This is a genomic window from Geovibrio ferrireducens (genome assembly GCF_026226615.1).
GTDB classification, from domain to species: domain Bacteria; phylum Chrysiogenota; class Deferribacteres; order Deferribacterales; family Geovibrionaceae; genus Geovibrio; species Geovibrio ferrireducens.
In genome coordinates this window covers 1-115,343 of record NZ_JAJAPB010000005.1, presented here as the reverse complement: position 1 = coordinate 115,343, position 115,343 = coordinate 1, and the positions used below count along the sequence as shown (strand labels likewise).

Annotated in this window: 97 protein-coding genes (1 of these 97 running past the window's edge); 55 read left to right on the top strand and 42 right to left on the bottom strand. The window is 47.9% G+C overall.

What is annotated here, in order from left to right:
* The 3 genes in view from OSQ85_RS07180 to OSQ85_RS07170 are tightly spaced (at most 33 nt apart) and all read right to left on the bottom strand, a layout consistent with a single transcriptional unit that may run on beyond the window.
* A protein-coding gene (locus OSQ85_RS07180; protein ID WP_265822169.1) for a molybdopterin-dependent oxidoreductase crosses the window boundary here: on the bottom strand, positions 1–716 show its start. The gene continues 1,678 nt to the left of window position 1, outside the view; 716 of the gene's 2,394 nt are visible here — the first part of the coding sequence; the start codon lies at positions 714–716; its stop codon lies beyond the left edge, outside the window.
* Positions 717–749: 33 nt separating this feature from the next.
* Positions 750–2,102, bottom strand: a complete 1,353-nt coding sequence (locus OSQ85_RS07175; protein ID WP_265822168.1) for a sensor histidine kinase — start codon at positions 2,100–2,102, stop codon at positions 750–752.
* The gene (locus tag OSQ85_RS07170) at positions 2,092–2,787 is read right to left on the bottom strand and encodes a response regulator transcription factor (RefSeq protein ID WP_265822167.1); all 696 of its coding nucleotides are present in this window, start codon (positions 2,785–2,787) and stop codon (positions 2,092–2,094) included. Before OSQ85_RS07170 ends, OSQ85_RS07175 begins: the two co-directional genes overlap by 11 nt.
* 317 nt (positions 2,788–3,104) lie before the next feature.
* On the opposite strand from OSQ85_RS07170, the gene OSQ85_RS07165 reads away from it, so the two are divergent.
* The 13 genes from OSQ85_RS07165 (at position 3,105) to OSQ85_RS07105 (ending at position 18,971) form a co-directional block, all read left to right on the top strand.
* Positions 3,105–3,953: a class I SAM-dependent methyltransferase gene (locus OSQ85_RS07165; RefSeq protein ID WP_265822166.1), complete on the top strand. Its 849-nt coding sequence runs from the start codon at positions 3,105–3,107 to the stop codon at positions 3,951–3,953.
* A gap of 121 nt (positions 3,954–4,074) precedes the next feature.
* Entirely contained in the window at positions 4,075–4,755 is a 681-nt protein-coding gene (locus OSQ85_RS07160) for an RluA family pseudouridine synthase (protein WP_265822165.1), read from the top strand.
* A 392-nt stretch (positions 4,756–5,147) separates the two neighbouring features.
* Complete coding sequence (locus OSQ85_RS07155) at positions 5,148–6,200, top strand: cytochrome C (RefSeq protein ID WP_265822164.1); 1,053 nt, start codon at positions 5,148–5,150, stop codon at positions 6,198–6,200.
* 17 nt (positions 6,201–6,217) lie between these two features.
* Positions 6,218–7,135, top strand: coding sequence for a formate dehydrogenase subunit gamma (locus tag OSQ85_RS07150; RefSeq protein ID WP_265822163.1), 918 nt, complete (start codon positions 6,218–6,220; stop codon positions 7,133–7,135).
* Positions 7,128–7,973 (top strand): cytochrome C, encoded by an 846-nt coding sequence (locus tag OSQ85_RS07145; protein ID WP_265822162.1) that lies wholly within the window; start codon positions 7,128–7,130, stop codon positions 7,971–7,973. The genes OSQ85_RS07150 and OSQ85_RS07145 overlap by 8 nt, the downstream gene beginning before the upstream one ends.
* Positions 7,974–8,840 (top strand): NHL repeat-containing protein, encoded by an 867-nt coding sequence (locus OSQ85_RS07140; protein ID WP_265822161.1) that lies wholly within the window; start codon positions 7,974–7,976, stop codon positions 8,838–8,840. It begins immediately after the preceding gene.
* Positions 8,837–11,950 carry a cytochrome c3 family protein gene (locus OSQ85_RS07135; RefSeq protein WP_265822160.1) on the top strand — a complete coding sequence of 1,038 codons (3,114 nt, stop codon included), beginning with the start codon at positions 8,837–8,839 and terminating at the stop codon, positions 11,948–11,950. Before OSQ85_RS07140 ends, OSQ85_RS07135 begins: the two co-directional genes overlap by 4 nt.
* Complete coding sequence (locus OSQ85_RS07130) at positions 11,951–12,886, top strand: tetratricopeptide repeat protein (protein WP_265822159.1); 936 nt, start codon at positions 11,951–11,953, stop codon at positions 12,884–12,886. It begins immediately after the preceding gene.
* Positions 12,873–13,829, top strand: coding sequence for a cytochrome c3 family protein (locus OSQ85_RS07125; RefSeq protein WP_265822158.1), 957 nt, complete (start codon positions 12,873–12,875; stop codon positions 13,827–13,829). Before OSQ85_RS07130 ends, OSQ85_RS07125 begins: the two co-directional genes overlap by 14 nt.
* 19 nt (positions 13,830–13,848) lie before the next feature.
* Positions 13,849–16,032: a multiheme c-type cytochrome gene (locus OSQ85_RS07120; RefSeq protein ID WP_265822157.1), complete on the top strand. Its 2,184-nt coding sequence runs from the start codon at positions 13,849–13,851 to the stop codon at positions 16,030–16,032.
* Between the two features lie 15 nt (positions 16,033–16,047).
* The gene (locus tag OSQ85_RS07115) at positions 16,048–17,319 is read left to right on the top strand and encodes a hypothetical protein (protein ID WP_265822156.1); all 1,272 of its coding nucleotides are present in this window, start codon (positions 16,048–16,050) and stop codon (positions 17,317–17,319) included.
* Between the two features lie 30 nt (positions 17,320–17,349).
* The gene (locus OSQ85_RS07110; RefSeq protein WP_265822155.1) at positions 17,350–17,919 is read left to right on the top strand and encodes a cytochrome c3 family protein; all 570 of its coding nucleotides are present in this window, start codon (positions 17,350–17,352) and stop codon (positions 17,917–17,919) included.
* Positions 17,920–17,957: 38 nt separating this feature from the next.
* Positions 17,958–18,971 (top strand): cytochrome c3 family protein, encoded by a 1,014-nt coding sequence (locus OSQ85_RS07105; protein WP_265822154.1) that lies wholly within the window; start codon positions 17,958–17,960, stop codon positions 18,969–18,971.
* A 551-nt stretch (positions 18,972–19,522) separates the two neighbouring features.
* Here the strand turns inward: OSQ85_RS07105 and OSQ85_RS07100 are convergent.
* Entirely contained in the window at positions 19,523–19,645 is a 123-nt protein-coding gene (locus OSQ85_RS07100) for a hypothetical protein (RefSeq protein ID WP_265822153.1), read from the bottom strand.
* Positions 19,646–19,945: 300 nt separating this feature from the next.
* On the opposite strand from OSQ85_RS07100, the gene OSQ85_RS07095 reads away from it, so the two are divergent.
* From OSQ85_RS07095 to OSQ85_RS07085, 3 genes are read left to right on the top strand one after another with little or no spacing between them, the layout of a single operon-like run.
* A complete protein-coding gene (locus OSQ85_RS07095) occupies positions 19,946–21,388 on the top strand; it encodes a HAMP domain-containing sensor histidine kinase (protein ID WP_265822152.1) in 1,443 nt (480 codons plus the stop codon).
* A gap of 56 nt (positions 21,389–21,444) precedes the next feature.
* Entirely contained in the window at positions 21,445–21,948 is a 504-nt protein-coding gene (locus tag OSQ85_RS07090) for a hypothetical protein (protein WP_265822151.1), read from the top strand.
* Complete coding sequence (locus OSQ85_RS07085) at positions 21,941–23,284, top strand: sigma-54-dependent transcriptional regulator (RefSeq protein ID WP_265822150.1); 1,344 nt, start codon at positions 21,941–21,943, stop codon at positions 23,282–23,284. Before OSQ85_RS07090 ends, OSQ85_RS07085 begins: the two co-directional genes overlap by 8 nt.
* Here OSQ85_RS07085 and OSQ85_RS07080 read toward each other — a convergent pair.
* From OSQ85_RS07080 to OSQ85_RS07050, 7 genes are read right to left on the bottom strand one after another with little or no spacing between them, the layout of a single operon-like run.
* Positions 23,277–24,119 carry a protoheme IX farnesyltransferase gene (locus tag OSQ85_RS07080; RefSeq protein ID WP_265822149.1) on the bottom strand — a complete coding sequence of 281 codons (843 nt, stop codon included), beginning with the start codon at positions 24,117–24,119 and terminating at the stop codon, positions 23,277–23,279. The two genes, OSQ85_RS07085 and OSQ85_RS07080, sit on opposite strands and share 8 nt — an antisense overlap.
* Complete coding sequence (gene coxB / locus OSQ85_RS07075) at positions 24,116–25,330, bottom strand: cytochrome c oxidase subunit II (RefSeq protein WP_265822148.1); 1,215 nt, start codon at positions 25,328–25,330, stop codon at positions 24,116–24,118. The genes OSQ85_RS07080 and coxB overlap by 4 nt, the downstream gene beginning before the upstream one ends.
* Positions 25,331–25,341: 11 nt before the next feature.
* On the bottom strand, positions 25,342–25,626 hold the full coding sequence (locus OSQ85_RS07070) for a cytochrome C oxidase subunit IV family protein (RefSeq protein WP_265822147.1): 285 nt from the start codon (positions 25,624–25,626) through the stop codon (positions 25,342–25,344).
* A 13-nt stretch (positions 25,627–25,639) separates the two neighbouring features.
* The gene (locus tag OSQ85_RS07065) at positions 25,640–26,245 is read right to left on the bottom strand and encodes a cytochrome c oxidase subunit 3 family protein (protein ID WP_265822146.1); all 606 of its coding nucleotides are present in this window, start codon (positions 26,243–26,245) and stop codon (positions 25,640–25,642) included.
* Positions 26,238–27,863, bottom strand: coding sequence for a cytochrome c oxidase subunit I (gene ctaD / locus OSQ85_RS07060; protein ID WP_265822145.1), 1,626 nt, complete (start codon positions 27,861–27,863; stop codon positions 26,238–26,240). The genes OSQ85_RS07065 and ctaD overlap by 8 nt, the downstream gene beginning before the upstream one ends.
* A gap of 22 nt (positions 27,864–27,885) precedes the next feature.
* Positions 27,886–28,710: an SCO family protein gene (locus OSQ85_RS07055; RefSeq protein WP_265822144.1), complete on the bottom strand. Its 825-nt coding sequence runs from the start codon at positions 28,708–28,710 to the stop codon at positions 27,886–27,888.
* A gap of 9 nt (positions 28,711–28,719) precedes the next feature.
* Positions 28,720–29,022, bottom strand: coding sequence for a c-type cytochrome (locus OSQ85_RS07050; protein ID WP_265822143.1), 303 nt, complete (start codon positions 29,020–29,022; stop codon positions 28,720–28,722).
* A gap of 174 nt (positions 29,023–29,196) precedes the next feature.
* Between OSQ85_RS07050 and OSQ85_RS07045 the strand changes: the two genes are divergently transcribed.
* Complete coding sequence (locus OSQ85_RS07045) at positions 29,197–29,664, top strand: hypothetical protein (RefSeq protein WP_265822142.1); 468 nt, start codon at positions 29,197–29,199, stop codon at positions 29,662–29,664.
* Here the strand turns inward: OSQ85_RS07045 and OSQ85_RS07040 are convergent.
* From OSQ85_RS07040 to OSQ85_RS06980, 13 genes are all read right to left on the bottom strand, one after another.
* Complete coding sequence (locus tag OSQ85_RS07040; RefSeq protein WP_265822141.1) at positions 29,636–30,463, bottom strand: triphosphoribosyl-dephospho-CoA synthase; 828 nt, start codon at positions 30,461–30,463, stop codon at positions 29,636–29,638. The genes OSQ85_RS07045 and OSQ85_RS07040 overlap by 29 nt on opposite strands.
* A complete protein-coding gene (locus tag OSQ85_RS07035; RefSeq protein ID WP_265822140.1) occupies positions 30,402–30,902 on the bottom strand; it encodes a citrate lyase holo-[acyl-carrier protein] synthase in 501 nt (166 codons plus the stop codon). The genes OSQ85_RS07040 and OSQ85_RS07035 overlap by 62 nt, the downstream gene beginning before the upstream one ends.
* The gene (gene citF, locus OSQ85_RS07030; RefSeq protein WP_265822139.1) at positions 30,874–32,412 is read right to left on the bottom strand and encodes a citrate lyase subunit alpha; all 1,539 of its coding nucleotides are present in this window, start codon (positions 32,410–32,412) and stop codon (positions 30,874–30,876) included. The genes OSQ85_RS07035 and citF overlap by 29 nt, the downstream gene beginning before the upstream one ends.
* Positions 32,399–33,322 carry an HpcH/HpaI aldolase/citrate lyase family protein gene (locus OSQ85_RS07025; RefSeq protein WP_265822138.1) on the bottom strand — a complete coding sequence of 308 codons (924 nt, stop codon included), beginning with the start codon at positions 33,320–33,322 and terminating at the stop codon, positions 32,399–32,401. The genes citF and OSQ85_RS07025 overlap by 14 nt, the downstream gene beginning before the upstream one ends.
* Positions 33,315–33,791 carry a PPC domain-containing DNA-binding protein gene (locus tag OSQ85_RS07020; RefSeq protein ID WP_265822137.1) on the bottom strand — a complete coding sequence of 159 codons (477 nt, stop codon included), beginning with the start codon at positions 33,789–33,791 and terminating at the stop codon, positions 33,315–33,317. Before OSQ85_RS07020 ends, OSQ85_RS07025 begins: the two co-directional genes overlap by 8 nt.
* Entirely contained in the window at positions 33,788–34,057 is a 270-nt protein-coding gene (gene citD / locus OSQ85_RS07015) for a citrate lyase acyl carrier protein (RefSeq protein ID WP_265822136.1), read from the bottom strand. The genes OSQ85_RS07020 and citD overlap by 4 nt, the downstream gene beginning before the upstream one ends.
* Positions 34,058–34,070: 13 nt before the next feature.
* Entirely contained in the window at positions 34,071–35,084 is a 1,014-nt protein-coding gene (citC, locus tag OSQ85_RS07010; RefSeq protein WP_265822135.1) for a [citrate (pro-3S)-lyase] ligase, read from the bottom strand.
* Between the two features lie 111 nt (positions 35,085–35,195).
* On the bottom strand, positions 35,196–35,519 hold the full coding sequence (locus OSQ85_RS07005) for a hypothetical protein (protein ID WP_265822134.1): 324 nt from the start codon (positions 35,517–35,519) through the stop codon (positions 35,196–35,198).
* A 69-nt stretch (positions 35,520–35,588) separates the two neighbouring features.
* Complete coding sequence (locus OSQ85_RS07000; protein WP_265822133.1) at positions 35,589–36,164, bottom strand: 4Fe-4S dicluster domain-containing protein; 576 nt, start codon at positions 36,162–36,164, stop codon at positions 35,589–35,591.
* Positions 36,165–36,176: 12 nt separating this feature from the next.
* The gene (locus OSQ85_RS06995) at positions 36,177–38,441 is read right to left on the bottom strand and encodes a molybdopterin-dependent oxidoreductase (RefSeq protein WP_265822132.1); all 2,265 of its coding nucleotides are present in this window, start codon (positions 38,439–38,441) and stop codon (positions 36,177–36,179) included.
* On the bottom strand, positions 38,438–38,989 hold the full coding sequence (locus OSQ85_RS06990; protein WP_265822131.1) for a TorD/DmsD family molecular chaperone: 552 nt from the start codon (positions 38,987–38,989) through the stop codon (positions 38,438–38,440). The genes OSQ85_RS06995 and OSQ85_RS06990 overlap by 4 nt, the downstream gene beginning before the upstream one ends.
* A 108-nt stretch (positions 38,990–39,097) precedes the next feature.
* Positions 39,098–40,750 carry a PAS domain S-box protein gene (locus tag OSQ85_RS06985; RefSeq protein WP_265822130.1) on the bottom strand — a complete coding sequence of 551 codons (1,653 nt, stop codon included), beginning with the start codon at positions 40,748–40,750 and terminating at the stop codon, positions 39,098–39,100.
* 221 nt (positions 40,751–40,971) lie between these two features.
* Complete coding sequence (locus OSQ85_RS06980; RefSeq protein ID WP_265822129.1) at positions 40,972–41,586, bottom strand: flavodoxin family protein; 615 nt, start codon at positions 41,584–41,586, stop codon at positions 40,972–40,974.
* Between the two features lie 126 nt (positions 41,587–41,712).
* On the opposite strand from OSQ85_RS06980, the gene OSQ85_RS06975 reads away from it, so the two are divergent.
* Both OSQ85_RS06975 and OSQ85_RS06970 read left to right on the top strand, forming a co-directional pair.
* Entirely contained in the window at positions 41,713–42,117 is a 405-nt protein-coding gene (locus OSQ85_RS06975) for a winged helix-turn-helix transcriptional regulator (protein ID WP_265822128.1), read from the top strand.
* A gap of 114 nt (positions 42,118–42,231) precedes the next feature.
* The gene (locus OSQ85_RS06970; protein ID WP_265822127.1) at positions 42,232–42,603 is read left to right on the top strand and encodes a pyridoxamine 5'-phosphate oxidase family protein; all 372 of its coding nucleotides are present in this window, start codon (positions 42,232–42,234) and stop codon (positions 42,601–42,603) included.
* A 34-nt stretch (positions 42,604–42,637) separates the two neighbouring features.
* Here the strand turns inward: OSQ85_RS06970 and OSQ85_RS06965 are convergent, their stop codons facing one another.
* Together OSQ85_RS06965 and OSQ85_RS06960 are read right to left on the bottom strand one after the other, a co-directional pair.
* The gene (locus OSQ85_RS06965; protein WP_265822126.1) at positions 42,638–43,138 is read right to left on the bottom strand and encodes an RrF2 family transcriptional regulator; all 501 of its coding nucleotides are present in this window, start codon (positions 43,136–43,138) and stop codon (positions 42,638–42,640) included.
* Between the two features lie 120 nt (positions 43,139–43,258).
* On the bottom strand, positions 43,259–45,487 hold the full coding sequence (locus tag OSQ85_RS06960; RefSeq protein ID WP_265822125.1) for an NADP-dependent isocitrate dehydrogenase: 2,229 nt from the start codon (positions 45,485–45,487) through the stop codon (positions 43,259–43,261).
* A 338-nt stretch (positions 45,488–45,825) separates the two neighbouring features.
* Here OSQ85_RS06960 and OSQ85_RS06955 point away from each other — a divergent pair, with 338 nt between their 5' ends.
* Complete coding sequence (locus tag OSQ85_RS06955; protein WP_265822124.1) at positions 45,826–46,701, top strand: hypothetical protein; 876 nt, start codon at positions 45,826–45,828, stop codon at positions 46,699–46,701.
* A 101-nt stretch (positions 46,702–46,802) separates the two neighbouring features.
* On the opposite strand, the gene OSQ85_RS06950 is transcribed toward OSQ85_RS06955, so the two are convergent.
* Complete coding sequence (locus OSQ85_RS06950; protein WP_265822123.1) at positions 46,803–49,709, bottom strand: transporter substrate-binding domain-containing diguanylate cyclase; 2,907 nt, start codon at positions 49,707–49,709, stop codon at positions 46,803–46,805.
* A gap of 256 nt (positions 49,710–49,965) precedes the next feature.
* Between OSQ85_RS06950 and OSQ85_RS06945 the strand changes: the two genes are divergently transcribed.
* Genes OSQ85_RS06945 through OSQ85_RS06930 form a run of 4 tightly spaced genes read left to right on the top strand, consistent with a single transcriptional unit; the run spans position 49,966 to position 56,276 of the window.
* Positions 49,966–50,547 carry a TetR/AcrR family transcriptional regulator gene (locus tag OSQ85_RS06945; RefSeq protein ID WP_265822122.1) on the top strand — a complete coding sequence of 194 codons (582 nt, stop codon included), beginning with the start codon at positions 49,966–49,968 and terminating at the stop codon, positions 50,545–50,547.
* A 13-nt stretch (positions 50,548–50,560) separates the two neighbouring features.
* The gene (locus OSQ85_RS06940) at positions 50,561–51,709 is read left to right on the top strand and encodes an efflux RND transporter periplasmic adaptor subunit (protein ID WP_265822121.1); all 1,149 of its coding nucleotides are present in this window, start codon (positions 50,561–50,563) and stop codon (positions 51,707–51,709) included.
* A 24-nt stretch (positions 51,710–51,733) separates the two neighbouring features.
* The gene (locus tag OSQ85_RS06935; RefSeq protein WP_265822120.1) at positions 51,734–54,871 is read left to right on the top strand and encodes an efflux RND transporter permease subunit; all 3,138 of its coding nucleotides are present in this window, start codon (positions 51,734–51,736) and stop codon (positions 54,869–54,871) included.
* Positions 54,861–56,276 (top strand): efflux transporter outer membrane subunit, encoded by a 1,416-nt coding sequence (locus tag OSQ85_RS06930; RefSeq protein ID WP_265822119.1) that lies wholly within the window; start codon positions 54,861–54,863, stop codon positions 56,274–56,276. The genes OSQ85_RS06935 and OSQ85_RS06930 overlap by 11 nt, the downstream gene beginning before the upstream one ends.
* 53 nt (positions 56,277–56,329) lie before the next feature.
* Here the strand turns inward: OSQ85_RS06930 and OSQ85_RS06925 are convergent, their stop codons facing one another.
* From OSQ85_RS06925 to OSQ85_RS06915, 3 genes are all read right to left on the bottom strand, one after another.
* Positions 56,330–57,016, bottom strand: coding sequence for a response regulator (locus OSQ85_RS06925; protein ID WP_265822118.1), 687 nt, complete (start codon positions 57,014–57,016; stop codon positions 56,330–56,332).
* Entirely contained in the window at positions 56,988–58,604 is a 1,617-nt protein-coding gene (locus OSQ85_RS06920; RefSeq protein ID WP_265822117.1) for an ATP-binding protein, read from the bottom strand. Before OSQ85_RS06920 ends, OSQ85_RS06925 begins: the two co-directional genes overlap by 29 nt.
* Positions 58,605–58,714: 110 nt before the next feature.
* Positions 58,715–60,040 carry an anaerobic C4-dicarboxylate transporter gene (locus OSQ85_RS06915; protein ID WP_265822116.1) on the bottom strand — a complete coding sequence of 442 codons (1,326 nt, stop codon included), beginning with the start codon at positions 60,038–60,040 and terminating at the stop codon, positions 58,715–58,717.
* A gap of 204 nt (positions 60,041–60,244) precedes the next feature.
* Between OSQ85_RS06915 and OSQ85_RS06910 the strand changes: the two genes are divergently transcribed.
* From OSQ85_RS06910 to OSQ85_RS06900, 3 genes are all read left to right on the top strand, one after another.
* Positions 60,245–60,682, top strand: a complete 438-nt coding sequence (locus tag OSQ85_RS06910) for a YqaA family protein (RefSeq protein ID WP_265822115.1) — start codon at positions 60,245–60,247, stop codon at positions 60,680–60,682.
* Positions 60,683–60,848: 166 nt separating this feature from the next.
* A complete protein-coding gene (locus OSQ85_RS06905) occupies positions 60,849–61,967 on the top strand; it encodes a PQQ-dependent sugar dehydrogenase (protein WP_265822114.1) in 1,119 nt (372 codons plus the stop codon).
* 98 nt (positions 61,968–62,065) lie between these two features.
* Complete coding sequence (locus OSQ85_RS06900; RefSeq protein ID WP_265822113.1) at positions 62,066–63,067, top strand: CsgG/HfaB family protein; 1,002 nt, start codon at positions 62,066–62,068, stop codon at positions 63,065–63,067.
* Between the two features lie 6 nt (positions 63,068–63,073).
* Here OSQ85_RS06900 and OSQ85_RS06895 read toward each other — a convergent pair whose 3' ends face one another.
* Complete coding sequence (locus OSQ85_RS06895; RefSeq protein ID WP_265822112.1) at positions 63,074–65,077, bottom strand: sigma-54 interaction domain-containing protein; 2,004 nt, start codon at positions 65,075–65,077, stop codon at positions 63,074–63,076.
* Between the two features lie 237 nt (positions 65,078–65,314).
* Here OSQ85_RS06895 and OSQ85_RS06890 point away from each other — a divergent pair, with 237 nt between their 5' ends.
* The 8 genes from OSQ85_RS06890 (at position 65,315) to OSQ85_RS06855 (ending at position 73,497) form a co-directional block, all read left to right on the top strand.
* Positions 65,315–66,571, top strand: a complete 1,257-nt coding sequence (locus OSQ85_RS06890) for an OprD family outer membrane porin (RefSeq protein ID WP_265822111.1) — start codon at positions 65,315–65,317, stop codon at positions 66,569–66,571.
* A gap of 16 nt (positions 66,572–66,587) precedes the next feature.
* Positions 66,588–67,157 (top strand): hypothetical protein, encoded by a 570-nt coding sequence (locus OSQ85_RS06885; RefSeq protein ID WP_265822110.1) that lies wholly within the window; start codon positions 66,588–66,590, stop codon positions 67,155–67,157.
* A gap of 29 nt (positions 67,158–67,186) precedes the next feature.
* On the top strand, positions 67,187–69,865 hold the full coding sequence (locus OSQ85_RS06880) for a molybdopterin-containing oxidoreductase family protein (RefSeq protein WP_265822109.1): 2,679 nt from the start codon (positions 67,187–67,189) through the stop codon (positions 69,863–69,865).
* On the top strand, positions 69,862–70,467 hold the full coding sequence (locus tag OSQ85_RS06875) for a 4Fe-4S dicluster domain-containing protein (protein WP_265822108.1): 606 nt from the start codon (positions 69,862–69,864) through the stop codon (positions 70,465–70,467). Before OSQ85_RS06880 ends, OSQ85_RS06875 begins: the two co-directional genes overlap by 4 nt.
* Positions 70,468–70,572: 105 nt before the next feature.
* Positions 70,573–71,259, top strand: a complete 687-nt coding sequence (locus OSQ85_RS06870) for a TorD/DmsD family molecular chaperone (RefSeq protein ID WP_265822107.1) — start codon at positions 70,573–70,575, stop codon at positions 71,257–71,259.
* Positions 71,260–71,263: 4 nt separating this feature from the next.
* Positions 71,264–72,082: a hypothetical protein gene (locus OSQ85_RS06865; RefSeq protein WP_265822106.1), complete on the top strand. Its 819-nt coding sequence runs from the start codon at positions 71,264–71,266 to the stop codon at positions 72,080–72,082.
* 15 nt (positions 72,083–72,097) lie between these two features.
* Entirely contained in the window at positions 72,098–72,715 is a 618-nt protein-coding gene (locus OSQ85_RS06860) for a 4Fe-4S dicluster domain-containing protein (protein WP_265822105.1), read from the top strand.
* Positions 72,712–73,497 carry a 4Fe-4S binding protein gene (locus OSQ85_RS06855; RefSeq protein WP_265822104.1) on the top strand — a complete coding sequence of 262 codons (786 nt, stop codon included), beginning with the start codon at positions 72,712–72,714 and terminating at the stop codon, positions 73,495–73,497. Before OSQ85_RS06860 ends, OSQ85_RS06855 begins: the two co-directional genes overlap by 4 nt.
* A 4-nt stretch (positions 73,498–73,501) precedes the next feature.
* Here the strand turns inward: OSQ85_RS06855 and arsB are convergent, their stop codons facing one another.
* Both arsB and OSQ85_RS06845 read right to left on the bottom strand, forming a co-directional pair.
* On the bottom strand, positions 73,502–74,683 hold the full coding sequence (gene arsB, locus OSQ85_RS06850) for an ACR3 family arsenite efflux transporter (protein ID WP_265822103.1): 1,182 nt from the start codon (positions 74,681–74,683) through the stop codon (positions 73,502–73,504).
* 10 nt (positions 74,684–74,693) lie between these two features.
* Positions 74,694–75,494, bottom strand: coding sequence for an arsenite methyltransferase (locus tag OSQ85_RS06845; protein WP_265822102.1), 801 nt, complete (start codon positions 75,492–75,494; stop codon positions 74,694–74,696).
* Positions 75,495–75,613: 119 nt separating this feature from the next.
* On the opposite strand from OSQ85_RS06845, the gene OSQ85_RS06840 reads away from it, so the two are divergent.
* From OSQ85_RS06840 to OSQ85_RS06770, 15 genes are all read left to right on the top strand, one after another.
* Complete coding sequence (locus OSQ85_RS06840; protein WP_265822101.1) at positions 75,614–76,042, top strand: arsenate reductase ArsC; 429 nt, start codon at positions 75,614–75,616, stop codon at positions 76,040–76,042.
* Between the two features lie 160 nt (positions 76,043–76,202).
* Positions 76,203–77,069 carry a substrate-binding domain-containing protein gene (locus OSQ85_RS06835; RefSeq protein ID WP_265822100.1) on the top strand — a complete coding sequence of 289 codons (867 nt, stop codon included), beginning with the start codon at positions 76,203–76,205 and terminating at the stop codon, positions 77,067–77,069.
* The gene (locus tag OSQ85_RS06830) at positions 77,053–78,432 is read left to right on the top strand and encodes an ATP-binding protein (protein WP_265822099.1); all 1,380 of its coding nucleotides are present in this window, start codon (positions 77,053–77,055) and stop codon (positions 78,430–78,432) included. The genes OSQ85_RS06835 and OSQ85_RS06830 overlap by 17 nt, the downstream gene beginning before the upstream one ends.
* Complete coding sequence (locus OSQ85_RS06825) at positions 78,410–79,789, top strand: sigma-54-dependent transcriptional regulator (protein ID WP_265822098.1); 1,380 nt, start codon at positions 78,410–78,412, stop codon at positions 79,787–79,789. Before OSQ85_RS06830 ends, OSQ85_RS06825 begins: the two co-directional genes overlap by 23 nt.
* 149 nt (positions 79,790–79,938) lie before the next feature.
* Positions 79,939–82,470, top strand: a complete 2,532-nt coding sequence (locus OSQ85_RS06820) for a molybdopterin-dependent oxidoreductase (protein WP_265822097.1) — start codon at positions 79,939–79,941, stop codon at positions 82,468–82,470.
* An 11-nt stretch (positions 82,471–82,481) separates the two neighbouring features.
* Positions 82,482–83,237 carry a 4Fe-4S dicluster domain-containing protein gene (locus tag OSQ85_RS06815; RefSeq protein WP_265822096.1) on the top strand — a complete coding sequence of 252 codons (756 nt, stop codon included), beginning with the start codon at positions 82,482–82,484 and terminating at the stop codon, positions 83,235–83,237.
* 86 nt (positions 83,238–83,323) lie between these two features.
* A complete protein-coding gene (locus OSQ85_RS06810; protein ID WP_265822095.1) occupies positions 83,324–83,938 on the top strand; it encodes a TorD/DmsD family molecular chaperone in 615 nt (204 codons plus the stop codon).
* Between the two features lie 200 nt (positions 83,939–84,138).
* A complete protein-coding gene (locus OSQ85_RS06805; RefSeq protein ID WP_265822094.1) occupies positions 84,139–85,146 on the top strand; it encodes a putative 2-aminoethylphosphonate ABC transporter substrate-binding protein in 1,008 nt (335 codons plus the stop codon).
* A gap of 62 nt (positions 85,147–85,208) precedes the next feature.
* Positions 85,209–86,189, top strand: a complete 981-nt coding sequence (locus OSQ85_RS06800; protein WP_265822093.1) for an ABC transporter ATP-binding protein — start codon at positions 85,209–85,211, stop codon at positions 86,187–86,189.
* A complete protein-coding gene (locus tag OSQ85_RS06795) occupies positions 86,189–87,913 on the top strand; it encodes a putative 2-aminoethylphosphonate ABC transporter permease subunit (protein ID WP_265822092.1) in 1,725 nt (574 codons plus the stop codon). Before OSQ85_RS06800 ends, OSQ85_RS06795 begins: the two co-directional genes overlap by 1 nt.
* Positions 87,913–90,024, top strand: a complete 2,112-nt coding sequence (gene phnX / locus OSQ85_RS06790; RefSeq protein ID WP_265822091.1) for a phosphonoacetaldehyde hydrolase — start codon at positions 87,913–87,915, stop codon at positions 90,022–90,024. Before OSQ85_RS06795 ends, phnX begins: the two co-directional genes overlap by 1 nt.
* Before the next feature lie 11 nt (positions 90,025–90,035).
* Entirely contained in the window at positions 90,036–91,154 is a 1,119-nt protein-coding gene (locus tag OSQ85_RS06785) for a 2-aminoethylphosphonate--pyruvate transaminase (RefSeq protein WP_265822090.1), read from the top strand.
* A gap of 97 nt (positions 91,155–91,251) precedes the next feature.
* The gene (locus tag OSQ85_RS06780) at positions 91,252–91,989 is read left to right on the top strand and encodes a LytR/AlgR family response regulator transcription factor (protein WP_265822089.1); all 738 of its coding nucleotides are present in this window, start codon (positions 91,252–91,254) and stop codon (positions 91,987–91,989) included.
* Between the two features lie 44 nt (positions 91,990–92,033).
* Entirely contained in the window at positions 92,034–93,272 is a 1,239-nt protein-coding gene (locus OSQ85_RS06775; RefSeq protein WP_265822088.1) for a GHKL domain-containing protein, read from the top strand.
* Between the two features lie 159 nt (positions 93,273–93,431).
* Entirely contained in the window at positions 93,432–94,751 is a 1,320-nt protein-coding gene (locus OSQ85_RS06770; protein WP_265822087.1) for a metallophosphoesterase, read from the top strand.
* 366 nt (positions 94,752–95,117) lie between these two features.
* Here OSQ85_RS06770 and OSQ85_RS06765 read toward each other — a convergent pair whose 3' ends face one another.
* The 9 genes from OSQ85_RS06765 to OSQ85_RS06725 all read right to left on the bottom strand — a co-directional run bounded on the left by OSQ85_RS06765 (position 95,118) and on the right by OSQ85_RS06725 (position 106,710).
* Positions 95,118–97,895 carry a tetratricopeptide repeat protein gene (locus tag OSQ85_RS06765; RefSeq protein ID WP_265822086.1) on the bottom strand — a complete coding sequence of 926 codons (2,778 nt, stop codon included), beginning with the start codon at positions 97,893–97,895 and terminating at the stop codon, positions 95,118–95,120.
* A gap of 621 nt (positions 97,896–98,516) precedes the next feature.
* Entirely contained in the window at positions 98,517–99,755 is a 1,239-nt protein-coding gene (locus OSQ85_RS06760) for an OprD family outer membrane porin (protein WP_265822085.1), read from the bottom strand.
* Entirely contained in the window at positions 99,752–100,612 is an 861-nt protein-coding gene (locus OSQ85_RS06755) for a 4Fe-4S binding protein (protein ID WP_265822084.1), read from the bottom strand. The genes OSQ85_RS06760 and OSQ85_RS06755 overlap by 4 nt, the downstream gene beginning before the upstream one ends.
* Positions 100,609–101,220 carry a 4Fe-4S dicluster domain-containing protein gene (locus OSQ85_RS06750; protein ID WP_265822083.1) on the bottom strand — a complete coding sequence of 204 codons (612 nt, stop codon included), beginning with the start codon at positions 101,218–101,220 and terminating at the stop codon, positions 100,609–100,611. The genes OSQ85_RS06755 and OSQ85_RS06750 overlap by 4 nt, the downstream gene beginning before the upstream one ends.
* A gap of 27 nt (positions 101,221–101,247) precedes the next feature.
* Positions 101,248–101,985: a hypothetical protein gene (locus tag OSQ85_RS06745; protein WP_265822082.1), complete on the bottom strand. Its 738-nt coding sequence runs from the start codon at positions 101,983–101,985 to the stop codon at positions 101,248–101,250.
* 95 nt (positions 101,986–102,080) lie between these two features.
* On the bottom strand, positions 102,081–102,755 hold the full coding sequence (locus tag OSQ85_RS06740; protein ID WP_265822081.1) for a TorD/DmsD family molecular chaperone: 675 nt from the start codon (positions 102,753–102,755) through the stop codon (positions 102,081–102,083).
* A 52-nt stretch (positions 102,756–102,807) separates the two neighbouring features.
* A complete protein-coding gene (locus tag OSQ85_RS06735; protein ID WP_265822080.1) occupies positions 102,808–103,410 on the bottom strand; it encodes a 4Fe-4S dicluster domain-containing protein in 603 nt (200 codons plus the stop codon).
* A gap of 2 nt (positions 103,411–103,412) precedes the next feature.
* On the bottom strand, positions 103,413–106,094 hold the full coding sequence (locus OSQ85_RS06730; RefSeq protein WP_265822079.1) for a molybdopterin-containing oxidoreductase family protein: 2,682 nt from the start codon (positions 106,092–106,094) through the stop codon (positions 103,413–103,415).
* Positions 106,095–106,131: 37 nt separating this feature from the next.
* Complete coding sequence (locus OSQ85_RS06725) at positions 106,132–106,710, bottom strand: hypothetical protein (RefSeq protein ID WP_265822078.1); 579 nt, start codon at positions 106,708–106,710, stop codon at positions 106,132–106,134.
* Positions 106,711–106,971: 261 nt separating this feature from the next.
* Between OSQ85_RS06725 and OSQ85_RS06720 the strand changes: the two genes are divergently transcribed.
* The 5 genes from OSQ85_RS06720 (at position 106,972) to OSQ85_RS06700 (ending at position 114,913) form a co-directional block, all read left to right on the top strand.
* Positions 106,972–108,954 (top strand): sigma-54-dependent Fis family transcriptional regulator, encoded by a 1,983-nt coding sequence (locus tag OSQ85_RS06720; protein ID WP_265822077.1) that lies wholly within the window; start codon positions 106,972–106,974, stop codon positions 108,952–108,954.
* Between the two features lie 38 nt (positions 108,955–108,992).
* A complete protein-coding gene (locus OSQ85_RS06715) occupies positions 108,993–110,141 on the top strand; it encodes an MFS transporter (RefSeq protein ID WP_265822076.1) in 1,149 nt (382 codons plus the stop codon).
* A 189-nt stretch (positions 110,142–110,330) separates the two neighbouring features.
* Positions 110,331–111,674 (top strand): sensor histidine kinase, encoded by a 1,344-nt coding sequence (locus tag OSQ85_RS06710; RefSeq protein ID WP_265822293.1) that lies wholly within the window; start codon positions 110,331–110,333, stop codon positions 111,672–111,674.
* On the top strand, positions 111,675–114,056 hold the full coding sequence (locus OSQ85_RS06705) for a molybdopterin-dependent oxidoreductase (RefSeq protein ID WP_265822075.1): 2,382 nt from the start codon (positions 111,675–111,677) through the stop codon (positions 114,054–114,056). It begins immediately after the preceding gene.
* A gap of 125 nt (positions 114,057–114,181) precedes the next feature.
* A complete protein-coding gene (locus tag OSQ85_RS06700; RefSeq protein WP_265822074.1) occupies positions 114,182–114,913 on the top strand; it encodes a response regulator transcription factor in 732 nt (243 codons plus the stop codon).
* Positions 114,914–115,343 lie beyond the last annotated feature (430 nt).

Below are 115,343 nucleotides of genomic sequence, written 5' to 3'. Positions count from 1 at the left end.
TCAATTCTGGAATGGTCGGGCACAGAATAGCTTATGCGGAAAGTCTTGAACGGGTCAGAGCCCCAGAGCACCATGGTTTTGGTGTGTTTTGCTATCATTTCGTAGGTGGTCTGATAGCTGTATATTTCCAACCCGCCCATGACATGGGGCAGGATATGGGTTGCGGCTCCGGCAGAGTAATCGCCTATTGTATCGGTAAATCCGCCGAAAAGCCCCAGAAACCTTCCCTGAAGTATGTCCGGTCTGCCTATGACTCCGGGGTGTGACCATCCGGCGAAAGAAGGGCGGTATATTGATTCGTTACCGTTATTGTTTTTTACATCTTTCAGTATTTTAGCCACAAGATCGAGGGCAGTTTTCCAGTCGACCCGGACAAATTCCTCGCAGCCTCTCAGTGCTGTGTTTCTTTGCCCGGCGAGAAAGCTTTTCCTGACGCAGGGGTATTTTATTCTGTTCTGCGAGTGCACGTATTCCGGCAGGCTGTAAAGCATGGAGGTAGGCGCGTAATCATTTTCATGAGGTTCCGCCCCCATGAATCTGCCGCCTGAGACAACAGCCTTAAGCGCGCCGAAGTGTGTGGCGTGAGGAATTTTCACGGCAGCGGACTTATCTGTCATTGCAAACAGCTCATTGTAAGATCCGCTCAGCATTAAGGCGGAAGAAAAAAGACCCATTTTTAGAAGGTCTCTTCTGCTTATTCCGTCAAAACCGTTCATAAAACAATAACCTCGTAATAATAACGCATTGCGTCACGCTTCATTTTCAGCGGCAACCTTGGTGTCGCAGCCGCAGTCTTCTTTTAAGTTGTAGCAAAGCGTGACGGTTGTACCCTTGTCCTTTTCAGATTCAATCAGGAAGCTCCAGCCGAGGCTGAAACAGAGACGCCTTACTATGGCGACACCGAAGCCGAAGCCTTCCGCGTGGTATTTTCCTGAGTTTTTTCTCAGCAGGTTAAGCTGGGCGCTGCTTATGCCCATGCCGGTATCCTTCACTGAGAGACACTTTTCTCTTATAATCACAGTCACCTTGCCTGTCTGGGTGTAGGTGAATGCGTTTCGCAGCAGGTTGGAGATAAGTATGTTCATCACCTGCGGGGCGACAGGAAGCTTCTGGGGGTAAAGCTCCTCTACTTCAACTTTAACAGGTTTTCCTGTTATAAGATACATATGCTCCTGAACAGTCTCATTCACGACTGTCAGGGTGTCTGTTTCCTCAAAGTCAAACTCCCCTGTGGTTTCGTATCTGGAAAGCCAGAGGAAGGATTTGATAAGATGCTCCATCTTGGCAGTGGCACGTTCCACGCGCCCCACTATACGGGCGATTTTTTCATCCTCAGTAGCCCCGGTCTGTTCCAGCAGTTCCAGAGCGCCTTTGATTGTGGCCACGGGTGTCCGCAGTTCGTGTGATGCATCCCTTGCGAATGCTGCCTCCCTTGCTACGGAAGCGTGGAGATCGTCCAGAGTGTTTTTCAGGGTGGCAGCGAGAAAGCCTATCTCATCATCCCTGTAACTGTTTACGAAGTCATCCGGCAGCGGGGAGCCCGTACCGCGCTCTTTTATGTAATCAGCCAGAGTGACCACAGGGTTGATGACCTTGTGCGCCGTTATCAGCCCCATAACAAAGCCGAAAACCATGATGGGCATGAGCACACCAAGTATAGTAACCCGGAGAGAGCTCAGTGATTCCCTGCTGGCATCCAGCCTGGTAACATTATACAGCATGTAGAATCTTTCGCCGTCGGGCAGATTTCTTATGATAATGTGATATTTCTGCTGGTTGCTGGTTCTTGAATATTCTCCCTCAGGCAGTTTGGTCAGATCCTTTTTTGCCCACTCCGGCAGAAGCTCTTCACCGTAGTAAACATTTATGAACGGTGAAGACGGCTTCGGCATAAAAAATGAGTTGGAGGTAGGGGCAGCAAAGGTGGACATATGGCTGCGGAGATAATACTCCGCCTCCATTTTTATCGTCCTCTGCTTTGATCTTGTTTCGCTTAGCTGGGTCGAAAATATAACCCCGAAAACTATAAGCGAACCAAGAAGAAGGCTTGTGCCTATGAAGACAAGAATTATTCTGCTTCTTAGGCCGGTTTTAAACCGCATCAGGCTCCTCTGGAGCTTCTTCGGCTATTTTATATCCTCTTCCCCTCACTGTATGGAGAAGTTCTTTCTCAAAAGGCTTATCCACAAGCTGGCGCAGTGTGTAAAAATGCGCTTTGAGGGCATTTGTCTGCGGCGGCTGATCCTTCCATATGGCGTACTCCAGTTCCTCTTTGGAAACTATACCTGGGTGAGCCTCCATCAGTTCGCGAAGGATGGTGAAACAGACTCCGGGAAGATCTATTATTTTCCCGCTGCGCATAACACAGCCGTTTTCAGGGTCAAGGCTGAGCCCGCCCACTTCAAAAACCTCTGCGACACTGTGCTTTGTCCTTCTCACCGCAGCTTCCAGACGCACCTTGAGCTCAGCAAGCTCAAAAGGCTTCGGCAGGTAATCGTCCGTACCTGATTCAAAACCGTCCAGCTTATCGTTAAGCATGGTTCTGGCAGTCAGCATAATTACGGGCATGTTCAGCCTCAGTTTCTGTCTCAGCAGCCTGCATACTTCAAAACCGTTAATGCCGGGAAGGTTGATGTCAAGCACAAGAGCATCATAATGGTTCTCCTGTGCGAATTGCAGACCCGCCTCACCTGTAATGGCGTAGTCCACGCTCCAGCCCTGCATTTCAAAATAGTCGATTACGTTTTCCGCAAGATCCGAATCGTCTTCAATCAACAGCAATCTCATCTTATTGCGACCTCTTTTATCTCAGATAAAACCAATAGGGAATATAGGCACTTGCGTAATAATTGCACTAGAAAAATAATGCCTAAACAATTTTTACATTGGTTCACACACCCGGACATGCTCTTTTTCGAGCATAAAACCCCATACTGTCATAGATTAACAGTCCTGGAGTAAAGCAAAAGTAAAAGTTTAAATAAATATTGAATCAAGCTCAGATGAACTCTTCCCGCGCTCAGGCTTTTCTTTTTTATCTGTTGCCTTCCCTGCCGTTTCTGGTAGATTCAGCGGATCACCGGATTTTCAAAAGGAGACAGTCTATGAACCCCTCAGGAACCTATTCAGTTCTGGACAGCGGAAGCGGAAGAAAGCTGGAAAAGGTCGGCAGCTTTATACTGGACCGACCCTGCGCTCAGGCAGTGTGGAACAAATCCGTTTCGGAAAACGAATGGAAGAACGTTCACGCAATATTTTCCAGAGAAGGGGGGAACAGCTGGTCATACAGAAAAACACTGCCCAGAGAGTGGGTGATAGAGGTAGACGGACTGAAGTTTTACATCAGCCCCACAGACTTCGGACATCTCGGCGTGTTCCCCGAACACAGGTATTCATGGGGCTTCATGGCCGAGCTTATAAAAAGTGCGGACAGGAAACTCCGTGTGCTGAACCTTTTCTCTTACTCCGGCGCTGCGACCCTCGCTGCATGCAAGGCCGGGGCGGAAGTGACCCATGTTGACGCTTCACAGAAGATAAATGACCTCGCGAAGAGGAACATAATTCTCAACGAGCTTGACCCTGCAAAAGTCAAATGGATCACCGATGATGTGATCAAGTACCTTAAGCGTGAAGAAAAACGCGGTTCAAGATACGACGGCATAATACTCGACCCCCCCAGCTTCGGCAGAGGCAGCAAGGGCGAAGTATTCAAGATAGACACTCATCTGCCTGAAATAATAAAACTCTGCCGCAGCGTGATGAACGATAATCCTTCGTTTATAATACTCACATGCCATACTCCGGGCTACACTCCGCTTACGCTTAAGAATATCCTCACTCAGGCGATGAAAGGCAAGGGCGGCGAGATCGAAACAAGAGAGCTCACTCTGGACAGAGGCGAAAGCCCGCTGCCCATACCGGCAGGCTATTTCGCCGCATGGAAGCGGGGATAAGCTTCCGGCTGTGCCCGCACTGTGTTCAGAATGACCTAAAAACATTATTTACCAACCATATGCGGGAACAATATCCTCCTGAGAACAATTTATAAATAACAGAAACGGACAGGGCATAAAAATGAAATTAGATATTTTATACAGCGACAACCATCTTCTGGCGGTTAATAAACCGGCAGGGCTGAGCACACAGGTGTCAAACGAGCATAAGGACAGTCTTGAGGAGCATGCCCGCGAGTGGGTGCGCAGGGAGTTCAACAAACCGGGTAATGTGTTTCTCCATACTGTCCACAGGCTGGACAGGCCTGTGAGCGGTGCTGTTCTGTTTGCCAGAACCGACAAGGCTCTTTCCCGTCTGAATGCTTCCTTGAGGGAGAAAAAGGCGGAGAAGATTTATCTTGCCGTTATTCAGGGCAACCCTCCTCAGGAGAGCGGAACCCTTGTCCATCACCATTCACACGGTGATTTTAAGGCAAAGATAACCCCGAATCCGCACAAGGGTTCCAAGATCGCAGTTCTTGAATATGAGCGTATCGCAAAAATGAACGGATTTTCACTCCTCAGGATACGCCTTGAAACAGGAAGATACCACCAGATCCGTGCTCAGCTAGGCTTTATAGGCTGTCCGGTAGCCTGCGATACGAAATACGGCAGCAGACTGAAACCTGAAAATGAATCAATAGCCCTCCACCACCGGGAGATGAGTTTTATACACCCCACACTGGGAAGTGAGATCTCGGTCACTGCGGATATACCGTCCTTTTATCCGTGGAATATTTTCCGTGAGTTACTCCGCTCTTAATCTTACTGATTTTCAATAAGACTTTTCAGCAAAACAGAAAACCTAGTAAATAAATATTATTATTATCTTTTGCATCAATAATATAGCTATGCCTATCGAAATGTGCCCGGAAACAGCGGTAAAGCTCAAGTAAAACCGTGTTTTTTATAACGCTGTTCCTGTCCTTTACCCTAAAATGACCTATGCTCCAAACCCTGTGATAACATATGTTTGCTAATCATTGAAATACTTATGAATATGCGGATTTTTGTATTTTCAATAATTTCGGCATATCATTTCCAAAACGCAGTATCTTTATTGACAACACAGATTAGATCTTTTAGTCTAGATGGAAACTAGGAAATATAACCTTCTGTTTTAATTTCTTTTATTTAAAAAAACTGGAGTGGATGATGAGAATATTTTTCTTATTTACCATCATGGCTGTCGGCATTCTGTTCGGCACGCTTTCCGCACATGCTGCGTCCATGGTTCCGGACGATGAAAACTGCATGATGTGTCACAAGTATCCCGGTCTCAGCAGGGTCAGCGACGAAGGATATTTAAGACAGTTCTACGTGGATTCCGACAGGTATGCCCACTCCGTACACACAAAGGTCAAGTGTACGGGATGTCACACGGACATTAAGGAAATACCTCACAAAGAAGCCAAGATCGTAGACTGTGCAACCGAATGCCACATAACAATGGGTGATTCGGCCAAACCCTTCTCTCACAAAAAAATCGTGGAAGAGCTCAAAGGCAGCATTCACAATGTTGATAACGAACACGTGAATGCCCGCATTGCAGAGGATTTTCCCACCTGTACCGACTGTCACAGCAACCCCACTTACCGTTTCATAACTGACGATGTAAGGGATGTGCACGATGCCAGAAGTCAGGACAAAATCTTCCAGAAATGCAGTGTCTGCCACGATCAGGATCCTTCTTACAAATACTATTTCAACCACGTAACCCACAGAATCAAAAACCTCTCCGCCAGCGAAGATGTTGTTAAAACATGCAGCAAGTGCCACTCAAGGGACGACATGGCGGAAAAACACAAGCTGAAAAACGCGGCCAGCACCTATCTTGACACCTTCCACGGAAAGGCGGTTGAGTTCGGTATGGAAAATGCGCCCACTTGTATCGACTGCCACGTGAGAGACGGACAGTCCGTTCACAAGATACTCAGCCATAAAAGCCCCGACAGCGCCACTTATGTGGAAAACAGGTACAAGTCCTGTGAGGGTGAAGGATGCCACGCGAACACCACTAGGGAGTTCGGTCTGATCAGAATGCACGTTGTGATCGATAAAGACCTCTACCCCATTGAGTTCTGGGTGGCTCTTGCTTTCACCGTACTTACCCTCGGCGTGTTCTTCATGCTTCAGGGTCTTATGATTCTCGAACTCATCAGGATAATGTTCCCGAAACTGAGTTTCAGACGTAAGAAAAACGGTTAAGAGCGGGGGTGACAGAAATGAAAGGATTACCATTAGTTAAAATAAAAAACGGCGAAAAACACTACCTGAAACTCACTCAGAACCAGAGAGTTCAGCACCTGTTTATCATGGTCACGTTCATACTCCTCGTGGCTACGGGCTTCCCGCTTAAGTTCCACTTCTACCCATGGGCAAAACCCATGATAGAAATGTTCGGCGGGCTCCACGTAACAAGGCTCATCCACAGGGTGTGCGGTGTTATCATGGTGGCTCAGTTCTTCTACCACTGGTACTACCTGTTTAAGAACATGGCAGTAAACTACATCATACCGGCTAAAAAAACCGGAACCTTCTCATGGGGCGAGTTCGGCAATTTTGTCTACTACTCACCCATGTGCCCCCGTAAGAAGGATGCGCAGGATATAGCGGCGTTCATAAAATACGCTCTCTTCATAAGCGATGATATGCCCAAGCACGAGAGATTCCACTGGAGAGAAAAGTTTGACTACTGGGCGGTGTTCTGGGGTATTCCCGTTCTCGGCCTCACGGGTCTTTTCCTGTGGTTCCCCGTATGGGCTACAACATTCCTTCCCGGCTGGGCGGTGAACATCAGCTACATTGCCCACTCTGACGAGGCTATGCTTGCCGTCAGCGTTATCTTCATATGGCACATGTACAACGCTCACGTTAACTACGACAAGTTCCCCATGTCGCCTCTGTTCATGACAGGCTATCTGCCTGAGCATCTCATGAAGCATGAGTACTACATGGAGTGGGCGAGGATAAACCGCATAGTGGAGAAAGACCCTTCACGTCTTCTTGACCTTGATAAGGAGAGGGAAGCTGAAATGCTTACCAATCAGGAAAAAATAGAGCTCATAAGAGAGCAGATCGAATTTATGAAGGAAAGCACCACCGGCGGCAAATACAACAGGGGAGGTTCTCACCATGAGTAAGCAGAGACCCGCTTTTGTAAGATATTTATACTGCCTGGCAGGGATAGCGTTCCTTGTATACTCCACTTATATAGTGTTCATACTCGTTATGCACATATGGCATCACACCCCCCACGGTGAAGCCCACGCGGACAGCCTCAGCAAAGAGGACAGGCTGTATCAGGAAATGCTGAAAGGGGTAGATGCCCAGAACGCAGGCCTTGCGTACAAGGATATAAGCCAGATCCACAAGCTTTATGATTTCCACAAGTCAGAGGCAAAAGGCGTCACAGACAGCCGCAACCTCTGTGTTTCCTGCCACGGGGACGTACCCCACGACAAGAAAAAGGAGATCAGGGCTTTCCTCAATATGCACGCTTACTTCATGGCATGCGAAACATGCCACGTTAAGAGCGAAACTCCCGGTGACCATAAGTATGTCTGGTATGACAAGGTTACAGGAGATGAAAAGCCCAGCATAGACCCCGGCTTCTTCCTTGAGGACACTCCGTATAAACTCATGCCCCTTAAAAGAGGCGGAACAGAGCCCAGAGTGTTTGACGCTGAGCCTATGAAAAAATATGTCAGCGAGTTCAAAAGCAAGGTCGGTGAAATGGTTCCCGCTGCGAAGAGCGCTTCTCTGAAAGTGATTCACAGACCCATGACAAAGCTTGAGGACTCAGTTAAATGCAACGAGTGCCACAACCCCAACGTAAACGAAGCTTACCTTCCTCTTAGGGAGATCGGCTACACGGACAGAAGGATGGCGCAGATAGTCGGAAACGAGGTTGCAGGCATGATCGACAGGTATAAGGAATTTTACATACCGAACTTCCTGAAACCCAGCGAGGAAAACTAAGTGAGACTCTTACTTGCGGTAGTAATAATATTTTCGGCAATAACACAGGGGCACGCGCTGGAGATCAGCGCGTCCCTTCTGTATAAAGTCACATCCGGAAAACAGGCAACTCCGGCTGACGTTGTAATCGAATCAGCAGATACAGCCGGAATATACGACGCCTTTAACGGAAGCTACACCATCTACAGAAACGGCAGTGCCGTTTCCTCCGTTAAAAAAGAATTCCTTAAAGGCGGCAACTGTTTTGTCAAGAACGGCAACTACTATCTTTACTGCAACAATAAAGGCAATTCTCTGGACATGCTCTCCCCTAAGTTTGAGGTTTATTCCTCAGCAAAGCTGGCTGTTTTCGACCCGACAGATGTTGCGGTCAGCGGCGGCTATGCTTATGTGGCGGATAATGACAACCACAGAATAGTCAAAATTGACCTTGCTGAGGCAAAGGAAGCTGCAAGTGCGGGAAAATACGGCAAGGAGCGCCTCCAGTTCTGGTATCCCTACGCCGTTGCCTTCAATCAGGCAGGTCATCTTCTTGTTTCCGAAGTTCTCAACACAAGAATACAGAAAATCACAAAGGAACTGAAATTTTACGAATTTATCGGCGGCTGGGGTATCAATCAGGGGCAGTTCTACCGCCCCACAGGCATAGCCCTCAAGGGTGATAAGCTGCTCGTTGCCGACGGATATACGGGTCTCATACAGTATTTCGATAAAGACGGAAAATTTGCGGGCGTTCTCACTGATACAAACGGCAAAAAGCTGAAATTCGGTTCCGTGACCCATATCAGGGTAACCGGAAGCACACTCGCCGTGGTGGATGCCTTTGAGAAAACAGTATTCATTTTTCAGTTAAAGGAGAAAAATTGAGAAGTCTGTTGTTTTTACTCACAGCCCTGATATTTTGCTCTTTCAGCGCAGAGGCTCAAAAAGAAAAACTGAACCCCGATTCCTCAAAGGAATGCTCCATTTGTCACTATGAATGGATGCCTGAATTTCTCTTTGACCTCAAAGGAACGCCGCTGGTCGAATTTCAGAAGGAAAAAGTGGTCGCCACCGAAAGAATGTGCTTCTCCTGCCACAACGGAACAGTGGGGGACAGCCGCATTAAAATATGGACAGGTGACGTTCACAAGCTCGATAAAATCCCCGCGCATATGTCAATCCCCGGCAATCTTCCGCTTAACAACGGCAAGATTGACTGCCGTACCTGCCACTCAGCACACTCAACAGGCGCGCCAAGGGATGAGGGTGTTGAAAAAAGCGTATTCTTAAGAATGGAAAATGCCAATTCAGAGCTTTGCAAAGCCTGTCATAAGGATATAGGCTCCGCAAAAATGGGCATAACCCACCCCATGAGCCCTGTTAAGGAAAACAGGGATGAAATAGCTTCAAGGATACATAAGCTTGACGGCAAACTCGGCGCAAAAGGCGAGGTAATCTGCCAGAGCTGCCACACGCCGCACTCACCCAAAGAGGAGAAGCTCCTCATTAACTACAGAAACCATTCGGAACTCTGTGCAACATGCCACCTTGACAAGGTAAGCGACGACAAGGATCACAACTACCTTAAAGGCATGCTGAACCACCCGATTAACATAAAGCAGGACAATGCCACTCAGGTGAGCAAGATCAAGGCCGAGGGCGGCTCATACGGCATAGGCAACGAAGTGATATGCCTTACGTGCCACTCCGTCCACAAAGCCAAGACAGAGACACTGCTCCTGCGGAGCAACACCGACAACTCGCTTTGCTTTGTCTGCCACGAAAGGCAGAAAACAGTGCTTGATTCCAAGCACGACATGAAAACAGTGAAAGGGTTCGTCACCAAGGACGGCAAAACCGCACAGCAGAAAGGTACATGCGAAAGCTGCCACGATCCCCACGGATGGTCGCTGGCTCTGCCTAACACTAATGACGATATGATCACCAAAGGATGCATGAGCTGCCATAAGGAAAAAGGGTTCGCAAAGGAGAAAATCATTTCCTCCACAATGTTCAACCACCCGGTGGGCAAGGACATCAAGGCGGATATGAAATCATATGAAAAACTCCCTCTTTTCGGCGAGGTAAAAAAATTCTTCACTGAAATAGGCGGCGATAAATCCAAACAGAGAATGGTAACATGCGCCACCTGCCACGATGTGCATTCCAAGGATAAAAACTTCCTCAGAGTGGAGGCTGTAAACGGCGCCCTCTGCATAGTCTGCCATGATGAAAAGAAAATGGTGGAAAACACTCTCCACGGTAAAGAGAAGCTGAAAAACGGCTGCCTTGACTGCCATAAGGTGCACAACAGCACCAACAAGCGTCTTCTTGTCAAAAAAGAGGATGACGGCTGCACGGACTGCCACAAACCCGGCGGAAGCGCGGAGAAGAAGGTGATCGGAGCGCACTCTCACCCTGTGAATATGAAAACCAAGGGTAAGGTTGACGAGCGCTTTAAGCTCACCGATGAAACCTTCACATGCACAAGCTGCCACGACCCGCACAGGCCTTCCAAAAAAGGCAAAATAGACAAAGATTTCCTGCGGGGTGATTTCGGTGACTTCGATGACTTCTGCTCAGCATGCCACGAAGGCAAGAAAGAGATAGCAGGAACAGACCATGATATAAGGGAGAAGGACAAGGCGGAAGCTCCCGTATGCGCCCAGTGCCACAGTGTTCATAATGCCAAGACCGACGGCAATATTATGACCCTCGAATACGCATACAAAACCAAGGACGACTACTGCTATGTCTGCCACAATGAAAAAGGCTCCGCGTCCAAGAAAACAGTGCATGACGGACACAAGCTCGGCAAGATAGAAGCACATGAGAAATACGGCAAGTTCCTCACAGAAAAGGACGGCGGGTATTACCTGTACTGCTCAGGCTGCCACACTGTTCACCAGAACGGCCCCAAAAAAGGCGAGGAAGGAACCTTCCGTAACAGCTTCCTTAACAAAGAGCTGATGAAGGACGGCAACTTCTGCCAGAGCTGCCACAGCGATAAAAAGGACTTTGCCAAGTCCAAGCACAATGTTGCCAACTTTGAGAAGCACGTATCTGAATTTGCCAAGGCAAAGGATGAAGGAAACTCCTGCGGTGCATGCCACATGGTGCACAACAGCGGATATTTCCTCTTTGACAAAGCCTTGGGAACAGATTTTGAGAAAATCTGCAAAAGCTGCCACAGTGAGGGAAAAGCGGCGGAAAAAACAAAAATTACAACAAGCCACCCGACAAATGTTAAACTTAAAAAGGAAATTGATATTTACCTTCTTGATGGAAAAATAGTATGCTCTACATGCCACGATGTACACGGGGCCGTTAAGGGTATGGTGAGAGACACCGGCGAAAGCAATATGTGCCTTGCCTGCCATGCGGATCAGAAACCTGTTGTATACTCGGAGCATAACCTCGCTAAGCTGGACTACATGACCGAAAAAGTCAGACAGACAGCGGAAACCAACGCGTGCTATGTCTGCCATATGCCTCATAATTTCCACAAGGACAACAGACTTATGTGGGCTTTTGAGCAGGGCAGAAAATCAGTATTCGCGTTTGAAATGTGCGGCGACTGCCATAAGAAGGACGGCTACGGCTACAAAAAAATCCCGGAAGTCACCGCTCATGACAGGATATTTAAAATATTCCCGTACAGGGAGCAGTACAAAGCTTTCCTGTATGATGACGGCGGCAAGGTATCTGCGGAAGGTTCTATAACCTGCCAGACATGCCACGACCCGCACGTTTGGAAAAAGGGAAGCACGGAGGCAGCCTACAATGTGGACGGAACTGATAAAGACAGTTTCCTGAAGCTTGAAGTAAAAGACAAATTCTGCAGGGTATGCCACGGCGATTTGACGGAGGAACTCTTCTCCAAATATCATGACAAGGCGTACAGACAGGGCAGAAATAAAAAAATAGGCGAATCCGAAGTGCTCAGGAACCTGTTCATTATACAGCAGAACCTGCAAAAACTTCAGGGTAAGTAAATGCTTTCATTTTCAGTTATGAGAAACACTTTTTTTGCTGCGGCGCTCTCAGCGGCTGTTTTTTCAGCTGCCGGCGCCCATGCTGCGGATGCCGGAAGCGCGCTTCAGGCCGCTTCCGCTGCGGAGCCCGTTTTTTCGGCCGTTTCAGAGATTAAATCTCCCCATGGCGGAAAGGCGGTGCTGTTCTTTGATCATACCAAAAGATTCGATCTCAATATTCTTGCGGAATACCTCAAGGACTGTAAAGGTTTTGAAGGGGTGAAGTGCTTCTGCGCCGATGTCTCCGGTGCGGATAAAAAAACGCTCACTTCATTTTTTGAAAAGTCCGACAGCAAGGCCTGTATATACAGGGCGGCTCCCGATGCGGATGCGCCCTACATGGTTTTTGCCAGAGAGGGTAAGCCCGCCGGAGTGATCGGTAAGGACGGCAGTTTTGCCTCGCTTACGCCGGTGTATCTCTCCTACCTCGCAGGCAAAACAGATGAAGCCAGACTGGCAGAAATGATTGATGCTGCGGAAAAGGCTGAAAACTATAAAAAAATCGTTCCTCGTATGAATCTGGTGCTGATGCTTGCCAAAAAGGGCGAGCTTGGAGCAGCAGTACACGAGATGGACAAGGTTAATGCCGCCGAACTGGATGACAAGGGCAAGCTTCTGCTGGGGCAGACCTATCTGCGTCTGAAAGCGGCTGAGCGCGCCTATGAGGTTTTCTCCTCCTGCACGGACAGCACAGAATGTATCCTTTACAGCGGAATAGCGTCTTACCTTAAAGGCGACAGCGATAAAGCCCTGCAAATTCTGAACGGTGTCAAAGACCGTTATGAGGATAAGAACAAAGTCAATTATTACCTGAAAAAAATATATGAATCACGAGGGGACAGTGCACATGCTGAAGAGATTCGGTTGCCGGAAAATTATAATATTGGTTCTGAGTAGCTTTTTCCTGCTCACCCCGCAGGCTTTTGCTAAACTGGACATAATTTTCCCGATCACTAATAAAGTGAAGTCTGTCAGCGACATACATATCATCGGAAAGTCATCGGTTAAAGATCCGGTAACTATTGAGATAAACGGTGTAAAAAGTGTCAAGAAGCTCATTGAGTCGAAGAATGCGAACGGCGAGAATTTTTATATGCTCATGACCATTCTCAAGCTTAATCCGGGCGATAACACTATTGTTATTTCGCAGGGAAAGGATGTGAACACTGTGCAGATAAACAAGGTTAACTCCCCGACCACTATCAGTGACTGGACCGAAGGCTACATGAACTTCCACAGCAGTGACAGAAGAGAGATATGTCTCAACTGCCACAGATTTCAGGATCTCAATGACTGTGTAAACTGTCACCGGGACAAATTCATGGGCACATGGGTGCACGCCCCTGTTAAACAGGCTAAATGCTTTGAGTGTCATGAAAAGGACAACAACCTTATCCCGCAGGAGCCGTTTTCCGAAACCTGCCTCAAATGCCATAACAATTTCAGCATACAGATGAAGCCCGCTCAGTATGTACACGGCCCCGTCGCAGCAGGATTCTGCACAATATGCCATTCACCGCACAAATCCACGGATAAAACCCATCTCAGGAAACCCGTGAACGAACTCTGTGACGGATGCCACGCCTCAAGCGAACTCGGCTTTAACTACCATCAGAAAAGCTACATCAAGTTTCACCCTGTGGATAAAGTGTTTATGCCTAAGTTCAACAAAACTCTGGACTGTGCGGACTGCCACACACCGCACTTTTCAAACGATCCGCTCCTGCTCAGTACGGATAAAGTAAGCAAAGAGCAGCTATGCGCAAAATGCCACAGCGAAGAAAACACGGCTGAACTTCTTAAGGTTCTTACAGATAAGCACAATGCAGAAGGCAAGTGAAGATTGACGAGGATAACATATGAAATTTATTAGACTCCTATTGATTATATTAAGCGCAGCTTATATCGGAGGATGCGGCGGAAGTGACCATATAAAACCTTCCGTTGACACAGAGACAAGAACAATCGTCACCGCCGCGGTATCGTCCGACGGAACGCTCAGCTATACAGGCACGGGGCTTTTCGAGGGCTTTTCCGTTACGGCCAGCGTTCCTGCAATGGCGGGCAGAACAGCATATATAGAAAGAACTGATTCTGCCTATGTGAAAGACGGATATACAGCTCTTTCACCCGTGTTCTCAGTCAGGTTCACAGATGAAGTCTCTTCTTCCGCCCCCGCTGCCATATATGATGCAGTAGTCACCATACCGTACACTCTGTCCGGCACAGCTACGGATGCCAACACAGTTTTCCTTGCAATCCTGAACAACAGCGCCGTTATTCAGTCCTCAACAAAACCCGCGGCGGGGATTATACGCGCCTCCACCGACATTCCGCTCAGCTTCTTTGCGGGCTACCTGAATGCGGCTGAGATTCCATCGTCAAAAAAATTCATTAAACTCCTTTCCAAAAGCTACAGAGAGGCTTTTGCAGACAATGAATACTTCACAGATCCCTCCAATATACAGAACCCTGACATAATAAGGGGAACTTCGAATGTTCAGCCCGGCGAGAAAGTCGCGATGGATATAGATGCTGCCGCATTCGGGGACGACATACTTAATGTGGTATGGACAGTGAAAAAACCTGACGGCTCATCGGTTGCCCCCTCAATTTCAGGCAGCAGCGCCATGTTCATCCCCGACACGTTCGGCAGCTACACAGTAAGCGCAACAGTGACCGGAAGCATAAAAACAGCATCCGAAAGCCTTGAAATAAAAGTCTACGGATATTCATACGATAAAAACAACAACAGGTCCTACTGCCTCCTTTTCTGTCACAACGGTTCCGTAACCGCACCTGAGTACAAAGACAGATACGGCAGGGAGATAATGAGAGATCTCCAGTCCGTCTGGAGCGCAAGCGGCCACGCCGGAGCATACAACACCGCAGTAACCAACGCCAACAGCACTGAATGCGCAGTATGCCACGGAACAGGAAATTTCTTTGCTGACAGAAGCGGCAACGGAACAGACGACTATCCCGCAGTTTACGGTTTTGATGATACAATGACTGTCAATACAAATGCCTCCACCGCCTCCGCGCATCTTAAAGGAGTCACCTGTGAAGCATGCCACGGACCCACAGCGACCTATATAGGCGGCCTGAGCGGAACTATCAGGTTCATGGGACACCCGGAAACAACATCCTTCGCCTCCGGTGTGTGCCTCACCTGCCATGACACAGGCAAGAGCGGCGGCCACTTCGCAGAGTTTTATAACTCAACAGGCAAAAGCACACATGAAAATGCCCATACGGTATCAAACTCCATCGTTGTGACAAATGAGGCCTGCTTCAAGTGCCACAGCGGAGAAGGAGCCCTCGGAATGATATTCGGCGTGGATATAACCCGCGACAAGACAGATAAAATCAGCGGAATCACCTGCAACGTCTGCCATGACCCCCACGGGGAAGGCGGACACAACGCACAGCTTAGGGTTTCCGGCAGTCATACGCTCACGCTGTACAGCGGCAGTGTAACTGTCAGCGCGGGAGACGGTAAAATATGCTACATGTGCCACAACACGAACGGAGCCGGAATAGGCACTGTTCCCCACAACGCTCAGGCGGAGATGTTTGAGGGCAAGGGCGGCTGGACATACGGCGAAACTCCCAACCTTACCACGGCTCACAAAGCATTGCTTGACTGCGCAGACTGCCACATGAACAGGGATGCGGGCAAAACCCACAGCATGACCATGAGCGAAAACAGAAGCGACAGGATCGCATACTGCAACGATTCATGCCATGCGGGAGTCACGGCTGATGCTGACGGCAGATACGACTATCTGGGCAGAACAGCGGGTGTCAGAACACTTATGAACACGCTTAAAGAGCGTATAAACACCCTCGCGGGACGTGCTTCCGGCAGTGAAATATCCGCATCTTACAGCGTAACAGGCAACACTGCCCTTACGGATGCGCTTAACCGCGCCGCGTATAACTACAACTTTATAATTTCGGATAAAAGCTTCGGTCTGCATAACTACCGTTACGCAACGAGACTGCTGGAGCTCTCGATAAACGACCTTACTTCATTTTAATTTCAGGAGAACAGAGTGAAACTTTTAAGGGGATTTTTAATTTTTGTTCTTTTAGCGGGAGCAGTGCAGAGTGCACACTCATTCGGCATTGAAGGCTCTTTCTCTACTTCTTATGAAAGCTCCGAGGAAAAAGGGGGGAAGACGGAAGGAACATGGGAAAATACGCTGATACTTGATAATGTTAAGCTTATCAATCCTTACCTCGGTTTTAATTTCCACGGAACATATTCCGAGGAGGAGGGGGAAAGCTTCACGGACATCTACTCGGCCTATCTTGAGTTCACCAGCTTTGAAAGGGCTCTTGAAATCAAGCTCGGCAGATTTTCCTTCATGGGAAACAGATTTCTCACCCTTGACGGTGCGGAAGCAACAGTCAGAACAGACTGGAGCTTCGGAGTGACGGCTTTCGGGGGTAAACCACAGCTTTTCAATACAGATGACAGAAAAATCAATATTGATGAAACTTTGCGTGATACTGGTGACAGGCTCTACGGGGGACGCATATTCCTCAACGGTGTTAAAAACTACTCAGGCTATGTTTCCTACTCCAAGGAGGAGGACGGCGACAGAACCATTCAGGAGCTTGCGGGAATCGGCCTCGGCAGGAGATTTGTATCTCTCAGGGACAAAACGGTTTTCCTTTCTCTTGACGGCAAGATCGACTACGACATGGAAGATAACGATATTTACAGGGGTATGGCAAGGGTTTATGCCCGCCATAAAAAGCTCGGCCTCATAGCGGACGCAACGAGAATCAGAGTTGAAGACGGCGCAGAAAGACATAGAAATCTTATTATATCTAACTTCTCCTCCGGCAAGGAGGACAGGTATTCATACACTGTGGAATACGCCCTGACCGACCACTACACCGTTTATCAGGGAACCACTCACGTTGTTCTCCTGAACAATTTCGGCGAATGGGTCACGGGAGACATCTATAAATTCGGCGCGAATGTGAACCACTTCAAAAGCCACGGCCTCACCTCAAATATTGAGGTGTACCTGTATGACGGCAGCGATTCAGAGGCAAACGGCGTAAGCTTCTCCCTTGACTGGAGCATACTCAGGGAACTGAGATTCTCCTTTGAGGCGGAGTATGTGGGGCGTTCTGAAATCAAAAACGGAACAGTCGGTATGGATAAGGAAGAGTCTATCTACTCCATATACGGCGAACTGGAGTATGACGTTATAAAAGACCTCACTCTGGGTGTTTACGCTGAGAACAACAGGGAAACCCGCTACCTGCCCGAAAACAGGTACGGTGTGAAAGCTACTTACAGCTTCTGACAAGTAATATAAATATACTGAGGAAAATAGATGAATAAGCGATTGACATGGTTTTTACTGGTTCTGCCGGTTCTTCTGTTCGGCTGTACGAAGTTTTACTACCAGTCCCCTTATGTGAAGTTCAACCATGAGCAGCACGTAAACATTCTGTTTGAACAGAAAAAGGACTGCTTCTACTGCCACAAGCTGCCCGATATAGAAACTTTTATCAATAAAGGAAGCGATTTCAAAATCGGCGCAGAGCTCAAGATAGACAACACATGCCACACATGCCACAAGGAGGAGATAACCAAGGTCGTCTCCGCTCCGCAAAACTGCTATGTGTGCCATGACAACCTGAAAACCATGAAGCCGGAAGACCACCTCACACAGTGGACGCAGATGCATGCCGTGCCCGCTGCTCTGGATAAGAAAAGCTGCGAAAGCTGCCACTCCGACTGGTACTGCGAAAGCTGCCACAGCAAACAATATTCTGCCGAAAGTTACAGACACCCCAGGGCATTTAAACTCAGGCACTCTGTTGAGGCTATGATGGATCCGGCATCCTGCGACAGCTGCCATAAGGCATCTTTCTGCATCGACTGCCACAGGACTAACTGAAAATGACAAAACCTATAACAGTAAAACGGGGTGAATCCGTGAGAGTTTTTATTTACTGCATTGTTTCTTTAATGATTCTGGCCTCAGCCTCAGCCTGCGGCAGCAACAGTTCCAGCAATTCTGCCGCCCAGAAAAATGCCATAGGGATACCTCAGCTTGTGGATTCCAAAAGCCACAGCGGATGGGAAAGGAAGGACTGTTCCCTCTGCCACCCTGCAAAGCAGCTTGATGAAATACACAAATACAACCCTGCGCTCCCTGCCAGCTTCAAAAAAGTCGGTGCGGGTGACATAGGCGCATGCCTCTACTGCCACGGAACAAACGGAATAAAAGATGTTACAGCGGAAAGCTACCAGTGTACTCTCTGCCACTCCAACCCGTCCATAGTTGCCTCTGCCGGTCTTTTCGGGGGGCACACAACTATGCACGACCTTGACAGTGACGGCAAAATAGGAAACTCAGATTGTGTGATATGCCACGAATACACTGATATGAATGGGAAAATCAGCCTCACCAGAGATTTCAGACAGGGTGCGGCGGCATACAGCACAAAAACGGAATTCTGCCTGAACTGCCATGACGGAAACGGAGCCTTCGGCATTACACCGCCTTCACTGGCTTTTGACGGTGATTTCACAAATATATTCGACACATTCAGAGGCATAGCCGGGCAAACCTTCACTGCTGATATTCACGGAGTAAAGGACGGCCTCGGACAGACATTCGGCCAGTTCCGCCCCGGCGCTTCCTATACATCAGCGATGGAAGTTGGCTGCACACATTGCCATGATGTGCATACATCCGACAACTCATACCTGATAACCCAGTCCGGCGACAGTGCGGAAGACGCTGATTCTGATGCGTTCAACGCACCTGTGAGCGTTCAGGGAAATAACTTCACTGAGCTCTGCGCCCTCTGCCACATGAGCCCTGACGGAGCAGTAACCGGCAACGGACTTCAGGAGGTTGTACACCCCAGCGGCTATGACTCCAACTGCACAAACTGCCACTACCACGGCGCAGGCTATGGGGATAAGACAAACCTTTTTTAATTGGTCAGCAGATTGTTCTTTTATTGATATGACCTTAACTTCAATTTTATGAAATCTGTATAAAAGCCCTCTGAAATAATTTCAGAGGGCTTTTTCAGTATCAGTTCAGGGATTCTTCACCTCTTCGGAGTGCTGAATAATCCGGGAAATCCTCCCCAACCCTCCTTTTGCGAAAGGAGGGAGTTTTCTTTCTATTTTCCATTGCTTCTTTTACTGCGGCGCGAGCGTGTGTATGAATCCGGCAGGATGCACGGATTCATACAGTAAAACAGAGCGCAGAAACGAGATGCGGGGAAAGTACGCTCCCATGGATGGGAGCGCGCCGTGCGGAGCGAAGCCGTGTTTATCACGGCGCGAGCGTGTGTATGAATCCGGCAGGATGCACGGATTCATACAGTAATAAAGAGCGCACGGATTCATACTATAAAAAAAAGAGGGCAGATTTGCTGTCTGCCCCCTTTCTTCGGGTCACTCCCCTTACATACAGGAGTGCGGGTTGCGGGATGATGATGAAGGGAAAGCCCGGAGGCTTCCCCGAAAGTTTCTGAAAGTTATTTCATTTCAGTCTGAGTCTGGTTGTCAGCGGGTTTTGTTTCTTCTTTGTCGCCTGCGAAAGCAGCTACGCTTGTTACAACCATCATGCCGAGTACAAGTACAGTGATAAGTTTTTTCATTTCTTCCTCCGAATAAGTTAGTTGCATTATATAAAGCAGGATATGTGCCAATTACCATCAGGCTGTATATATGTTTGATATTAAAGCGTTAATTGTATTAATGTCTTTTTCAGCAAACATATGAAGTGTATGGATTATCCTTCATATATTTCTGTGTGTTCTGTATTAACGGCAATTTGCGGCGTATGGAAAACCATACATAAGCTTAAACAGATAAAGTCGTTTACCTGCAAATAATTATGAGAACAGAAGAATTAAATTGCCTGTTGTGAGTCCATTTACACTGTGGTAGATTAAGGCATGAAGCTGACAGGCATATTCGGCAGGCTCGCCCTGACAAACCTCATCCTTCTGGTGCTTATTTCTTATTTCATAATCTACGTATTTCATAAAACCGAACAGATTCACAGGATTCTTCATGAGGTTACTGCCGTTCACCTTCCTGTTATGGCAGCGGCGGATAAGCTTTCCGCATCTGTGCTGAGAATGAACGAGTTCAGGCTGAAATATCAGGTTACGGCAGATAAAGACTTCTTCGACAGATTCAGCGGTTTTAAAAGCGAGGCGGACGAGGTTAACGCTCACCTTGCCGAAACTGTTATGGGTAAATCAAAATCAGATATTTATGACAGGGTTAACGAACTCTACACCGCATTTGCCGAAATGTCCGCGGCGCAGATAAGCGGCAGGGAACGTGATTACGCCGGAACAAACAGGGAAATTGAGGATATTTCCTCCAAACTTACCCAGCAGATAAAACTGCTTAAAGACACTGCCGATTCCGAATGGCGCAGTAAGCTTGAGCGCTCCAGCCGCATGGTGGAGAGGGTTCTGCACAGGTCGGTTCTGTTTATGGCTGTCTGTATTCTAGGCGCGGCTGCCGTTGCCTTCTTTAATACCCGCACCATAGCGCGCCCGCTGCAAAGACTCGGCGAAAAGACCAATGAGGTCGCAGCTGGCAGATTCCCCGACAGGTTCTCCCTCAAGGCTCCGTATGAGATAGAGAGGCTCGCATCTGACTTTAATATAATGATAGCAAGGCTTAAGGAGAGCAGAGAGCAGAAGGAGGAGTTTGTCAGCAATGTTTCCCATGAGCTCAAAACACCGCTTTCATCCATTAAGGAAGCAGCGCAGATGCTCAGGGAGGGCGCGTTTGAGAGTGACCCGGAAAGCTCACGCAGGCTCCTTGAGATAATAGATACTGAATCAGAGCGCCTCATAGCCTCCGTGAACGGCATTATTGAGATCTCAAGGCTTGATATAAACGATGTCCCCTATGAGATGCAGCGCTGCAAAGTCGGCCTGATACTGAGGGATATTGCCAGAAAGACCGCACCCATAGCTTCCGGTAAAAAAATTAATGTGACACTGGATATACCGGACGATCTGCCGGATGTTTACGCAGATGCTGAAATGATAGGCCGTGCGGCGGAAAACCTCATAGGCAATGCACTGAAATATACTGCGGAAAGCGGGGAAATAAATATCAGCGTGAAAAAAACGGATGAACGCCTGCTTCTGGTATCTGTCAAGGATAACGGAAGAGGAATAGCTGAGGCGGATCTCCCGCACATATTTGAGCGCTACAGAAGAGGGCGCAATCAGCAGGGCGATGTCAAGGGAACCGGGCTGGGGCTTGCCATCACCAAAAAGATAATTTCCCGCCATGGAGGAGAAATATGGGCAAACAGCAGACCGGGGAAAGGAAGCGAATTTCTTTTCACTCTGCCGCTCTCTTTCTGATTTTTTCACTGCTCGGCTGCTCGCCCGCAGCAAAGGAGAATGTAGGAGAAAGCTGCATGCTTTTCTTGAAACTCGGTGATTATGAGGGAGTTATGACTATGCTCGACAGAGCGGAAGATATAAAGGAAGATGAAAAACTATTTATGCGGGTTCTGGTGGTTTCAGATCCCGGAAGTCCGTATTTCAGCGCTGAGGATGTGAAGGTTTATGCAGACACTCTCACAAACCTTTTTCCTGAGAGCCCGTACACAGTGCAGGCATCAGTGGTGGCGGGGCTGATGGGAAAGTATGCCCGATCCGCTGCTGAGGCGGAAAATCTCAATATCCGGCTGCATGAACTGAGCGACAATATTACCGAAAGGGAGATGGAAAACAGCTCTCTGAAAGAGACTGCTGAGGAGTACCAGCATATTAACTCCGAGCTCCGCAGGGAGAACGGAAGGCTGCTTGCTCAGGAAAGAAGGCTGAGGCATGAGCTTGATGAGATGAAGGCGAGGCTGGAGGCGATCAAGGAGATAGACCTGAAAATCAAGCAGAGCAGGGAAGGCGGGCGTGAATAGGGTTCTGGCTGTTGACGATGACCCCAACCTGCTTGAAATAATAAGACTGAGGCTCAAAAGCTCCGGCTTTGAGGTTTCCACGGCGGACTGCGGTGATGCGGCGCTCAGGCTTCTGGAAAAAGAGGTGTTTGATGCGGCTGTGCTGGACATGAAGCTGGAAGGTGAGACCGGGCTTGAAATATTTGAGAATATAAAAAAGGCGGATTCCGAGCTTCCGGTAATTTTTCTCACAGCATACGGAACAATAGATGAAGCAGTGGAAGCCATGCGCCGCGGCGCATTCGGCTACCTGACAAAACCCTTTGACCACAGGGAGCTTGTGATTCAGGTGGAGAAAGCGGTTGAGAAGAACAATCTATCCCGTGAAAACCTCCGCCTGCGGAGCATGCTCCGTGAAACGCTTATAGCCGGAAACATCATCGGCCGAAGCGAAAAAATCCGCAGACTCAATGAGCAGATCCTCCTCGCCGCTGGCAGTGATGCCAGTGTGTATATTCAGGGGGAATCTGGCACAGGCAAGGAGCTTGTGGCGAAGATGCTGCACCTGAGCAGCGCGCGCAAAGACAGGCCTTTTATCGCCATAAACTCGTCCGCCATCCCCGAAAGCCTTATAGAAAGTGAGCTTTTCGGCTATGAGAAGGGAGCGTTCACCGGGGCGAACCGCAGAAAAAAGGGTTTCTTTGAGCAGGCGCAGGAGGGCACACTGTTTATGGACGAGGTATCGGAGATGCCCCTTTCCATGCAGGCAAAGCTGCTCCGTGTGCTTGAAAACAGGGAGGTTTACCCTCTGGGGAGCGAAAAGAAGATCAAGCTTGATATAAGGCTGGTTTCCGCCTCCAACAAAGACCTCACCGAGGAGATAAAGAAGGGGACATTCAGAGAGGACCTCTTCTACCGCATACATGTAATACACCTCCGCATACCCCCGCTGCGTGAGCGCAGGGAGGATATTCCCCTTCTTGCCGGGCATTTTATCAAAATGTATTCGGGCAGATACGGCCGCAAGGCGGAGCACCTGTCACCTCAGGCGTTTGAGAAGCTGATGACATATGACTGGCCGGGGAATGTGAGGGAACTGGAAAACACAGTGGAGAGTGCGGTTGTCCTTACCACAGGCACGGAGATCAGCGCGGATGCTGTGCGTCTTTCCTCAGACACAACTGCGCTGCAAAGCTACAAGGAAGCCAAAAGGGAGTTTGAGCAGCGCTACGCCAGAGAGCTTATGGAAATAAGCAAAGGGAATGTCAGCAAGGCTTCACGGATGGCAGATGTCTACAGGGCGGATCTGTACGAACTCCTCAAGAAATACTCCATAGACCCCGAAAGTTTCAGATAAGCGAAATCATCCTGTCCGCTATGAGCAGCAGAAAAAATGAAGCAATTGATATGTTCAGTATCATAAATGCCTTATCAGTATCTGCCCGGAACCTTAAAAAGAGAATATAGGTGGCTGCGGCGAAAGCGGCGTGGATGAAGTAAACAGGTTTGTTCAGATAAATCCCCGCGGGAATAGCAAAAAAGAGGGATGTCGCGTAACCGGACATCCATACATTTATGAATTTCCGTGTTTTCAGTTCCCCGAATGTCCCCGTGAGAGTTTTGAAGCCCGCCTTTGCGTAATCCTCGGCGTATTTGAAGGATAAAAGCGCAAAATGCGGTGTCTGCCAGATGTAGAGTATGCCCGCCACAACAAATATCCGCATGTCAAAAGGGCTGCCCCCTGCGGCAAAAAAGCCGATTAAGGGCGGCAGAGCGCCGGAGACGGAGCCTGTCATAAGAGCGAACGGGGTCTGTTTCTTCATCGGGGTGTACAGAAAGTTATATACAAAAACCGCGGCGGCGCCTGAGGCGAAGAGAGGGATATTCTTCATTCGGAGAATGAGCGTAAACGCCACAGCAAGGATGATCGTGGCGAACATCAGCGCTTCCTCCGGTTTCATTCTGCCGGAGGGGAGAGGGCGGTCTTGTGTGCGCTCCATGAGCGCGTCCTCTCTGCGTTCCTGCCACTGATTAAGTGCGGAGCAGCCCGCAGCGAGCAGAACTGCCGCGAGAACACCGTAGAGGTGGTTTTCGCTGAGACGAGGAGAAAAAAGGCAGGCCCCCGCAAATGCGGAAAGGCCTACCAGAACAGTAACTTTAATTCTTATAAGTTTCAGATAATCGGTGTTCATTCATCCTTCAGTGTGCTGAAAAATTCGATGAGCGCCTTCATATCCTCATCGCTGAGGTCATATGAGGGCATCATGCCGCCGTCGTAGCCGTCCACGACATAATCATCCGGATTCTTAATTGAGTCAATGATATATCTTATGTCTGCGGTTACTTCGACCTTTTTGCCCATATGCTCAGCGGTGAGCTTTCTGTCTATCATGTTCTTAAAGCTGGGGCCGACTATCTCGCTGCCGTCGGTTGAGTGGCAGCCGAGGCAGCCTTCATTTTCGGCAATTTTAGCGCCCTTAGCCCCTTTCTTTTCCATGACCATGCCGCCTTCGAAGAACTCTATGACGGTTTCAAGCTCCTCAGCGGTCATTTCATCCGCCGGGGGCATCATGTCTTCATAGCCTTTCACAATCTGGGCTGCCGGGTCTTTTATGGCTTTTTTAAGGTACTCTCTGTCGGTTTTGACAGTCAGTTCCCTGCCGTTTTCAAGGACAGTCACATTGCGTCCGTACATATCCCTGAAACTGGGACCGACAATCTCACTTCCGTCCATCGAGTGGCAGTCAAGGCATCCGTGTTTTTCGAGAACAAGGAGTCCGCCGGGCTTTTCAGAATCCGCTTCGCCTGTTTCGACCCACTTTATGAATTCCTCTTTAGGAACAACAACAACCTTGGAAAGCATGTACGCATGCCTTGTTCCGCAGTATTCAGCGCAGAGAATGTCATACTGTGAGGCCTCGCCGCTGTTGAACCATGCATAGGTCTGCATTCCGGGAACAGTGTCCATCTTGATTCTGAATGCTGGCACATAAAAGCTGTGGATAACGTCCACAGAGGTCATATCAAGCTTAACGGGCGTGTTTTCCGGCACATAGAGCTTGTCGCTTGTGCGGCCGTCCTCATAGATAAACTTCCATGACCACATGCGCGCCTCGACCTTGACGATCATTGAATCGGCGGGAGCCTCTCTCAGCGCCTTGTAGCCTGTCCAGCCGAACCAGAACATGGCGAAAACCAGAATAGTGGGTATAACCGTCCACAGGGTTTCGGCTATGACGTTCCCTTCTATGTCGCTGGGAACGGGGTTTCTCTTTTTGCTGTAGCGGAAGAGGAACCATATTGTAACGGCGGTTATGAGAAACAGTATTGCGAATGACACGCCGAAGATGAACAGAAAAGCCTGATCAACCTTGTTTACGGCATCAACGAGATTATTTTCCATAGAACCGCCCCTTACCTGTATGCCACGTCAAGGAAGGTCATTCCTATGAAGATGGCGAGAATTAAAAAGCACATGAATACAATGATTTTTATGAATCTGTCCTCGTATTTCAGGTGCATGAAAAACAGAATTACAAACAGCGATTTCGCAGTCGCCAGCGCAAGCGCCACCACAACTTTAAAATAGCCGAAATCCACCCTTGTGGCTGCCACTGTGATAAAAGTGAGCAGAAGAAGCACAGCCAGAACCGCTGTGAGCAGCTTTACGCTGAGAATGTGACCGTTATGTTCCGACATATCAGACCTCCTTCTACAGAACCAGATAAAACAGCGGGAAGAGGAATATCCACACCAGATCCACTATGTGCCAGTAAAGCCCGGCGTTCTCCAGCTTAACAAAATCTTCCCTGTTGATGATGTCCCTTTTGAGGAAGTTCACCATGAAACCAAGCACTGTCATGCCTATGACTACGTGTATTCCGTGGAGCCCGGTCATGATGTAGTACAGCCCGAAGAATATGTTCTCCCCGTGGGGCAGTTCCGCCAGATGCGGGGAGGTGGGGTATATTCCGTGGCTGAATTTTGCTTTCCATTCAAAGAACTTGTTCACAAGGAACATGAGCGCCATAGCCATTGTGAGCCATGTGAAGAGTATGGCCTTCTTTTTATCCCCTCGCTGTATGAAGGAGATGGCAAGAGCCACAAAATAGCTGGACACAAGCAGAACAACGGTGTTCAGAGTGCCGATTACCACATCAAGCTCTTTCCCGCCGTCATGAAACTCCTGCGGGTACTTGGAGAGGAAAACCGCGTAAAGGACAAAAAGCCCGCCGAAGAGCAGCACTTCCGTAAAAAGGAAGAGCCACATGCCGAGCTTTGCGCCGTGGTAGTCTTTATGAACGTGGGTATTACTCATCTCTTGCTACCCCCTTATAGCTGTAGGGTTTGCCTGATGTATCCGGCTCCTTGTCAAAGTTGAGCAGAGGGGGAGGCGAGGGAACCTGCCATTCGAGGGTTGCAGCACCCCATGGGTTACGGCCGACTTTTTCGCCGCTTCTTATTCCTCTGTAGAGGTTAACGAACATAAGCACAATACCCACTGCCAGTATCCACGAGCCGACGGTGGAGATAAAATGCCCCGTCTGATACTGCGGCAGATAGTCGTAGTATCTTCTGGGCATGCCCTGAAGCCCTATGACGAAAAGTGGGAGGTACAGAGTGTTGAACCCGACAAAGAGGATGCCGAATGCCCAGTTGGCAATGTTTTTATTGTACATTCTGCCGTAGAACTTGGGCAGCCAGAAGTGCAGGGCGGCAAATAAACCGAAGCCTGTTCCGCCGAAGATTACATAATGGAAGTGGCTCACGACAAAGTAGGTGTCATGCACGTGAACATCTGTCCCTGCGGAGCCGAGCACAAGCCCTGTGAGGCCTCCTATGGAGAACAGGAATATGAAACCCAGTGCGTAAACCAGCGGAGGTTCTATCACTATGGAGCCTTTATATAGCGTTGCCACCCAGTTGAAAACCTTGATGGCTGACGGTATGGCGACTATGAATGTGAGCAGTGAGAATATCAGCACCGCCGTATCACTCATGCCGGAGGTAAACATATGGTGCGCCCAGACCAGCGAGCCTGCGAAGGCTATCATAAGGCTTGAGACCGCTATCGCCTTGTAGCCGAAGATGCTCTTGCGGGCGAAAACGGGGATAATATCGCTCACCACTCCCATAGCGGGGAGGATCATGATATACACCGCCGGATGTGAATATATCCAGAAAAGGTGCTGGTAAAGGATCGGGTCGCCCCCTTTGTTGGGGTCAAACAGGCCGACACCGAGCACCCTTTCCACAAAGATAAGCAGAACCGTTATTCCCAGAATCGGGGTGGCGAGAACCTGAATCCACCCTGTGGCGTAAAGTGACCATGTGAAAAGGGGGATCTTTGTCCATGTGAGGCCGGGTGCGCGCATGCGGTGGATTGTGGTGATGAAGTTTATCCCTGTGAGGATGGAGGAAAAGCCCAAAATAAAGACCGCCAGCACCGCCACGTTTACGTTTGTGGTGGTGAACTCGCTGAACGGCACGTAGAATGTCCATCCGGTATCCGGCGCTCCGCCCCCTGTGAAGAGAGAGAAGAGAGCGGCAACTGTTCCGATGAGATACAGCCACCATGAAAACAGGTTAAGCCGGGGGAAAGCAACATCCTCCGCTCCGAGCTGGATGGGGAGCACAAGGTTCCCTATGGCGGCGGGGATGCTGGGTATCACCACTATGAATATCATGATCACCCCGTGGAGGGTGAAAACAGCGTTGTATGTCTGGGCAGTCATTATATCCTTGCCCGGTGCTATTAGTTCAAGCCTTATGAGCAGACCAAGGCACACGCCGACAATGAACATTCCCAGAACCATGTACAGATACATGAGCCCGATGCGCTTATGATCCGTGGTTAAGAGCCAGCTGAGGATTCCTTTTCTGTGGCTGCCTGAGTCTTCAAAAAAACTCGGCAAAGTATTTGTACTACTGTTCATGTATTTTCCCTCCGAGTTCCTTTTACTTTTTTTTCTTTTTGCCGCCGAAAACAAGGAAGGCGGCGAAGGCGGCGAGGGTGAGGATAATAACCACACCGGAAACCTTCATTATATCAAAGACATATTTTTTTCCTTCCTGATCATAGCTGAAGCAGAAGGAGACTATTTTTTTAACAGAGAGGCCGGGTTTTTCGTTTTCCGCCTCAACTGCTGCCATTGTGAGCTCAAAGGGGAGTATTTTTGTTCCGTAAAGATAGCGTATTATTTTGCCTGACTTCGAAACGGCAAATACAGCCACAGGGTGGGCGAAGTCATTATCAACCCTTTTGAATCTGTATCCCGCCGAGTCAAGGAATGCTTTTATGTTTTCGTGTGTTCCTGTGAGGAAAATCCAGCCTTCCGGGGCAATTTTTCCGTCTGCCGCTTTCATGTAGTTGCGCTTCTTATCTGCGGCAATTTCCGGGGTATCGTTTTCATCAAAGCTGAATGAAATAACCTGATAGCTTTTTCCCGCCTCCATCTTTATCTGCGGAATAATGGAAGAAAGGTTAGACTGCAGAAAGTTGCAGACATTCGGACAGTTGAAGTAAACAGGCGCAATGATAGTCGGCTTGTCGATCAGCTCCCGCATGGTAACTGTTCTGCCTTCGGAATCCGTAAACGGAATGTCCAGCGCTATTGTTTCGCCTAGTTTTTCGGTTACGCCCACATCGCCCTGAGGCTCAGGAGCAGGCTCCTTGTGGACATGTTCCTCAGCTTTTTCCCCGTCCTTTCCGTGACCGTGCTCCGCCCCCCAGAGAGGGAGGCAGAGCGTAAATACTGCTAATGCAATTAAAAGCTTTTTCATGCGGAGCTATCAGAGTTTGGATATATAGTCCGCGAGGGCTTTCATATCTTCGGGAGAGAGCGCTGAGGCCGTTCGCTGCATAATGGCTTTCTTTTCCCCGCCGAAGGAGCCGTCTTTATAACCGGCGAGCTTTTTCTCAAGGTCGGCGGCACTCTGCCCCTTTATCGCAGCCTTAGCCCCTGCGGGAACTTTGGAGCCGTCTGCCCCGTGACACGCTTTACACTTATTGTAAAGAGCCGCTCCGTCGGACGCTGCAAATGCAATTACAAAAGTTGTTACGATAAATGCGGATGCTAAAAGTGTTTTTTTCATTTTTCCACCTCTTATGAAAAGAAAGTACTGCTTTAATTCTACACTTAAAAGGTGTTAAATCAAATGGGATTTTCATTATTTTACAAGATTAATAGGTTATGAGAGCAGGTTTATAACAGGGTTTGTGAACTTTTCACGTTTACGCCGTACATAGATTAAACAAGGAGGAACAGGATGAGATTAAGTGTTATTTTGGCAGCGGTTTTCATGTTTATCACAACAGGGGCATTTGCCGCAGCGCCCGCACTTCCCGGCTGTGAGACAGTCTCGGTTAAAACCGGAAAGGATTCCGCGAAGGAGATCTCCCGTCTGCACGGAAAGGAGATAGAGTTTGAAAGCTCATATGTTGCTGAATACAAATGCGGGAACGACCCTGTGATTATCTGGGCTTCCTTCTCAAAAACAAAGGATGAGGCTAAGAGCCTTTTTAAGCTGATGGATGATAAAATGCCCGCCAGTCAGGCGTTCAGGAACCTTATGAGAATGAAGACCGATGGTTTTGATGTAGCCTACGTTACAGGGATGGGAATGGACAACTACTATTTTCTGGACGGCAAGGGGAACTACTGGCTTGCGGCAACGGGCAGGGACACCTTCGGGCTGCTTAAAAAGCTCACCGGAACTCTGAAACAGAGCCGTTAAAAAGCATAAGCGCGCAGCTGATTGCAAGAAGGTCGGCTGCGCCGCCCATTGTGAGTCTTATTGATTTGTAGTATTCGTTTCTTTCTGCCAGCCACGGGATGTGGGAGTCCGATTTAAGGAGTTCCAGAAGCATATGCCCGTCACTTCTGATGATTTCGAGTCCTTCCCGGCCGCATCTGTGCATAGCTGTGGTGTCTTCCACCGTCCGCATAAGGGCGGCGAGCCCTGCAAACCTTGTCCGTTCGGTGCATCCGCTTCCTGCGTATTCTTTTTCCATAGCGGGGAGGGCACTGTCAAATACGGACGGCAGACCGTTCAGACATTCGCCTGTTATGCCGCCTGTGCCGTATTTCCTCCGTGCGGTTTCGCCGTTGGATTCCGGCAGGGCGGATGTGAAGAACCCTTCTGATATTTCTTTTATCTCCCTGCGGAGGTCATCCCCTCTGAGCGAGGCGAGCAGCACAAGGCCGCTGAGGAAAATATAGCCCTTATGGGCGTTGCTTCCGCAGATCTCATACATTCGTTTCTCCGCCGCAAGTCCGGCAGAGCGCAGTTCGGCAACATCCGCACCGCTCAGGGCGGCTTGGGCAAGTTCATGATAATAGCGGGGAAGAAGAGAGACTGAGAGGAGCATGCCCGCATAGGAGAGATCCTCATGGGAGCCGCTGTCAGACCTGTCCACAAGGCCGGGCTTGGGGGAGAGGTCAAGCTCCGCCTTTGCGCCCAGAGTGAGGCAGTCAGAAATTTTTGTTATGAAAGCCGCTGAGGAGTTTTTCAGCGGCGCTGACAGCTTCTGCATGGGTGTGTTTCTCCGTTCTGATGCAGTCGGCGGCATTTTCGCCGCAAATGAGGCATTTTCTTCTGCCCATGCCTGCTTCCGCCCGCCCGAATGCCTTTGTTCCGCTGTATATGTCTATGTCCAGAAGACGGCAGAAGGGGTGAAGCTCCTCAATAGCCACCCCTGCCTTTTTCATTTCAGAGGGGTTAAGGGAGGTTTTCATAAAAACCGCTCTGCCTGCCGCATCCTGAACTGTTCTTACGGTTTCTGCGCCTGTGAGTTTTCTCAGCTCATTCTCAGCCCATGAAACCAGCCCGTCCGCTTTAGTTTTGTCCTCCCCCGGCATGTTGGAGGAGATGACAATCAGGGAGCCGTCGCCGCAGTCAAGCTCGGCAATCAGGCCCCATCTGGCATCGCGGGCTGCGAGCAGTTTATTCCTTAACTCTTCTGACCGTGTCAATTATGCTTCCGTCTCTGTATTCCACAAGGGCGATTATGTCATCAGTAAATTCCACAGGGCGGGGCACGCCTGTTATCTGGGTTATCTCCCTGCGGAGGTCGTTTATATCCTTAACAGGCATCTTCGCTTTTATCAGTTCCTTTTTGAGGTCTTCATGCTTGCTGTTTACCGCTATGCCCCGTTCGGTGACTATCACGTCTATGTTCTCACCGGGGGTGGTGACTGTTGTCACCTTATCAAGGATGATGGGCAGGCGGCCTCTTATGGAGGGGGCAACGATTATGGCAAGCTTTGCGCCCGCCGCAGTGTCTGTGTGCCCGCCCGTGTTGTGGAGGAGATAGCCGTTTGACTCAGTGTTCACGTTTACGTTGAAGTCGACATCCACTTCCGTAGCGCCGAGGATAACCGCATCCAGCCTGTTCACCACTGCTCCGCAGTTGAACGGGTTTGCGTAGGTGTCTGCGCTTATCTCCTGATGGCACATGTTTCTGCTGATCGATTCCACGGCTTTAAGGTCAAAGCACTGAACATCAAGCAGGGTCTCAAACAGTCCTTCCTCAAGCATATCCACGAAATATCCCGTGATTCCGCCGGAGCCGAAGGAACCTTTTATCTTCTCCTCAAGCATCATGCGGCGCACATTGTCCGCAACGGCGAGGGATGTTCCCCCTGCACCGGTCTGGAAGGAGAAGCCGTTTTTAAGCAGACCGGAAGCTCTGATCACCTCGGCCGCGTATTTTGCTATCATGAGCCCTATGGGGTCTTTGGTTACCCTTGTTGTGGTGGAGACAATCTTCTTGGGGTCGCCCAGTGTTTCAACCTGCACCACGAAGTCAACGCATGTCTGGGGTATGCTCACCGGACATACGGGGTAAGGGACGAGGTTGTCCGTCACGGCGATGACAGTTTTCGCATAGCGCGCGTCAACATGGGAATAACCGAGGCTGCCGCAGGCGGACGGGCCGGAATAGCCGTTCATATTGCCGTATTCATCGCAGCAGGGTGCGCCTACAAAAGCCACATCCACAACAACCTCTCCGGTCATCATGGATCTGGCGCGCCCGCCGTGGCTGCGCACTATTATGGGGCATTCCAGCTCACCTCTGGAGGCGGCTTCGCCCACAGGGCCGTTCACGCCGCACTCAAGGCTTGTTATCACCCCTTTTTTTATGTAGGGGATAATCTCCGCATGCACAGGGTGCACCGAGCTTGAGGCGATTGTTATATTGCGTATGCCGAGGGCATCTATCTCTTTCACCACCTGATTGAGGATGCTGTCCCCGTTTCTCAGGTGGTGGTGGGTTGCTATTGTCATTCCGTCCTTAAGGCCGGAGGCGATTATAGCCTCACGCAGACTGCCCAGAAGTTTCTTTTCTCCGGGGCGGACTATCTTAACGGGACGGGCGAACTCACACCCCTGCGGGGTGAGCAGGGCAGCGGAGTTGTAGGGGGTGCGTTTTATCCCGTTGAAAACCTCCGGGACAAATCTGCCGAGACTATTTAGTGCCATAGATCACCTCGTCTGAAATTTCATAGTCTATAAGACCCAAAGACGCGGCGGTCTTCAGCACGTTTGATGAACGCTTCACTATGGGTGCGTCTATCATTTTTCCTTTGAGCGAGATAACGCCTGTTCCCATCTCCCTTGCCTTGAGGATTGCGTCTATCACCTCAAGGGCGAAGTCTATCTCCTCTTTTGTGGGGGCGAAAACCTTGTGCACTATATCTATCTGACGGGGGTTGACGAGGGATTTCCCCGTGAAGCCCAGTTTCTTGCTGAGGCGGACTTCCTTCTCGAAGCTTTCCTCATCGTTCACATCGGGGAAAATGGTGTCTATGGCCTGAATGCCTGCCGCCTTCGCAGCCCAGACAACACGTGTTCTGGCGTGGAAGAGCTCCTCGCCTGTTTTGCTTCTTTCTATGCCCATACTCGCTGTGTAGTCCTCCGCGCCGAAGGCGAGGGCTATGACCCTTGAGGAGCATTTGGCTATTTTTATGCAGTTGATTACACCCTGCGCGCTTTCGATGGAGGGGATAATTTTGAAAGTTCCAAGCTCTATGCCGAAGTTCTCCTCGCACTCGGTGAGGAAGGTGTCGAGCCTTTCCACAATCTCAGGCGTGTCCGCCTTCGGCAGGCGCACACCGTCCGGCAGGGCTGGGAGAACCGTTCTGAGGTCGTCATAACCCCATTCCGTGTCCAGAGGATTTATGCGGTAGAAGATCTCTTTGTTTCTGTCTTTATAATTTTCAAGAAAACTGCGCACAAGGAGCCTTGCAGCGTCTTTTTCGTTGAGGGGCACAGCGTCTTCAAGGTCAATGAAAACACAGTCGCAGTTGAAAATGGGGATGTTCTGGAGCATGGACGGCATGTTGCCCGGAACATAAAGCAGTGTTCTTCTTAAGGCTGCGGCGTTACTCATGTTCTTCCTCAATGAATATTGTGGCTGTTCCGCCTGTTTTGGAGTAGTGGCGTTCTATGCCTTCTGTGTGGAGCTCGGAGATCATTATCTCGCATGAGGCGAAAACCTTTGCGGAGAATAAGTGCCCGCCGATGACCTCGCCGGATGATTTTGACATCTGTATGTGCAGGTGGCAGTCGGTTCTGCCCGATGCGTCAGGGAAGAAGTTTCCGTTCAGCCCCAGCAGTTCAAGGGGGCCTTCTATCTGGTGCACGGTCATTCTGGGAACAGTTATGGGCAGCTTGGCTCCGGCTTTTATGCCCCTGAACTTCACATCCGTAACAGAGCCCACAGCGGAGGTGACAACGGCATGGTCTATGCCTATCTCCCTCACAGTGGCGGCGAGTTTTTCAACCAGATCCTCGCCCGGCTGGATTTTGATAATGAAGGTGCGCAGCAGTTTTGCTTCTTTGTACCAGACGGATCTCATGCACTCTGCTCCTTTGCACGGTTTATCACCGCTTCCACACGTGCGGCTATGGCGTAGTCCAGAGCCCCTCTGTCCTTAATGCGGAAAATTCCCGCCGTGATCCCCATGCGGCTGATAACCTCGGTTATCTTCGCCCTGATGAGGTGCTCGTACTGTTTTGCCACGGTGGAATCAATCTCAATGACGAGTTCTTCCCCCGGCTCAGTGAAAACCATTATGTCGCTGGACTGCATTGTCCCTGCCTGCGCTCTTCTGGCTATTTTCATTTTCGACCGTCCTTTATTTTGAGCTTTTGCAGAATTCTTCGGCTCTTGCCCGCAGCATATCCCTGTTTTTCACAAGGTATGCATATGTTGTTTCGGGTACAAGGTTTTTCATCTCATCATCTTTTCCGGCAAAGAGCAGCCTGCGCACTGTGGATGCGCTTATGAGGGTTTCGCCGGAGGCTTTTCTCTGTATTTCCACCAGCTTAATGCCGTATTCGGGCATGATGCGCTTCATAGCCTCATTGTAAAGAGAGGTGAACTCACACAGAGGTTCCTCCCCCACGTATCTTTTTATTATATTAAATGCCGGGGCGAAATGCTGTCCGAAAATGCGCAGATCGGTTTCTATCTGCTGTTTTGTGACCTGTTCCTTGTTTTTGAGGAAGTATGAGGGGAAGGTTATGCGGCTTACCGCATAGTCGCCGGAGGGGATGACGTAGACATTTTTAAGATCCGCAGTGCCGCGCCTTACAAGGTCGAGTCTGTCCTGATAGGGGACGACTGACTTATCCTCCTGCACCACGAAAACGTAAACAAAGTCAGATTCAGCGGCGGCTGTTTCTATGAGGTATCTGTGCCCCTTTGTGAAGGGGTTGCAGTTCATAACAAGGCCTGAGTTCCTGCCGTGGCGGGCAAGGTTTTTCATATTTGCCAGATAATTTTTTATGCTTTTGCCGAATTCGAGAACTGCAACCTTATCAGTTGTGCATAATCTGGTGAAGTTCAGGCTTTCAAAATGAAGTGTGTACATGGGTTTTGTGAATACGAAAAGGTGGTCGTAACCGGCCTGAAAAGCGTCTGTTATGAGTGCGTTTATTATTTCGGAGAATGCGCCTGTGCTCTGATATTCCTCATCCACAGCGACCATTTTCAGAATGTTATGGTCTCTTGCGCCTGCGGCAGTGAGGCGGCCGTCTTCATAGATGCCCAGAAAAACTTCGTGGGCGGGGTCATAGTCAAGCCCTGCGTCTTTCAGAAGGCTGACTGCTTCGCGGATCTGTGCTTCGCCTGTGATATAGCTGTGCATGTCCTACCTTATGGTATTTTCCAAAATCTATATAGCATTGTTTTGTTTTCAGAGCAATGGGGCAATAAAAGAATTATAGATTTTTCTTATCCATGCTATCGGGCTTACGGATTAACGTGCATTTACGGTAATATTTTTTGAAAGTATTTCAATGACTTCCACACCGCCGCAGCTTGATTTGGTTATTCTGTTGACGGAGATTATCAGACTGTACTCTCCGGCTCTGTCAAAACTCAGGGTGAGGCTGCCGTTATCCTCCGATGCGTGCACCCCGTCCTCCGGTTTTACGCTCACTGTGTAAAATTCGCCTCCTCCGGGCTTTGCCTTCGGTATTTTCACATGTGTTTTCACTGCTGTCCCCGCCGCTGTCTCAAAATCCGCCGCGCACAGAGTGAGGGAGGCTATGGAAAAGAAAAGGATGAGAAATACTTTCATTCTGCGGCTCCAGAAAAGAGATAAGCCGGGTTGTCACACCCGGCTTTCAGATATGCTGTTCAGATGGGATTATAAATCTTTTTCGCTTAGGGCGAGTTTGGGTCTGACCGCTTCCACGAACCTTGTGGAGGGGTTCAGCTCCTCAAATTTTTCAAATCCCGCCGGGTACTGTTTCACATAATCCGGCAGAGCCTCACCTGTTATTTCTGTCAGAGTAAGCGCACCTGCGGGGCAGCCCTGAACACAGGCGGGAAGAAGACCCGCATCAATGCGTTCGACGCACATGCTGCATTTTTCTGCGCGCTGCAGTGAGGTATTGTCTGCCGGGGCTCCGTATGAACAGGCTTCTATACACTGGCGGCAGTACACGCATTTGTCGGCGGAGTGGACAACTATACCGTCCTTCTCCCTCTTCACATGCGCCCCGACCGGGCACACTTCAACACACACGGGTGCTGCACAGTGGTTACACGCCAGAGAGTAAAAGGCTCTGTCCCTGTGCGGGTAATCCTTCTGCCCAAGGGGGTGAAGCTTTCTCCATACCACGCCTTTTTCCTGATGGTACTGGTTTTTACATGCCATGGCGCAGGAGTAGCAGCCGATGCACTTTTTGGAATTTACAAGGAATGCGAGCTGTTTTTTCATATCCGTTTCTCCTTACGCCTTGGCTATTTCTGCGAACTGGTCGTGTATGGCAACGCCCGGTGCGCCTGTTTTGAATGTTCCCATGTCCGCTTCGGCATCATCCACCAGCTCCTGAACATTGAAGTCTGTTTTGCCGCCGAACCATGCCTCATAAAGCACAAGGACATCCTCTGCTATTATGTCTGTGATTCTCGCCTTTACGGTTACATTGCCTGTTTTGTTGGTGAGTTTTACCGTTTCGCCGTCTTTTATCCCTTTCTTAGCCGCAGCTTTGGGGTTGATGTACACATACGGCTCAGGGTTGAAGTCTCGCATGTAGTCAAGGTTGTTGAACTGCGAGTGCAGTCCGAACTGCGTATGCGGGGTGAGCACACGGAACTTGTCGTATGCCTTTCTCGGCGCTTTGTATTCTGGTAGTTTGGTGTGTCCGTAATCTGCGGCGAGGTCAGAGCTGAACTCGTATTTACCTGACGGAGTGCCGAATTTCAGTTCGTTCCATGATGCGCTGGAGGGGAGCTGAGCCTTGCGGGGGCCTTTTTTCAGGTCTTCCCAGCTTTTGATTCCGAACAGCTTATGGATTCCGTCGTTAAACTCCTTTTCCATCCAGACTTTGGTGTCTGTTATCTGCGGAAATGTGCAGGAACCGGCTTCAAGCTCATTCATTTTTTTGGAGAGCATGGCGGCTATCTGTAGGTCGGACTTAGCCTCGTACTGCTCCGGTATTGCTTTCTCATTAAGCCCTATCCAGTAATGCCAGTAGGAAACATTCACGGTGTATTCCTCAAAGAGAGTGGTGCAGGGGAGAACAATGTCGGAGTTTTCCACGGTCTCGTTGAAGAACTGATCCACGGTTACCACCATCTCCAGCTTATCGAACGCCTTTTTCAGTTTATTGCGGTCAAAGTCCTGCGCAAACGGGTTTTTACATGCAACCCAGAGGAGCCTTACCGGCGGTTCGTTGGTGGTGAGGATAGATTCTGCTATCTTGTTGATGTTTATCGTTCTGTCAGAATAGGCCGCCTGCTTGCCTTCTGTTTTGTCAAACTCGCTCTTAATTTTATCCTTGCCAAGGTAACCCACTGAGCCTTCCGGCTGTTTCTGCACCATGGCGTTATAATTGAAGCCCCATGTGTGGAGGTGGCCGTATCTTGCTCCGCCCCCTTCAACGCCTATGTTGCCTGTCATAGCGGCGACTGCGTCGATGGCACGGACATTCGCCCCGCCGTTTGCGTGGCGCTGGAGACCGTAGCCCGCCCAGATTGTGGCGGGTTTTGCTAATGCGAACTCCTCAGCCACCTGTCTGATTATTTTTGCGGGAACGCCGGATTTTTTGGCAGCCCACTCGACTGTCACATTCTTTTTCAGGTATGCGGCAAATTCTTCAAAGCCTTTGCTGTGCTTTTCCACAAACTCTTTATTAACAAGCTTTTTATCCAGAATATGCCTTGCCATTCCGAGGGCGAGTGAGCCGTCTTCGGATGTTTTCACCCTTATGTAAAGGTCTGCCTTGGCGGCTGTCTGGGTCATTATGGGGTCGATTACCACAACCTTTGCGCCCCTCTCCTGAGCTTCATAGACAAACTTCATGGAGTGTACGGAGTTCCATGCGGGGTTGCCGCCCCAGATTATAATATATTTCGCCTTGACCATATCTTCGGGGTCGTTGCACCACATGTTGCCCATGTCAAAGTTCTGGGCATCTATCCCCGCAGGCCAGCAGGGCGTGCCCACAAACCTTGTGGTGTAGCCGAGGGAGCTCATCATCCCCTCAACTCCGTAGTGGGTTATGCCGAAGTTGCCGGAGTATTTGTCCAGAGCCATTCCGAGGAGTGAGCCGTCCTTCTTTTTTATCTCAAGGATTTTGTTTGAGATCTCTGTCAGCGCCTCATCCCAGCTTATCCTTTTCCAGTTGCCCGTGCCTCTGCCTATCTGCTTCATGGGGTATTTTATCCTGTCCGGGCTGTAGACCCTTCTGGGATAGCTGAAACCCTTCACGCAGAGCGCGCCGCCTGTGAATGTTGACTCCTGCGCACCCTCCACGAACCTGAGCACGCCGTCTTTGACGTATGACTTTATGCTGCATGTGTCATAGCAGTTTCTGGGACAGGCATTGCGGAATGTTTCGTATCCGCCTTCATAATGCGTTCTTTCCCATTCTGCCGCCTGAAGAATGCCCGACGGGAGTGACGAGAGTATACCCGCCGCTGCCGCACTCTTGAGAAACGAACGTCTGCTCAGGGGACAGAGCGCCGCTTCCTTCAATAAATCAGTCTTCATACTTTCTCCTTTGACATCACTATGGATGTCACCTCATTTTTGATCCACCCGTTAAGCAGATTCAGCACATGCACAACTGCCGCGGTTTCATCAGCGTGCTCCTTAGCGCGTTCCACGAATCCGGGAACCCACATATACATATGCATTGCCGTCAGTTGTTCATATAGTTCCGCAAAGTTTTCATCAGCCTCTTTGATGCGGCGGATTATGCAGCATGCGTCAAGCTCAACCGGAAGCAGATCTTCCGGCATTTTCCCTTTGGCAGCAAGGCTGAGACCTGCTGCGGCATATATTGATTTGACTTTTTCTGTGGTTTCGCCGTTGATGCGCCCTTCCGGGTCAAGATAAACAGAAGCCGCCATAGGAGCCTTCGGCGGCATAGGACCTATGAAAAGCCTGTTGAACAGGAACTCCTCTTCATCCCAGTTGATTTCGCTGTTTGCTCCGCATTCTGTCTGTGTGATGCGGGCGTATGCTTCCTGCATTTTTTCTTTTGTGCCGTAATGAAAAAAATCCCGGAAGGCCTCAATCAGTCCAATTGAATCCATAACCGTACCCTCGTTTTGTTTAGGGTATGTTAGTCCTTAAGGAATAGGGGATAAATGTGGGGAAAAGGGTATTTATCGGGTATGGGTTCATACCCGATGGTGCGGAGTTTATCTGTTGTTAAGATAAGTGAACAGGCTGACATCCCTGCCGCTGAGTCCCAGCTTCCTGCGGATGTTTTTTCTGTGGGTCTGCACTGTGTCGAAGGAGATATTCATGCTCTCGGCTATCTCCTTGCTGTCAGAGCCGGACTGAATAAGCTGACAGATCTGTATCTCCGCCTTTGTGAGCTTTGCCATGTTTGCGGCGTTGAGTGTGCCGGTGCCTTCCGTCAGCCCCGCAAGGAGATCTCTTATTATTCCGGCGTACATAGTTCTTATTTCCGGGCTGGTTTCAGCGGCAAGCTTCTGAACAGAGGGAATTATATTGGTCACCACCTTCTGGGATATGCCGAGCATCAGCTCTTCCTTCTCTCTGTCTATTGTTTTGAGCACGTTGCGCAGGGTGACGTTCATCTCCTCCGCCTTGGTTTTTTCCTCCTTGAGGTGCTCCTCCATTGCCTTCTGGCGGGTTATGTTGCGGATTATTATGTGGAAAAAGTCTCCGCTGTCCAGCCGGAACCTGTTGAGGGTTATGCTGGCGGGGAAGGAGTCCCCCTGAGCGGTCACCCCGCTGAACTCGCCGTTCCATATCTCCCCTTCGGGCATGAGCATGGCGGAGCGCATGGCATCTATGCTGCCCGGATGAATGAACCGGACACAGCTTTTGCCTTCGATCTCCTTTTCCGGCAGGCCGAATATCTCTGCGGCTTTGAGGTTGGCCTGAACAATTTTCAGGCTGCTGTCTGCGAGGATTATCCCCTCACCGGCGGAGGAGAAGAGTGAGCGGAAAAGCTTCTCCGATTCGGCAAGCTCCTGTGTGCGCTTGGTCACTTCCTGTTCAAGCCTCATGCGCTGATCGGCTATGTATGTTATATCATTGAGAACAATCACATAGCCTTCCGAGGCGAGGGAAACTTTTTTAAGGGGTATTATCACAAGAGAATATATTGAGCTGCCGTCCGGTGTGGTGATTTCATGGGTTTTATCAAACGGATAGCGGTCAAGAAATTCCGCAAAGCTGCACCCCGGCCTGAAAACATCAAGAACGTTTAGCCCTTCGGTTCTTTCACCGAACCTTTTTCCGGCTGATGCGTTCATTTCCAGTATCTGCCCTTCGCCGTTTACCGTAATGAACAGATCCGATGCGGATTCCAGTATGTTCTCAAATTTATTTTTAAGAAGAGTGAGTTCACGGTTTTTATTCTGGAGAATTGTGGCGGTTTCGGCTGCATTGCGTGAATGCCAGTCAGCAACGGTGATGGTTTCCATCGCATCAAGAATCCTGCGGAGCTCTATGTAGTTCAGGAGTTTTTCCGCAGGGTCGGCATCCTGCTCCAGAATTATATCCTCAACGGCGTGCAGAAGGGTTTTGAAGCAGCCGAAGAATGATTCCTCGCCTATTCCTCGTTCGTAGTGTCTGTGTGCTGATTTGAGCAGAAATTCGGCTACATTGCGCCCGTTTGAGAGAACAGCGGTGAAATCCGGAGCAAGCCCCTGATTGATATATGTACGGACAGGGATGATTATTCCGTGCAGGCTGAGGATGCAGTCCTCCCGCTTTGCGGTGGTATGCTCCAGATATCCGGCGCTTTTCATGCGTTCAGTCCAGTTTGTGAGAAAGGTTTCCGTTTCTTTTAGTATGTGCTCAAGGAGATTTTTCAAATCAAATGACCTCCCGCTGACCTGATAAAGAATGGTTTATTAATTGTAATAAATCAACAGTAAATTAGCAGGCTACTGTTCAGGGTATAACGTCGGCAGCAGTGCTTTTAGGGACGCTTAGGCTCCTGCGGAGTGTGCAGCGAAGCCCTGCTTTGCTGTGATATGGTGTCACGGCGGGGAGCAGGAGCGACGCAGCAGTCTCACAGGATAATCAGTTAATCCTATCCTTCCTTTTCTGTCACAGCGTCAGGGAAAGAGTCCATGTGCGGCTTTACGGCTCTGCCCAGCCAGTCGATGACTTCGGCTATGTGCGTCATGTTCGCCAGCCCTTCCTTATCGTTTGCCGCATCCCCTTTGTGAAGGCCGTAAACCATGTTCCAGTATGTTGAACCGGGGATTATCATCCTTGAGATCATGAAAAGGTGGTTTATGGTATCAACCGTGTGGGTTGCGCCGCCGCGTCTCACTGCGGAAACTCCCGCGCCGATTTTGCCTTTCAGGGCGTTTCCGTTTGCCATGGCCACGAAGCCCGAACGGTCTATGAGCGCTTTGGTCTCCGCTGTTACATCAGCGAAATAGGTGGGTGAACCGATTATTATTGCATCCGCCTTCAGCATTTTAGCGAATACCGGGTTAAAGGCATCATTTATGATGCATGTGCCGTCCCCCCTTTTGAAACAGGCTCCGCAGGCTGTACAGCCTTTTATGTCTTTGCCGCCTACAGTTTCAAGCTCGGTTTCCCAGCCTTTTTCCCTGAGAGTGCCAAGGACAGTGTTGAGGATAAGCGTTGTGTTGCCGTTTTTGCGGGGGCTTCCGCATATTGCAAGTGCGTACATTATGGTTTCCTCCTTTTTCATAATTTAAACTTTCCTGTTGATGAAAGAAAATAGAGGAGTAATATGTTTCTGACAAGTACTGTATTTTTTTTCATGTACTTACAAAAAGTATAGTCGGAGATTTCTATGCAGGTCTGCAAAATAAAAGAGCTTAACGGCAAAATGTACAGATGTTACTTTGAGCTTACTGTCAGGGTGCTATCCGGTAAGTGGAAGGCGCTTATTCTGTACAGGCTCGCTATTGAGCCCGTTATGCGCTTCGGCGAGATACGCAAAAGCATGCCTGAAGTAACGGAAAGAATGCTCAGTAAGCAGCTCAGAGAGCTTGAGGATGACGGGCTCATAAGCCGCGAGGTCTATAACCAGATTCCGCCCAAGGTTGAATACCGCCTGACGGAAATAGGCTCAAAGCTTGTCCCTATCCTCATGATGATGAAGGACTGGGGCGCTGAATATGAGGAGCATCTGGGCGGGCGGGGTTTATTCTGCTCATCTGAGTACGAGCAGCAGGACGGTCTTGTTTCAAAATAGCCAATCTACCAAGCTGATAAGAGAATGATTAAGATAAGGCTTGATCTTACTTCATAATCAGCATACTCTGATTACAGATAACAGGTATCTGTAATATCTTTTAGAGGGTTTGAGATGATGAATGAAGTTTTTATGAATGTCCTTAAAAATGAAGGCGTGGTATCGATCGTGTCATGGGGTTCCGGCGAGCCTCACATAGTAAACACATGGAACTCTTATGTTAATGTCACCGAAGACGGCAGACTGCTGATTCCTGCGGCGGGAATGCAGAGCGTTGAGAAGGATCTGGCTGTAAACAGCAGGGTGAAGCTTACTCTGGGCAGTAAAAATGTTCAGGGGCTTTATGCCATGGGAACGGGCTTCCGCATTGAGGGCACTGCAAGCTTTTTTGAAGATAGTGCTGAGTTTGATATGATGAAGGAGAAGTTCCCTTTTCTCAGCAGAGTGCTGGAGATAACTGTAAACGAGCTCAAGCAGACAGTCTGATGCCTGTCTCAGCCGGGGCGGGTTCTGCCCCGGTTTATCTATTTTTTATTCCGAACCATTCCTCAGCCGCTTTCTGCTGTTCGAAAGGAATTTTCTTCTGCACTTCATCCCTCAGCCAGCCTATATTCTTTCCTCTCAGGTGCTTGCGCATCTGTTCCTCCGCATCCAGCATAACTGTCTTTATGAGGCATGGGCACTTGGTGTATGAATCGGGCAGGTTGTTCTTGTCAAGCGTGGCGGTGTTCTGCCTTATCTCTATGCACTGAAACATATCGGAAGAGCCTTCCACGGCTTCGATAACATCCCAGAAAGTTATATTCTCAGGGGCACGGGCAAGCTCGTAGCCTCCGTTTACTCCGGGTGCGGCCTTTACCACCCCCGCCTTGCGCAGCTTGGTAAAGATCTTGGAGAGATAGGTTTCGGATATACCCTGAAAAGAGGCAAGCTCCCTGATGCCGACCGACTTGCCCGCAGGAGCATTAAGCATCTGGAGCAGGGAGTGCAGGGCATATTCCACGCCTTTTGAAAACTGCAAGCAGTCCTCCTTGAGTAATGTTTTTTGTAATTTAGTACAAAATCACCGCACTTAAAACAAAAAAAGCGGTGCCCCCTGTGGGAGCACCGCCTCTGAATATATTTCCGCCTGTGGTGTTTATCACATAGCGTCGATAATCGCGTTGAATGTCGCGCTGGGGCGCATTTCTTTCACAGCTTTCTCAAAAACAGGTCTGTAGTAGCCGCCTATGTCTGCGGGTCTGCCTTCGGCTGCGTTGAGTTCAGCAACAATTTTTGCCTCATTTTCTGCCAGAGCCTTAGCAACGGGAGCAAACTTGGCTGCTGACTCCTTGCATTTTGTCTGTGCGGCAAGAGCCTGTGCCCAGTAAAGCGCGAGGTAGAAGTGGCTGCCTCTGTTATCAAGCTCTTTTACCTTGCGTGAGGGGGACTTGCCGTTTTCAAGCACTTTGCCCACTGCCTGGTCAAGGGTTTCAGCGAGGAGTTTTGCCACGTCATCCTTGAAAACCATTGCCATATGCTCAAAAGAAGCAACAAGGGCGCAGAATTCGCCGAGTGAATCCCATCTCAGGTGGCCTTCCTTAAGGAACTGCTCAACGTGTTTGGGAGCGGAGCCGCCTGCACCTGTTTCAAAAAGACCGCCGCCGTTCATAAGGGGAACGATGGAGAGCATTTTTGCGGATGTGCCGAGTTCAAGTATGGGGAAAAGGTCAGTGAGGTAGTCTCTGAGAACGTTTCCTGTTACGGAGATTGTATCAAGCCCTTTTCTTATTCTTTCAACAGAGAACTTCATAGCCTCAACGGGAGTCATGATGCGTATGTCAAGCCCTGTGGTGTCATGGTCTTTGAGGTATTTTTTAACTTTTTCGATGATCTGCGCGTCATGTCCTCTTGCGGGGTCAAGCCAGAAAACAGCGGGTGTGTTGCTTGCTTTGGCTCTTGTGACAGCGAGTTTCACCCAGTCCTGAATGGGGGCATCTTTCGCCTGGCACATTCTGAAAATGTCGCCGGCTTCAACTTTCTGCTCCATAAGGACAGTGCCGTCTGCATTGTCAACAACGCGGATTACGCCTTCGGCCTCTGCTATGAATGTTTTATCGTGAGAGCCGTATTCCTCAGCCTTCTGAGCCATGAGGCCGACGTTTGAAACGCTGCCCATCTCAGCGGGGTTGAACTGACCGTTTTTCTGGCAGTCTTCGATGATCGCCTGATACATTGTGGCGTAGCATCTGTCGGGAACCATTGCTATGGTGTCGTGCAGTTTGTTGTCGGGTCCCCACATCTGGCCGCCGTCACGCACAACAACAGGCATGGAGGCATCTACAATAACGTCATTGGGAACGTGAAGGTTGGTGATTCCCTTGTCGGAGTCGACCATTGCCAGTTCGGGGTTGGTTTTGTAAACAGCCATTATGTCTGCTTCTATTTCCGCTTTTTTATCAGCGGGAAGCTTGTTGATTTTAGCGTAAACATCGCCGAGACCGTTGCTTGTGTTAACGCCGATTTCCTTGAAGGTTGCTGCGTGTTTCGCAAACACATCCTTGTAGTAAACCTGAACTGCGTGTCCGAACATAACGGGGTCAGAGACTTTCATCATTGTTGCTTTGAGGTGGAGAGAGAGGAGAACGCCTTCTTTCTTGGCGGCTTCTATCTGCTCAGCGTAAAATTTGCGGAGAGCAGCCACATTCATTACAGAGGAGTCGATAACTTCCCCGGCGAGGAGTGCGGTTTTCTCTTTGAGAACCTTCACGCTGCCGTCTTTTCCGGCAAACTCTATTTTCACGCTGGTTGCAGCGGGAACAGTAACGGATTTTTCACTGCCGTAGAAGTCGCCGCTGGTCATGTGGGCAACGCGTGTTTTAGAGGGAGCAGGCCACTGTTTCATCATTCTGTGGGGATGTTTTTTAGCGTGTTCCTTAACAGCGGCTGCCGCCCTTCTGTCGGAGTTGCCTTCACGGAGAACGGGGTTAACGGCGCTGCCGAGAACTTTTGCGTATCTGGCTTTTATTTCTTTTTCAGCGTCAGTCTTGGGGTCTTCGGGGAAATCAGGCACTTTGTAGCCTTTTTCCTGAAGTTCGGCAATGGCTTCCTGAAGCTGGGGGATGGATGCGCTGATGTTGGGCAGCTTGATTATGTTTGCTTCGGGCTTGAGGGAGAGTTCGCCGAGCTGAGTAAGGAAATCGGGGATTTTCTGCTCTTCGGTGAGATAGTCGGGGAAGTTGGCTATGATACGGCCTGAAAGCGAAATATCTCTGGTTTCAACGGAAATACCCGTGCCCTTTGTGAAGGACTGTATAACGGGGAGCAGCGAATAGGTCGCTAATGCGGGTGCTTCATCAATCTCGGTCCAGATAATGGTTTTGTTAGACATATTCTCTCCTTGGTGGTAATATTTTGCTATCTCAATGACCGCTGTTTCATCCTGCGGTTCAATAATTATAACGGTATTTTTTATTCTCAACTGTATACTGTATACAGTTATAATAAAGCGTGCCGATTGTCAATCAATATTAGCTTCCGCAATGTTATAACATCATTTATTTTTGGAAATATCAGTATTATCAGGCTTGGCCGGTGCGCTTTTGCTCATTATAAAACAAGGACAGACAGAAAATGAGCTTCTGTTCTTTATTCTGATGCGCATTCCGCTCAAGATCACGGTTTTTCTGCCGATAATAAATATCAATAGAAAGCTTTCAGGAATATTCTATGTATATCAAAATGTCCGAAACAAATTTGTGGCAGGCTGGCAGCGCTCCGCAGGTGAAGCCTACGGGTGTAAAGGCTGATGAGGCCGGGCAGAAAGCAGCGGAAGGTGACACTGTGCAGTTTTCCGGCTTGGCGAAAAGGATGGCAAAGGAGATCCAGAAGATTTCAGAAGCTGCCCTGAACGAGATACGCAGCGGGGAGAAGGCTGAACATCCCAATGCTGATGCCGCAAAGCAGATTGTTGAGCGAATGACTGAGCTTGGTAAGACCGTCCGTAAGCCTGACAGCCTGGAAGAGCTTGATGATTTCCGCTGGGGAATGCTTGTGAACACAGGGCGTGCCGTGGGAGTCGCTGATACTGATATTCTGGCGGAGGTCAATAGCGAGGATGTGGATCTTTATTTTCTGGCACGTGACCGGAGCATGACCGATGATGAGTTCTGGAGCAAATATTTTACAAAGAATGAAGACGGTTCCGTCTCCCGCAATGAGGAGTTCAGGGCGGAGCTTATAGCAAACCATCCGTTTGCGGAAATGCTTAAGGGATATTCCTTAGATTTATCTAATGCTTCGTCTCAGGCGTTAACTTATGTGAATCAGCCGGATTCTGCTCCTAAAAAGCTTTCAGAGATAAAACCGGAGGCTCTTATGAATCTCACGAGGGCGCTGAATGAAGATTCTGTGGATTCTTATTTGTACTCCGCCGTTTCTTTATATAGTTCTGCTGATGCGAATGCGGAACTTACAGATGAACTCATGGCGGAGCGTTATAAAGACAAGATTGCAGATTATATGATGCTATATAATGAGTCATTCGAGAAAAATATAAATGATTTCGGAAGCCTGTTCCATAAATCGGTTAATATTTTGGCCTGAGAAATGAGACTGCTTTTGTGAAAAAAAGGAGAAGTTATTGCCGTTAAAGCTAAAACGCCCTCTTTTTTCAAAAGAGGGCAGGGGAGGATTTCTGCAAATGACTATGCTTCCTCCCTCCATACAACGACTCTGTTGCGTCCTTCGTTCTTTGCTTTATAGAGTGCGTCGTCCGCTTTTTTCAGCGCATCGTCCAGAGTGGATTCCTGAGAGGGGATGGCAGAGTAAATTCCGGCGCTGATTGTAAGTGTGGTGCGCATATTTTCCATTTCTATGACTTTTTTCTCCATCTCCCTGCGTATGTTCTCTATCCGGTTAGTGAGAGTGTCCTCACCGCTGTTGGTGATGAAAACTGCGAACTCCTCACCGCCGAAGCGTGAGCATGCGTCTGTCTGTCTCTGGAAGTGGCGTATGAGGGTATTTGCCATTTCCTGTAGGCTCTTATCTCCGAAGAGGTGTCCGAAGGTGTCGTTCACCTTTTTGAAGTGGTCAATATCTATGATGGCAACGGAAAAGCGTATGCCGCTTCGCTGGCATATGTTGAAGGCCTGCTGGCTGCTGACCGAAAAAAACCTTCTGTTATAAAGCCCCGTGAGGCTGTCCTTGTCACTGAGTTCCTGTAGGCGGACATTTGCCGCGTGGAGCTCCTTATTCAGCTTCTTAAGCTTGTGCGACCAGTAGACAATGATTGCTATGAGAACGGCAAACACACCTATTATCTTCCAGAACAGCCTGTAATCGAATCCCTGATCATAGCTTATGCTCATCCATTTTCCGGTTATTCCGTTTCTTTCCTCTTCGCTTATGGAATCCACAAGCTTCTGGAAGATGCGGACAAGTTCAGGTTCGTCATTTCTGGCAGCTATGCCCAGTTCCCAGTCCTGATCCAGTCTGCCGGAGATTTTTATATCCACAATTTTCTGCTGCTTAATCTGGTAGCCTATTCCGGCCATGGTTCCTATAACGCCGTAAACCTCGCCTTTCTGGAGAAGAGCTATACCCTCCGCATCACTGTCAAGCTCAATAAGCCTGACTCCGGGGTATCTGTTTCTCAGTATTTCATTGATGGCGTAGCCTTTTACCGTGGCAAAGCTTTTATCGAGAACATCATCTATCTTGTCTATGAACGGGTCATTGATCGATGTGGCTATAACAGTGGGTATAACCATGTAAGGTGTTGTAAAACTGAAATATTTAAGCCTTTCCGGTGTCCGCATGGCCAGCGAAATTATGTCGCACTCCCTGTTCTGCGCCATTGCCAGCGACTCTGCCCATGTGTCTGCCTGAACCATGTGAAGCTGTATGCCGGACTTCTTCTGCATGAGATTTATGAAATCAGCCGCCATGCCTGAGTGCCTGCCGCCTTCAAGCTTTTCAAAGGGCATCCAGTCAGGGTCGGAGCATACACGGATTATTTTTTTATTATCAAGGTACTCCTTCTCTGCGTCTGTGAAGGAAAGAGCGGGTTTCGTCAGTTCATGAAGCTGAGGCACAAGCCACTGATTCTCAAGTAGGATACGTTCACCCTCACCTATGCTTGCCAGCGCCTTTGTGAGTATGGAGTGCAGTTCCGGCAGCGATGGGTTTACTCCGAACCGCAAATCCTCCACTGTTTTCCCGGTCGGGTTAAACTCACCGCCGATTGTGATGTTGAACAGCGCATATTTTTTTATCATGCTGCTGCCGGAGTTAAGGGAAGTTATCACCGCATCAATATTTCCGAAGGAAAGATCCTTGAACATGTCGTCCCTTGAGGTGTACTCCTTAAGCTCTTTCAGGACGCTCTTGTCTATCAGATCTTTAAAGAATATATCTTTGGTTATGCCGACCTTTTTTCCGGTCAGAGAGGCTGTGTCAGTATATTTGCCGAAGTCTTCCCGCACAAAGATATAGCTGGGGATACGCGCATATTCATCAGTAAAAAGGGTGAACTGCTTTCTCTCCGGGGTGAGGGAAATGTCCGCCACCATGTCCGTGGCGCCGTTTTTGAAATCGGTGAGGATGGCTGACCATGGTTTCACGCTGTAGGTGAAGTCCAGCCCGGTGCGGCGGCTGATTATTTTCAGGAGAGAATCGGTATAGCCCTGCATCTCGTCTTTGGATGCAAAGCTGAACGGATAGAAATCAGGCAGCATTCCGACAGATACGGAAGGGCGTGAGCGTATGAAGGCTTCCTCCGCCGGGGTGAGCTCGATGCTCTCCTCCGCGCTGAAAACCTGTCCGTTGTAGATAGACCACAGTTTTTCCAGTTCTTCCTTTCTCGGTTCCGGCAGTGCGCGGATCGATTTGTTTATGATGCCCGCCAGAAGAGTGTTGTGCTTAAGCACCCCGATACGGAGATCCTCCTCCTTGAGACCCTCTATTTTAAGGGTTCCCACGGAGACTATATTTGAGAAGGTATTTTCTCTGGCTATGAACCTGCCGCCCAGTTCACTGACGAAAACAGCATCTATCCAGCCGAAGGCGAGGGATTTTATCATATCTACATTATTATTGAACTCCGTCAGCCGCAGGTTTTGTCTGCGGAGTGTATCAGCGTAGAAAATATCTTTTATATAGCCGATTCTGCGCCCCTTGAGGCTGGTTATGTTGTCTGCCGCTTTTATTCCTGAGTCGCTGCGGACAAAGATTACTGTCCTTCTTATGTGGTAAGGATCGCTGAAAGCAATGAATTTCTCCCGTTCCGGAGTGAAGGATATTTCATTTATGGCATCCAGCTCCCCGTTGAGGAAAGAGTGGTAAATGTTTGTCCAGTTCCCCATTCTGTATTCGATTTTCAGCCCGCTGACTTCCTGAATCATGTTCATGAAGTCGATAGAGTAGCCTTTAATATTGCCGTTGCGGAAATAGGTGTATGGTTCGTTGCTGTCCACAACGCCCACAGTTATTACTTTCTGTTTGCTGATGTAGGCTTTCTCTTCTTCCGTAAACAGTGCATCAGCCGCAATGGCGTGCGCGGAAAAGAGAACGATCAGGAGAATAAAAATGAGTCCGTGCAGTGATTTTATCATTGTATATAATTACTCCGGTGATTTCCGTATCAAAACGGTCAGAAATATAGATTTATTTATACATTTTAATACGTAAACAGCATTAAATCAAAGTTTTTTCGAAAAAGAGTATCTTTTCGGTCAGTCAAATTAAAACAGCAACGAATCTTAACTTTTATTTACAATTATTGTCCATAAAAGCCTTGACAGTCTGACTGTCCGGTCGTAATTTGACTGCTTAGTCACAATCTGACTGAATGGTCACAGAGGCATATTAATGAACCTTAGAAAAAGAAAAGAGGTTTTGGACAACCTTTTCAAGGAACGGATTGTCAAAACAGTTATAGAACTGATTAAAGAGAACAGCAGCATCACCATGGATGAGGTGGCTAAAAGGTCCGGTGTGTCCAAGGGCTCTCTTTACAACTACTTCGAAAATAAAGAAAGCCTTATGGAATATGTGCATGCGGAGATGGTTTCACCCATAACAAATGGGATAGAGGTAATATTTAAAAGCGGTAAGAAACCGTCGGAAATGCTTCTTGATCTTTTTGAGGGCTTTTTCGATGTCAGCGATGAGGTGTGTCTGTATTTTGGTTTTCTGGATGCGCACCGCACAGTTGAGGAGGATGCAAAAGAGACTCACTACCTGCTGATAGAGCCTCTGGCAGTTATTTTCAGGGCAGGTATTGAGACAGGAGAGTTTGTAAACATAGACCCGTATATTCTGGCGAACACGTTTGTAGGCATGGTAATAGGCACATTTGGTTCCTACGGGTTCAGAAATGCGGAGAAAACCGACTTTCTGAACGCGAAAGAGGAAATGTTGAAGCTGATAAAAAGGCTGATAATCACATAGGAAGGGATATTGTATGAAATCAAAGTTATTGGTTATCGCAGGTTTGACTGCGGCAGTTATTGTTGGTTTGGTTATATGGAAAAGCGGAAGCAGCGCTACAGCAGCCCAGCCGCAGGGAGGAGGGGAGAGACCGCCTGCCGAGGTTACTGTTTTTACGGTAAAGACAGAGCCGCTCACATTTACAAAAGACCTGCCCGGACGCACTTCAGCGGTAAGAGTTGCTGAAATACGCCCGCAGGTTTCGGGCATAGTAGTTAAAAGACTTTTTAAAGAAGGCGGCAATGTAAGTGCCGGTCAGCAGCTTTATCAGATAGACCCCGCACCTTTTCAGGCAGCTTATGACAGCGCTCAGGCAGAGCTTATGAGGGCTGAGGCGAATCTCCAGTCCGCTGCTCCCAAGGCGGAGAGGTACGCAGGCCTTGTGGACGCGGGCGGTGTCAGCAGACAGGAATATGATGACGCAGTTACCGCTCTGGCGCAGGCTAAAGCAGCAGTTGCGGCCGCTAAGGCAGCAGTTACCGCCGCTAAGATAAATCTCGATTACACTAAGGTTTTTTCACCTATTTCAGGCCATATAGGCAAGTCAAGCGTGACAGAGGGTGCCCTTGTTACCGCCAATCAGGCCTCGGCTCTGGCGACTGTTCAGCAGCTTGACAGCATATATGTTGACGTAAGCCAGTCAGCGGAAGAGGTTATGAAACTGCGCCGCATGGTAACGGAGGACGGCACTCTGGGTTCCAGCGCGGAGGTTGAGCTTCTCATCAATACTAAAACATATGCCCACAAAGGGGTTATGCAGTTTTCTGATGTGACTGTTGATGAAACAACAGGAATGGTTCAGCTTCGTGTTCTTTTCCCCAACCCTGAAAGGGAGCTTCTGCCCGGTCTTTTTGTTAAAGCCAGAATAGGTCAGGCCAAGGATGATGCTGCAGTGCTTATCCCTCAGCAGACGGCGGTGAGAAATGCAGACGGCAGCGTGATAGTGTGGGCGGTTGATGCTGAAAACACTGTTAACCCCCGTCCTGTTCAGGTTTCGGATGCTGTGGGCAACAGATGGCTCGTAAACTCCGGCCTCCAGCCCGGTGACAGAATTGTTGTCGAAGGCCTCCAGAAAATACGCCCCGGCGCAAAGGTTAACCCTGTAGAACACAAAGCCGAATAGGCATAAAACGATCAGGATAATAATATGTCAAATTTCTTTATAGATCGTCCCATCTTCGCATGGGTGATTGCTATCATAATAATGCTCGCAGGTGTGCTCGCCATCAATACCCTGCCTGTGGAGCAGTACCCGGAGATCGCCCCGCCTACGGTGACGATCAACGCAAGCTATCCAGGTGCTTCCGCCGAAACGCTGGAAAACAGCGTTACTCAGGTTATAGAGCAGAAGCTCGTGGGTATAGATTATCTGCGTTACTTTTCATCCACAAGTGATGCCACAGGTAATGTTCAGATAACACTGACCTTTGAGCCTGAGGCAGACCCGGATACGGCACAGGTGCAGACACAGAACAAGATTCAGTCCGCCCTGTCCTCACTGCCGCAGGAGGTTCAGCAGCTCGGTGTTACGGTAAACAAGTCGAACAGCAGCTTCCTCATGGTTATCGGTCTTTACTCCGAAGACGGTTCCATGACCCAGAACCAGATCGGCGACTTTATAAGCTCAAAAATGGCAGACCCGCTCAGCCGTGTTCTGGGCGTGGGTTCGCTTCAGGTTTTCGGCCAGCCGTTCTCAATGCGTATATGGCTTAACCCTGACCAGCTTCACAGCTACAAGCTCACCACTCAGGATGTTATAAATGCAGTAAGCGCACAGAACGCAGACGTTTCCGCAGGTCAGCTCGGCGGTAACCCCGCTGTGCACGGACAGCAGATAAATGCAACTGTTACCGCGCAGTCAAGGCTGAAAACTGTTGACGACTTTGAGAATATCTTCCTCAAAGTAAATACAGACGGTTCTCAGGTGCGTCTTAAGGATGTGGCAAGAGTTGAACTCGGTGTTCAGAACTATGACTTTGTATCCCGTTATATGGGTAAACCGGCCGCAGGTATGGCTGTGAGCCTTGCAACGGGGGCAAACGCCCTTAAAACCGCTAATCTGCTTAAGGCAAAAGTTGCGGAGCTTGAGGAGTTCATGCCCGAAGGGCTTGAAGTGATTTACCCTTATGACACCACACCGTTCGTTAAAATATCAATCAAAGAGGTTGTGAAAACCCTTTTTGAGGCTGTGGTTCTCGTATTCCTTATTATGTACCTGTTTCTCCAGAATTTCAGGGCGACGCTGATCCCCACAATCGCTGTTCCTGTCGTTCTTCTGGGCACATTCGGCATACTTTCGGCATTCGGCTTCACCATCAACGTTCTTACCATGTTTGCAATGATTCTCGCCATCGGTCTTCTTGTGGATGATGCGATTGTGGTTGTGGAAAACGTTGAAAGGGTGATGAGCGAAGAAGGTCTGCCCCCTAAGGAAGCCACAAGAAAATCCATGAACCAGATCACCGGCGCCCTTGTGGGTATAGCCCTTGTTCTTTCAGCGGTTTTTGTTCCCATGGCGTTCTTCAAAGGCTCCACAGGCGCAATCTACCGCCAGTTCTCCATTACGATAGTTTCCGCGATGGTGCTTTCAGTTGTGGTTGCCCTTGTGCTTACTCCTTCACTTTGCGCATCAATGCTCAAACCTGTGGAAAAAGGGCACAAGGAGCATATGACAGGCTTCTTCGGCTGGTTCAACCGCATGTTCAACCGCAGCAGAAGCGCATATAAGTCGAGCGTGGGCTATGTGGCATCCAGAGCTTTCAGGTTCTTCATAGTATATGCGGTGATCATCGTCGGCCTCGGCTACATGTTCACAAAAATCCCCACATCATTCCTCCCCGATGAGGATCAGGGTATGATGTTTGTTCAGGTTTCCACGCCTCCCGGAGCAACTCAGGAAAGAACCCTTGAGAGCGTTAAAAAGGTTGAAAAGTATTTCATGGAGCAGGAGAAAGATTCTGTTGCCAGTATTTTCACCGTAACGGGTTTCAGCTTCGCAGGGCGCGGTTCCAACACGGCCATGGGGTTTGTGCGTCTTAAACACTGGGACGAAAGGACAGAGGACAGCCAGAAGGTTTTTGCAGTGGCGCAGAGAGCCATGATGAACCTTTCAACGATAAAAGACGCATTTGTATTCGCCTTCTATCCGCCCCCAATAATCGCCCTCGGCAACGCCACAGGTTTTGACCTTAAGCTGCTTGACAGAGGCGGTCTGGGGCATGAGGCTCTCATGGGCGCGAGGAACCAGCTTCTCGGCATGGCTTCTCAGGATGCAAGGCTTGTGGGTGTTCGTCCCAACGGCTTTGACGATGTGCCTCAGTTCAAGATCCATGTTGACCATGAAAAAGCCAGCGCTCTCGGTGTTTCCATAAGCAGCATAAACAGCACACTGAAAACCGCTTGGGGTTCATCGTACATAAATGACTTCCTCCATGAGCAGCGTATCAAAAAAGTATATATTCAGGGTGATTCGGAATACAGAATGCTTCCTGAGGATATTTACAAATGGTATGTGAAGAACGACAAAGGCGAAATGGTTCCCTTCTCCGCTTTTACAACGGCTGAATGGGAATACGGCTCACCGAAGCTTGAACGCTATAACGGCACATCATCTCAGGAAATCATGGGCGCTCCCGCTCCTGGGGTAAGCTCCGGTGAGGCGATGCAGATTATGGAGGAGTACGCCAAACAGCTTCCGAAAGGTATAAGCCTTGAATGGACGGGCATATCATACGAAGAACGCGCGGCAGGAGCCCAGACAGGGCTGCTCTACGGGCTTTCGCTGCTCATAGTGTTCCTTTCACTTGCGGCTCTGTATGAAAGCTGGTCTGTTCCATTTGCGGTAATGCTCATTGTTCCGCTTGGTATAGTGGGAACCGTTGCCGCAACGCTGGCAGCGGGGCTTTCCAATGACGTTTACTTTCAGGTGGGCATGCTTACCACCATCGGTCTGGCATCGAAAAACGCCATTCTGATTGTCGAGTTCGCAAAAGACCTGCACGACAGCGGCTACGGTCTGCTGCGGTCGGCCATGATAGCGTCCGAGCAGAGGCTCAGACCGATCCTCATGACATCAATGGCGTTCATACTGGGCGTTACACCCCTCGCCATTTCAAACGGTGCGGGTTCAGCCAGCCAGAATGCCATAGGTATAGGCGTTATCGGCGGTATGACCTCAGCTACGTTCCTTGCCATACTGTTTGTTCCCATGTTCTTCATTGTTATAATGAAGCAGTTCGGAAAACGCACAGAGGCTGACTCTAAGGAGGCTAGAAATGGTAAGTAGAAAAAATATAATAGCGGCGGCGGCCGTGTCTGTAATAATGGCGGGGTGCTCCATGATCCCCGCTTATGAAAAACCCGCCTCGCCAGTGGCGGCCTCATTCCCCGCAGGAGAGGCCTACAGTAAGGCGGACAGCGGCTCTGTGAATGTTTCGGGTTTAGCGTGGAAGGACTTCTTCCTCGCTCCGGAGCTCAGGGCACTGATAGAAAAAGCCCTTGAAAACAACAGGGATCTGCGTGTTGCGGCTCTGAATATAGAGTCCGCCAGAGCGGCTTACCGTATTCAGCGCTCAGACCTTCTCCCGAATGTTGATGCCACAGGCGCATTCACACGTCAGCGTGTGCCAGAGAACGCAAGCACAACGGGCAGCGCTTACACCGCATCAACCTACAGCGTGGGAATAGGTGTTGCCGCTTACGAGCTTGACTTCTTCGGCAGAGTGAGAAGCCTCAGCGAAAAAGCCCTTGAAAGCTATTTCGCAACCGAGGAAGCGAGAAACGCCGCACAGATAACACTTATCTCCGAAGTGGCAAACGCATATGTGACCTATCTGGGTGATAAGGGGATGCTGAGGCTTTCCGAGGAAACACTGAAAAACCGTCAGGAATCATATAACCTTGTGAAAAGGAAGTATGAATTGGGCAGCGCCACTAAGCTTGATCTCGAACAGGCGGCGACAGCGGTGGAAAACGCAAGGATAAGCAAGGTTCAGTACACAAGGCTCACAGCGCAGGATTTAAATGCTCTTACGCTTCTTGCAGGTACTCAGATAGACGCGGCTTCGCTTCAGGCTGACCTGCCTGATGAGGTGACTGCGCTGAGGGCTCTGCCCGCGGGCGTGCCTTCGGAGACACTTCTGAACAGGCCTGATATAAAACGTGCCGAGCATTCGCTGAAAGCGGCCAACGCCGATATAGGCGCGGCAAGGGCGGCCTTCTTCCCCTCTATAACGCTTACCGCCTCAGCAGGGCTTGCAAGCACAGGGCTTGATGATCTTTTCAGCTCAGGCTCAGGACTTGCTTGGTCGTTCGCGCCGAAGATAAATATACCGATCTTCAACGCGGGACGTAACAAGGCTAATCTTGAAGTGGCTAAAGTGAATCAGAAAATAGCTGCGGCTGAGTATGAAAAAGCGATCCAGACCGCCTTCCGTGAGGTGGCGGATCAGCTTGCCGCGAAGGGAACCTTCACAGACCAGCTTGAGGCGCAGAAGTCCCTTGCGGAGTCGGCGCGGAGTGTTTATGATCTCTCCAGTGAGCGCTATAAACACGGAGTATCAAGCTACCTTGAGGTGCTGGATGCACACCGTTCGCTTTTCGCGGCGGAGCAGGGGCTAATCTCCGTCAGACAGCAGTATTTGAATAACCTCGTCACCCTTTACAAAGTTCTGGGCGGCGGACAGATATAACTTCTCTCACCAGAACCCCGCGCGGACCCAGTGCGCCGTGCGGGGGCTTTTTTCTATATGCTCATTCTCCTGAAAATCCGTTCCGGTCTGCCCACTGTTCCGTAATCTATATCGGCGTACAGAAAGCCGGATGCGAGAAGGTATTCCAGATAGCGTCTGGCTGTGTTGCGGCTTGCATTTATCTTTTTCCCCACATCCTCGGCGGAATAGCCGTCTGCTCCTTCCTCCTCGAACACGGCGCATATCTTTCTCAGGGTTATGGGGTCTATCCCCTTGGGGAGCCCGCTTTCATCCTGAGCCTCCGCTGCGGGGTGTATAAGTCTGTCTATCATCTGCTGTTCAAGCACGGAGTTTTTCATCAGTTCCGTGCGGTATGTGCGGAATTTTTCAAGCGATGCCTTGAATCTGTCAAATATCACAGGCTTCACAAGGTAATCAAACGCTCCTCCGCGGAGAGCTTCCTGCAATGAGCCCACCTCTTTTGCTGCGGTGATCAGTATCACGTCCACTGATTTTCCCTTTTCACGCATCTTTTTGAGGAGCTGCATGCCGTTGCCTTCCGGAAAAAAGAGATCCAGAAGCACAAGCTCCGGCTCAAGCACATCCACCATCTCCTCACCGTCCGGGAGGCTGTTTGCTATGCCTATCACCTCAAAGCCTTCGACCTTTTCGGTGAAGCGTTTATGAAGCTCTGATATTTTGATGTCGTCTTCAACTATTACCGTTCTTATTTTCTTCATGATACATTTCCTTTGGTATTGTCACCCGGAACGACACTCCGCCCAGCCTGCTGCGGGCTATTCCCACAGAGCCCCGAAGCTCAATGAGCGCACTCTGTACAAGATAAAGCCCCACGCCTCTGTTTTCGCCTTTGGTGCTTACGCCTTTCTGGAAGATGTCTTCTATTATATCCGGCGCCAGACCGCTGCCTGAATCCTCAACCTGAAAGACAATGCTTCTGCCGGAATCCCTCATGGTAAGCAGAACCTGTTTCACTGGGGAATCGATTACCGCGTCAAAGGCATTGTCCAGTATGTTGCCTAAGATCGTCACTATCTTCTCACGGTCAATATGTGAAGGTATGTCAGTCATGCGGCTGTTTTCCGCTATTGCGAGGTCAATTTTAAGCTCCCTGGCCCTGCTGTGCTTGCCGATGATCAGCGCAGAAACAATGGGGTCAGGCACATTGGCGTTTACGAAGCTTATCATCTCCTCATGTATTCTGGTTTCCGAGAGGATAAGCTCCAGCGCTTCCTGATAAGCCTCTATCTGAATAAGCCCCGCCACTGTGTGGAGCTTGTTGGAATATTCGTGGGACTGGACACGGAGCATGTCCGAGTATTTTTTGATTCGGTTCAGCTCCTGCGCCAGAAGGGTTATCTCATTTTTCCTCCGGAAGGTGATAACAGCGCCGTGCACCTTGCCCATGTGCATGACCACCATAACGTTGGTAAGGAGCTCAACACCGTTTACAGTCATGGAGGTGTCCTCCATATTGGTTTTGGAGCTTATGACATCAGCGGAATATTCCGGCGGGAAAATTTCCTTTATATGGCGGCCTATATAGTCCCTGCTGAGTGAAAGAACCCTTATGGCGTTTTTATTGATCAGTCTTATGCGGTTTTCAGTGTTGACAGCGATAATCCCTGCGCGGATCGTGTCGATTATGGCGTTGCGCTCCAGAAAGAGGTCGGCTATCTCCGCAGGTTCCAGACCGAGGGTTATCCTCTTCTGATGGTTAGCTATGAGCACCGCCGCGCCGAGGCCTGTTGCGAACATCATAAAAACAAAGAGGAGCGGCTTTTTCTGGTGTTCAAGAATAGTTGCCCGAATCCGCTCTCTGAGATAGCCCACCGCCACGAAGCCCACTATCTCCCCTTCGTGGTAAACGGGCGCAATCCCCCGCACGGAAGGCCCAAGCGTTCCCACAGCTTCGGAGACATATGCCTCTCCGTAGGTAGTTGCCCTGTCCGTGTCGTCCCCCTGAAACTTTTTGCCGATGTTAGCCGGGTTCGGGTGTGAGAGGCGTATGCCGAAGTTGTCCGCAACCACAACATATGCGGCTCCGGTTTTCAGCCTTATATCCTCTGCCATGGACTGAACCTGTCCGTCATCATCTCTTCTTGCGGCTAAGGATTTCTGTATCAGGGGGATTGTGGTCATGGTCTGTGCTATGTTAAGCGCCTTTTCCCCTATCTGAAACCGCAGGAAATCCGCCACCATGCCGGAGAATATCAGCCCGCTGATCATCAGCTGGAGCATAAGCACGGCAAAAATCATCATCAGCATCTGTGTTTTTACGGGGCGTTCAGAGAAGTAGCGCTTCATGGTTACCTTCGCTTTTTCTAAATAATATTACGTTAATGCCGCAAATTAAATAAAAAAAGGACACGGCATGAATTATGCCGTGCCCGTGTATGCAGGAGGGTTTATGTCTGTCAGATTATAACCAGAGCCAGAGCGTAGCCCACACAGCAGGCTGTTGTAACCGCTATGAGACCCGGAACCATGAAACTGTGGTTGAAGTAGAATTTACCTATCTTTGTGGTTCCTGTGGTGTCGAATGTGCATGTTGCAATATCAGACGGATAGTTGGGGATGAAGAAATATCCGTAGCTGGAGGGCATTATGCCTATGAGGAGCGCAGGGGGCAGACCGAGACCCAGACCCACGGGGAGCATCATTTTGCATGTTGCCGCCTGAGAGTTGACCACAACGGATACAATGAACATCGCCAGAGCGAATGACCACGGGTATGCCTGAACCATCTCGGTTATGGAAACCTTGAACGCGGGCATGGCGTACTGGAAGTATGTATCGCTCATCCATGCTATGCCGAAGATGGCGATGCACGCTACCATGCCTGATTTGAAGACAACACCTTCGGGAATGAGCGATGGTTTGGTTTTTGTCACTATGAGTATGAGACCGCCGAAGGCGAGCATCATCATCTGGATGAGGGTTGCCATATCAACAGGCTTGGGCATGCCTTCTATTGTGCGCAGAGAGGGGAACATGCCGAAAATCACGATTACGCCGAGAGAAGCGAGGAACAGGAACACGGCACGGCGGGCTGAATCGGGCAGCTTCTCATTAAGCGTTGTTGCTGTGGTGTTTTCGATTCTTTCACGCCAGATGGGATCCTGCATGCGTTTCTGAAATTCGGGATCGTCCTTAAGTTCTTTGCCTCTGTATATGCTGTAGACGGACATTGCGATAGTACCGAGCAGTGTTGCGGGCAGTGTTACCGCAAGTATGGAAAGAAGGCTGAGCCCTTCTGTCAGGCCTGAAAGCTCAGAGAGATAGTAAACCACCGCCGCTGAAATAGGGCTTGCGGTTATACCCATCTGGGAGGCGACAGAGGCCGAAGCCATGGGGCGTTCGGGGCGTATGCCGTTTTTCAGGGCAACATCGCCTATGATAGGCATTATGGTATACACTGCGTGCCCTGTGCCGAGCATCACTGTCATGGTGTAGGTTACGAGGGGGCCGATTATTGTGACTTTCTTGGGGTTTGAGCGCAGAATCCGCTCCGCAATCTGAAGCATGTATTTCAGACCGCCTGCCGCCTCCAGTATGGACGCGCAGGTAACCACGGCAAGGATTATCAGCATAACGGTTATGGGGGGCGAGGTGGGGGGCATCTTGAAGATGAGAACCTCGATCAGAAGACCTATGCCCGAAACAACTCCGAGCCCTATTCCGCCGAAACGGCTGCCTATATAAAGCATTAAAAGGAGAAATAAAAATTCTAAGTACAGCATGGTGTACCTCCGTATTTTTCCGCAGGGGATTTTTTTTCTGCGGCTCTATACCGGGTATGATATATGTTTTTCTCGATTGTTAAAGTATTCGGAATAAAAGGATATTTAGGATTTAAAGAATATTCTGCACATTTTGCTCACGGTCGGGACAGTTTGCCGCTATATTGTACTCTTCATTTTCTGTTTGGTTATCGGGGGCGGTTCTTGAGCGGTTTGGCCGTATACGGCGGATTATTTTTCATAGCATTTCTTGCGGCCAGCATTTTCCCCGCACAGTCCGAAGCTGTTCTGGCGGGGCTCATCGCGGGCGGCTATCCGGTTTTTCTTCTGCTTGCTTTCGCCACAGCGGGCAATGTTCTGGGGTCTGTTTTTAACTGGTTTCTGGGCAGGGAGGCTGTGAGGTTTTCCGGCAGGAAATGGTTCCCGGTAAAGCCTGAAATCCTGCTGAAAGCACAGAACTGGTACGGCAGATACGGCAGATGGTCGCTGCTTTTAAGCTGGGTTCCGGTGATAGGGGATCCCCTGACCCTCGCGGCGGGGGTAATGCGGGAGAGGCTCCTGTTCTTTGTTCCCATAGTGTTTGCTGCGAAGCTTGGCAGATATATTGCCGTCTGGCTGGCAGTGCGGGGAATAGCAGCCTAGCAAATATTATCATTACAGTCTGAAGCAGCGAAATATCCTGATAAATAAACAGTACCTGCAAGCTGAAACTTCCGGCGGAAAGGTGCGGTTGCTTTTTTCCATGTACATTCCGTGCATTGATATTAAATTATACTTATTAAGACTGAATTAGAAAGCGAGGTGCTGAATGAGGAACCTTCTTTTGCTGATATTGTTTTTAGTGTGGATTTCCCCCGCCGCAGATGCGCAGACATTTCAATCAGAAGCTTACGCCCTGCGGGTTTCCACTGTTGCTTCCGGTCTGGAGCACCCCTGGGGTATGGCTTTTCTGCCGGACGGACGGATGCTTGTCACTGAACGGCCGGGGCGGATGCGTCTGGTAACCCCTGACGGAGCAGTTTCCAAGCCTCTGACCGGTCTTCCGGCTGTTTTTGCGGAAGGGCAGGGCGGTTTGCTGGATGTTGCTGTAGATCCGCAGTTTAATGCTAATTCCCTTATATATTTCTCATTCTCCGAGCAGCAGAACGGTCTGGCCTCCACTGCCGTTGCCCGTGCGGAACTCAGCGGCAGCTCTCTGAAAAATGTTCAGGTGATTTTCCGTCAGAATCCTAAAGTGCCCGGCAGAAACCATTGGGGCTCAAGACTTGTATTCGCACAGGACGGAACACTGTTTATCACCCTCGGCGACAGATTTGACTACCGGGATCAGGCTCAGAATCCGGAAAACCATATGGGCAAGGTTGTGCGCATTAACACGGACGGTTCACCCGCGTCAGGCAGCCCTTTTGTCCGCAAAGCCGGAGCCCTGCCTGAAATATGGTCATACGGCCACCGCAATGTTCAGGGAGCGGCAATAGAGCCTTCCGGCGGGAAATTATGGACAGTTGAGCACGGCCCCAGAGGCGGCGATGAGTTAAACTTAACCGAAGCCGGTATTAACTACGGATGGCCTCAGGCCAGCTACGGTTCCCACTACAGCGGCGTATCCATACCGGATGAGCATGCGGAGCGGGGCTTTCGTGAGCCTGTATACTACTGGACACCCTCTCTTGCGCCCAGCGGACTGATGTTTTACAGCGGCAGCGGCTTCCCAGCGTGGCAGGGCAATGTGTTTATGGGTACTCTAGCTGGTAAGAGCTTGGTGAGGCTGGTTTTATCCGGCGGAAAGGTTGTCTCTGAGGAGCGGCTTCTGCAAGGGCTTGGCGAGCGTCTGCGGGATGTACGTCAGGGCCCGGACGGATGGATATATATTCTGACGGATGACAAAAACGGACGTATACTGCGGCTGGAGAGAGCCGGAAATTAAGAAAGCCGCAGAAGCAGTGCCGGGAGTGAGCGGAATTGCCTGAACTGTCTGATTTTTTGTGCTATTATACTGATATTTAATTTTAACACAGGGTATGTATGAAAAAGAAAGCAGCAGTTATAATAGCGGCTCTGTTTATGTCCGCATGCGCACCGAAGATAACCGAAACCGTGCTTATGCCCGCAGGGGCGGAGGGTATATCCGGTATAAGGAGCATCGCAGTTCTGCCCTTTGACGGAAACTACGGAGCTAAAATAACACCTTCTGTTGAGAATGTGCTGGCATCTGCCGAAGTGCAGGGGAACAGATATTTTACTGTTGCCGACAGGCAGAACCTGAACAGAATAATGCAGGAACAGAAGCTTCAGATCTCAGGTGCGGTGGATGAAAGAACGGCTGTCAGGCTCGGAAGGCTGACCGGAGTGCAGGGTATTTTCACCGGTTCAGCGGAAAAGTCGGTAAGCAGGGGAACTTATACAGCAAACCGCTCCAGATGCTCCTCCTGGGATAAAAAAGGCAAATGCACAGCCTATGCGAACTACACTGTTACCTGCGTTGAAAAGAAAGCCGAAATTATCTTTCTGCCCAAGCTCATAGATGTTTCAACAGCGCTGGTTGCCTATTCTGACAGAATCTCATTCACTTCATCAGACAGAACCTGCCCGGACAGCTCCTCTGCACCGGCTTCGGATGAAACACTGCTGTCAGCGGCGGAAAGCGGGGTTCTGGATAAGTTCAGAACCCAGATAGCTCCCTATGCGGCAAGGGTGACCTTCACACTGATGAAATCGGATGACGGTGTGAAGGAGAGCGAAGGGAAAAAGCTCCTTAAGTCCTCTCTTGAGTTTGCAGAGGCAGGGCGCATGGACAGGGCATGTGAAATGTGGCATGAAGGGGCGGAGAAATACCCTCAGTCTCCTGCATTTCTGCATAACCTCGGTCTGTGCAGTGAGATAAAGGCGGATTATGACAAGGCGCTTGAACTGTACAAAAGGGCGGACAGGCTCACAGATAAGCCGGATAAGGTTCTGGGCGCTGCCCTTGTCAGAACCGAAAAACGGATACAGGAGCGGGAGCTTCTCAAAAAGCAGCTTCAGTAAGCTTTTTCAGCGGAGTATTTTTCCGCCGTTAATCTGTTTCAGTTTCCTGTACACTGTTGATGCGCTTACTCCGAGGTATCTGGCGGCGTTCTGCACATTCCCTGTTTTTTTCACAGTATTCAGTATTATTTCGTTCTCAGCGGCTCTTATATCATCAAGGTCGGAGCATCTTCGCCTGCTTTGGATCTCGAAAATATCATCAGGAAGATCAGAAGGCTTTATAATGTTTTTTTCAGCTACGGTTACAGCATAGATCATAGCATTCTCAAGCTGGCGCACATTGCCCGGCCAACAGTATTCTCTCAGAATTTCTTCGGTATCGGGGCACAGAGAGTAAGGCGGAAGACAGAAGTGTTCGCAGGTGGTTCTTATGAAATGGTCCGCCAGCAGGAGTATGTCATCAGTGCGCTGACGCAGTGACGGAATTTCCAGGTTGACCACTGAAAGTCTGAAATAAAGATCCTGTCTGAATCTGTTATTCAAAATATCCTCCGCCAATGGTCTGTTGGTTGCGGCCACAACCCTGAAATTAACCGGAACAGGTTTGTGGCCGCCCACACGCACCACCTCTCTTTCTTCCAGAACACGCAGCAGCACTGCCTGAAGCTCAAGGGGCATATCCCCGATTTCATCAAGGAAAAGAGTGCCTCCGTCCGCATATTCGATCTTACCTTTCTTGCCGTTTCTTTCCGCTCCGGTGAAGCTCCCTTTCTCATATCCGAAAAGCTCACTCTCGATCAATGTTCTTGGAATGGAAGCGCAGTTTATTGCTACAAAAGGTGATTTCGGATTATAGAAGTTGTGTATTGCTCTGGCGAAAAGCTCTTTTCCTGTGCCGCTCTCCCCAAGAAGCAGTATATTCACCGGTTTTGCAGCTACTGTTTTCGCTTTATTTTTTAGTTTTTCCATTACCATACTGCGTGAAATAATATTCTCAAAAGCTATATTGCCGCTGCCTCCGTGCTTGTTCAGACCGAATATGTCATTTTTGCGCACCATTTTTATTATGGCGCCCTTTGAATATCTCATATTTCTGTTGAAAAACGGTGAAATATCAAACTCCACTCTGACTGACTGGTTATTGACAATGCCTATTTCCTGCTTCTTCACGGATCTGCCGGTTTTAAGCGACTGAAATATATAGGACGAATCTTCCAGCAGTGAGCTGAGCTTTGTTCTTATTTTGGTTTCGTCTGCCCTCAGCAGTCTTTTAGCCTCGTTATTGATGTTTATAATATGACAGTCCTCATCGATAGATATGAAGCCGTCCTTGGCGTAATCAAAAGTTGCTTTCAGTGTGGAATCCATGAGTTTCAGGCGTTTGCTTCTTCTCAGGAGCTTAACCTGACTGGAAAGAGCCTGAGCAGTGGCTATGGTCCAGCCCAGAGTGTGTTCCAGCATGTTTGAGATATTCGCCTTCTCCTGACTGAGTATGATACAGCCTATAATTTCCCCGTATTCATTGGTGACAGGCGCAGCGGATGTCACATTTTCTTCCAGAACTTTCAGATAATTGACCGGACCGGCTATATGCACCGGTCTGTTGTATTTCAGTGCGAGAGTGTGCGCAGTGCATCCGACATTTTTTTCATCCCATATATCCCCGGAGGCACTGATAAGGTACTTCCAGCCTTTCAGTTTATTAAAATGCATGGGGAGGGTGAGCATCACACCGTTTTCATCACAGAGGTTCATATCAAATTTTGTGCTTGAAAGTATTTGGGAGTAAGTTTTGACATAGTCGAAAAATAAATCAATCAGGTACTGCTTTTTATCCAGAAGGAGGCTGAACTCGTCCTGCGGCATCCGCGGCAGTAAAAACTCATGATCCCATGGAATGCCGTGACTTCGTGAAAGCCGCCACATTTCTATAACCTCTTCGGGGAGGTGCGGAACTGGCTCCGGCACAATACCTGTTTCAATGAACCGTCTCTTTGCTACGGCTATCTGCTCCCAGACTGAGGACGAGGTACTGAAAGCAATTATGGGAGTTTTCAGACTACCTATCATATAAACCGCCTAAAAATAAAAAATAGTTACTTCTGATAATGTAATTTTAAAATAGCCGCAGTCAGCGGGCATATCAACCGATATGATTTTTTTATTTCTGACTGTTTTCTCATTTCTGATAAAAAACACCGATACCGTATGGTTTGTAACTTATTTGTATGAAAAGATAATTGCAAAAGCACTCTTTGGCATGCTGACTGCTCCTTCTCAGGCACAACGCTTTTAAGGAGAAGCAACATGAACAAAAACTGTTTATGGACTAATTTTATTTTTTATTTCAGAGCTCTCGCAGCGGCAGTCACACTGCTGTTTACTGCTCTGGTGCCTTTGAATGCCTCGGCTGCAGGCACGCTGGCGGAAATATTCAGCGAAGGGCAGGCCTATGGCGAATTAAGGCTGTATTCATTTACAACGGACTATTCCGAAAACACCCCCGATGCAAATGACAATGCTGTCGGCGGTATTGTTTACCTCCGAACAGCCGAGGTGAAGGGGATAAGTTTCGGAGCCACGCTGGGTATCGCGGAAGATTTTTTCAGTGATGACGACAAAGATTCCTTCAAGCTGCTTCAGGAAAACCATGACGGCTACAGAAAGTTTCTTGAAGCCTATGTTCAGGGGCACTGGTTTGACACAACAATCAAATACGGTGCTCAAATCATCTACACCCCGTATGCGGACATAGATCCCGGACGTTTCCTTCCCAAAACTTACAAAGGGCTGTCTTTAATCAACAAAAGCATAAGAAATCTTGAACTGCATGCATACTACATAACTGACTTTTCTGACTGGTGCGAAGACTGGTACCGCCCTGTGGGAACAGGCATGAACGCCAACAACTATGATGACCCCCTGTACATAGGCGGGTTCAAATACCGTCTTGAGACAGACCCTGTGAATGTTGAGTTTGAGGCATGGGGTTACAACCTCAGAGACACTTTTAATCTGGGCTTTCTGAGGATGAAGGCTGAGAAACAGATAGGGGATCTGTCCCTGTTCTTTATGCCTTCCTACACCGTCCAGAAATCGATCGGCGATGAAACTTCCGGCAAGATAGACACATACGAAATAGGTTTTGAAACCGGATTCAAGTATGCCGGACTTGAGCTTAAAGGATTCCTCTCGAAATCAGGGGATGATGATCTGGCGACTCCGTGGGGTCCCGGAGGCAGGGTAATAAAACAGGAGGAGAGGATCTCAGGCTTTGCCGAAATGGATGCCTACGCCGTGCGTATGGAATACAACTTCTCTTCTCTCAGTCTCCCCGGCCTGACAGCGGCCGTTTACTATGCCGATTATGATTCACCCTATGCTTACAGCGACTCAAAGGAAACAAACTACGTTCTCAGGTACAACTTCGGCAAAGAGTTCAATAAGGCTCTGGAAGGAGTGAGTGTTGAACTTACATATGCTGATGTTGATTTTGAACGCAGTGAAGATTTCAAAAGAACGGATCTCCGCATTAAGTTCCCGTTCTCATTCACAAAGCTTTAAAGGACGGAGGTTTGCGATGACTGCAAATACTGAAAACAGAGGCACTCTGTCCGAAACGGCTCTGGAACGCCTGATGGAGAGAATAGAGGAAGAGCGAGGTGTTCAGGAGATCATGTACGGGATACTCAGCTTCTGTACATCGGAGAGAACCACGCCTGAGATTCTGAAATACGTTAAGGAACTGGGTTCGGATCTTATTCTTTATTCTCCGGAGACACTCATCACATGGCTCTATAATGCCCACGGGCTGAGAGCAGCCGGTGACGAAGCTGAAACAGTGTGGATCAGCACTCCTGAAGGGGCAGCCGCCGCTGACAGGCGGAACAGCTCTGACCGTCTGCAATGTCTTCTTGAGCATGAGGCGGCCTTTAATAACCTCTATGTCAGTATTCTCAGAAGTTGTGTGACACCGAAGACCAAGGAAGAGATTGAGGCGGTCGTTGAACCGATTCTCCGCGCCGGAAGCACTGAAATATACCCGGCCTATTTCATCGGAATGCTGGAAGAGGCAGGCGGACTCAGGTGGGAGAATAAATGGCGCACAACGGAAAAGGGAGTGAAGCTGCTGGAAGCGGCTGCCTCTTAAAATGTTCACTTCATATTAAGGAGAAGAAAATGAAGCAACTAAGGATGAACCGCAGGGATTTCATTAAAGCCACGGCTGTAACCGGTACCGCGCTTTCCATGAGCGGGCTGGGGAGCGGAATGCTTGTTCCCAAAGCGGACGCGGCAGAAGAGAGCGGTGTTCAGATCATCGAAACCTGCTGCCGCAACTGTACAGCGGAATGCGGCGTATTGGCTCATGTTAAGGACGGCCGTGTAATCAAAATTGAAGGCAATCCTGAGTTTACAAGAAGCGAGGGCGCACTGTGTGTTAAAGGGCTCTCAGGAATTCAGGCGCTCTACAACCCAAACAGAAACAAATACCCTCTTCAGCGTGTGGGAGCGAGAGGTGAAAACAAGTGGAAACGTGTTTCGTGGGAAGAGGCAATAGATAAAATAGCCCGCAAGCTCATGGAATTCCGTGAAAAATACGGTGCTGAGTCTGTTTTCGCTTCGACTGGCGGCGGCGGTAACCCCAACTTCATGAGTCCGGGCAGGTTCTGCAACTCTTTTGACACCCCCAACTGGTTTGAGCCCGGCGCAGCCCAGTGCTATCTGCCCAGAACCCTTATGTTCATGTTCTGCTACGGCGGCGGCACTTTCTATAACAGCGACACAAGCCTCGGCGACAACAACATACACGAAGCCTATGACTACAATAACCTCAAAACCAAAGCTGCGGTTCTCTGGGGCACAGCACCTTCATACAGCGGGCCTTCGCAGTCCGGCAGGGTTCTTGTGGAGAACAGGGCTAAGGGAGTCAAAACCGTTGTTATCGACCCCAGATTCACCCCTGATGCCTCAAAGGCTGATGTCTGGCTTCCGATCAGACCGGGCACGGATGTTGCCCTCGCTCTGGCATGGATGCGCTACATTCTCGAACACAGGCTTTACGACCATGAGTTTTGCCTGAAATGGACAAACATGCCTTATCTCGTTAACACCAAGACAAAAATGCACCTTCGTGAGAGTGATATAAAGCAGGGCGGCAGAAAAGATGTTTATGTTGTATGGGACAGAAAGTCCAAAACCGCGAAAGCCCTCGAATATCCGTGGAACGACACGCTTGATGCGGCAATGGAAGGCACTTACACGGTTAACGGCAGTGAATGCAAAACAGGCTTTCAGATGCTTAAGGAAAGATGCGAGCCGTGGACAATAAAAAAAGCCGCTGAGATCTGCTGGCTGAGAGAAGCGGATATTGTGAAAGCAATAGAGATTTACGCTCAGACACCGTCATGGCTTTCTCTCGGAGTTGCAACAGACCAGAACCCCAACTCCACGCAGATGGCTCACTGTGCAGCTATTCTCAATATTATAATGGGCAACATAGAAAAACCCGGTTCGGCTCTCCAGAGGTTTAAAAACGTTTGCAGATCCCCTGTGGGTACAGACCCGCTGATGAACTTCCTTTCGCATGATCAGCTTAAAAAGCGTCTCGGCGGAAACGAGTTCAAAGGCATGATGCAGTGGTGGACGGGCAACGTTGCTAAACATCTTGATGCTCTCAGAACCGGAAAGCCCTATAAGCTTAAAGCGTGGCTTGAGCGTTCCGGCAATAAGATGGGTACGGTTGCAAATACCTATGAATGGTCTAAAGTTGTTCATAATCTTGAACTTATAGTCCATATGTATATGTATCCGACCGGTTTTTCACCCTACGCGGATTTCCTTCTGCCCACTAACGAGTGGCTGGAAACAGATCTTCCTGTGGACTGCTTCAATAAGTTCTTCGCACGTCAGGCGACGACGCACCTCTATGAAACAGTCAATGAGTATGAGATATGGGCGTGGATAGTTAAGCGCTGCGCAGACCTCGGTCATGAGCAGTGCAAACGCACATTTGATCCGAAGGAAACTGCTCCGCAGCACCCGACTTTCACTAATTATAATGATCAGCTTGACTGGTGGTGCAAATCATACGGTATGAAGTGGGAAGAACTCAAAAAAGGGCCAATCGAAAAATTCCCGCTGTCTGATATGAAGGAGTACTACGTTTACAAACAGATTGATCCCGCCACCGGAAAACCGAAAGGCTTCAATACTATTTCAAAAAAATGCGAGATCTATCTGGAAACGCTGATAACACTGGGCCGAACCGGAGCACCGTTCGTTCAGAAGCCTCTCCCCCCTGCACCTCACGACTATAACCCTCTCCCCTTTTACATAGAACCGGAGGAGAGCCCGAACAAACCTATAGGCAAGGAATTTCCCCTTGTGATGACAAACGGAAGGCTTCCCTTCTGGCATCATATCACTCTGAGAAATATCCCTTATCTCAGAGAGATACAGCCCGTGGCGGATATTTGGCTCAACCCTGTTGATGCGAAAAAATACGGCATATCGCAGAGCGACTGGGTATGGGTTGAATCAAAAAGAGGCAGAATCAACGCAAGAGCATTGGTTACCGAAGGCATAGCAAAAGGAACCGTGTACATGGAAAGGTTCTGGAACCCTGAAAATATTAATGAAAAAACTCACGGATGGCAGGAGATGAACGTTAACGTTCTCAGCCGCAGCGATGGCCCTTACAACGAAGTGGTGGGTACATACACGCTCAGAGGTTATCAGGTGAAAATCTACAAAGCCGAAGGCGCCCCCAAAGGGGTATGGATTAAGCCGGAAGAGTTTGAACCGTGGATGCCTCAGGCCTCCAAGCCTACTAAAAGAGTTGCCGGAGTTGTGAAATGAAAAAGAAATCTATGCTGATAGACCTTGACCGCTGCATCGGCTGCTTTTCCTGCGAAGTTGCATGCAAAAACGAAAACAATATCGATCTGGGAATCCAGTGGAACAAGGTTTTCACGATCGGCCCCACAGGAGTATTTCCCGATCTGGAAATGTATTTTCTGCCGTCCTTGTGTCAGGCGTGCGATTCCGCTCCCTGCGTGGCGGTATGCCCCACCGGAGCCTCGCATGTTAATGCGGAGGGTGTGATTCTTGTGGATCACCAGAAATGTATAGGATGCATGGCCTGCATCACCGCCTGCCCGTATAAAGCCCGTTCTTTCAATACGAAAAGCGCAGTTGTGGAAAAATGTACTCTCTGCGATCACCTGAAGGCTCCGGATAAGCCGGCGTGTGTTAAGGCATGCTGCGCTAAAGCCAGATTTGTCGGTGATTTTGACGATCCCGGAGGAGAGATACAGCAGAGGATCAAAAAAGCCGGAGAGAAAAATGTTCATGCTCTGCCGGATGCAGGAAACAGCCCGACCATGCGGTATATTCTCAGTGAAAAAACCGCAAAATGGCATGACAGAAAGACATGGGTATTCTTCCCTGAGAAAAACTGAAAACTTTTCTGAACGGAAGAAGCACTGGTGAACAAATAAGGAGAGCGGAACTTTATCCGCTCTCCTGAATACAAAACAGCAGCCGACAAAACCGGGGGTTTATCCATGAGCAATTTGGCAGCTTATTCAGAAATAATTTCAAACAGGGAGAATATGTACCTGTTTCTTACCAACATTTATAAAACGGAAGTAACCGACAGCTTTTATAATATCATAAAGAATCTGGATTTCTCATCAGAGCCTCAGAATGAGCTTTCCGGCGGATATGAAAGGATTCTGGGCTTCTGCCGTACCGACTGGCATGACCCAGTTACAGATCTCGCGGTGGACTATGCGAGGATTTTTCTGGGAGCAGGGGTAGTGGAGACCGCGCAGAGCGCCTTTCCTTACGAATCTGTTTATACAAGCGAAAAACGTCTGATAATGCAGGAAGCCAGAGACGAAGTTCTGGCTTTATACCGCAAATACGGGCTCGGAGTGAGCAGCAAGTATAATATTCCGGAAGATCATCTGGCTCTGGAGCTTGAGTTTATGGCTCATCTGTGCGGTCTTGTCAGGCAGTCGGCCGAAAACGGTGATTTCAAAAAGACCGTGAGCCTTCTCAGGGAGCAGAGAGAATTTATCGAGAAGCATCTTATGAGGTGGGTTCCCGCTTTCTGTAATGATATTGGCAGAATTGCGTCCACAGAGTTCTATCGCGGAGCGGCTGAACTCACTGTTTCTTTCCTGAATATGGATGCTGAAATCGTCAGTGATCTGCTGGTGAACTTCCAGCATGAACAGGAAGGATAAAGCCATGAATACTAAATGGAATATGACTTTTTTTATGTTTATAGGGCTTGCGGGCGCATGTATGCTTCTTTATTCATCAGCGGCCGGGTACTTTAACAGATACAGCAGCACAAAACACAGGATTTACGCTTTGCCGGCAGGTGTAAGCTGTACGGCGGCAGCGCTGATTGTTCTGCTGGGGATAAACGATTTTTCCCGGATGCTGAATATTCTTATGCGGCCATACTCCGGCCTTAGCAGTGCTGTTCTGGCTCAGGTGGCAGCCGCTTTCGCAGGATTTATTCTGTTTTTCAGAGATTCAGGGAAGCAGACCCTTAAAGCAGTGTCAGTTCTTTTGAGTCTGGTTTCAGTGTTCTGTATTGCCAGATATTACATGATGGTTGCCAGACCGGCCCTTGATACTCACATACTTACAATGCTTTTCATGGCAGCGGTCATATTCGGAACCTGGCTGTTGATGAGCTTAAATTCTGATTTTAACTCAGGAGCGGAAGCTGAGATTAAAACAGGGCTGGGGATTGTTGCTGTGTGCGGCATACTGCTTGCGGTTTTTGTTGCAAGAATGGCATTTTTGACTGCTGAAGACAGAATCCTGTCAGCCCATAAGCTCATAGCAGGTGACTATTCAATTCTGTTCTGGGCTTTGGCTGTTCTGCTTTTTTTTGTTCCTTTTGCATTGCTTATTATTTCATTGGCAAAGAAGAGAATCTGCATGCCTGTGCTCTGCGGGGCATCCTTTGCCGCAGGTGTGTTTCTGCTCAGTGTGCTTATCAACCAGATGCCTGTTGTCAAAGACAGCATAAACAACAGGATTATATTTTAGACCCAAGGCTTTGAAATGATTTTTACGAGAAGAAATTTCATAAAAACAGCCGTAATATCGCTTTTATCTCCGGCTGAGGTATTTGCGGGGAATGAGTCAGTTTCTCCGCTGAGACCTCCCGGAGCTCTGCCCGAAAATGAATTTCTTTCAAAATGTATCAGGTGTCAGAAATGCCTTCAGGTATGCCCGACTAAGGTTCTTGTTCCCACATCTCTCAGCCACGGAATTATTGCCGTTAATACTCCTGCTGTGTCTTTCAGGCGAGGGTACTGCAACTCGTGCCTGAAATGCGCCGAAGTCTGCCCTACAGGGGCTCTTGTGCCTGTGACAAAGGAGACTCTGGATATAGGAACTGCGGCAATAATTGAGAAGGACTGCGTAGCCTGGGACTGGACAGGCTGTACAGTGTGCGTGGATAACTGCCCGCTCAAGGCGATATATCTCGATGGACACAAACGCCCTGTTGTTATTCCTGAAAAATGCAACGGATGCGGTATATGCGAGCTGAAATGCCCTTCTCCGTCACTGAGAGCATCCATTCAGGGGAAAGGGATTATTGTAATTAAAAGACCGTCAGGCGTTCCGCCGAGAAATGCGGGTTCCGACGAAGCGGGAAAGGGTCAAGAGTCTTGAAAAGAATAAAATTTTCCAAAATAAGATACTATGTGCTGATGGCAGCCATTATTGCTGTTGTATTGGCTGATGCCGGCGATTTCGGGCTGGGCACGTTCTGCGGTATGTGCCCGGTCGGCTTTCTTGAAGTATGGGCAGCCTCAAAAAACGTTCCATGGGGCATGCTGTCAGCCGTGCTGATTTTTCTTGTCGCAGCTTACATATTGGGGAGAGTCTTTTGCTCATGGTTCTGCCCCACTGCTTTTACCGTCAAAACCTTTAATACTGCTCCCAAAACAGTATCTGGCCGGGCGGGGAGTTTTTCCTATGCTGTTCTCGGAGTGTCTGTTGCAGCCTCATTTTTCGCAGGGTTTCCGGTATTCTGTCTCATTTGCCCCATCGGGCTTTTTTTCGGGTTTATTTTCGCAGTGCTTAAAGTTACGCATGTTTTTGAACCGGGTATAACGCTTCTGGTTTTTCCTCTGATTATAATTGCAGAGCTGATTCTTTTCCGGAAATGGTGCTCCGCCGTCTGCCCTGTGTCAGCATTGATTACCCTTGTGTCAAGAATACCCGGCGTGAAACTGAGGCTGAGAGTGAACAGGGAAACCTGTCTGCTCAGTCAGGAAACGCCATGCGGACTGTGCTCTGAGAATTGCAGTGAAAAAATCAAAGTAACCGAAGGCGGCAAACATTTTTTCGAAAAATGCACAAGCTGCATGGAGTGCGCGGACAACTGCCCGACAAAATCAATATCATTTGCGGTGAACAGGAAAAAGGCGGCAGAGAACCGCCGCCGCTGATATTTTATGCCTCAAACCATGATGCTGTCCGTTTGCATATCCCGACCAGCATAAGCATCACCGGAACCTCGATAAGCACTCCGACAACAGTGGCAAGAGCCGCTCCGGAAGAGAGCCCGAACAGCATTACCGCTGTGGCTATTGCAACCTCAAAATGGTTTGATGCGCCGATCATCGCTGCCGGAGCCGCATCCTCATATTTAAGCTTAAGCATCTTCGCTCCGATGTAGCCAAGGGCGAAGATAAAAACTGTCTGAATGAACAGCGGAACTGAGATCCACAGGATCGTCAGCGGGTTGGCGAGTATAACCTCCCCCTTGAAGCTGAAAAGCAGCACAAGGGTGAGCAGGAGAGCGCCGATTGTTACCGGAGTGAGCAGGTGGAGAAACTTTTCCCTGAACCACTCCTCACCTTTTGCGCTGATTATCAGCTTTCTGGAAAAATAACCCGCGACAAGAGGCAGTGCCACATAAACGCCGACTGAAAGCAGAAGTGCCTGCCACGGAACGGGAAGCTTGCCCACGCCGAGGAGGAATCCGCCGAGGATTCCGTAAAGCACAAGCATTGTGAGAGAATTTATTGCGACCATGACAAGGGTGAGCCCATCATTTCCCCTTGAAAGGTAGCCCCACACCAGAACCATCGCCGTGCAGGGGGCAATACCCAGAAGAATGCATCCTGCGAAATAGCTCCGCCAGAGGGGTATCTCAAGCATTTTGACTCCGTCAGCAAGAACCACTGTGCCCGCTCCGTGCGTACTGCCCACGGGAAGGTCAAGCCCGAAGGGCATTTTAACCAGATCCACCGCCTCAGCACCTATGAAGCCCCTGAACAGAAAGCCTAAAAATACAAGGGCGATAATGTACATTGTGAATGGTTTTACGCACCAGTTTATAAAGAGGGTGAGAAATACAGGTCTGCCGCTTCTGCCCGCTCTGATTACCTTTTCAAAATCAATTTTAACCATAATCGGGTACATCATAAAGAAAAGGCATACTGCAATCGGCAGTGACACAACCGGAGTGCCGCTCACATTGATTGACATCCCGTCCAGAGTTTTCGCCAGTTCAGGGGCGATCTTGCCGAGGGCTATGCCGCCGATTATGCAGAGGGCGACCCAGAGGGTAAGGTATTTTTCAAATATGCTTGTCATTCTGCGTTCATCGGCGCAGTTTACATTGCTCATCAATTTCTCCTTATTGTTTAACGGCTTTAATCACTGCGGATACCACATAGTCTTCTATGCTGCTGCCCGGAGACCACTCTGAGATAAACTCACGGCTTTCATCCTTTGGCGTTATATTTATGCTGCTGAACCCGCTTCTGCGCATCATTTCCTCAAGCTTGCCGATGTGGGCTGCCCCTGCCATGCAGCCGGTGTACATCGCAAGATTATTTTTAACCTCTTCCGGCAGTTCGGCTGTTGCCACTATGTCCGAAACGGCGATTCTCCCGCCTTTTTTCAGAACACGGAAGCATTCCCTGAAAACTTTTTCCTTATCAGGCGAAAGGTTTATTACGCAGTTGGAGATTATTACATCAACTGTGGAGTCCCCTGCGGGTAGGTTTTCAATCTCGCCCAGACGGAAATCAACATTGCCGAAGCCGTTTTCCCCCGCTGTTTTGCGTGCCTTGCTTATCATCTCAGGCGTCATGTCCACACCTATCACCTGCCCGTCCGTGCCTACGGCTCTGGCGGCGAGAAAGCAGTCAATACCCCCTCCGCTGCCTAAGTCCAGAACGGTTTCACCTGTTTTCAGCTCCGCTTCGGCTATGGGATTGCCGCAGCCCAATCCAAGATTGGCGCTTTTCGGAATGGATGCCAGCTCTTCAGCGGAGTAGCCGAGGACAACGGAAATTGATTCTGCGTCCGCAGTTTTTCCGCTGCCGCAGCATGATTCAGTCTCGCATCCGCACCCGGCCGGCTCCGCTACGGCAAATTTTCTGTAATTATTTCTCACTGCTGCTCTTATTCCGTCTTTACCGCTTTGGCTCATACTGCCTCCGAAACTTTTGACATTTATTTGTATTCTTCATGAGAATTTCTTATTTCTATATTTATAGAAATGAAGCAGCGGAAAAGCAAGTTAAAAATAAGTCATATTTCGGAGGAGCCATGTCCAGAAAAAAAGTTCTTTTTGTGTGCGTGCATAACAGCGCAAGGAGCCAGATGGCGGAAGCCCTGCTCAACAGTATTGCCCCTGACAGATTCATAGCTGAAAGTGCGGGACTGACCCCCGGTAAGCTTAATCCGTTCGCGGTGGAGGCTATGAAGGAGACAGGGATAGATATTTCCGGAAACAGTGTGGACAGTGTTTTCGATTTTTTCAAGGCGGGCAAGGTATTCAGTTACATAATAACTGTCTGCGACGCGGAAGCCGCGGAAAGATGCCCGCTTTTCCCCGGTGTGGAGGTCAAGAGAGTCCACTGGGCATTTCCCGATCCCTCCGCAGCGGAAGGCGGACAAGATGAGAAGCTTCAGGCTGCGAGAGAAGTAAGGGATATGATAAGGGCAAAGCTTGAGGAGTGGCTTAAAACCGTATAAAACTTTCTGTGCGGCCGGAATATCTGTTCCGGCTGCATGCTTAATCAGCTAAATTATCCTTTCAATTCTCTCATTTTTATGGTTATCATAATGAATCGGAAACCACCCGAACCCCATTTTTGAATGTTTTGACTCCAAACCTGCTTTAGGAGAAAAACCTATGAAAACAGCCGTGTATATTTCATTTACAGCATTGTTTATATTTCTATTATCCGCAGTTTATGCAAACGCACAGGAAAAGGACACTATTCATTTCGGTGTTGCCTCGGTTATTTCACCGGGCGAAAGCTACAGTCAGTACAGTGCGCTCAGCGATTATCTCGGTAAAAAGCTTAGTATGAAGGTTGCGTTCTTTCAGAAGGACAGCTATGCCAAAATGAACTCAATGATAAGGGAAGGAGAGGTGGATGTGGCTACTGTCTGTACCGGCGCCCTTCTTGACCTGAATGAAAAAGATTATAAGGTTCTTGCCATTCCGGTTGTGAGGGGCAAATCGTCTTATCATTCGTACATAATAGTTTCTGAAAAATCAGGTATTAAGTCTGTAGATGAGCTCAAAGGGCAGACATTCGCCTTTACAGGCAGCCTCTCCAACAGCGGAGCGCTTTATCCGACATATCTTATTGCAAAGAACACCAATCATAACCCTGACCGTTACTTCTCAAAGGTTTACTATACCGGCAACCACGACAAATCCATTTTTCTTGTGAACAGCGGGGTGGTGGCGGGTGCGGCGGTGGACAGTCTTATCTTTGAGTATTTCAGGGAAAAATACCCCGAAAAGGTGGCGAATATCCGCATCATTGATATTTCCCCTGAGTTTCTGGCTCCTCCCATAGTCGCCTCAGGCAAGGTTCCCGATAAGCTGTTTAAAAGGATGCAGAATGTTCTGACAAACATGCACAAGGATGATGACGGGCGGAAAATACTCGGCGGTATTCTTGTAGACAGACTGATTCCGCCGGACAGCCACAGTCTGGACAGCATGATAGAGATGAAGAAGTTTTTAGATGCGCGTTCCCGCTAGATTCATCCCCGATTCATTCAGAAACAGGGTTCTTCTGCTTATAATTTTTCTGGGCATTTCCGCCATGGTGCTTGAGCTTGCCATAGTCACCTCCTTTCAGTACCAGTTTATACGAAAAGGAGCGGAAAACACTCTCGCAAGCCAGCATAAGGTCATTGAGTCTTACATCTCCGAAGCTATGCTTTATGACAATATATATGATATGTATTCTCTGCTGAAGGCCTCCACGGATGCCCACGAGTTTATAAAAAACGTCTACCTTTTTGACAGTGGCGGACACCTTGTTGTGGATGCTCTCACGCAGGGCGGATGGGATGAATCCATGCGCAGCGGATGGTATTTCGAATATAAAATACTTGCAAAAAACGAAGTGATCGGCGAAGTGGTGTACGTTCTGAACAGCGCTTATGTGAACAGTGCCGTTGCGCTTCAGTTTGTGGAAACCTGCTTTTTTTTCCTGATTCTTCTGGGAATAGGTCTTGTTTTTGCCACAAAAATATCCGTTTTTATTACAAAGCCGCTCCTTTCCCTCTCTCATGAGATAAACAAGTTTACTCTCGACAACCTGCCGGAAAAGATTGAGACGGATAAGTATGCAACAACAGAGATAAAGGCGCTGGCGGAAACTCTGGGGAATATGTCACGCACGCTCAAAGATGCCTTGAATGAGATCTACCTTCAAAGCGAGCAGCTTAAGAGGAGTGAAAGGCTTGCGACTGTGGGCACAATGGCTGCGGGGCTTGCCCACGAGCTGAAAAATCCGATTATGACAATCAATCTGCTCTCCATGAGCCTTAAAGAGAACCATTCAGATCCTCATTCAGCAGAGGATCTGGCGGTTATGCGCAAGGAGTCGGACAGAATAGTGGCGACACTTAACGACTTTCTCAGCCTTTCCCGCCCCATGGAGGTAAGGCTTGAGGAAACGTCCGCCCATGCTGTGACAGCTTATCTTGTGCAGTATATAAAAAGCAGATTTAAAGACAGTCTTACCGCATCGGTTCAGGCAGGCGGCAACATAAGTTTTGTCAGCGATCCGGAAAAGCTTTATCAGGTGTTGATCAGCATGGTTCACAACTCTTCCGAGGCAGGGGCTACGAAAGTAAATTTCGGCTTCGGACGGGAAAACGGATTTGTGGTGTTTGAAATTTCTGACAACGGGTGCGGAATCCCGCAGGAGAAACAGTCTAAAATTTTTATGCCGTTTTACACCTCAAAGGCGACCGGAACAGGGCTGGGACTGACATACACTGAAATGATTCTGGAGATTCTCGGCGGCGGACTTGAGCTGGACAAGGCATACTCCGGCGGTGCAAAATTCATTATAAAAGTGAAGGATTATGAAAAAGATACTGATAATTGACGATGATACATCCCTGTGCTACGGCATGAAGCGGGTTCTTTCAGGCAGATATTCCGTTTCCACCGCTTTTTCCTCTGAGGAGGCTTTCGAGTACCTGAATACAGAAAGCTGCAGTCTTATTCTGCTGGATTACAGGCTTGGCTCGGAGAACGGTCTTGAGGTTCTGGAAAAAATAAAGGAGCTCTCCCGTGCGGTTCCTGTGGTTATGCTGACAGCTTTCGGCACAAGCGATACAGTGCTTGATTCGTTTAAGCTCGGAGCAGCGGATTTCCTTGTGAAGCCGGTTGATTATGAGGAGCTTACCGACTGTATAGAAAAGTATGCCCGTCCTGATAAGGTTTCCTGCGGGGAGGATGCTCTTGCTGTGGAGGAGACAGAAGAGAGAGACTCCGCTTTTGTGGGTTCATCACGCAAAATCCGTGATGTTTTTAAACTGATTGCCACTGTTGCAAACTCGAACACCCCTGTTTTCATAACCGGAGAAAGCGGTACGGGCAAAGAGCTGATAGCCGGTCTTGTTCACGAACGGAGCCACCGGAGGGATAAGCCTTTTGTGGTGATTAACTGCGCGGCTATCCCCCGTGAACTGCTTGAGAGCGAACTTTTCGGCTATGTGAAAGGAGCCTTCACCGGAGCCCATCAGGACAGAACAGGCAAGTTTGAGGCTGCTCACACCGGAACCCTTTTTCTGGACGAGATAGGCGAACTGCCTGTTGAGCTTCAGTCTAAAATGCTGAGAGTGCTCCAGAACGGCACAATCGAGAAGCTGGGCTCAAATAAGCCTGTTCATGTGGATGTCCGCATTGTTTCCGCCACAAACAGGAACATCGCGGAACTCATTGCCGCCGGAGAATTTCGTTCCGATCTGTTTTACAGGCTGAATGTTGTGGATATAAAGCTGCCGCCATTAAGGGAAAGAACGGATGACATACCGCAGCTTGCCGCTTTTTTCACAGCGAAATATGCCCGCGAGGCAGAAAAAAGCATCTGCTGCATAGACAGGGAGGTGGTTGATATATTCAGGGCTTATCCTTGGCCGGGAAATATCAGAGAGATGCAGAACGTTATAAAAAAAGCGGTGATACTTTCCTCTTCAAACAGAATAACCGAATCCGATATTCAGCTTTCGGGGCCGGAAACTGAAAAACCTGAAAGCAGATTTTCGGCTGTGTCCGAATATTTTTTCACCAAATTCACGTCAGATACGCTTAACAGCAGCGTGGAGGAGCTTGAGAAAATACTCATTGAGAGAAGCCTTCTTAAAAATTCAAACCATCTTACGCACACAGCGGAGGAGCTCGGTATAACCAGAGTGACCCTGAACGCAAAAATGAAAAAGTACGGTATAAGTATTTAACATTTATTTGTATAGTTTCTATACGAAATCGTATACTGACTATACTTAGTCTTGTCTAATTGCTCTGTTTTATCAGTGTTTTATAGATGATAACCATGGCATCCGTTTTGCATTAAACGATTTAGTTCAGTTTAACTAAGGAGGAACGGATGCGTATAAGCAGAAGGAATTTTATTAAAGCTTCCGCCGCCGCAGGTGCCATAGCCGCGGTGGGCTGCGGTGTTTCCGGCAACGCCCTTGCCCCGGCAAAAGGCGAAAAGAAAATAGGCGAGGCTCCCGGCAAATGGATTTCCACATCCTGTCAGGGCTGCACAACATGGGACCCCATACAGATTTTTGTTCAGGACGGAAGAGCCGTGAAGGTGCGCGGCAACTCCAACAGCAAGTCCAACGAAGGCACATGCTGCCCCAGAGCGCACCTTATTCTTCAGCAGGTTTATGACCCTGACAGGGTTAAGGTTCCGATGAAGAGGACTAACCCCAAAAAAGGCAGGGGCGTTGATCCCAAATTTGTTCCCATTTCATGGGACGAGGCTCTCAACACTATTGCTGATAAAATGATGGAGCTGCGCAACAAAGGCGAGGCCCACAAATACATGCTGAACCGCGGACGATACACGCACATGAATGTTCTTCTTTATGATGCGATGACAAAGATATACGGTTCTCCCAACAATATAAGCCACTCATCTATCTGTGCCGAGGCTGAGAAATCCGGCGCATTCTTCACAGAAGGCCTCTGGGACTACCGCGATTACGATATGATCAATACCAAGTTCATGCTGATCTGGGGTCTTGATCCTCTCAGCTCAAACCGTCAGGTTCCCTACACAATTAAAATGTTCGGTGAAGTGCTTGACCGTGCCAAGGTTGTGGTGGTTGATCCCAAAATGAACGGCTCGTCTGCAAAAGCGCATGACTGGCTTCCTGTTCTTCCCGGTGAGGACGGAGCACTTGCTGTTGCCATGGCTCACGTTATACTCACTGAGGGTCTTTGGTATAAAGACTATGTCGGTGACTTCACGGACGGGGCAAACCGCTTCAAAAAGGGTGAAACCGTGGCTGAGGATGCATTTAAGGAGATCCAGACCAACGGTCTTGTTAAATGGTGGAACATTGAGCTTAAAGACAAAACTCCCGAATGGGCTGAGAAGCTCTGCGGTATTCCCGCCTCCAAGATTTACCAGACGGCAAGGGATATGGCAAAAGCAGCTCCCAACGTTGTGGTTTGGCTTGGGCCGGGTGCGGCTATGCACGTGAGAGGAACATACTCTGCAATGGCTGTTCACGCTCTCAGCGGACTCATGGGCAGCAGCGACAACATAGGCGGGCATATGGCAGGAGCCAAAATTCTCGGCAACGGTCTTCAGAAGCTTGATGACTACCTTGATGAAACCGCCAAGAAAAAGAATAAGAAGATAGACCAGAGGGGAACACTGAAATTTCCCGCAATGGCCAGCGGTAAGCCCGGCTCAGGAGTTATCACCAACAACCTGCCTGATGCCATAATGGCTAAAGATCCGTATGATATAAAAATGGGTCTCGGTTATATGAATAACTTCCCCTTCTCCGGCACAGGCGCTCAGAGATGGGAAAAGATGTTCACTGAGAACGAAATCTTCTATGTCCATCTCACAACCCATGCCTCCGAGCTTACAATGTTTGCTGACATTGTTCTGCCCGCAACCCAGTCCGCTGCCGAAAAATGGGCATACCTGAAAAACAAAGGCGGCCAGTTCAGCTACAGCACTATTCTTCAGCCTGTTATCAAGCCTGTGTGGGACTGTAAGGATGATGAAACTGAAATCCCTTATCTTCTGGCGAAAAAATTTGCCGAAAGAGGTTTTACAAAGCTTCTTGAGTTCTACACCAATGAGTTCAGGGATGTTGAAACTGGCAAACTTCCCGAAAACGAGAAAGAATTTGCCGTAAATGCAGTGAAATACTACACCCAGCCCGCATGGGCAAATACAGACCCCGCACAGGGCGATGTAATCGGCTCATGGGAAAAATTTAAAGAGGTCGGCGTGTGGAACTCTGCTCCTTACAAATTCAAAGGGCGCTGGGGCAAATACAAAACCGCGACTCAGAAATTTGAGTTCTACAGTGAAACGCTTAAAAAAGCTCTCAATGAGCATGCAGCAAACAACAAAGTTGATGTGGACAAGGTTCTTGAAGCCTGCAACTACGAGGCCAGAGGCGAAAAAGCATTTGTACCGCACTATGAATCACCCTTCCGCTACGGCAGCAGAGAGGAATATCCCTTCACTTTCATTGACCACAAGTCAAGGCTGAACAGGGAAGGGAGAAGCGCCAACTGTACATGGTACATGGAGTTCAAAAAGGTTGATGCGGGCGATGCAAGCTGGGAGGACGTTCTCAAGATGAACCCTGCGGATGCTCAGAAACTCGGCATCACTGACGGCGGAACGGCAAAAATATCTTCCGTGTCCGGCACATTCCTCACCAAGGTGCGCTACTGGGAGGGGATACGCCCCGGAACAGTGGCAAAGGCTTACGGTCAGGGTCATTGGGCATACGGCAAGGTAGCTTCCAAAAAGTTCGGTAAAGAGGCTTACACGTTTAACAACAATGAGCTCATCCCCGCCGACTACGACAGGCTCACCGGAGCGACAGCAAGAAACGGCGGTCTTTGCGGCGTGAAAATCGAGAAGGCGTAAGGAGGTAGAAAATGGCTCAATACTGTATGGTAATAGATCTTCAGAAATGTGCGGGGTGCGGGGCTTGCGGAATCGCCTGCAAGACGGAAAACAATACTCCCGACAGAAAAAACGGACAGACCTTCAACTGGGCTGACTATATGATCAAAATGGAAGGCAGGTTCCCTAACGTTAGTTTTGCTGCTGTTCCGGTACTCTGCAACCACTGCTCAAACGCAGCATGCGTTGAGGCGTGCCCCGTTGAACCCAAGGCTATGTTCAAAACGCCCGAAGGCATAACTATGCACAATGATGAGCGCTGCATCGGCTGCCGCTCCTGCCAGATAGCGTGTCCTTACAGCGCGGAGGATGTGGAGGCTGAAAAGGCGGAGTACAGCGTAATCAGCTTTAACTTTGACGGTGAGGACGTGCATTCGGCATACACTTCTAAAGCTGCGGTAATTCCCGGAGTAACTGCAAGCGGTGCTGAAACTGCAAAGAAAACAGGCGGGCTTCCCCCTTATAAAACCAACTACTCGCATCCTGAGTATGAAGCTGTGCGCAGAGCGGGTGTTACTGAGAAGTGCTACCTCTGCCACCACAGGCTAATGGTCAATGAAAAACCATGGTGTGTGAAATCCTGCCCGTCAGGAGCAAGGGTTGTGGGTGATAAAAACGACCCTAACAGCGAAGTCAGCAAGCTTCTTGCGAAATATCCTTCCATGGTGCTCAAGCCTGAGGAAGGAACCAAGCCTAATGTTTACTACATAAGAAAGTTTAAGGTGTAGCGCGCCTGCTGCGCTTTGAATAAACCGGCGGCGGAGGGGCATCCCTCCGCCATTATTTGAATTTATTTTTTTACAACGGAGTGAATATGGAAACGAAATTCCCCGAAACGGCAGATATTAAAACCGAAATTTACAGGCTCTTTGCCCTGTGTTTTTATCCGCCGAAAGAAACAATACTGGAAGAAAAAGCAATCGTTGAATCCTTAGCTTATGCTCTGGATTCGCTTGGAATAAATAAAGAAGCAGAGGAACTGAAAACGGCTTTTGCAGAAACCGCGGAAGAGGTTCTTGAACTGGATTTCGCAAGGCTGTTTATTGGGCCGTTTGAGCTGCCGTGTCCGCCTTACGGTTCTGTTTACCTTGAAAAGGACAGGCAGATCATGGGGAAAACAACCATGGATGTTGCGGCTATTTACGAAGCCGCAGGGCTTCACGTGGAAGAGGAGATGCACGAACCTGCGGATCACGTAGCCATTGAACTGGAATTTATGCACCTGACTGACATACGAATTAAAAACGCAGTGAAAGAGGAGAACACAGATGATGCCGATGCATTGTCCGAGCTCAGGAGAATGTTTGAGGGGTCATATTTCCTCCCGTTCGCATCAAAGTTTGCGGATGCGGTAGCTGAAAACGCCGAAACCGCATTTTATAAGACGGTCGGAAAAGCACTTAAAAAATTTACCGCTTCCAAGATATAACAGCCGGCAGGGTCTTCCCTCCATATTCCTGCCCGTTCCTTAACCGCAAAAGGGCGGGCAGGTTTTTTTGGCTATTCTTTGATGAAATCATAACCTGACACTTCCATGACAGCTTATTTGCTGTTTTATGTCATCGTTGCGACATTTTTATGACATTCCGAACATAGGCTGATTTGTTCCAACTTATTTAGGAGGTCGGCATGAAGAAACTTCTTCTTATGCTCGCAATGTTAATCGCGTTTATATCTACAGCTCAGGCAGGTGAAATCACTGTGTACACTGCGCTGGAAGATGATCAGTATCCGGTTTATCTGGAATCATTCAAAAAGAACTACCCTGATATTAAAGTTAACATAGTGCGTGATTCCACAGGTATCGTCACTGCCAAACTTCTTGCTGAGCAGGCCAACCCCAGAGCGGATGTTATATGGGGGCTTGCCGCCACCAGCCTTCTGGTTATGGACAGCAAAAAAATGCTTGAGCCTTACGCTCCCAAAGGAGTCGAAAGAGTTCTTCCTCAGTTCAAGGACAGCAGAAAGGTTCCTTCATGGGTTGGGATAGACGCATGGATGACTGCATTTACCGTAAACGAAGTTGAGATGAAAAAAAGAAATCTCCCTGTTCCCGCAAGCTATGCAGACCTTCTCAAACCTGAATACAAAGGCCTCATAACCATGCCCAATCCCGCTTCGTCCGGCACTGGCTATCTCACAGTGAGCGCTTGGCTCCAGCTTATGGGTGAAAAAGCCGGCTGGGAATATATGGATAAAATACACCAGAATATGGCGCTTTATACTCATTCCGGTTCCAAACCCTCAAAAATGGCAGCTCAGGGCGAGTACCCCATAGGCATCTCTTTCGGCTACAGAGGCGTAACTGAGAAGAAAAAAGGCGCTCCTGTCTCTGTGGTTTTCCCCAAAGAAGGTTCAGGCTGGGATCTTGAAGCCAATGCTCTTGTAAAAAAACAGACGATCAATCCCGATGCTAAAAAGTTCCTCGACTGGGCAATATCCGATGATGTTATGAAGGAATACAACAAAAGCTACGCAATTATCACCATAAAAAACAATAACCCCGTACCCGAATTTTACGTTAAAGAGCCTCTTAAACAGATCATAAAAAATGATTTTGTATGGGCGGCGGAAAACAGGGAAGCGGTTCTTAAAGAATGGTCGAAAAGATACGACACTAAAAGCGAGCCGAAATAATACATCCGGCCGCTCCGCAAACAGGAGCGGCTTTCATTTAACCTGTTTGAAAGGAAAAACATATGGACAGCTATCTGAAACTTGAGAATATTTCAAAATCGTTCGGCACTAGGAAAGTTCTTGACAGTGTGACGCTCACTGCCGAAAAAGGCGAATTTATCAGCCTTCTGGGCCCGTCCGGCTGTGGGAAAACAACTCTCCTGCGTATCATCGCCGGACTTGAGAAGCAGAACGAGGGGCGGGTTATTCTTGAAGGAAGAGACTATTCATATGTTCCCGCTTCATGCCGTAATTTCGGAATTGTTTTTCAGTCATATGCACTGTTTCCGAACCTCACAGTTACCCAGAATATCGGATACGGGCTGCAGTCCCGCCGGATGAGCAGGGCTGAGCGCAATGAAATTATAGATGAGATGCTGGATATAACCGCTCTGCACCATGAAAAAGATAAATACCCCTTTCAGCTTTCCGGAGGCCAGCAGCAGAGGGTGGCGCTTGCCCGTGCCCTTGCGCTCCGTCCGTCGGTTTTGCTTTTGGATGAACCTCTTTCAGCCCTTGATGCAAAAGTGCGCGAAAAGCTCCGCCGCGAGATCAGGAGTATCCACGACAGAATGAAAATAACAACCGTTATGGTTACGCATGATCAGGAAGAAGCAATCACCATTTCTGATAAAATTGCAGTAATGAATCAGGGAATCATCGAACAGTTCGCAGAACCCGATGAGCTTTACTTCAATCCGAAAACGAGATTCATCGCCGAGTTTATCGGAATGATTAACTTTATGGATTTGGGCGGAAGCAGAATAGGCATAAGGCCGGAACAAATTAAAATAGCCTCTGACAGCTCGGAAGGGCACAGTGCAGTGGTAAATGACATAGAGTTCAGAGGTTCATTTCTGCGCTTGTTCCTTACACTGGAACACAGCCTCAGCGATTCGCCGCTGATAGTGGATGTCCACTCCAGCGATCCTTCCGCAAAAGCACTTTATGTCAACAGCAGACTGAAAGTTCGGATACCGGAATCAGTGATCAGCTTCCAGTGATGAGGTCAAAGGCTTTATCTGCCCTGTGCACGGGGCTGCTGGTATTTTATTTTATTGCATTTTTTCTCATGCCGCTGGTGTATATCGCAGGTCTGACTTTTTATGATTCAGACGGAAAATTCAGCGGTCTGAAAAACTTAACCGAATACTTCAGTTCCCCCAACATGGTTTCCTCCTTCGTGCATTCCTTTACCGTATCAGGTATTGTGACTGTTGTTACTTTTACTCTTGCATTTTTTTACGCTTACAGCATATCCCGCATAAGGGTTAAGGGGAGCTATGCTTTCCGCTATATGGCTATGCTTTCCCTCTTTACTCCAACCATGCTTCATGCCCTTGCTCTGATATATCTTTTCGGAAGACAGGGGTTTGTATCCAAACTCTTCTTAACTTGGCTGAATACTGCTTTGGGGACTGACTTTGCGTTTCCGTTTGAAATATACGGAGCAACAGGGATAATCATCTCTGAGGTGATATACACATTTCCCCATGCTTACCTTATACTTTCCGTATCTTTTGCCATGAGCGACTACAGGCTTTACGAGGCGGCGGAAACTCTTGGCGCCGGAAGGCTGAGGAAGTTCTTCACTGTGACGCTGCCTTCCGTGAAATACGGTGCTGTGAGTTCACTTGCAACAATATTCATCCTCAGCTTCACGGATATGGGAGCGCCGAAGATTGTCGGCGGTCAGTATAACGTAATGGCTGTGGATATTTATAAACAGGTAATCGGTCAGCAGAATTTTGCTATGGGAGCAACTGTTGCAGTTCTTCTCATGGTTCCGGCATTAATCGCTTTCTGTATAGACAGGCTCATACAGAAGAAGCAGGACGCCTCTTTCTCATCAAAATCAGTGCCTTATATGGTTAAGCCTAACAAAACGGCTGAAACGGCGGCGTTTATCTATTGCTTAGTTATCGCTATTTGCATTGCTGCTGTCATAGGCACATCCGTTTTTGTTTCGTTCATCAGTTTTTTCCCGTATGATCTGACATTTACTCTGAAACATTATATGTTCAAATATGTTGCGGGAGATTTCTCTTCTTACGTAAACAGTCTGAAGATGTCTTTTCTCACTGCGCTTTTCGGTACTGTCTCCGCCTTTGCCGTTGCTTACACAGCGGAAAAAACAAGAATGAACGTTATAATAAGCAGAATGCCGTATGCTTTGTCAGTTGCCACTCTTGCTGTTCCGGGGCTGGTTATAGGGCTGGCATACATTTTTTTCTTCAATAATCCGGAAGTAAGCTTCTTTTTCTTTACTGTAAAAAACCCTTTTCTGCCCGTCTACGGCACAATCTGGATACTTGTTCTTGCAAATGTAATGCACTTCATCGCTGTGCCGGTGATGACCATAACCTCTTCTCTTAAAAAACAGGACAGAGAGTACGACAATGTTGCCGAATCCATGGGGGTGCATCCGGCAAGGACACTTTTTCGTGTTACTCTTCCCCTCTCTGTTACGGCGGTTACGGAAACTTTTTTCTATTTCTTTGTAAACTCGATGGTGACAATTTCCGCCGTGATATTTCTCTACGCTCAGGACACAAGGCCTGCCACAGTGGCTATTGTAAATATGGACGATGCGGGGGACACTTCCGCCGCCGCGGCTATGGCAAGCCTTATACTGTTTACAAATATGGCATTTAAAATAGCTTACGATGCTGCTTCAAAATACATCAGAAAAAAAACTGCCGCTTGGCAGAGCGTACAGAGGAACTAATGAGAATCAAAGCTGTGATTTTTGACTGGGCAGGAACAACTGTTGACTACGGTTGCTTAGCGCCCGTTGCTGCTATCATCTCCACCCTTGAGGCAAACTCAATTAAAGTTACGCCGAAAGAGGTTCGCCTTCATATGGGAATGAAAAAGAGGGATCATCTGGGCAAAATCTTTGAGTTTCCCTCCGTTACGGAGCAGTTTGAAAAGCTGCACGGCAGAATGCCTGCTGAGGCTGATATAGACAGGATTTATGATGAAACGGACCGCATGCTGACTTTCAGTCTGCCGCAATACAGCACGCTGATCAGCGGTGTGTCTGAGGTTGTTTCAGAGATAAGGCGCATGGGACTCAAAATAGGCTCAACCACAGGCTACACCAAAGATATGATGGGTGTTGTAGGCAGATGCGCTGCGGAACAGGGGTATGTTCCTGACTGCATAGTGGCTTCGGATGAGGTTCCCGCAGGGAGGCCTGCCCCTTGGATGTGCTATGAAGCTGTCAGACGTATGGGGGTCTTTCCTTCTTACGAATGCGTCAAAATAGGCGATACACCCAGCGACATTGAAGAGGGTGTGAATGCCGGAATGTGGTCTGTGGGCATCATAACGGGCGGAAGCGAAATGGGACTGACGCCGGAAGAATACGCATCCATGGACAGCTTCACTCTTATGAAAAACACCAAAGATGTATATGGCAGGCTTTGCTCGCACGGGGCGCACTACATAGCTGTGTTTAACAGCGAGATTCCCGATATTCTCAGAGACATAGACCGCAGAGTAAAACTCGGTGAAAAACCTTCAGCGCCTTCTTACAGCCGTGCAGGGGAGGGGGAGTCCAACCACGGAGTTCTCCGCGCCTTCCACAGGGCAAAACTCGCTGCCGAATCTGCTGCGATTGTGAGCAGGGATGCGCAGGTTTTCATATCTCAGGCTCTCTCCACGCCATGTCTTGATACCGTAGTCTCCTGCGAGGGGGCGGAATTTATTCTCGCTGGCGGGAAAAAAGTTTTGGATTTCCACGGCAACGGGGTACATCAGGTGGGTTTTAATAATCCGGAAGTTAAGAATGCCGTTGTTAATCAGCTTGAAACTCTGCCTTTCAGCCCCAGAAGATATGCTAACGAAACAGCGGTGCGTCTGGCTGAAAAGCTTATTGAAATAACAGACAGCGATATGGCGAAGGTGCTTTACGCCCCTGCGGCCACACTTGCCGTCAGCAGTGCTATTAAGCTTGCTATGAAAATTACAGGCAGGAGGAAAATATACTCAGCTTACGGCTCCTTCCACGGTGCCAGTCTCTGTGCCCTTTCAGCAGCAGGTGATCACGGATTTCTGGAAGGGATTTCCGGGTTTGACATAGGTGAAAATTTCTTGCCGTATAATTCCGCCGGAAGCGCTCAGGAGAATCTTGCCTCTCTTGAGCTTCTGGAAAGGCGTATTGCTGAGAAGCATGATGCCGCCGCATTGCTTATTGAACCTGTGAGGTGCACATCCGTTCATGTGCCTGATGCGGCATATTTCCGCAGACTGGACGAAATATGCACAGAATACGGAATACTTAAAATATTTGATGAAACTGCGACCGGACTCGGAAGAAGCGGAAAGTGGTTTGCCTATCAGCATTTTCCGATAAAGCCTGATATGCTGGTGACCGGAAAGGGACTGGGCGGAGGAATAATACCTATTGCCTGCCTCATGGTAAGAGACGGGCTTGACTGCGCCAGAGATATTTCCATAGGGCATTATACCCACGAAAAAAGCCCTGCCGGATGCGCCGCAGGGCTTGCGGTTATTGAGTTTATTGAAAAGAATAACCTTATTGCGGAAACTGCGGATAAAGGAGCGTACTTCGCTTCATTGCTGGGTGAGATCCGGAGCAGGTTCCCTTTGAGTGTGAAGCATGTCAGGCATTTGGGGCTTATGGCGGCTCTGGAGACTGAAAAGGCCTTTTACGCTGAATACGCCATGTATCAGGCTTTGGATAAGGGTTTGAGCTTCAAGGTTTCGTCAGGAAATATTATTACTCTTACCCCCGCTCTTACTATTACAAATGAACAGCTTAAGCAGGCTGCGGATATACTGTCTGCTGTATTCACCGGAATAAGGTCTTAAAGGAGCTGATTATGCATGGATTTGACAACAACTACCTTCTTCTGACTCCCGGCCCGCTCACAACAACAAAAAGTGTAAGAGAGGCTATGGCATACGATGTACCCACCAGAGATAAAGGCTACAGTGAACTGGTTCAGAAAATTCGGAATGAACTGACAGACCTGGCCACGCAGGATTCAGGGGAATACACTGCCGTTCTTGTTCAGGGTTCCGGTACATTTGCGGTTGAATCTATGCTGACAAGCTGTGTAGGTGCTTCGCATCGTCTTCTCATAGCGGTAAACGGAGCATACGGAGAACGTATGGCGGAGATTGCCTCCAAAGCAGGGCTGAACTATGACACACTGATATTTGAAGAAGACTGTGCGGTTGCTCCCGATGAGGTAGCTGAGAAGCTGAAACCCGGAGACTTTACCCATTTTGCAGTGATCCATCTGGAAACCACAACAGGAATCCTCAATCCGGTCATGGAACTGGGTGAGGTTTGCGCCGGAGCGGGTGTTGTCTTTATGGCAGACTGCATGAGCAGTTTCGGTTCGGTGGTATTTGATATGAAAAAATGTAAAATGCACTTTATGGCTGCTTCATCCAATAAATGTCTTCAGGGTGTGCCGGGAATAGGGCTCGTAGTCTGCCGCAGAGATGCAATGGAGGCTTGCAGAGGTATAAGCAGGTCAGTTTCTCTGGATCTGTACGCACAATACAGATATATGGAAGATTCAAAAGGCGGCTTTCGTTTTACATCGCCCACACACGTCATACTTGCTTTGGTTCAGGCTCTGGAGGAATTAAGAGAGGAAGGAGGAATCAGTGCCAGAAATGCCAGATACTGCGAGAATCAGCTCCTTCTTTCCGAAGGAATGGCAGAATTGGGATTCGAATTGTTTTTGGATAAAAAGGTTCAGTCCCCGGTGATTACCACCTTTATCCAGCCTCCCGGCGGTTTTGATTTTGAGGAAATGTATGAATATCTGAAAAAAAACGGATTTTACATCTATCCCGGCAAGCTGACTAAACGGGAAACATTCCGTATCGGCACAATAGGAAATGTGTTCCCATCGGATATGCAGCTATTTCTTGATCTTGTGGAGAAATACATCAACAGGGGGGCGGTTCGTTTTACAGTATAAATTCTTAGTATGGTTTAATGATTGCTATTTTGAATAAGTTACTGCAATATTACAAATACGATAGCCTGATTTTCCTTATACAGGGTGGAAAGAGCCGATGATTCGTATTGCGATCTGCGATGACATGCCTGACGATCTGCAAAGCCTTGTTTCCCTGACTGAGCAGTTCCTGTCCGTAAACGGTCTTGATGCCGAAGTGACAGGGTTTTCCCATCCGGATCATCTGCTGACAGCCATAGAGACAATGAGCTTTCATCTTTATATATTGGACATAGTTATGCCGATGGTCACTGGGCTGGAATTAGGCAGGGAGATTCGCCGCATTGACCGGGAGTCGCAGATTATCTACTCTACCACAGAACCTCAGTTTGCCTTGCAGGCATACGCCGCAAGCCCGCTAAACTATCTCATAAAGCCAATCGGCAGGCAGCAGCTTTTTGACACTCTCGCCCTCGCCGTCTCCAAGGCAGACCTTGCCGATGGGCAGACTTTTACCGTAAAAACTGCCGACAGCCTGAGGGTAATAAAACTTTCCGGCATAACCTGCTGCGAATACCGCAGCCACGCCGCAATATTCAGCCTCGCAAACGGAGAGGAGTTTTCCAGCCGCACTTTCAGGGAGAATTTTGCTGAATACTGCGCGCCCATTCTGAATAGCAGGTATTTTCTGCAATGCCACACCTCGTTTGTGATCAACATGCGCAAAGTGGAGCATTTTACTAAGGAGAGCTTCATTCTTTTCGGCGGCAAAGCGGTTCCCATTGCCGCCAAGAGATACCCCGCAGTGCGGGATGCGTATATGGATTACCTCACTGCAAGGGGAGGAAACGGGTGAGCGGGCATTTTCCAGATCTTCTGCGGGCGGTTACAACTGATATTATGCTTATACTTTTGCTCTGCACCATGGCAATGCCGAAGTATAAAAGCAGGGCTGTGTATGTTGCCGCAACGGCGGTTATACTGATCGGAAACCTCAGCGCAAATTACTATTTTTACCTTTCAGAGAACTACACCGCAGTATTTTATGTTGACCTTGCGATGCTTTTTGTAATCGGAATCGCCCTCAAGCCTCTTTTTACTGACAAAATTATGCAGTGGTGTTTCAGCTATATCACCATGCTCAATATTTATGCCGCTGTGGTGTTTATAAGCTACTCTTTCCGCAACGTTTTCCCTGATCCGGTTTACGGCAATGTGTATCTACGCCTGATTTTATTTTCAGTTGTTATTATAGTTTTCCGTAAATGGGTGTCCAAGCCTTACCGCAAGGTGCTGGATTATTGGCACATTTATATATTGCCCACTGCTGCTCTGTTCATTTGTTTTCTGGGATATTTTTTCGGCGGCGATATTCAGGATACGCTGACCGGTAATTACCTGCCGCTTATTTTCCTGATTATCCTTGGTTTGTCTGTGTATATCGCCATCATCCACTCTCTGAAAACAATAACAATGCAATATGAGATGCGGGAGGAGAATCAGGCCATGCAGGCGGAACGGGCATATCTTCAGCTGGCGGCAGACGGTATGTCTGAGAGGCTTAAACTCATTGAGGCTGTATCAGTACAAAACATCCGCACCGCCCATGACCGCCGCCACTTCAATAATGTACTTCTGGAGCTTCTGGAGCGGGGGCAGACCGATGAGGCCGCGGCGCTGCTGCGAAGTCAGAACCAGTCAGTGCTGAAAATCAACAGGGTTTACTGCGAAAACCCGGCTGTTAATGCTGCTGTCAGTCACTATGCCAATATTGCGGAACAGGCGGGTATACAGACGGAAATCAGTCTGGATATTCCCGGCAGTCTGTCTGTGGACACGCTGGAGCTTTCCATGGCGGTTTCAAATCTGCTGGAAAATGCTATACAGTCCTGCAAAGGGCTGCCTGAGAGTAAAGCTCCTTTTATCCGCTTTATCTGCCGGAGTGTTGGACGGCTGCTGCTGGAAATGGAAAACTCCTGTTCGGAAGATGCCGCTCTTGATGAAAGCGGTTATCCGGCTGCCACCGGTGAAGACCACGGAATCGGCAGCAAAAGTGTCATTGCTTTTGTAAACAAGTATGACGGTGAACTGATTTACAAAATAGAAAACGGTGTTTTCCGGGTACGTCTTGAAGTGTAAAAATATACGGATTTTTAGTTATAAAGAGTTAGCTTAGGGCAGTAAAGTTTTTAAGTGTAAAAATGAGTCTTTTAAGCGCATGGGCTTAACTTAACCTTTTTTCGGGATATTCTCAGAACCAAAATTTACGAAATGGCATTGAGTTGCCGGAGGTTCGATATGAAATTTACCCGAAGACATTTTATTAAAAATCTTGGTTTAGGCGCCGGAGCCTGTTTTATAGCACTCAACACTCTCGGATGTTCATCGGGTTCCTCCGGCTCGGACGCTGGACCTTTATGGGAACCCGGCAGCACAAGAGACAAAATTGTCGTTATAAGTGATATTCACCTCGGTATAGATGACAGATACACCGAAACCAAGCAAAACCGTTCGCATTTAGTTAATTTTCTTAAATCAGTCAGAAAAACCACAGATGTGCGTGAGCTGGTCATCGCCGGGGATTTCCTTGATGAATGGTTTTTGCCTGTCTATTATCCAAGCCACACCGATCAGGATCTGTTTTACAGGAGTGTGATTGCAAACAATCAGAGTGTGTTCAATGAACTGAACAAAGTAATCGCGAGCGGGATAAAACTGGTCTATGTTCCCGGAAACCATGACCTGACACTGGAATCATACATTTTACAGGAAGCAATTCCCGGTCTGGTTCAGGCCAGAGATGTCAGAGGGCTTGGTGCTTATTACACTGGCGACAGGAACGAGATTGTTATTGAGCACGGTCACCGTTATGACATTTTTTCCGCACCGGATACAGTAACTAATGCGGAACTGTGCGGCAATGATGACACTATCCTCCCGGCAGGTTATTTTTATGCGCGCTATGCCGCAACATGGGTATTGGAAGGGAAGCCAACGGTTCCCAAGATCCTGCCTGGGGTAACTAACATACCTGATATGAGCGATCCTGATCAGTATGGTGCTTATTTGTATCATCTGACTCTTAAAAGCGTCTCCGAGCGTATGACTCCTTATGAGGCTCCGGAAGCAAAGATATTTGATATGCGTATTTCAGGCTTTAATGATTCTTATTCGTATCTGGATTTCTACCCTGCAGAGCTGGAAGATGGAACGATTTCTGCGCCTGTACTGTTTAAAAATATTCAGCGTACATGGGCTGAGCGTCAGACACTCAATAATGTTAATGTTCACAGCAGTTTTATAGAGGCTGTGCCAGCTTCGGTTAACTCTGCCGCATATTTTGCGCAGGCAAAGGTTCAGTATCTGGAAAACCCTTCTGAAAATGTGGATGTGGTTGTATTCGGGCATACTCATGTACCCTCATACAGAGATGCAGGCGGAGGAAAGCATTATGTTAACTCCGGAACATGGATAGACCACAATGTTGACTTTCAGAATATTGAACGCACATTTGCCGTTATAACCACCGGAGCATCAAGCACTTCGGCTGTCTACAGCTATCTGGCTGACGGCACAGCCGAAGATGTAACAGCCTCTTTGGCAGCGACTGACGACTAGCAGTTTACGCCGCATAGCAAGGCTGAATATCACTGTGATTCATAATGAAATCCACCTCGGTTCGGGGTGGATTTTTTTTGTGCAAGCGTAAGTACTACAATGCCATCCCTTGATAAAGGGGAGGCATTGTAGTACTTACGCTTCTGTTTGGCAGGAAAATGCCGTCTCTTCTTGCTCATGTGAACCTCCGATTTCTTACAGTATTTTAAGTCAAAAAACACTTAGAAGTCTACTGTGACTGTCTTCGATCGTCGATCCACTATAATCTACCTCTTACTGAAAGTATAATTTTAATAGCTTGATTCACTTTTTTTGCGTAGCGTACATTTTAAGATTGTTTTTATCTAAAAATACTAAACTATTACTTTAAGTAATTGCTATGCGTTTAGCTTTCTTTTTATCTTTAATATTAGAAGGTATAAAACTAACATCTTTATTTAAATATGAACCATCAAGATAGTTAGGTTGTTCTAAGAAGTCGTAAATATGGGCGAGATAAGTATCACCTTTTGCTACTGATGACTCTATAATACAATAACCTTTTTCACAGGATACATGAATTATTTTTCCTTTTCTGGAAGTATTGTCTTGTAATCCGTCAAGTAGAGATTTTATTTTTTTCCTTAAATCATTTTCAGCAAAGTGAGAAATTTTATAAAAACCTTGTGCAAACTTTAATGCTTTATCAGAATTACTATTATTGACATAAATTGTTATCAACTCTTTATAAGCAGATAAAACAATTTTGATTTCTGCAACCTTCTTCGGGGTCTCAACGACGATATTTTCAAATATTTTTATTGCACTATTTAGATCTATCTTTTTATAAACATAAGCTAGATCTAGTTGGACTTGCTTAAACAGTATTTTTGTTCTTTGGTCATTCTCATCAATAACTAAGGCTTTTTGGCATTCCTCAAAAGCACTCGAGAGTTTGTTTTGAGCATTTTTGTAATCTCTTTCTCTAGAAAAAGCTTCAGCCCATCTTTTCAAGTTTTCAGCAATACTCGTTCTGTTTATTACCTCTTGTTTGTTTGAGGTTGATAATTCTTTCTTTTCAATCATGAGTGCTTTCTTAAATAATGTATCCGCTTCTTCATATTCCCCAAGTCTGCTTTTACAATTACCTATGGCATTGATGATAACATAATCATTCGGTATTAATTCCATTGCTTTTGTATAAGCTTCAAGAGCTTCTTTAATTTTTCCTTCTTTTCGTTTTATATTTCCTTTTATGAGCCATATTTGAGGATCTGAAGGGTTAAGATCAGTTGCTTTTTTTATAAGTTTGTCAGCTTCCAAACTATGACCTTCCGTGGATTCCATTACAGCCCAATTTCTGTATATTGAAGCAAACCGAGGAGCGATTTCAATTGCTCTCTTGTAGTCATCAATAGATTCATCATAACGGCCGCTTTGGTATTTTTGATATGCTGTCTGAGCTATTAATGTTGCAATTTTCTCTTCATCGGTAATTGCCCCAAAATTATGTAGACTGAATTTATACTGTTTTTTTGCTCTTTCAGCCTCTTCGATAGTATTTTGAACTGTTTTCATTCTGTCTTCAAATTCTTTTTTCAAAGAGGTGTTTCTGTCTAGTTGGTTTCTAACAAATCCTCTTGTAAGAGAGAGTAAGTTATACCTTGTTTTGATTTCTCCCTCATCACTTTTAGTTTGTTCTTGTATTATTAAAGAGACAAGTATCAAGTCTCTTATGCTATCTTCAAATTCTTCAGTCGTAACATTTGCCACATATTGTATAACTCCGGCTGCTAAAGGAGTGTCATAACAGCTAAGTGTACAAAGTAATCTTTTTGAGCATTCTTCTAAGCTCTTGTATATATTGTCAAAACAGAATAGTGATATATCACTTTTTTCTGAATTAACTTGTTCAAACATATAGTTAATATCTTTTCCTAATGCAACATGTCCAATAACCCACTTTATTGCTAATGGGTAACATGCAACTTTTTTGACATACATTTTAATTGTATCGTCTTGTATTTTTGCTAAATCAAGTAAATTTTTTTCAATAGCAAGTTGTCGAAAAAGAGCCACCGCTTCTCGTTCTCGTAATTGATTTAATTCATATCTACGCTCAACTTGTCCTAATCCTCTTCTACTTGTAATGAGGATTTTAATATTTTGAGGGGCATCTAATATGAAATTAATAATCTCTGCATCATTAATAGTTTCTAGGTTATCAATTACAATAAGAAAGTTAGAAGATATTTCAAATATTGTTTTAACATCTAGTTCTTTGTGTTCTATGGTTGAATCTTGGTGTTCAAACCCCATAACATCTAGAATAGTGTCAAGTAGCTCTTCATAGCTTTTTATCGTTGGTTCAATGTCTTCTATTCCTACAACAGATAGTTTGTCTTCTTTGGCACTTAGCCAAACCATTCCCTCAAACTTTGTGGGATTGCCATTGAGTATTATCTGAACTATACGCAGAGCTAGAGCAGTTTTTCCAACTCCTCCTGCCCCTGTTATCGTAATGACATTATGTAAATCTCCAAGAAGGAGTTTCGATATTTTTTTAATATCATCTTCTCTTCCAACAAATCCTCCATCATATTCATAATCTGGTGTTGGTAAATTATTTGGTATTGAATATTTTTTTGTTTCTTTATTTAAATTAATAGCATCAGGAATCGGCAATATGTATTCAGCGGGGATTTTTTCAAATTTTTCTAAGAAAGATAAATATTCTTTTCCGAAGTCATTTAAAGCATGTGCAATTTCTTTTGTATGAGTATATAAATTATCAATATTAATTGATGTAAGAAGTCCTCGGCTGTGCATTATTTTGCACCTGAGTTCATATAGTTCGTCCATCATTATACAGAAATCATTTAAAGTTATTTTATCTGTATCAAAGTAATATCTAAATAATGATTTAAAAAGTATGATCTCTCTTAAGTCTATAAAGTCTGTAAATTCTAAAAACTCATTCACTGATTCTATTACTTCTGTATTAATCCTTTTGTTTGTTTTTTCTTGTATACCAGAAGGAATACCTAATAAATAAGTATCACCATAAAGAATAAGTAGCTTGTTTGACAAAAAATCACGTAAGGTAGATTCGAATCTTGATATAATTGTATAGCCGATATCCGATGGTCTAATCACTTTTTCCATGTCCCTCTCCTTAACTATATGATATATATTATAACATGTAGTGTTTGCTATGCAAAATTATAAATCATAATAATGAACTTTAATTATGTTATTATTTGATTGCTTGAATATTTATTCAAATATAATGAAATTATAGTTGCCGTATTTAAGTTGACACTTACTGGTGCTTAGATCTTCTGTACTCTCTTGGGGACATTACTTTCAAACCCTTCTACGGGTGATTTTTATTATAATCCTCAAACAATTCAGGCAGCTTAGCATGATATTTTCGGCATCATGTATGTCGTTAATATACACATATGTGCTGAAACGGCAGCGCCTCACTGACGTTATCTCTTCAACTCTGCTGCCACCTTTAGGACGAGTACTAGACATAGTAATACCCCTAGTGCTTAGTTTTGCACAGTTGTCTACTTCAAACGTGGACTAATATAGAACAGAACTATAAGGCGTAACTAATGCACAATTATTTATTAAGCCTGTTCAGGCGACGTAATCTTTTTAAGTAATCCATGTGTTCTTTGACTGTTCGGATCTGGCAGGAGAAACATTGCAGGATACTAGTGCAAAAAGATAAAGCGGGCAGAGATGCCCGCTTCCGACTTTACTGATTTGTGCCTTTTATTTCTTTTTGCCCATTGCAAACTTATATATGGCGTAGAACCGTATGTCGTTGTAGTCTTCGCCGCCTTGCTTCACATTTATGTCAGCGTATCTCGCCCTGAGGCTGAGACCTTCCATAGCACCGGAAAAGGCATACTGTATATTGTAATCCGTTTCGGACTGGTCTTTGCCTGTTGATTCCGGCACATCATACTCAGCATGGAAAATATAAGCGCTCAATCCCTTAAGCCCGATTTGTGAGAAGTCATAGGCCACTCTTGCCGCATAGACATCCTCTTCGGCTCTGCCGGATGCCAGCACCTGCTGGATAACCACTTTGTCATCACCCCACGGAAGAACCAGACCGTCATCGCCTGTTTTAGCGTAAAAGCCTGTTATATTGAAGCCTTTGAACACCACACCGGTTCCGAAGCCGTACTGATAGGTATCAGATTCGCCGTTGAGCTCATCACCCTGAGATTTCTGTGTGAAGTATGAAGGATTGAAGTAAATGTTTGCTTCACCTAATTTTTTACTCAGAGAAGCCTTGAGGAAAGTCTCCCTGTAAACGTCCTCCATGGTGTAGAACCAGCCCTGAACATTGGCTTTCAGAACATCTGTCGGGATATTGTATGATGCCCCGAAGATTGCCATATGGTTATCCTCTGATATTGATGCCGCACCGCCGGGCTCATCCGCAACAGCTTTGGAGAGTGTGATGAACTCGTCATCGCTCCAGCCCATTGAGTCTGTAAGGTAATAAGCGGAAAGGGTCAGATTCTCAAGGGAGTTGTTCACAACGGAAAGCCCTTTGAAGGTTCTGGGGAGCATGCGGATGTCATGAATATTGAACATAGGGGTTTTGACTTCCTGCGCTCCGTATTTGATAACCGTGTCAAACCATTCTCCCTGAATGAAATACTCCTGAAGACGGGTGACGCTCTTGTGGTTTCCGTCCTCATCCTTGGCGAGGAGGCTGTAAACAGCATCATCGTCATCGTTGAAAATGCTGTTTGCCGTTGCGAAGGCTGCTCCGAACGATATTCCTTTGAGCGGTGCGGTACGGTAGTAGAAAAGTCCTCCGGCGGCGTTGTCCAGCCTGTCGGGTGTGGTTTTGTCAAAGTTCCTCTGAAAGCTGAAAACCCTTATCTCTCCTTCCAGAGAACCGTTTGCGAACATATCCCTGATATTGTCGGCCGCAAATGATGTGACAACGGTACAGAGTGCCAATAAAAAAATTAAAAAAAGCTTTTTCATAAATCCTCCTGATTTCTGTCTGTCTGAACTGTTCTGCCCCTTAAAACAGGAGCAGAATATATATGAAAACTGTTTTTGCAGCTTTTATCCCGTGCGTAGACGAGAGATTTGGTAGGGCAGCTGTCAATGCACTCCATGCAGCTTGTACACACCGTTTCCATTGTTTCATCATGCCCTTTGACATTTATCCCTTCATGGCAGGCTTTCACGCAGCCAGAGCAAACACCGCCGTTGGCTGAAATACATTGTGAACCGTGCAGCACAGGTCTGAATCTGACAAAGGGAATTTTGGAAACAAGGGAGAATACAGCGGATACAGGGCACACCGAAGAGCACCATCTTCTGAATATCAGTACTTCCGCCGCCAGAATCGCAGGGAAAATGATCAGGTTCCAGCCAGGCTCAAACACAAACAGCATTTTCAGAACCGCAAATATTAATCCGAAAAAGATGCCTATTGGGCAAACCAGACAAAAGATCGGAAACCCCGCAACAAATGATAAGCCTACAGCGGCAGCGGCAATAAGCAGAGGGAGTTTTTCAGCATGCCTGACTGATTTTTCGGGGCTTGAATGCTTATTTGCATTACTGCCGAATAGCTTTCTGACAAGAGTTGTCGGGCAGAACCAGCCGCAGAAGAAACGTCCCAGAACCAGCACTGCCGCAATCGCAGCAAGTACACCGGACAGCATTCCAAACGGAACAGAGCCTGATGCCGCCGTCACCTGCATAAACCCCAAAGGGCAGAGGGTACAGTATGTTCCCGTTCCTGCACCGATGAAAAAAGCCGCAGTAATAACAATTACTCCGCCAGCAAGGAACAGCATTCTGTATTTTGACATATGAAGCCTTTTCAACTTCCGCTCCCCGCTTTTTCATCATGAACCCTCGCAGGCATACCCTCCGGTCGGGGTTTTACTATGATTCCCTTGTTTCTGATGGTTTTACGCAGTGCGGTTGAAGGGCATTTCAGTTCGCATATCCCGCACCCGTTGCACTTCTCAGGTATAACCACCGGACGCTTGCTTTCATCAAGATATATGGCTTTGAGGGGACATTCATCCACGCACACCGTGCAGCCTGTCCAGTCCCATGCCACACAGTCGGTTTCGGATATGACAGCAACTCCTATATCCATCATTTCCTTGCTGACAGGCTTCAACGCCCCGGTCGGGCAAACTTCGGTGCATTTCATGCAGGAGTTGCAGTATGACACCTTAAAAGTAACCACCGGAGTGTTCATATTTACTATCCCGTAGGAGAGGGAAGCGGGCACAACAACATGGGTCGGGCAAACCTGAACGCACCTCTGACATCTGTTGCATTTCGCCTGAAATGCAGCTTCCAAGACTGCACCCGGCGGCCTCAGAAAGCTCTTTTTATCATCAGCGGCGCAGAAGGCCTGTTCCGGCACTGCTAAAACGGCAGCGGCAAGCTTCACAAGTGTTCTTCTGGAAATATTCATATCAAAGCTCAAAATATTCAGTCTGCATCAAAACAGCATTCTTCCCCCGCCGGCAGCTCCAGCCATAGCGGGCATCTGGTTTATAAGAATACTCAGCAGGAGTATTCCTAAAACCGCCGACAGTCTGTACACCCCGTTCATTGCGGACTGATGTCTGAGCGCGGGAAGAAAAGAAAGCACAGAGGGAATGACAAACATTGAAAGCACAGCTCCCCAAAACACGGATGAGAGGCTCCCTGATGTAAGCTGCTCGAAGGACAGTATTCTGTCCGGAGGCATAAGCATCTTGATTCTCAGAATAAAAGCGGCAAAAAGCACTGCGTTTATACAGAGAATACTCAGCGCTGCCGGGGAGTTTTTTCTGAAAACTCCGTCACTGCGGGCGCTGCCTGTGACTGTCAGCACGGAGGCGAACTGTACGGAAACAGCTATAAACAGAATTAACAGCAGATAAGTGTGCAGAGCGGGTCTGGTGCTGATCATGTACAGCTTGAAGAGGCTGTACATCACCAAGGCTGATGCTGACGCTGATATAACGGCAATGTGCATCCCCATCGGTTTTCTGAAGAAAATAACCAACCCGAAAACAGCCGATGCTGTCAGGGATATAACGGCAATGCTGAGTCCCGCTCCCGGTCTGGCGAGTAAGCTGATTATTCCTGCGGGGTTGTTTAATCCCAATGCAACAGCAAGAACAGCGGAAAAACCGGTCAGGAAAACTGCCAGAGAATATCTTTCCGCCTTTTCACCGAATCCGGTAATCATTTTTGCGCTGATACAGAGCAGAATCCCCGCATTTACTATGCCTAAAAACAAAAAAAAGGTCATTTGCCATTTGGTGTGCATATATACCTCGCTGGTTAAGCGGTACATCCGGACAGCATGTCTTCAACAACGGCAAGGTCCATTTTTATATATTCTTCTGTTATTACCGCCAGACCTTTGTAAAAGTCAGTGAGAGCAAACTTTTTTATGTCTGAACAAAATTCCGGAACCCAGTTTAAAAGGTGCTCCTCAATAAACCGTTTCTGTCCGTTCATAAGCCGACAGGCAGTTTCCGCATCCCCTTTTTCAAAGGCTTTTATTATTTCACCGCAGATGTATGCCATGAATTCAAGCTGAATGAAAATGTGGTCTTCCGGTATATTGTAGCCGTGCTCAAGCACCAGCTTGTTTTCCCGCAGGATTCTGAACATTTCGTCTCTTGCATCCTGCATTATCAGCCTTTCCTGACTGGTATAAACAGACTCATAGGGGTAAGCGACCTTCTTTGAGTCCACAATCCCCGCACCCAGAAACACTTTCGCATAATCCACCGCCAGTTCTGTCAGAGGGTCTGTCTGCGGGAGATTCAGATAATTTTTTATCATTCTGTACCCCTCGGTAATCCCTGAGTTCCCTTCCTCCGGATATGATGCGTTTTTCATCTGTAAAAACAGGTTTTCATCGACCTCCGATTTGAAAAAATTCATGAGGAAGAGGTACATTCTCTCGCGGCAGGCATTAATTTCTGTATATTCTGCGATTGCTTCCATTTCGGCTCTCCTGTTTTAAGGGGCGGCAAAGCGCCGCCCCGTGAGTGTGCTGTCAGATATTCTCAAAGAATGTCCATGATTTTTTGTTCTGCCATTTTGCTGTTTTGTCGTGCAGGATATAGCGTGTGGCAGGGCGGTTGCCTTCGTCCGGAAGACTGCGGGCAGCGGAACCTGCTTCCTTGATAATCTTGGAGACTTTGCTTTCCGGATCATTGACATCCCCGAAGAACCTTGCTTTTGCGCAGCATACCTTCACGCATGCGGGCTGATCCCCGGCATTCAGAAGGTGAGAGCACATTGTGCATTTTTCCACGTACTGCTGTTTTTCGTTGAATTTACGCGCGCCGTAAGGGCATGCGGATATGCAGGACATGCAGGCGATACATTTTTTGCTGTCAACGAGTATTACCCCGTCCTTGTCAACATAAGATGCACCTGTGGGGCATACGTCAACGCAGGGAGCCTTTTCGCATGACTGACATACGGCAGGGAGATAATACATCTCCAGATTAGGGAAATTACCTGTGGGGCCTATGGTGAAAACTTTATTATACTGAACCCCAAGGTCTATTTTGTTTTCGTTTTTGCAGGCTACCTCGCATGAATAGCATCCGATGCAGCGGTCAAGGTCTATTACCAATGCTGTCTTTTTCATTGTTAAATCTCCACTGTTTTAGTTTTGTCAGACACCTGAGGCATCCAGGGTTCAAACTGCTTCGGCTCTGTCCAGACTCCCTTAGGAGCTTCTTTAGCTTTTGAGATTTTGACCTGAAATCCCCTGAGAGTGTACGTGCCGCACAAATCATTGAACGGAGCCGTATGCTTGGTAAGAACATTCACGTTCATCTCTTTCCAGCCGTGGGTGGGGGTATCAAGGTTTTCAGGGTTCCAGAAACGCTCCATATACACCACTCCCTTTGCCACTCCTTCCGTCACAAGAGCTTTCGCGTATATTTTCCCTCTCATTGATTCAACATGAACCCAGTCATCCTGAGATACGCCGTATTTCTTAGCGTCAGATGGGTGTACCCACAGTTCCGCATAGGGCTTAATCTCTCTGAGGTAGGGAATATTTCTCAGGGTTGTGTGATGCCAGAACGGCAGACGTCCGTTTGTCATAACCAGAGGATATTTTTTGCCGACCTCGTTGTCGGGGCTTTCTGAAGGTTTGAGGTAGTAAGGCAGCGGATCATAATCCTTTGCCACGGGAGGCAGAGGATAGGTTGTGAAGGGCTGGCCTGTACGTCCCAGAATGATAAGGCTTTCCATATAGCCCTCAACCTTGCCCGTTCCGGTGTTGAACCCTTTCACTTTGCCTGTTTTAGGATCGATTTCCTTATAAACATAGTAGCGTCTGAATTTTTCCATGGGGGTGAACTCAAACGGAGTCTTGCTTTTGTACTCCTCCCATGTCATGCCGAAGAAGCTTGTCCAGTGGTCAAGCTGTTCCTCATATGTGTTGTAATAGGGGGATTCGGGAGCTGTCTGCGCCTTGTCAAAGGAGCGCTTGCAGTTTTCATGCCCCAGTTCGCCGCAGCGTTTTGCTATCTGAGCCCAGATCCATGTTTCATTAGCTGTTTCATAAAGATGCGTAACAGCCTTGCGTGAGAAGCATTTGTTGAGTGAAGCTGTTATGAAGTCTGATTCGAGCCACTCAGTAGCCGGCAGCAGATAGTCGGAATAAGCGGAAAAAGATGTGGGATAAAGGAACATATGAACTATCAGTTCAAGGTTCTTCATTCCCTCAACCCAAGCTGCCGCATTAGCCACAGTGCCGAGCTTATTGCCTGAGCGCTCAAGCCATGCTTTAAGTTTATAAGGCTTGCCTGTGGTCATGGCATCAAGTATCGCAGTGGGCTGAGCTATCCACCAGTGGAGCATGCCTTTGTGCTCATTGGAGCCCAGACGTTTTTTAAGCTGTGCTTCTGAGAGGAAGCTTTTAAGTTTTGTGGTTCTGAGGAGTCCTCCGACGCCCTTGTCTTCATAACGCTGAAGCAGAACGCCCGGTTTTTCAAAATAACCCATGAGAATATGCAGAACAGCGGTTACGTGGGCTGCCTGAGTTGAGTTGGGGGTCTGGTCTGTTGCCACGCCCAGAGCTATGCTGGAAGGAGCGTCTTTGGCAAACATCAGTATGGCTTTCTCTATTGTTTTGGGGTCAAGCCAGCATTCTTTTCCGGCAGCCTGAAGCGTCCAGGGTTCTGCCCTTTCTTTAAGAAGCTGAAATCCGGTTTTGTACTCCGCTCCGTTTATCGTAAATGTTCCTTCAAGCGCAGGGCTGAGGCTTTCGTCATAAGGGAAGGGGAGGGGCTTAGCTGAGTTTGTTTTGGTGTCCCACACCACAAATGTCTTGTCATCGGCATCTTTGAAAAGTTCCTTGCCTCTGAGCATCATTTTTGTTTTTGTATTCACGAGGAAGGGCAGGTTAGACCACCTCAGTACAAAGTCTTTGTCATAGAGCTTGTTTGCGATTATGTAGCGCACCCATGCCAGTCCGAGAGCAACATCCGTTCCGGGTCTGATAGGCAGCCATATATCCGCTTTTGAGGCATCCGCAGTAAAACGGGGATCAATTACAACTGTTTTCAGACCTCTTGCTCTGTTTTCAGCAAGAACGCGTCCCGCCTGTGAGGGTCCGCTGTATGCGGGCGCAGTGCCCCACATAACAAGGCTGTTGGCGTTTTTCTCATTATAGAAGTAGAGTTCCACACCGTTTGAGTCGCCAAGGCTGGTATCTGAGCCCTGATAGGTTTTATTGTCGCCGTATGCCATGCCGTAGATAAGTGTTCTGGGCATATAACACTGGGCAGCTCCGGGTTCAAACCAGTTCGGCGTATCAAATGTGTCACAGAATCTGCATGCGCCGTTGAAGTTGGGGTTCCCGCCGCCTCCGGTTGATGCGAATACTGATTCAGCGCCGTATTTTGCGCGTATTTCCATGAGTTTGTGGGCTATTTCGTCTATAGCCTGCTCCCATGAAATACGTTTCCACTTGTTCTCTCCCCTCAGACCGACTCTTTTGAGCGGATATTTAAGTCTGTTGGGGTGATAGAGTGCCTGAATTCCGGAAAGCCCTTTGACGCACAGAGCGCCTTCGCTTCTGGAAAAATCAGGGTCGCCGTCAAGTTTGACAACACGCCCGTTTTTGACATGGGCAAGCACACCGCAGTCTGCTGTACAGCTTCGGCAGTTTGTTCTGACTATCTTGGTGTCGTCAGTTGTTGCCGCTTCCGCCCCTGGTACAAGGCTGCCGCCGAGCAGCGAACCGGCAGTTGCCATAGTGCCGGCAACCGCTGTGGCCTTTAAAAAGTCCCTACGATTCAGTTTTAAATGCTGCATTAAATCCTCCTGAAAATTTGTACATAAGATACTGTTGTTATTTATGATTTAAGAGATTCCAACCTGCCGCGGCCTCTATGCCCGGCTCTGTTGAAACCCACTTAACATCCCACTCAATACCGCCTGCGTCCTCCAGCTCGCCCAGAAAATAGCTGGCAAAGATATTCTCGTGTCTCATTAACTCGTTATCTGCCAGCATGTTCTCAATTTCCTGAATTGTTTTCGGCTGAGCGCATGTGCGGATTATTGATATAAAAATTTCCGCATATTCAGGCGAACTCCTGAAAAGTCCGGTCAGTCTGCTGTGGGGAGCTGCTGCATCAGCCACAGTTTTTCCTGCCGGTGTCGTTTTGAGTTCTATGCTGTTTTCCGTTTCAGATGTTTCCAGCCCGCCTGTCTCAAGAAGGCAATTAATAACTGCCTGAGGGGAATGGAACATCGCCTTGGCTCCTGTCCATTTTCTTATCTGGGTTTTGACATCCTCAAGAAGGCGGGGTGTGAGACAGTATGTGAGAGTTTTGTACATTATTTCCCGTGAGGCAGGTTCTGCGGCTATTTTAGTAAACAGTTCATCCGCCCCTGATACAGGGTTTGCTGTCTGAGTGCTCTGATTCATAAAGTTCTCCTGAAATAAAATTATTTAACCCTGTTGCTCTATGCGTCAGCAGGGGCTATATTTCTGTTGGGCAGTGCGTTTGCTAAATTATGTAATGCAATGGAAATGCCAACAGGGTGTCCTGACAAAAACTGTTTATTAACAAGAACATATCTTTTGGCATATTTTTTATGAGTGTCTCATAAGTGAGATCTGTCTCATATTTAAGTCAGTATTTTTTATTTAGCTGGATTGTGTTCAATCCCAGCACAGAGGCGTTTTATGAAAAAGAAGAGCCAGATGTGGCAGCCTAAGCCCATTGTCCTTACCAGTTGCGATCCTGAGGTCTGGAGAAAAGTAGCCGAAGCAAAGCAGGTACTTGTTGAAACCGGACAGCTACCCGATGACGCAGCTTTTATCCCAGAGGAAATAGTAGAGATGTGGAGACGCTCCATCCGCTACGGAATCAGGTGGGATAAGCCGATCAGGGTTCCTAAGCTGAGCAAAAGCGATTTCGAGCGTATTAAGGAGAAGAAGAGCCTTTTCATTGAGGTTGCGACAGGGTTAATAGAAGAGTTTCAGGAGATACTGGAAGGCACAGACTTTACTATGTCAATCACCGACGAAAACGGAATCCTTCTCAGCAAAACAAATAACTCGGATAAGATATGGAACGACTTCCTGCTTGAGATAGGCGATGTCTGGAGTGAGGAGTATGTTGGCTGCACTGCCCATACCCTTGCTCTGGCTTACAGCCGCCCTATTCAGATAATGGGTCCCGCAAACTTTTATAAGTTTCTCGAAAGCAACCTCAGCTCAGCGGCTCCCATCTTTAATGAATACGGAGACACAATAGGAAGTATAAGGCTTGTTCAGAGAAACGCTGATATTACAAGGATGATGACACACACTCTGGGCTGGGTTACCTCTGTTGCTTCGGCAATCAGCAGCCAGCTTAAGCTGTTCAGAAGGGACAAACGCCTTAAACTGATGAACTCAACCCTTAAGGCAACCTTTGCCCACATTGAGGACGGATATATCTCAATAGATGATTCAGGAAGGATCATAAATATAAACAAGGAAGCGGCAAGGCTGCTGAATCTTCCCGGTGACACCAAAATCAATTTCTTTTCCATATTGTCTGATTCCGCCCCCTTGATCAACACCCTCAATACCGGCAGGGCTGTTCTTGACCAGCATCTCATGCTGAAAACGGATTCGGGTGCGCACTTCGTTGCTGACATTGAACCTTTTCACGGGGACAGCCTGAGATATGCTCAGGGAGCGGTTATACGGATAAGGAGAAAAACAGAAGCACAGAAAACGGACGAATCGGTAAGGGTTTCAAGCATCACTTTTGACAGAATAATAGGAAACAGTCAGGTTATGGAAACCCTTAAAGATACTGCTAAAATGGTTTCTCGCAAGCCGATTAACATACTCCTTCTGGGCGAAAGCGGAACCGGAAAGGAGGTCTTTGCTCAGGCGATACACAACTATTACTACAAATCCGGCCCGTTTGTAGCCATCAACTGCGCATCAATTCCTGCAAACCTTATAGAGAGCGAGCTGTTTGGCTATGAAAGCGGGGCATTTACCGGAGCGGAAAAAGCAGGGAGAAAGGGAAAGATTGAATACGCGAACGGGGGTACGCTTTTTCTTGATGAAATAGGGGATATGCCCACAGCTCTCCAGCCTGTTCTTCTCCGGGTTCTGGAGGAGAAAAGAGTCACAAGAATCGGCGGGAATAAGAGCATCCCGGTTGATTTCAGAATTATTTCCGCAACCAATAAACCTTTGTGCGGCAATTTTACGGAAGAAAAGTTCCGTCAGGATCTGTATTTCAGGCTTGCGGTAGTAAAGCTTGAGCTTCCGCCTCTCAGGGAGCGGGGGAAGGACATACTCCTTCTGGCTGATAATTTTATCAAAAACACCTGTAATAACTTCAATATGCCAGTCTGTACACTGGCCAAGGAAACCGAAAAAATCCTTATGGAGTTTCCCTGGCCGGGCAACGTCAGGCAGCTTCAGAACGCAATGATATACGCGGTAACTGTCGCCGCCGGAAGAATCATTATGCCCAAAGACCTGCCGCAGGACATAACAGGCGGAGTTACCTACTCTCTTTCAAATAAGCTGGACGTCCTTAAAGATATGGAGAAGGATGTGATCCTGAAAACTGTCAGGGAGACCGGAAGTGCCACAGAGGCCGCAAAAATTCTGGGCATAAGCAGAGCGACATTGTACAGAAAAATAAAAAGCTGATAAGCTTTATATTGATATTTCATTTATCTGAGGGACAAATGCTCAGCAATCGTTATTTTATTTTATTCATCGTATTTTCTGCCGGCGTTGCGGCTCCCCTTAACCAGTTTAAGGTTCCGCCCATGATGATGCAGCTTGTGGAGCATTTTGATATGAGCCTTGCGGTTTCCGGCTGGCTTATGTCTTTATTTGCCCTTGTGGGAATGCTGTTTGCACTCCCTTCCGGTCATATTATAGGCCGGATAGGGATGAAAGCTTCCGGAATTATCGCCCTGACAGCACTTCTGGGCGGCTCTGTTCTGGGCGGGATGTCAACCTCGCTGCTTATGCTGATTTCAAGCCGTATAATTGAGGGCATAGGTCTCTGTCTCATTTCTGTTACAGGGCCTGCTGCTATTTCAGCATGGTTTCCGCCGGAAAAAAGAGGCGCGGCTATGGGTGTGTGGGCGACATGGGTTCCTATAGGAACGATTACAATGTTCATTGCCGCCCCTGCACTTGGTGTATGGCACAACGCATGGATATTCACCTCTGTTTACACATTTGCGGTTCTTGTAGCTTTTATATTGTTTTTTCATATGCCCGAAAGCCTGAAAGCCGGGCAGAAGACAAACCGCCGCACCTGCGGCAGCCAGTATTCAAATAAAAGCATTTGGCTTCTCGCCTTTGTTTTCATGATTTACAATATTGTTATAGTATCCGTCAAAACCTACGCCCCTATCTTTCTTGAGCAGGAGCACGGGCTTTCTTTATTAAAAGCCTCAATGCTTACGGCGCTCATCATGCTGTTTTCTCTTGTCTCGGCGCCTCTGTGCGGATGGCTTTCCGATGTGCTCAAATCAAGAAAGCTTATCCTGACCTCAGGGCTTATCATTGTCTGTTTCGTGATGCTTTTTCTTTTCGGAGCAGGAACTGCGTTCTTCACTTTTCTGATTATCATGCTCGGAATTACAGGGGGGATCGTTCCGACTATTACCTTCTCATCGGTTCCTGAAATAATGACAGAACCGCACCTTACAGGTAAAGGGATGTCAGTTATAGCGCTCGGACAAAATGCGGGAATGTTCTGCGGTCCGGTTGCATTCAGTTTTTTAGCCGGCTGCTATTCATGGCAGACAGCAGGATACATAATGGTTCCCCTTGTCCTCTGTGCCCTGACGGCATCATTTATGATAAAAGTGAGATAGAAATGTAAAGTATTAAATTTCAGTTGAAAACAGCCTGAAGGACAATCACTGAACCTCAACAGGAAAATTGAGGCCGAGACCTATTATCGTAAGCCTCAGTTTCACTTTCATTTCACCTCATTGTTCCGATAATGATTGATTAATACTTAACTGGTTTTATATTTGATTAATGCATTGGGGCATTTATTGATGAATTTTATTAGCGAGTCTCTTCGTTTAAGAATAGTACTGGTGTTTGTGGCGTTCAGCATCCTTCTCGGCGGTGCACTTGCTGCCGGTATCCTTATTTCCACTAAGTATGCTGAAAAATACATTCTGAAAAAGAGGCTTAACCTTGAAACGGACAGGTATATTGAGTCGGTTGTTAATTCTCCTTTCTCTCCGGTGATTTTCAGTCCTGAGATTCTTTTGCCCGAATCTCCCTACATGACTTCATATCTGGACGAAAACCTTCTTCCTGATTGGGCGGCAAAAGACCTTACTGAGATCCCTGAAGGAAACTATGAAAAGCATAACGATAAACAGAACTATTATGTTGCAGTTAGGGATCTCGGAAACGGTCAGAGGCTTTATATTCTGTTTAACGTTACCACACTCCTGACTGATCATATTGCAATCAATGTTTCCAGAACTTATTTCACCGTCATACTTGTGCCTATATTCATTGTTGGACTTCTTTTGGGAGTAATGACTTCATACAAGGCTGTGTCTCCTGTGGTGCGGCTCACGAAAATCATAAAACGCAGAGATTCTACCGGAAAACTTCCGAAAAACCTCGCCGCATATTTTAGGAATGATGAGGTGGGGTTTCTTGCAAAAGCATTGGAACATTCCATAAACGAAATGCAGTCCGCATTGGACAGAGAAAAGGCTTTTGCGCGTGACGCCAGCCATGAGCTGCGTTCGCCTGTAACTGTTGTTCAGGGAGCTATCAGGATACTGGCTGAAGAGCCGGAATGCGGCAGCGAAAAAACGCAGAATGTTATTTCTCGCATAAAAAGAGCCTCGCTCAATATGGAACATCTGATCAACTCCTTTTTGTGGCTTTCCCGGCAGGAGCGGCACGAAAGCGGCAGTTCATGCAGGGCTGCATCGGTGATAAGGGAAAGCGTGGAAAACAACAGCTACCTGCTCAGGAACAAGCCGGTTGAAGTGAAGGTCTGCGAATATGCAGATGTTGTTCTGCCTGTGGCTTCTGAATTTTTCTATATTGTTGTGAGTAATATAATACGAAATGCCATTACTTATACAAAAAAAGGAGAGATAGTTGTTTCAATATACGAAACCTACATATCAGCACGGGATACTGGTCCGGGTATACCACAGCATGTAAGAGACAGCTTAAATGACGCAGAGGGAGTTGCCATGGCTGATGGATTTGGCTTCGGTCTCTCCATCGCGCACAGAATGTGCACTCAGTTGGGCTGGAAGCTTGAGCTTAAGTCAGGCGGGGGAAAAGGTTCTGATGTTATTATTCATTTCGGCAGCAGTGCGTCCATCTGCGGATTGCCGAAGATGCCTTTGGAGGGTTGAATGCAGTTGAATCGCAGAGAATTTATCAAAAGAGCGGCGGCGGCTCTTGCTGTTCTGACTTGTAGCCCTGAAGTGCTGGCGGAAAGCGGTGAGAAGGTTATTGTGCATGCCACGCATTTCGGTCCTGTACAGGCTCATGTCAAGCAGGGGAAAGTGGTGAAAATTGAGGCAATGGGAATGGATATGAACCCTGTGGACATACTCTATGCTTTGAATGAAGCCCTTTATGCCCCGAACAGGATTAAGTATCCGTGCATAAGGAAAAGTTATCTGAGAGGTTCGGACAACAGGCATTTACGGGGAGCAGAAGAGTTTGTAAGAGTGAGTTGGGACGATGCGTTTGATCTTTTAGCGGAATCTCTTGTAAAAACAAAACAGAAATACGGCAATGAGTCCATATTCAAATCCACCTACGCCAGATGGGCTCATCCCGGCAGAATACATCAGGCAGCAGGGCTTCAGGGAAGAATGCTCGGTATTTTCGGCGGGTTCTGCGACACTGTGGGCGATTATTCAGCGGGAGCAGCAGCCCAGCTTCTCGCATATATAATGGGAGATATGGAGGTTTACAGCCAGCAGACTTCAAGGGAGGTGGTGCTGAAACATACGGAGCTTCTTTTGATGTGGGGCACTGACCCTTTTAAAACAGACAAGATAGACTATCAGGTACCCATACACTCAGGCAATGAATGGTTCAGGAAGATGCGTGACAGGGGGGTTAAGTTTGTGAATATCGACCCCACCAGAAGTGCAACAATCAAAGCGCTGGAGAGCGAATGGGTGCCGATAAAAGCGGCAAGCGATGTGGCAATGATACTTGCAATGTGCCACACCCTGTATGAGGAGAACCTGTACAATAAAAAATTTATCAGCAAATATACAGTTGGGTTTGATGTATTTATTAAATATCTCAAAGGTGAAACTGACGGAGTTGTGAAAAACGCAGAATGGGCGGAAAAAATATGTGGTGTTCCTACAGAAAAAACAAAAGAACTGTCCAGAATGAGCGTGAAGCACAGGACTCTTCTTTCCGGAAGCTGGTCCTGTCAGAGAATTGAATACGGAGAGCAGTTCCATTGGAGCCTTGTGGCTCTCGGATGTATGATAGGTCAGATAGGGCTGCCCGGCGGCGGGCTCTATTTCAATATGTCCTTCTGCGGCGCCGGAACTCCATACTCAGGCGCAGGTGTTCCGCTTATGCTTTCTCAGAAAAAGAATCCGGTAGGGATTAACATACCCGCTTCCAGAATGGCGGAACTTCTTCTTAATCCGGGTAAAACAATCCCTTATAACGGGCGGAGACTGACATACCCAAATATAAAGCTTATTTATTCCGCAGGGGTGACGCCTATAGGTCACCATCCAGATGTGAATAAGCTCATAGAAGGAATCCGCAGGGTTGATACAGTGATTACCCATGAACCGTGGTGGACGCCCACTGCAAAATATTCCGATATAGTGCTTCCTGTGGCGACCAGCTTTGAACGCAATGATATCTCTTTCGGCTCATCCTACGGAGTGGAGTATGTTTTTGCAATGAAAAAGGTTATAGAGCCAATGTTTGATGCAAAGCACGATTTTGACATTTTTCGGGAGCTTTCAAAAAGGCTTGGCTTTGAAAAGGAGTTTACCGAAGGAAAAACTGCCGATGAGTGGATACGTTGGAGCTACGGGAAAATGAAGTCGCATGTGCCTTTTAAAGAGTTCTGGGAGAAGGGGTACGTTCATTTCACTCCGCCTAAGAACAGTGTTGAATATGTGCGTTATGCGGATTTCAGAAAAGATCCTGTTGAAAATCATCTTCGCACTCCTTCAGGAAAGATAGAGCTGTTCAGCGAGAAAATAGCCTCATTCGGTTATAGCGACTGTCCGGGGTATCCCGTATGGCTGGAGCCGACCGAGGGAATCAGCTCACCGCTGGTAAAGAAATATCCTTTTCAGCTTCTGACTCCGCACCCTGAGCATAGGCTGCATTCCCAACTGGATAATACTTCTCTGAGTGTCAAATACAAAGTTGACAAACGGGAGCCTGCGCTTATTAACAAAGGCGATGCCTCCAAGCTGGGGATTAAACACGGCGATCTTGTTGAGGTTTATAATGACAGGGGCAGCATAGTTTGCTGTGCATTCCTGACCGATGACATTGTGCCCGGAGTTACGGCAGTGGCGGAAGGTGCATGGTATTGCGCGGAAAACCCTGAAAAAAATAATTCCAGATGCCTTTCCGGTCAGGTAAATGTGCTGACCTCAGATCGTCCTACATCACGTTTTGCGCAGGCTATTTCTGCAAATACCTGTCTTGTGGGGATTAAAAAGCTTAAGGGTATTCCGCCGGAGAATACCGCATATGAGTGCCCTGAAATTCTGGACTTTGTGAAATAGATAAAAAATTTCGGATTAAGGAAGAACCGGGAAAAGTTTCTGTATGTGAATGTTTGTTTACATGAGCGCTTCACTAAGGTTTCACTAACATGGAACTAATATTGTCAAATGATGCGGGTGATTTGATGGAAAATAGAATGCAGGGATCTGAAGGAATGAAACTTCTGCTGGTTGAGGATGATCCGGATATTTCAGAGAATATCATAGATTTCCTCGAAAGGCACGGGAACAGTCTGGACTATGCGATGGACGGGGATTTTGCACTGGAACTTCTGCATGAGAACAATTATGACGCTGTTATTCTTGATATTAATCTGCATGGCATAAACGGATTTGAGATCTGCAAAAGGATAAGGCAGAACATGCGTCTCAAGATACCTGTTCTGATGCTTACAGCAAGGGTTATGCTTGGTGACAAGGTTCAGGGGTTTGAATCAGGAGCAGACGATTATCTCACAAAACCCTTTGATCCTGAGGAGCTCCTTTTAAGGCTTAGGGCTCTGACACGGAGATACAGGCAATGTGTTGCAAGTGTTTTCAGAGTTGCTGATCTCACGCTTGATCCTGAAAACGGTTTGGCAGAGCGTGACGGTGTGCGCATAACTCTTCCTTATGCCTGTTTCAGGATATTGCTTCGTCTCATGGAAAAATATCCGGGAATCGTCACAAGAGAAGAACTGGAGTTTGATATATGGAAAGATCAGCCGCCCATGAGCAACTCTCTGAAGTCGCATTTTTATATGCTGAGGCAGCTCATTGATAAGCCCTTTGAAAAACAGCTTCTGCACTGCATACGCGGCAGAGGATACAAAATAGACGATAACTATGCGGAGACTGCGTCTGACAGGCATTGTTAAATATCTGAATTCATGTTATTTTGCTGATTAAGCGCCTTATATCTGTTCAATATCCTTTCGTTTGTCTTTATTAATAATTAATTATTTCCTGAAACCATAAATACTGTTTATGTTTTTGGTTGTCTGCTTATGCTTGATACTAAAAATATGTCAAGAGCACATGTTCTTTTTATAATAAAGTATTTTCACACAAATATTTGATTCCGTTTCACTTTCATTTCACTTTCTGTCTGATAATTTTTCAAGGAACTACAGTAGGTTTATCCGGAAGGTCTTTGCCGGATTTCATTTGTACATTTTTAACAAAGGAGGAAGTATGCGCTACCTGTCGGTTAGTTGTATGCTTGCGTGTCTTCTGCTTTTCGTTGCAGTTGGGGCACAAGCATTTGAGAACGGCGCTTCGAACACGCCGGACAGCTGGACGCAGCAG

Coding starts and splice junctions, on each gene's coding strand:
- OSQ85_RS06825 (WP_265822098.1), top strand. CDS start 78,410: ATGAAAAAGATACTGATAATTGACGATGATACATCCCTGTGCTACGGC.
- OSQ85_RS06820 (WP_265822097.1), top strand. CDS start 79,939: ATGCGTATAAGCAGAAGGAATTTTATTAAAGCTTCCGCCGCCGCAGGT.
- OSQ85_RS06920 (WP_265822117.1), bottom strand. CDS start 58,604: ATGAAGCGCTACTTCTCTGAACGCCCCGTAAAAACACAGATGCTGATG.
- coxB (WP_265822148.1), bottom strand. CDS start 25,330: ATGGAAAATAATCTCGTTGATGCCGTAAACAAGGTTGATCAGGCTTTT.
- OSQ85_RS07095 (WP_265822152.1), top strand. CDS start 19,946: ATGAAGCTGACAGGCATATTCGGCAGGCTCGCCCTGACAAACCTCATC.
- OSQ85_RS06870 (WP_265822107.1), top strand. CDS start 70,573: ATGAGCAATTTGGCAGCTTATTCAGAAATAATTTCAAACAGGGAGAAT.
- OSQ85_RS07165 (WP_265822166.1), top strand. CDS start 3,105: ATGAACCCCTCAGGAACCTATTCAGTTCTGGACAGCGGAAGCGGAAGA.
- OSQ85_RS07160 (WP_265822165.1), top strand. CDS start 4,075: ATGAAATTAGATATTTTATACAGCGACAACCATCTTCTGGCGGTTAAT.
- OSQ85_RS06795 (WP_265822092.1), top strand. CDS start 86,189: ATGAGGTCAAAGGCTTTATCTGCCCTGTGCACGGGGCTGCTGGTATTT.
- OSQ85_RS06945 (WP_265822122.1), top strand. CDS start 49,966: ATGAACCTTAGAAAAAGAAAAGAGGTTTTGGACAACCTTTTCAAGGAA.
- OSQ85_RS06995 (WP_265822132.1), bottom strand. CDS start 38,441: ATGAAGACTGATTTATTGAAGGAAGCGGCGCTCTGTCCCCTGAGCAGA.
- citD (WP_265822136.1), bottom strand. CDS start 34,057: ATGAAAATAGCCAGAAGAGCGCAGGCAGGGACAATGCAGTCCAGCGAC.
- OSQ85_RS06885 (WP_265822110.1), top strand. CDS start 66,588: ATGACTGCAAATACTGAAAACAGAGGCACTCTGTCCGAAACGGCTCTG.
- OSQ85_RS06845 (WP_265822102.1), bottom strand. CDS start 75,494: ATGAGCCAAAGCGGTAAAGACGGAATAAGAGCAGCAGTGAGAAATAAT.
- OSQ85_RS07025 (WP_265822138.1), bottom strand. CDS start 33,322: ATGAGTAACGCCGCAGCCTTAAGAAGAACACTGCTTTATGTTCCGGGC.
- OSQ85_RS06950 (WP_265822123.1), bottom strand. CDS start 49,709: ATGATAAAATCACTGCACGGACTCATTTTTATTCTCCTGATCGTTCTC.
- OSQ85_RS06975 (WP_265822128.1), top strand. CDS start 41,713: ATGCAGGTCTGCAAAATAAAAGAGCTTAACGGCAAAATGTACAGATGT.
- OSQ85_RS06930 (WP_265822119.1), top strand. CDS start 54,861: ATGGTAAGTAGAAAAAATATAATAGCGGCGGCGGCCGTGTCTGTAATA.
- OSQ85_RS06865 (WP_265822106.1), top strand. CDS start 71,264: ATGAATACTAAATGGAATATGACTTTTTTTATGTTTATAGGGCTTGCG.
- phnX (WP_265822091.1), top strand. CDS start 87,913: ATGAGAATCAAAGCTGTGATTTTTGACTGGGCAGGAACAACTGTTGAC.
- OSQ85_RS07100 (WP_265822153.1), bottom strand. CDS start 19,645: ATGAAAAAACTTATCACTGTACTTGTACTCGGCATGATGGTTGTAACA.
- OSQ85_RS06875 (WP_265822108.1), top strand. CDS start 69,862: ATGAAAAAGAAATCTATGCTGATAGACCTTGACCGCTGCATCGGCTGC.
- OSQ85_RS06775 (WP_265822088.1), top strand. CDS start 92,034: ATGCTTATACTTTTGCTCTGCACCATGGCAATGCCGAAGTATAAAAGC.
- OSQ85_RS06815 (WP_265822096.1), top strand. CDS start 82,482: ATGGCTCAATACTGTATGGTAATAGATCTTCAGAAATGTGCGGGGTGC.
- OSQ85_RS07110 (WP_265822155.1), top strand. CDS start 17,350: ATGAATAAGCGATTGACATGGTTTTTACTGGTTCTGCCGGTTCTTCTG.
- OSQ85_RS06710 (WP_265822293.1), top strand. CDS start 110,331: ATGAATTTTATTAGCGAGTCTCTTCGTTTAAGAATAGTACTGGTGTTT.
- OSQ85_RS06780 (WP_265822089.1), top strand. CDS start 91,252: ATGATTCGTATTGCGATCTGCGATGACATGCCTGACGATCTGCAAAGC.
- OSQ85_RS06940 (WP_265822121.1), top strand. CDS start 50,561: ATGAAATCAAAGTTATTGGTTATCGCAGGTTTGACTGCGGCAGTTATT.
- OSQ85_RS06785 (WP_265822090.1), top strand. CDS start 90,036: ATGCATGGATTTGACAACAACTACCTTCTTCTGACTCCCGGCCCGCTC.
- OSQ85_RS06960 (WP_265822125.1), bottom strand. CDS start 45,487: ATGTCTAACAAAACCATTATCTGGACCGAGATTGATGAAGCACCCGCA.
- OSQ85_RS06835 (WP_265822100.1), top strand. CDS start 76,203: ATGAAAACAGCCGTGTATATTTCATTTACAGCATTGTTTATATTTCTA.
- OSQ85_RS07055 (WP_265822144.1), bottom strand. CDS start 28,710: ATGAAAAAGCTTTTAATTGCATTAGCAGTATTTACGCTCTGCCTCCCT.
- OSQ85_RS06810 (WP_265822095.1), top strand. CDS start 83,324: ATGGAAACGAAATTCCCCGAAACGGCAGATATTAAAACCGAAATTTAC.
- OSQ85_RS06935 (WP_265822120.1), top strand. CDS start 51,734: ATGTCAAATTTCTTTATAGATCGTCCCATCTTCGCATGGGTGATTGCT.
- OSQ85_RS06955 (WP_265822124.1), top strand. CDS start 45,826: ATGTATATCAAAATGTCCGAAACAAATTTGTGGCAGGCTGGCAGCGCT.
- arsB (WP_265822103.1), bottom strand. CDS start 74,683: ATGAGCAATGTAAACTGCGCCGATGAACGCAGAATGACAAGCATATTT.
- OSQ85_RS06720 (WP_265822077.1), top strand. CDS start 106,972: ATGAAAAAGAAGAGCCAGATGTGGCAGCCTAAGCCCATTGTCCTTACC.
- OSQ85_RS06745 (WP_265822082.1), bottom strand. CDS start 101,985: ATGATTACCGGATTCGGTGAAAAGGCGGAAAGATATTCTCTGGCAGTT.
- OSQ85_RS07065 (WP_265822146.1), bottom strand. CDS start 26,245: ATGAGTAATACCCACGTTCATAAAGACTACCACGGCGCAAAGCTCGGC.
- citC (WP_265822135.1), bottom strand. CDS start 35,084: ATGCACAGCTATATCACAGGCGAAGCACAGATCCGCGAAGCAGTCAGC.
- OSQ85_RS06800 (WP_265822093.1), top strand. CDS start 85,209: ATGGACAGCTATCTGAAACTTGAGAATATTTCAAAATCGTTCGGCACT.
- OSQ85_RS07045 (WP_265822142.1), top strand. CDS start 29,197: ATGAGATTAAGTGTTATTTTGGCAGCGGTTTTCATGTTTATCACAACA.
- OSQ85_RS06700 (WP_265822074.1), top strand. CDS start 114,182: ATGGAAAATAGAATGCAGGGATCTGAAGGAATGAAACTTCTGCTGGTT.
- OSQ85_RS07070 (WP_265822147.1), bottom strand. CDS start 25,626: ATGTCGGAACATAACGGTCACATTCTCAGCGTAAAGCTGCTCACAGCG.
- OSQ85_RS06735 (WP_265822080.1), bottom strand. CDS start 103,410: ATGAAAAAGACAGCATTGGTAATAGACCTTGACCGCTGCATCGGATGC.
- OSQ85_RS07175 (WP_265822168.1), bottom strand. CDS start 2,102: ATGCGGTTTAAAACCGGCCTAAGAAGCAGAATAATTCTTGTCTTCATA.
- OSQ85_RS07130 (WP_265822159.1), top strand. CDS start 11,951: ATGCTTTCATTTTCAGTTATGAGAAACACTTTTTTTGCTGCGGCGCTC.
- OSQ85_RS07005 (WP_265822134.1), bottom strand. CDS start 35,519: ATGAAAGTATTTCTCATCCTTTTCTTTTCCATAGCCTCCCTCACTCTG.
- citF (WP_265822139.1), bottom strand. CDS start 32,412: ATGGCACTAAATAGTCTCGGCAGATTTGTCCCGGAGGTTTTCAACGGG.
- OSQ85_RS06730 (WP_265822079.1), bottom strand. CDS start 106,094: ATGCAGCATTTAAAACTGAATCGTAGGGACTTTTTAAAGGCCACAGCG.
- OSQ85_RS07120 (WP_265822157.1), top strand. CDS start 13,849: ATGAAATTTATTAGACTCCTATTGATTATATTAAGCGCAGCTTATATC.
- OSQ85_RS06980 (WP_265822129.1), bottom strand. CDS start 41,586: ATGTACGCACTTGCAATATGCGGAAGCCCCCGCAAAAACGGCAACACA.
- OSQ85_RS06860 (WP_265822105.1), top strand. CDS start 72,098: ATGATTTTTACGAGAAGAAATTTCATAAAAACAGCCGTAATATCGCTT.
- OSQ85_RS06830 (WP_265822099.1), top strand. CDS start 77,053: ATGCGCGTTCCCGCTAGATTCATCCCCGATTCATTCAGAAACAGGGTT.
- OSQ85_RS07090 (WP_265822151.1), top strand. CDS start 21,445: ATGCTTTTCTTGAAACTCGGTGATTATGAGGGAGTTATGACTATGCTC.
- OSQ85_RS06895 (WP_265822112.1), bottom strand. CDS start 65,077: ATGATAGGTAGTCTGAAAACTCCCATAATTGCTTTCAGTACCTCGTCC.
- OSQ85_RS06880 (WP_265822109.1), top strand. CDS start 67,187: ATGAAGCAACTAAGGATGAACCGCAGGGATTTCATTAAAGCCACGGCT.
- OSQ85_RS06890 (WP_265822111.1), top strand. CDS start 65,315: ATGAACAAAAACTGTTTATGGACTAATTTTATTTTTTATTTCAGAGCT.
- OSQ85_RS06805 (WP_265822094.1), top strand. CDS start 84,139: ATGAAGAAACTTCTTCTTATGCTCGCAATGTTAATCGCGTTTATATCT.
- OSQ85_RS06765 (WP_265822086.1), bottom strand. CDS start 97,895: ATGGAAAAAGTGATTAGACCATCGGATATCGGCTATACAATTATATCA.
- OSQ85_RS07170 (WP_265822167.1), bottom strand. CDS start 2,787: ATGAGATTGCTGTTGATTGAAGACGATTCGGATCTTGCGGAAAACGTA.
- OSQ85_RS06905 (WP_265822114.1), top strand. CDS start 60,849: ATGAGGAACCTTCTTTTGCTGATATTGTTTTTAGTGTGGATTTCCCCC.
- OSQ85_RS07020 (WP_265822137.1), bottom strand. CDS start 33,791: ATGAGATCCGTCTGGTACAAAGAAGCAAAACTGCTGCGCACCTTCATT.
- OSQ85_RS06740 (WP_265822081.1), bottom strand. CDS start 102,755: ATGGAAGCAATCGCAGAATATACAGAAATTAATGCCTGCCGCGAGAGA.
- OSQ85_RS06970 (WP_265822127.1), top strand. CDS start 42,232: ATGATGAATGAAGTTTTTATGAATGTCCTTAAAAATGAAGGCGTGGTA.
- OSQ85_RS07050 (WP_265822143.1), bottom strand. CDS start 29,022: ATGAAAAAAACACTTTTAGCATCCGCATTTATCGTAACAACTTTTGTA.
- ctaD (WP_265822145.1), bottom strand. CDS start 27,863: ATGAACAGTAGTACAAATACTTTGCCGAGTTTTTTTGAAGACTCAGGC.
- OSQ85_RS06990 (WP_265822131.1), bottom strand. CDS start 38,989: ATGGATTCAATTGGACTGATTGAGGCCTTCCGGGATTTTTTTCATTAC.
- OSQ85_RS07080 (WP_265822149.1), bottom strand. CDS start 24,119: ATGAACACCGATTATCTGAAACTTATAAGAATTAAAGTTACTGTTCTG.
- OSQ85_RS06715 (WP_265822076.1), top strand. CDS start 108,993: ATGCTCAGCAATCGTTATTTTATTTTATTCATCGTATTTTCTGCCGGC.
- OSQ85_RS07150 (WP_265822163.1), top strand. CDS start 6,218: ATGAAAGGATTACCATTAGTTAAAATAAAAAACGGCGAAAAACACTAC.
- OSQ85_RS06750 (WP_265822083.1), bottom strand. CDS start 101,220: ATGAATATTTCCAGAAGAACACTTGTGAAGCTTGCCGCTGCCGTTTTA.
- OSQ85_RS06705 (WP_265822075.1), top strand. CDS start 111,675: ATGCAGTTGAATCGCAGAGAATTTATCAAAAGAGCGGCGGCGGCTCTT.
- OSQ85_RS06760 (WP_265822085.1), bottom strand. CDS start 99,755: ATGAAAAAGCTTTTTTTAATTTTTTTATTGGCACTCTGTACCGTTGTC.
- OSQ85_RS06915 (WP_265822116.1), bottom strand. CDS start 60,040: ATGCTGTACTTAGAATTTTTATTTCTCCTTTTAATGCTTTATATAGGC.
- OSQ85_RS07145 (WP_265822162.1), top strand. CDS start 7,128: ATGAGTAAGCAGAGACCCGCTTTTGTAAGATATTTATACTGCCTGGCA.
- OSQ85_RS06925 (WP_265822118.1), bottom strand. CDS start 57,016: ATGAAGAAAATAAGAACGGTAATAGTTGAAGACGACATCAAAATATCA.
- OSQ85_RS07155 (WP_265822164.1), top strand. CDS start 5,148: ATGAGAATATTTTTCTTATTTACCATCATGGCTGTCGGCATTCTGTTC.
- OSQ85_RS06725 (WP_265822078.1), bottom strand. CDS start 106,710: ATGAATCAGAGCACTCAGACAGCAAACCCTGTATCAGGGGCGGATGAA.
- OSQ85_RS06770 (WP_265822087.1), top strand. CDS start 93,432: ATGAAATTTACCCGAAGACATTTTATTAAAAATCTTGGTTTAGGCGCC.
- OSQ85_RS07040 (WP_265822141.1), bottom strand. CDS start 30,463: ATGCAGAAGCTGTCAGCGCCGCTGAAAAACTCCTCAGCGGCTTTCATA.
- OSQ85_RS06900 (WP_265822113.1), top strand. CDS start 62,066: ATGAAAAAGAAAGCAGCAGTTATAATAGCGGCTCTGTTTATGTCCGCA.
- OSQ85_RS07000 (WP_265822133.1), bottom strand. CDS start 36,164: ATGAAAAAACAGCTCGCATTCCTTGTAAATTCCAAAAAGTGCATCGGC.
- OSQ85_RS06840 (WP_265822101.1), top strand. CDS start 75,614: ATGTCCAGAAAAAAAGTTCTTTTTGTGTGCGTGCATAACAGCGCAAGG.